The 111,406-nt window shown below is 69.6% G+C and carries 102 protein-coding genes (2 of these 102 cut by a window edge); 67 read left to right on the top strand and 35 right to left on the bottom strand.

Annotated features, from left to right (window positions below; genetic code table 11):
* Both uvrD and AC1DGW_RS12565 read left to right on the top strand, forming a co-directional pair.
* Positions 1–1,417, top strand: partial view of a DNA helicase II gene (gene uvrD / locus AC1DGW_RS12570; protein ID WP_478023412.1) — the 3' portion only. Its footprint begins 773 nt before the window's first position; the window shows 1,417 of its 2,190 coding nt (coding positions 774–2,190); its start codon lies beyond the left edge, outside the window; its stop codon occupies positions 1,415–1,417.
* Positions 1,418–1,531: 114 nt separating this feature from the next.
* The gene (locus tag AC1DGW_RS12565) at positions 1,532–1,981 is read left to right on the top strand and encodes a universal stress protein (protein ID WP_478023410.1); all 450 of its coding nucleotides are present in this window, start codon (positions 1,532–1,534) and stop codon (positions 1,979–1,981) included.
* 258 nt (positions 1,982–2,239) lie between these two features.
* Here AC1DGW_RS12565 and AC1DGW_RS12560 read toward each other — a convergent pair whose 3' ends face one another.
* Positions 2,240–2,527, bottom strand: a complete 288-nt coding sequence (locus AC1DGW_RS12560) for a DUF2782 domain-containing protein (RefSeq protein WP_478023408.1) — start codon at positions 2,525–2,527, stop codon at positions 2,240–2,242.
* Positions 2,528–2,620: 93 nt separating this feature from the next.
* Between AC1DGW_RS12560 and polA the strand changes: the two genes are divergently transcribed.
* A complete protein-coding gene (gene polA / locus AC1DGW_RS12555) occupies positions 2,621–5,389 on the top strand; it encodes a DNA polymerase I (RefSeq protein ID WP_478023406.1) in 2,769 nt (922 codons plus the stop codon).
* 631 nt (positions 5,390–6,020) lie between these two features.
* Positions 6,021–6,521 (top strand): DUF421 domain-containing protein, encoded by a 501-nt coding sequence (locus AC1DGW_RS12550; RefSeq protein WP_478023404.1) that lies wholly within the window; start codon positions 6,021–6,023, stop codon positions 6,519–6,521.
* 60 nt (positions 6,522–6,581) lie between these two features.
* On the opposite strand, the gene hemF is transcribed toward AC1DGW_RS12550, so the two are convergent.
* The 4 genes from hemF to AC1DGW_RS12530 form a co-directional block, all read right to left on the bottom strand.
* Positions 6,582–7,529 (bottom strand): oxygen-dependent coproporphyrinogen oxidase, encoded by a 948-nt coding sequence (gene hemF / locus AC1DGW_RS12545; RefSeq protein ID WP_478023402.1) that lies wholly within the window; start codon positions 7,527–7,529, stop codon positions 6,582–6,584.
* A gap of 22 nt (positions 7,530–7,551) precedes the next feature.
* On the bottom strand, positions 7,552–8,043 hold the full coding sequence (locus AC1DGW_RS12540) for a hypothetical protein (protein ID WP_478023400.1): 492 nt from the start codon (positions 8,041–8,043) through the stop codon (positions 7,552–7,554).
* Positions 8,044–8,173: 130 nt separating this feature from the next.
* Positions 8,174–8,605: an NUDIX hydrolase gene (locus AC1DGW_RS12535; protein ID WP_478023398.1), complete on the bottom strand. Its 432-nt coding sequence runs from the start codon at positions 8,603–8,605 to the stop codon at positions 8,174–8,176.
* A gap of 118 nt (positions 8,606–8,723) precedes the next feature.
* On the bottom strand, positions 8,724–11,087 hold the full coding sequence (locus tag AC1DGW_RS12530) for an alpha/beta hydrolase family protein (RefSeq protein WP_478023396.1): 2,364 nt from the start codon (positions 11,085–11,087) through the stop codon (positions 8,724–8,726).
* A 214-nt stretch (positions 11,088–11,301) separates the two neighbouring features.
* Between AC1DGW_RS12530 and AC1DGW_RS12525 the strand changes: the two genes are divergently transcribed.
* Positions 11,302–12,648: an AMP-binding protein gene (locus tag AC1DGW_RS12525; RefSeq protein WP_478023394.1), complete on the top strand. Its 1,347-nt coding sequence runs from the start codon at positions 11,302–11,304 to the stop codon at positions 12,646–12,648.
* Between the two features lie 753 nt (positions 12,649–13,401).
* On the opposite strand, the gene AC1DGW_RS12520 is transcribed toward AC1DGW_RS12525, so the two are convergent.
* Positions 13,402–14,412, bottom strand: a complete 1,011-nt coding sequence (locus tag AC1DGW_RS12520) for a chorismate transformation FkbO/Hyg5 family protein (RefSeq protein WP_478023391.1) — start codon at positions 14,410–14,412, stop codon at positions 13,402–13,404.
* A gap of 198 nt (positions 14,413–14,610) precedes the next feature.
* On the opposite strand from AC1DGW_RS12520, the gene AC1DGW_RS12515 reads away from it, so the two are divergent.
* From AC1DGW_RS12515 to fabG, 8 genes are read left to right on the top strand one after another with little or no spacing between them, the layout of a single operon-like run.
* Entirely contained in the window at positions 14,611–14,880 is a 270-nt protein-coding gene (locus AC1DGW_RS12515; protein ID WP_478023389.1) for a phosphopantetheine-binding protein, read from the top strand.
* Positions 14,881–14,885: 5 nt separating this feature from the next.
* Entirely contained in the window at positions 14,886–15,608 is a 723-nt protein-coding gene (locus tag AC1DGW_RS12510; RefSeq protein WP_478023387.1) for a ketosynthase, read from the top strand.
* Positions 15,609–15,658: 50 nt separating this feature from the next.
* Entirely contained in the window at positions 15,659–15,958 is a 300-nt protein-coding gene (locus AC1DGW_RS12505) for an ApeI family dehydratase (protein WP_478023531.1), read from the top strand.
* Positions 15,955–16,935 (top strand): LpxL/LpxP family acyltransferase, encoded by a 981-nt coding sequence (locus AC1DGW_RS12500; protein WP_478023385.1) that lies wholly within the window; start codon positions 15,955–15,957, stop codon positions 16,933–16,935. The genes AC1DGW_RS12505 and AC1DGW_RS12500 overlap by 4 nt, the downstream gene beginning before the upstream one ends.
* Positions 16,877–17,527, top strand: coding sequence for a LolA-related protein (locus AC1DGW_RS12495; RefSeq protein ID WP_478023383.1), 651 nt, complete (start codon positions 16,877–16,879; stop codon positions 17,525–17,527). Before AC1DGW_RS12500 ends, AC1DGW_RS12495 begins: the two co-directional genes overlap by 59 nt.
* 41 nt (positions 17,528–17,568) lie before the next feature.
* Entirely contained in the window at positions 17,569–19,866 is a 2,298-nt protein-coding gene (locus AC1DGW_RS12490) for an MMPL family transporter (RefSeq protein WP_478023529.1), read from the top strand.
* Positions 19,853–20,317: a hotdog family protein gene (locus AC1DGW_RS12485; RefSeq protein ID WP_478023381.1), complete on the top strand. Its 465-nt coding sequence runs from the start codon at positions 19,853–19,855 to the stop codon at positions 20,315–20,317. The genes AC1DGW_RS12490 and AC1DGW_RS12485 overlap by 14 nt, the downstream gene beginning before the upstream one ends.
* Positions 20,314–21,042 (top strand): 3-oxoacyl-ACP reductase FabG, encoded by a 729-nt coding sequence (fabG, locus tag AC1DGW_RS12480; RefSeq protein WP_478023379.1) that lies wholly within the window; start codon positions 20,314–20,316, stop codon positions 21,040–21,042. Before AC1DGW_RS12485 ends, fabG begins: the two co-directional genes overlap by 4 nt.
* Before the next feature lie 45 nt (positions 21,043–21,087).
* On the opposite strand, the gene AC1DGW_RS12475 is transcribed toward fabG, so the two are convergent.
* From AC1DGW_RS12475 to AC1DGW_RS12465, 3 genes are read right to left on the bottom strand one after another with little or no spacing between them, the layout of a single operon-like run.
* The gene (locus AC1DGW_RS12475; protein WP_478023377.1) at positions 21,088–21,867 is read right to left on the bottom strand and encodes a glycosyltransferase family 2 protein; all 780 of its coding nucleotides are present in this window, start codon (positions 21,865–21,867) and stop codon (positions 21,088–21,090) included.
* Positions 21,860–22,648, bottom strand: coding sequence for a beta-ketoacyl synthase chain length factor (locus AC1DGW_RS12470; protein ID WP_478023527.1), 789 nt, complete (start codon positions 22,646–22,648; stop codon positions 21,860–21,862). The genes AC1DGW_RS12475 and AC1DGW_RS12470 overlap by 8 nt, the downstream gene beginning before the upstream one ends.
* A 5-nt stretch (positions 22,649–22,653) precedes the next feature.
* Entirely contained in the window at positions 22,654–23,877 is a 1,224-nt protein-coding gene (locus AC1DGW_RS12465) for a beta-ketoacyl-[acyl-carrier-protein] synthase family protein (RefSeq protein WP_478023375.1), read from the bottom strand.
* Positions 23,878–24,088: 211 nt separating this feature from the next.
* On the opposite strand from AC1DGW_RS12465, the gene AC1DGW_RS12460 reads away from it, so the two are divergent.
* Both AC1DGW_RS12460 and AC1DGW_RS12455 read left to right on the top strand, forming a co-directional pair.
* Positions 24,089–24,364, top strand: coding sequence for a YcgL domain-containing protein (locus AC1DGW_RS12460; protein ID WP_478023372.1), 276 nt, complete (start codon positions 24,089–24,091; stop codon positions 24,362–24,364).
* Positions 24,357–27,680 (top strand): ankyrin repeat domain-containing protein, encoded by a 3,324-nt coding sequence (locus AC1DGW_RS12455; protein WP_478023369.1) that lies wholly within the window; start codon positions 24,357–24,359, stop codon positions 27,678–27,680. Before AC1DGW_RS12460 ends, AC1DGW_RS12455 begins: the two co-directional genes overlap by 8 nt.
* Before the next feature lie 172 nt (positions 27,681–27,852).
* Here AC1DGW_RS12455 and AC1DGW_RS12450 read toward each other — a convergent pair whose 3' ends face one another.
* On the bottom strand, positions 27,853–29,667 hold the full coding sequence (locus AC1DGW_RS12450; RefSeq protein ID WP_478023367.1) for a monovalent cation:proton antiporter-2 (CPA2) family protein: 1,815 nt from the start codon (positions 29,665–29,667) through the stop codon (positions 27,853–27,855).
* A gap of 330 nt (positions 29,668–29,997) precedes the next feature.
* Between AC1DGW_RS12450 and mgtE the strand changes: the two genes are divergently transcribed.
* The 3 genes from mgtE to AC1DGW_RS12435 all read left to right on the top strand — a co-directional run bounded on the left by mgtE (position 29,998) and on the right by AC1DGW_RS12435 (position 35,019).
* A complete protein-coding gene (gene mgtE / locus AC1DGW_RS12445; protein ID WP_478023365.1) occupies positions 29,998–31,368 on the top strand; it encodes a magnesium transporter in 1,371 nt (456 codons plus the stop codon).
* Positions 31,369–31,550: 182 nt separating this feature from the next.
* A complete protein-coding gene (locus AC1DGW_RS12440; protein ID WP_478023362.1) occupies positions 31,551–34,265 on the top strand; it encodes a bifunctional acetate--CoA ligase family protein/GNAT family N-acetyltransferase in 2,715 nt (904 codons plus the stop codon).
* Between the two features lie 25 nt (positions 34,266–34,290).
* Complete coding sequence (locus AC1DGW_RS12435; protein WP_478023525.1) at positions 34,291–35,019, top strand: alpha/beta fold hydrolase; 729 nt, start codon at positions 34,291–34,293, stop codon at positions 35,017–35,019.
* A 24-nt stretch (positions 35,020–35,043) separates the two neighbouring features.
* Here the strand turns inward: AC1DGW_RS12435 and AC1DGW_RS12430 are convergent, their stop codons facing one another.
* The gene (locus tag AC1DGW_RS12430) at positions 35,044–35,346 is read right to left on the bottom strand and encodes a hypothetical protein (protein WP_478023360.1); all 303 of its coding nucleotides are present in this window, start codon (positions 35,344–35,346) and stop codon (positions 35,044–35,046) included.
* Positions 35,347–35,426: 80 nt separating this feature from the next.
* Complete coding sequence (locus AC1DGW_RS12425; RefSeq protein WP_478023358.1) at positions 35,427–36,383, bottom strand: aldo/keto reductase; 957 nt, start codon at positions 36,381–36,383, stop codon at positions 35,427–35,429.
* 180 nt (positions 36,384–36,563) lie between these two features.
* On the opposite strand from AC1DGW_RS12425, the gene AC1DGW_RS12420 reads away from it, so the two are divergent.
* The gene (locus tag AC1DGW_RS12420) at positions 36,564–37,439 is read left to right on the top strand and encodes a class I SAM-dependent methyltransferase (protein ID WP_478023355.1); all 876 of its coding nucleotides are present in this window, start codon (positions 36,564–36,566) and stop codon (positions 37,437–37,439) included.
* 85 nt (positions 37,440–37,524) lie between these two features.
* Positions 37,525–38,067: a pseudouridine synthase gene (locus tag AC1DGW_RS12415; RefSeq protein WP_478023523.1), complete on the top strand. Its 543-nt coding sequence runs from the start codon at positions 37,525–37,527 to the stop codon at positions 38,065–38,067.
* Positions 38,068–38,096: 29 nt separating this feature from the next.
* Here AC1DGW_RS12415 and AC1DGW_RS12410 read toward each other — a convergent pair whose 3' ends face one another.
* Together AC1DGW_RS12410 and hrpB are read right to left on the bottom strand one after the other, a co-directional pair.
* Positions 38,097–38,450, bottom strand: a complete 354-nt coding sequence (locus AC1DGW_RS12410; protein ID WP_478023353.1) for a hypothetical protein — start codon at positions 38,448–38,450, stop codon at positions 38,097–38,099.
* Positions 38,451–38,604: 154 nt separating this feature from the next.
* Entirely contained in the window at positions 38,605–41,109 is a 2,505-nt protein-coding gene (hrpB, locus tag AC1DGW_RS12405) for an ATP-dependent helicase HrpB (protein WP_478023351.1), read from the bottom strand.
* 78 nt (positions 41,110–41,187) lie between these two features.
* Here hrpB and AC1DGW_RS12400 point away from each other — a divergent pair, with 78 nt between their 5' ends.
* On the top strand, positions 41,188–42,000 hold the full coding sequence (locus tag AC1DGW_RS12400) for a TatD family hydrolase (RefSeq protein WP_478023347.1): 813 nt from the start codon (positions 41,188–41,190) through the stop codon (positions 41,998–42,000).
* A gap of 38 nt (positions 42,001–42,038) precedes the next feature.
* Here AC1DGW_RS12400 and AC1DGW_RS12395 read toward each other — a convergent pair whose 3' ends face one another.
* From AC1DGW_RS12395 to AC1DGW_RS12380, 4 genes are read right to left on the bottom strand one after another with little or no spacing between them, the layout of a single operon-like run.
* Positions 42,039–42,938 (bottom strand): NAD-dependent epimerase/dehydratase family protein, encoded by a 900-nt coding sequence (locus tag AC1DGW_RS12395; protein WP_478023344.1) that lies wholly within the window; start codon positions 42,936–42,938, stop codon positions 42,039–42,041.
* Complete coding sequence (gene panE, locus AC1DGW_RS12390; protein ID WP_478023342.1) at positions 42,935–43,873, bottom strand: 2-dehydropantoate 2-reductase; 939 nt, start codon at positions 43,871–43,873, stop codon at positions 42,935–42,937. The genes AC1DGW_RS12395 and panE overlap by 4 nt, the downstream gene beginning before the upstream one ends.
* A 55-nt stretch (positions 43,874–43,928) precedes the next feature.
* Positions 43,929–44,738 carry an ABC transporter permease gene (locus AC1DGW_RS12385; RefSeq protein ID WP_478023340.1) on the bottom strand — a complete coding sequence of 270 codons (810 nt, stop codon included), beginning with the start codon at positions 44,736–44,738 and terminating at the stop codon, positions 43,929–43,931.
* Complete coding sequence (locus AC1DGW_RS12380; protein ID WP_478023338.1) at positions 44,735–45,688, bottom strand: ABC transporter ATP-binding protein; 954 nt, start codon at positions 45,686–45,688, stop codon at positions 44,735–44,737. The genes AC1DGW_RS12385 and AC1DGW_RS12380 overlap by 4 nt, the downstream gene beginning before the upstream one ends.
* Positions 45,689–45,823: 135 nt before the next feature.
* On the opposite strand from AC1DGW_RS12380, the gene AC1DGW_RS12375 reads away from it, so the two are divergent.
* The 7 genes from AC1DGW_RS12375 (at position 45,824) to AC1DGW_RS12345 (ending at position 52,480) form a co-directional block, all read left to right on the top strand.
* Positions 45,824–46,534: an FAD-binding oxidoreductase gene (locus tag AC1DGW_RS12375; protein WP_478023336.1), complete on the top strand. Its 711-nt coding sequence runs from the start codon at positions 45,824–45,826 to the stop codon at positions 46,532–46,534.
* Positions 46,535–46,623: 89 nt separating this feature from the next.
* Complete coding sequence (locus AC1DGW_RS12370) at positions 46,624–47,805, top strand: GGDEF domain-containing protein (protein WP_478023334.1); 1,182 nt, start codon at positions 46,624–46,626, stop codon at positions 47,803–47,805.
* A gap of 309 nt (positions 47,806–48,114) precedes the next feature.
* Positions 48,115–48,696 carry a hypothetical protein gene (locus AC1DGW_RS12365; protein WP_478023332.1) on the top strand — a complete coding sequence of 194 codons (582 nt, stop codon included), beginning with the start codon at positions 48,115–48,117 and terminating at the stop codon, positions 48,694–48,696.
* A 10-nt stretch (positions 48,697–48,706) separates the two neighbouring features.
* Positions 48,707–48,904, top strand: a complete 198-nt coding sequence (locus AC1DGW_RS12360; protein WP_478023330.1) for a helix-turn-helix transcriptional regulator — start codon at positions 48,707–48,709, stop codon at positions 48,902–48,904.
* Between the two features lie 66 nt (positions 48,905–48,970).
* Positions 48,971–50,503, top strand: a complete 1,533-nt coding sequence (locus tag AC1DGW_RS12355) for an alpha/beta fold hydrolase (RefSeq protein ID WP_478023328.1) — start codon at positions 48,971–48,973, stop codon at positions 50,501–50,503.
* A 31-nt stretch (positions 50,504–50,534) separates the two neighbouring features.
* Positions 50,535–51,290, top strand: a complete 756-nt coding sequence (locus tag AC1DGW_RS12350) for an ABC transporter ATP-binding protein (RefSeq protein WP_478023326.1) — start codon at positions 50,535–50,537, stop codon at positions 51,288–51,290.
* Entirely contained in the window at positions 51,287–52,480 is a 1,194-nt protein-coding gene (locus tag AC1DGW_RS12345) for an ABC transporter permease (RefSeq protein ID WP_478023323.1), read from the top strand. The genes AC1DGW_RS12350 and AC1DGW_RS12345 overlap by 4 nt, the downstream gene beginning before the upstream one ends.
* Before the next feature lie 377 nt (positions 52,481–52,857).
* Here AC1DGW_RS12345 and AC1DGW_RS12340 read toward each other — a convergent pair whose 3' ends face one another.
* Positions 52,858–53,850 carry an energy transducer TonB gene (locus AC1DGW_RS12340; protein ID WP_478023321.1) on the bottom strand — a complete coding sequence of 331 codons (993 nt, stop codon included), beginning with the start codon at positions 53,848–53,850 and terminating at the stop codon, positions 52,858–52,860.
* A gap of 204 nt (positions 53,851–54,054) precedes the next feature.
* Positions 54,055–54,636 (bottom strand): TIGR00645 family protein, encoded by a 582-nt coding sequence (locus tag AC1DGW_RS12335; RefSeq protein ID WP_478023319.1) that lies wholly within the window; start codon positions 54,634–54,636, stop codon positions 54,055–54,057.
* A gap of 109 nt (positions 54,637–54,745) precedes the next feature.
* Between AC1DGW_RS12335 and AC1DGW_RS12330 the strand changes: the two genes are divergently transcribed.
* Positions 54,746–55,435: a glutathione binding-like protein gene (locus AC1DGW_RS12330; RefSeq protein ID WP_478023317.1), complete on the top strand. Its 690-nt coding sequence runs from the start codon at positions 54,746–54,748 to the stop codon at positions 55,433–55,435.
* Positions 55,436–55,491: 56 nt separating this feature from the next.
* Here the strand turns inward: AC1DGW_RS12330 and AC1DGW_RS12325 are convergent, their stop codons facing one another.
* Positions 55,492–56,799 (bottom strand): WD40 repeat domain-containing protein, encoded by a 1,308-nt coding sequence (locus AC1DGW_RS12325; protein ID WP_478023315.1) that lies wholly within the window; start codon positions 56,797–56,799, stop codon positions 55,492–55,494.
* Between the two features lie 164 nt (positions 56,800–56,963).
* Here AC1DGW_RS12325 and AC1DGW_RS12320 point away from each other — a divergent pair, with 164 nt between their 5' ends.
* The 4 genes from AC1DGW_RS12320 (at position 56,964) to AC1DGW_RS12305 (ending at position 61,754) form a co-directional block, all read left to right on the top strand.
* Positions 56,964–57,107, top strand: coding sequence for a hypothetical protein (locus tag AC1DGW_RS12320; RefSeq protein WP_153191803.1), 144 nt, complete (start codon positions 56,964–56,966; stop codon positions 57,105–57,107).
* Between the two features lie 85 nt (positions 57,108–57,192).
* The gene (locus AC1DGW_RS12315; RefSeq protein ID WP_478023313.1) at positions 57,193–59,418 is read left to right on the top strand and encodes a S9 family peptidase; all 2,226 of its coding nucleotides are present in this window, start codon (positions 57,193–57,195) and stop codon (positions 59,416–59,418) included.
* Between the two features lie 19 nt (positions 59,419–59,437).
* The gene (locus AC1DGW_RS12310) at positions 59,438–59,926 is read left to right on the top strand and encodes a cytochrome c oxidase assembly factor Coa1 family protein (protein WP_478023311.1); all 489 of its coding nucleotides are present in this window, start codon (positions 59,438–59,440) and stop codon (positions 59,924–59,926) included.
* 37 nt (positions 59,927–59,963) lie between these two features.
* A complete protein-coding gene (locus tag AC1DGW_RS12305) occupies positions 59,964–61,754 on the top strand; it encodes a DUF885 domain-containing protein (protein WP_478023309.1) in 1,791 nt (596 codons plus the stop codon).
* Between the two features lie 558 nt (positions 61,755–62,312).
* Here AC1DGW_RS12305 and AC1DGW_RS12300 read toward each other — a convergent pair.
* Positions 62,313–62,732, bottom strand: coding sequence for a hypothetical protein (locus AC1DGW_RS12300; RefSeq protein ID WP_478023307.1), 420 nt, complete (start codon positions 62,730–62,732; stop codon positions 62,313–62,315).
* Between the two features lie 131 nt (positions 62,733–62,863).
* On the opposite strand from AC1DGW_RS12300, the gene AC1DGW_RS12295 reads away from it, so the two are divergent.
* The 4 genes from AC1DGW_RS12295 to AC1DGW_RS12280 all read left to right on the top strand — a co-directional run bounded on the left by AC1DGW_RS12295 (position 62,864) and on the right by AC1DGW_RS12280 (position 65,428).
* Positions 62,864–63,112 carry a hypothetical protein gene (locus AC1DGW_RS12295; RefSeq protein WP_478023305.1) on the top strand — a complete coding sequence of 83 codons (249 nt, stop codon included), beginning with the start codon at positions 62,864–62,866 and terminating at the stop codon, positions 63,110–63,112.
* A gap of 79 nt (positions 63,113–63,191) precedes the next feature.
* Complete coding sequence (locus AC1DGW_RS12290) at positions 63,192–64,106, top strand: bestrophin family protein (protein ID WP_478023303.1); 915 nt, start codon at positions 63,192–63,194, stop codon at positions 64,104–64,106.
* Between the two features lie 28 nt (positions 64,107–64,134).
* Positions 64,135–65,124, top strand: coding sequence for a porphobilinogen synthase (gene hemB, locus AC1DGW_RS12285; protein ID WP_478023300.1), 990 nt, complete (start codon positions 64,135–64,137; stop codon positions 65,122–65,124).
* Positions 65,125–65,140: 16 nt separating this feature from the next.
* Positions 65,141–65,428, top strand: a complete 288-nt coding sequence (locus tag AC1DGW_RS12280) for an SHOCT domain-containing protein (protein ID WP_478023298.1) — start codon at positions 65,141–65,143, stop codon at positions 65,426–65,428.
* A 173-nt stretch (positions 65,429–65,601) separates the two neighbouring features.
* On the opposite strand, the gene AC1DGW_RS12275 is transcribed toward AC1DGW_RS12280, so the two are convergent.
* Positions 65,602–66,483: a TolB family protein gene (locus AC1DGW_RS12275; RefSeq protein ID WP_478023296.1), complete on the bottom strand. Its 882-nt coding sequence runs from the start codon at positions 66,481–66,483 to the stop codon at positions 65,602–65,604.
* A 52-nt stretch (positions 66,484–66,535) separates the two neighbouring features.
* Here AC1DGW_RS12275 and aroE point away from each other — a divergent pair, with 52 nt between their 5' ends.
* The 3 genes from aroE to dinG all read left to right on the top strand — a co-directional run bounded on the left by aroE (position 66,536) and on the right by dinG (position 69,916).
* Positions 66,536–67,384 carry a shikimate dehydrogenase gene (aroE, locus tag AC1DGW_RS12270; protein WP_478023294.1) on the top strand — a complete coding sequence of 283 codons (849 nt, stop codon included), beginning with the start codon at positions 66,536–66,538 and terminating at the stop codon, positions 67,382–67,384.
* A gap of 5 nt (positions 67,385–67,389) precedes the next feature.
* Positions 67,390–67,743, top strand: coding sequence for a hypothetical protein (locus AC1DGW_RS12265; protein WP_478023292.1), 354 nt, complete (start codon positions 67,390–67,392; stop codon positions 67,741–67,743).
* A gap of 73 nt (positions 67,744–67,816) precedes the next feature.
* Positions 67,817–69,916: an ATP-dependent DNA helicase DinG gene (dinG, locus tag AC1DGW_RS12260; RefSeq protein ID WP_478023290.1), complete on the top strand. Its 2,100-nt coding sequence runs from the start codon at positions 67,817–67,819 to the stop codon at positions 69,914–69,916.
* A gap of 89 nt (positions 69,917–70,005) precedes the next feature.
* Here the strand turns inward: dinG and AC1DGW_RS12255 are convergent, their stop codons facing one another.
* From AC1DGW_RS12255 to AC1DGW_RS12245, 3 genes are all read right to left on the bottom strand, one after another.
* A complete protein-coding gene (locus AC1DGW_RS12255) occupies positions 70,006–70,269 on the bottom strand; it encodes a hypothetical protein (protein WP_478023288.1) in 264 nt (87 codons plus the stop codon).
* A gap of 65 nt (positions 70,270–70,334) precedes the next feature.
* The gene (locus AC1DGW_RS12250; RefSeq protein ID WP_478023286.1) at positions 70,335–70,922 is read right to left on the bottom strand and encodes a YdeI/OmpD-associated family protein; all 588 of its coding nucleotides are present in this window, start codon (positions 70,920–70,922) and stop codon (positions 70,335–70,337) included.
* 97 nt (positions 70,923–71,019) lie between these two features.
* Positions 71,020–72,399 carry an amino acid permease gene (locus AC1DGW_RS12245; RefSeq protein WP_478023284.1) on the bottom strand — a complete coding sequence of 460 codons (1,380 nt, stop codon included), beginning with the start codon at positions 72,397–72,399 and terminating at the stop codon, positions 71,020–71,022.
* A 248-nt stretch (positions 72,400–72,647) separates the two neighbouring features.
* Here AC1DGW_RS12245 and AC1DGW_RS12240 point away from each other — a divergent pair, with 248 nt between their 5' ends.
* The 3 genes from AC1DGW_RS12240 to AC1DGW_RS12230 all read left to right on the top strand — a co-directional run bounded on the left by AC1DGW_RS12240 (position 72,648) and on the right by AC1DGW_RS12230 (position 76,057).
* Positions 72,648–73,820: an acyl-CoA dehydrogenase family protein gene (locus tag AC1DGW_RS12240; RefSeq protein ID WP_478023281.1), complete on the top strand. Its 1,173-nt coding sequence runs from the start codon at positions 72,648–72,650 to the stop codon at positions 73,818–73,820.
* 64 nt (positions 73,821–73,884) lie between these two features.
* Positions 73,885–74,742: a PA4780 family RIO1-like protein kinase gene (locus AC1DGW_RS12235; RefSeq protein WP_478023278.1), complete on the top strand. Its 858-nt coding sequence runs from the start codon at positions 73,885–73,887 to the stop codon at positions 74,740–74,742.
* A gap of 82 nt (positions 74,743–74,824) precedes the next feature.
* On the top strand, positions 74,825–76,057 hold the full coding sequence (locus tag AC1DGW_RS12230; RefSeq protein ID WP_478023275.1) for a CaiB/BaiF CoA transferase family protein: 1,233 nt from the start codon (positions 74,825–74,827) through the stop codon (positions 76,055–76,057).
* Positions 76,058–76,077: 20 nt separating this feature from the next.
* On the opposite strand, the gene AC1DGW_RS12225 is transcribed toward AC1DGW_RS12230, so the two are convergent.
* The 3 genes from AC1DGW_RS12225 to AC1DGW_RS12215 form a co-directional block, all read right to left on the bottom strand.
* Complete coding sequence (locus AC1DGW_RS12225; protein ID WP_478023273.1) at positions 76,078–76,548, bottom strand: hypothetical protein; 471 nt, start codon at positions 76,546–76,548, stop codon at positions 76,078–76,080.
* Positions 76,549–76,633: 85 nt separating this feature from the next.
* Positions 76,634–77,113, bottom strand: a complete 480-nt coding sequence (locus AC1DGW_RS12220) for a tRNA (cytidine(34)-2'-O)-methyltransferase (protein WP_478023270.1) — start codon at positions 77,111–77,113, stop codon at positions 76,634–76,636.
* A gap of 126 nt (positions 77,114–77,239) precedes the next feature.
* Positions 77,240–77,635, bottom strand: a complete 396-nt coding sequence (locus tag AC1DGW_RS12215) for an XAC0231 family protein (RefSeq protein WP_478023268.1) — start codon at positions 77,633–77,635, stop codon at positions 77,240–77,242.
* A 461-nt stretch (positions 77,636–78,096) separates the two neighbouring features.
* On the opposite strand from AC1DGW_RS12215, the gene AC1DGW_RS12210 reads away from it, so the two are divergent.
* From AC1DGW_RS12210 to AC1DGW_RS12200, 3 genes are all read left to right on the top strand, one after another.
* Positions 78,097–80,955 (top strand): M16 family metallopeptidase, encoded by a 2,859-nt coding sequence (locus AC1DGW_RS12210; protein ID WP_478023266.1) that lies wholly within the window; start codon positions 78,097–78,099, stop codon positions 80,953–80,955.
* A 99-nt stretch (positions 80,956–81,054) separates the two neighbouring features.
* Positions 81,055–81,366, top strand: coding sequence for a DUF4156 domain-containing protein (locus tag AC1DGW_RS12205; protein ID WP_055767406.1), 312 nt, complete (start codon positions 81,055–81,057; stop codon positions 81,364–81,366).
* A gap of 323 nt (positions 81,367–81,689) precedes the next feature.
* On the top strand, positions 81,690–82,706 hold the full coding sequence (locus AC1DGW_RS12200) for a 3-oxoacyl-ACP synthase III (RefSeq protein ID WP_478023263.1): 1,017 nt from the start codon (positions 81,690–81,692) through the stop codon (positions 82,704–82,706).
* Between the two features lie 290 nt (positions 82,707–82,996).
* On the opposite strand, the gene AC1DGW_RS12195 is transcribed toward AC1DGW_RS12200, so the two are convergent.
* Together AC1DGW_RS12195 and AC1DGW_RS12190 are read right to left on the bottom strand one after the other, a co-directional pair.
* Positions 82,997–83,725 carry a UPF0149 family protein gene (locus AC1DGW_RS12195; protein WP_478023260.1) on the bottom strand — a complete coding sequence of 243 codons (729 nt, stop codon included), beginning with the start codon at positions 83,723–83,725 and terminating at the stop codon, positions 82,997–82,999.
* A 152-nt stretch (positions 83,726–83,877) separates the two neighbouring features.
* On the bottom strand, positions 83,878–84,465 hold the full coding sequence (locus tag AC1DGW_RS12190; RefSeq protein ID WP_478023258.1) for a uracil-DNA glycosylase family protein: 588 nt from the start codon (positions 84,463–84,465) through the stop codon (positions 83,878–83,880).
* A 116-nt stretch (positions 84,466–84,581) separates the two neighbouring features.
* Here AC1DGW_RS12190 and AC1DGW_RS12185 point away from each other — a divergent pair, with 116 nt between their 5' ends.
* Together AC1DGW_RS12185 and AC1DGW_RS12180 are read left to right on the top strand one after the other, a co-directional pair.
* Positions 84,582–85,292, top strand: a complete 711-nt coding sequence (locus AC1DGW_RS12185; protein ID WP_478023256.1) for a hypothetical protein — start codon at positions 84,582–84,584, stop codon at positions 85,290–85,292.
* A gap of 130 nt (positions 85,293–85,422) precedes the next feature.
* A complete protein-coding gene (locus AC1DGW_RS12180) occupies positions 85,423–86,313 on the top strand; it encodes an alpha/beta fold hydrolase (protein ID WP_478023254.1) in 891 nt (296 codons plus the stop codon).
* Between the two features lie 79 nt (positions 86,314–86,392).
* Here the strand turns inward: AC1DGW_RS12180 and AC1DGW_RS12175 are convergent, their stop codons facing one another.
* On the bottom strand, positions 86,393–86,824 hold the full coding sequence (locus AC1DGW_RS12175) for a YkgJ family cysteine cluster protein (protein ID WP_478023252.1): 432 nt from the start codon (positions 86,822–86,824) through the stop codon (positions 86,393–86,395).
* 101 nt (positions 86,825–86,925) lie between these two features.
* Here AC1DGW_RS12175 and oleC point away from each other — a divergent pair, with 101 nt between their 5' ends.
* The 3 genes from oleC to AC1DGW_RS12160 all read left to right on the top strand — a co-directional run bounded on the left by oleC (position 86,926) and on the right by AC1DGW_RS12160 (position 89,832).
* Positions 86,926–88,578: an olefin beta-lactone synthetase gene (gene oleC / locus AC1DGW_RS12170; protein WP_478023250.1), complete on the top strand. Its 1,653-nt coding sequence runs from the start codon at positions 86,926–86,928 to the stop codon at positions 88,576–88,578.
* Complete coding sequence (oleD, locus tag AC1DGW_RS12165; RefSeq protein WP_478023248.1) at positions 88,575–89,573, top strand: 2-alkyl-3-oxoalkanoate reductase; 999 nt, start codon at positions 88,575–88,577, stop codon at positions 89,571–89,573. The genes oleC and oleD overlap by 4 nt, the downstream gene beginning before the upstream one ends.
* Positions 89,574–89,676: 103 nt before the next feature.
* Positions 89,677–89,832: a DUF1328 domain-containing protein gene (locus AC1DGW_RS12160; protein WP_082443529.1), complete on the top strand. Its 156-nt coding sequence runs from the start codon at positions 89,677–89,679 to the stop codon at positions 89,830–89,832.
* A 58-nt stretch (positions 89,833–89,890) separates the two neighbouring features.
* Here the strand turns inward: AC1DGW_RS12160 and ddlA are convergent, their stop codons facing one another.
* Positions 89,891–90,994 carry a D-alanine--D-alanine ligase gene (gene ddlA / locus AC1DGW_RS12155; protein ID WP_478023245.1) on the bottom strand — a complete coding sequence of 368 codons (1,104 nt, stop codon included), beginning with the start codon at positions 90,992–90,994 and terminating at the stop codon, positions 89,891–89,893.
* Between the two features lie 172 nt (positions 90,995–91,166).
* Between ddlA and AC1DGW_RS12150 the strand changes: the two genes are divergently transcribed.
* The 4 genes from AC1DGW_RS12150 to AC1DGW_RS12135 all read left to right on the top strand — a co-directional run bounded on the left by AC1DGW_RS12150 (position 91,167) and on the right by AC1DGW_RS12135 (position 94,966).
* On the top strand, positions 91,167–91,814 hold the full coding sequence (locus AC1DGW_RS12150) for a ubiquinone biosynthesis accessory factor UbiJ (protein ID WP_478023243.1): 648 nt from the start codon (positions 91,167–91,169) through the stop codon (positions 91,812–91,814).
* On the top strand, positions 91,811–93,478 hold the full coding sequence (ubiB, locus tag AC1DGW_RS12145; protein WP_478023241.1) for a ubiquinone biosynthesis regulatory protein kinase UbiB: 1,668 nt from the start codon (positions 91,811–91,813) through the stop codon (positions 93,476–93,478). The genes AC1DGW_RS12150 and ubiB overlap by 4 nt, the downstream gene beginning before the upstream one ends.
* Positions 93,475–94,149 carry a Qnr family pentapeptide repeat protein gene (locus AC1DGW_RS12140; RefSeq protein ID WP_478023239.1) on the top strand — a complete coding sequence of 225 codons (675 nt, stop codon included), beginning with the start codon at positions 93,475–93,477 and terminating at the stop codon, positions 94,147–94,149. Before ubiB ends, AC1DGW_RS12140 begins: the two co-directional genes overlap by 4 nt.
* Before the next feature lie 85 nt (positions 94,150–94,234).
* Positions 94,235–94,966 carry a pseudouridine synthase gene (locus AC1DGW_RS12135; protein WP_478023237.1) on the top strand — a complete coding sequence of 244 codons (732 nt, stop codon included), beginning with the start codon at positions 94,235–94,237 and terminating at the stop codon, positions 94,964–94,966.
* Between the two features lie 6 nt (positions 94,967–94,972).
* Here the strand turns inward: AC1DGW_RS12135 and AC1DGW_RS12130 are convergent, their stop codons facing one another.
* Both AC1DGW_RS12130 and AC1DGW_RS12125 read right to left on the bottom strand, forming a co-directional pair.
* Positions 94,973–95,359 carry an MAPEG family protein gene (locus AC1DGW_RS12130; protein ID WP_478023235.1) on the bottom strand — a complete coding sequence of 129 codons (387 nt, stop codon included), beginning with the start codon at positions 95,357–95,359 and terminating at the stop codon, positions 94,973–94,975.
* 66 nt (positions 95,360–95,425) lie between these two features.
* Positions 95,426–96,382: a tetratricopeptide repeat protein gene (locus tag AC1DGW_RS12125; RefSeq protein ID WP_478023233.1), complete on the bottom strand. Its 957-nt coding sequence runs from the start codon at positions 96,380–96,382 to the stop codon at positions 95,426–95,428.
* A gap of 175 nt (positions 96,383–96,557) precedes the next feature.
* Here AC1DGW_RS12125 and AC1DGW_RS12120 point away from each other — a divergent pair, with 175 nt between their 5' ends.
* The 12 genes from AC1DGW_RS12120 to lldR form a co-directional block, all read left to right on the top strand.
* Positions 96,558–97,619, top strand: coding sequence for a HEAT repeat domain-containing protein (locus AC1DGW_RS12120; protein ID WP_478023231.1), 1,062 nt, complete (start codon positions 96,558–96,560; stop codon positions 97,617–97,619).
* Positions 97,616–99,142: a glycosyltransferase family 2 protein gene (locus AC1DGW_RS12115; RefSeq protein WP_478023229.1), complete on the top strand. Its 1,527-nt coding sequence runs from the start codon at positions 97,616–97,618 to the stop codon at positions 99,140–99,142. Before AC1DGW_RS12120 ends, AC1DGW_RS12115 begins: the two co-directional genes overlap by 4 nt.
* A gap of 17 nt (positions 99,143–99,159) precedes the next feature.
* The gene (locus AC1DGW_RS12110; protein WP_478023227.1) at positions 99,160–100,440 is read left to right on the top strand and encodes a YaiO family outer membrane beta-barrel protein; all 1,281 of its coding nucleotides are present in this window, start codon (positions 99,160–99,162) and stop codon (positions 100,438–100,440) included.
* Between the two features lie 13 nt (positions 100,441–100,453).
* Positions 100,454–102,832, top strand: a complete 2,379-nt coding sequence (locus AC1DGW_RS12105) for an LTA synthase family protein (RefSeq protein WP_478023225.1) — start codon at positions 100,454–100,456, stop codon at positions 102,830–102,832.
* A complete protein-coding gene (locus AC1DGW_RS12100; RefSeq protein WP_478023221.1) occupies positions 102,832–103,773 on the top strand; it encodes a hypothetical protein in 942 nt (313 codons plus the stop codon). The genes AC1DGW_RS12105 and AC1DGW_RS12100 overlap by 1 nt, the downstream gene beginning before the upstream one ends.
* Before the next feature lie 58 nt (positions 103,774–103,831).
* Positions 103,832–104,263 (top strand): alternative ribosome rescue aminoacyl-tRNA hydrolase ArfB, encoded by a 432-nt coding sequence (gene arfB / locus AC1DGW_RS12095; protein ID WP_478023219.1) that lies wholly within the window; start codon positions 103,832–103,834, stop codon positions 104,261–104,263.
* Positions 104,264–104,323: 60 nt separating this feature from the next.
* Positions 104,324–104,884: a 1-acyl-sn-glycerol-3-phosphate acyltransferase gene (locus tag AC1DGW_RS12090; RefSeq protein WP_478023217.1), complete on the top strand. Its 561-nt coding sequence runs from the start codon at positions 104,324–104,326 to the stop codon at positions 104,882–104,884.
* A 3-nt stretch (positions 104,885–104,887) separates the two neighbouring features.
* Positions 104,888–106,324 (top strand): cryptochrome/photolyase family protein, encoded by a 1,437-nt coding sequence (locus AC1DGW_RS12085; RefSeq protein ID WP_478023215.1) that lies wholly within the window; start codon positions 104,888–104,890, stop codon positions 106,322–106,324.
* Between the two features lie 110 nt (positions 106,325–106,434).
* Entirely contained in the window at positions 106,435–108,591 is a 2,157-nt protein-coding gene (dcp, locus tag AC1DGW_RS12080) for a peptidyl-dipeptidase Dcp (RefSeq protein WP_478023213.1), read from the top strand.
* 147 nt (positions 108,592–108,738) lie between these two features.
* Positions 108,739–109,359, top strand: a complete 621-nt coding sequence (lepB, locus tag AC1DGW_RS12075) for a signal peptidase I (RefSeq protein ID WP_478023520.1) — start codon at positions 108,739–108,741, stop codon at positions 109,357–109,359.
* A 224-nt stretch (positions 109,360–109,583) separates the two neighbouring features.
* Positions 109,584–111,242, top strand: a complete 1,659-nt coding sequence (gene lldP / locus AC1DGW_RS12070; protein ID WP_478023210.1) for an L-lactate permease — start codon at positions 109,584–109,586, stop codon at positions 111,240–111,242.
* Positions 111,243–111,258: 16 nt separating this feature from the next.
* Positions 111,259–111,406: the start of a transcriptional regulator LldR gene (gene lldR, locus AC1DGW_RS12065; RefSeq protein WP_478023208.1), read on the top strand. The gene runs 638 nt beyond the window's last position; the window shows 148 of its 786 coding nt (coding positions 1–148); the start codon lies at positions 111,259–111,261; its stop codon lies off the right edge, out of view.

Here is a 111,406-nt window from a genome sequence, read left to right as displayed (position 1 = left end):
CGGCGCCAAGGTCGAGAACGTGCAGCGCTTCCTCAAGGATTTCCCGGGCGCGCAGACCATCCGCCTGGAGCAGAACTACCGCTCAAGCGCCAACATCCTCAATGCCGCCAACGCGGTCATCGCGCACAACCCGGACCGCATCGGCAAGCAGTTGTGGACCGACAGCGGCGACGGCGAACCGATCGACCTGTACGCCGCCTACAACGAAATGGACGAGGCGCGTTACCTGGTCGAGCGCGCGCGGCAGTGGGTGCGCGACGGCGGCAGCTATGGCGACATCGCCGTGCTCTACCGCAGCAACGCGCAGTCGCGCGCCTTCGAAGAAGCGCTGCTGTCCGAACAGGTGCCGTACCGCGTCTATGGCGGCATGCGCTTCTTCGAGCGCGCCGAGATCAAGGATGCGCTGGCCTACCTGCGGCTGCTGACCAACCGCAACGACGACGCGGCGTTCGAGCGCGCGGTGAACACGCCGACGCGCGGCATCGGCGAGCGCACGCTGGACGAAGTGCGCCGCATCGCCCGCATGCAGGCGTTGTCGCTGTGGGAGGCGTCGATGCTCGCCACCCAGGGCAACGACCTCACTTCGCGCGCGAAGAACGCGCTGGCCGGTTTCATCAACCTGGTCCAGCAGATCGGTGGCGAAACCGCGCAGATGACCCTGGCCGAGCGCATCGACCACGTGCTGCTGCGTTCGGCGCTGCGCGATCACTGGAGCAAGGAGAGCCGCAACGCGCTCGATTCGGAATCGCGCAGCGACAACCTCGACGAACTGGTGTCGGTGGCCTCGCGCTTCATCCAGCGCGACGTGGACGAGGAGGGCGCCGCCGACATGAGCGAGCTGGTCGCGTTCCTGTCCTACGCCTCGCTGGAGGCCGGTGAAGGCCAGGCCCAGGCCGATGAGGACGGGGTGCAGCTGATGACACTGCATTCGGCCAAGGGCCTGGAATTCCCGCTGGTGTTCCTGGCCGGACTGGAGGAGGGGCTGTTCCCCGGTGCCCGTTCGCTGGAAGAGAGCGGACGACTGGAGGAAGAGCGCCGCCTGGCCTACGTCGGCATCACCCGCGCGCGGCAGAAGCTGGTGCTGGGCTACGCCGAGTCGCGCCGCATCCATGGCCAGGACAATTACAGCCTGCCGTCGCGCTTCCTGCGCGAGATCCCGCGCGAGCTGCTGCACGAAGTGCGGCCCAGGGTGCAGGTCTCGCGCCCGGCCTCGCTGGGCACCAGCCGGGTGATGGGCCACGCCGCCATTGAAGCTCCGCCGGTCAAACTTGGCGCGCTGGTCACCCATCCGAAGTTCGGCGAAGGCATGGTGACCGACTACGAGGGCAGCGGCGCGCACGCGCGCGTGCAGGTGGAGTTCGCCGAGGCCGGCAGCAAGTGGCTGGTGATGGCCTACGCCAACCTGACCGTGCTGTAGGCCCTCGGGCCGCGGAAGGCCGGCGGAGCCGCCGGCCGTTTGATCCGGCTCAATGCACGACGGCAACATCGGGTGTGCAATGGTGTCCTCTCACCCTTCCCAAGGAGAACCGCCATGTACAAGCGCATCCTGATCGCGACCGATGGTTCCGAGCTTGCCGCCAAGGGGCTGCAGAAGGGCCTTGAACTCGCCGCACAGCTCGGCGCGAAGGTCGATATCGTCACCGTCTCCGAGCCGTGGGCCGTGGGCATGTACGACGCCATGGGCTGGAGCGCCGGCTATGAGGCCAGCCCCGAGTACAAGCAGGACCGCGAGGCCGCGGCACAGAAGATCCTGCAGCCGTCGCTGGACGCCGCGCGCGCGGCCGGCGTGGCCGAGGTGCTCGGCCACCATGTGCTGGACCGCTACGCCGCCGACGGCATCATCGAGACCGCCGATACCTGTGGTTGCGACCTGCTGGTGATGACTTCGCATGGCCGCCGTGGCGTGACCCGCGTGCTGCTCGGCAGCCAGACCGCCGAGGTGCTCGCGCGCAGTACGGTGCCGGTGCTGGTGATCCGCTGACGCACCCTCCTGCCTGACCGGCCCGGGATGCCGCGATGCGGCGTCCCGGCGGTGGCCTGTGGCCGGTGTCTTCCATTTTCAGCGTACCCCCTTCATCGCCATCGTTGCCGAAGGGGGCTTTTCTTTTGGTGTCGCGGAAGCGCGGCCTGCTCAAGCCCAAGCCCGCTCTACGTGATGGATCGCGGCGGCTTTGCAGCGCGGCGGGCCAGGCCGGCCCGCCGCGGTGTGAGCGGGTCCCGCTCCGCATCTGCCACGACATCACCAGCTGTACAGCTTCCAATAGACCGGCGACACACCGTCCTTGTCGTTGTCCATGCGGCCGTCGCCGTTGCGGTCATAGAGGTAGAACGGCGCGCCGCGCGCGGGGGTGACCTTGACCATGCGCAGCTGGGTGCCGACGCGGTATTCCTCGATGGTGTCGCCGTTGTCCATGGCACGGCGGGTGACTTCGGCGCCGGTCACGTCCACCGGCGGCGCATCGGCGTCCCGGCCCATGCTGGCGCAGCCGGCCAGGGCAAGCAGGGGAATCAGCAGCAGGTGTTTCATGACGGCGGCTCCTCGCATCGGTGTCCATCCGGATTATGCCTGCGTGCGGCTCATGCGCGCGTCGTCTCCGGTCCGGCCGCGTAGAATCGGCGCATGAGCAGATTAGTCCTGATCGACGGGTCCAGTTACCTGTACCGCGCGTTCCACGCGTTGCCGCCGCTGTCCAACGCCGCCGGCGAGCCTACCGGCGCGCTGTTCGGCGTGGTCAACATGCTGCGCGCCACGCTGAAGGAAAAGCCCGACTACGTGGCCTTCGTGGTCGACGCGCCGGGCAGGACCTTCCGCGACGACCTGTACGCAGAGTACAAGGCCAACCGCCCGCCGATGCCCGACGAACTGCGCGCGCAGGTGCAGCCGATGTGCGACATCGTGCACGCGCTGGGCATCGACATCCTGCGCGTGCCAGGCGTGGAGGCCGACGATGTGATCGGCACCCTGGCCCTGGCCGGCGCCGCCGACGGGCTGGAGGTGACCATCTCCACCGGCGACAAGGATTTCGCCCAGCTGGTGCGCCCGGGTGTGGAGCTGGTCAACACCATGACCGGCAGCCGCACCGGTTCGGATGACGCGGTGATGGACAAATTCGGCGTGCGTGCCGACCAGATCGTCGATTATCTGGCGCTGATGGGCGACACCGTGGACAACGTGCCCGGCGTGGAGAAGTGCGGCCCCAAGACCGCGGCGAAGTGGCTGGCCGAGTACGGCACGCTGGACGGCGTGATCGCCGCCGCGCCGGCGATGAAGGGCAAGATCGGCGAGAACCTGCGCGCCGCGCTGCCTCGGCTGCCGCTCAACCGCGACCTGGTCACCATCCGCACCGATGTGGAACTGGAACAGGGTCCGCGCGATCTGCGCCTGCGCGACCAGCATGTGGACAGCCTGCGCGAACTGTATGCCCGCTATGGCTTCACCCAGGCGCTGCGCGAACTGGGGGGTGTCGCGGCGCCGGCCGCCGCCGACGAGGCCAAGGTCAGCCTGCGCGGCACCGCCGCGGGTTTCGCCCGGTCCAGCGAGAGTGCGCCTGCCATCGAGACCGATCCGGCGATGGCGGACAAGGGCGAGTACGAAACCGTGTTCACCGATGAGCAGCTGCAGGCCTGGGTCGAACGCCTGCAGGCCGCCGCCGAGTTCGCATTCGATACCGAGACCGATGCGCTGGACGCGATGCGCGCGCGGCTGGTCGGCGTGAGCCTTGCGGTCGAGCCGGGCAAGGGCGCCTACATCCCGGTCGGCCACGATTACCCCGGCGCGCCGGTGCAGTTGCCGACGGCACAGGTGTTGGACGCGCTGCGCCCCCTGCTCGAGGACGCAGGCAAGCGCAAGCTCGGCCAGCACGGCAAGTACGACATCCACGTGCTGCGGCGCCATGGCGTGGAGGTGGACGGGTACGCCGACGACACCATGCTGGAGAGCTTCGTGCTCAACTCCACCGCCACGCGCCACGACATGGATTCGCTGGCGCAGCGCTATCTCGGCTACACCACCACCAAGTTCGAGGAAGTCGCCGGCAAGGGCGCCAAGCAGATCTCGTTCTCGCAGGTGGGCATCGACGAGGCCGGCCACTACGCTGCCGAGGACGCCGACATCACCCTGCGCCTGCATCGCGCGCTGGCGCCGCAGCTGGCAGCCGAACCGGCGCTGGAAAAGGTCTACCGCGAGATCGAGATGCCGCTGGTGCCGGTGCTGGCGCGCATCGAGGCCAACGGCGTGTGCATCGACAGCGCCGAACTGCGGCGGCAGAGCGCGGACCTGTCCTCGCGCATGCTCGCCGCGCAGCAGAAGGCCACCGGACTGGCCGGACGCAGCTTCAACCTGGATTCGCCCAAGCAGCTGCAGGCGGTGCTGTTCGATGAACTCGGCCTGCCGGCGCTGGTGAAGACGCCCAAGGGCCAGCCCAGCACCAACGAGGAGGCGCTGGAAGCCATCGCAGAGCAGCACGAACTGCCGCGCGTGATCCTCGAATACCGAGGCCTCGCCAAGCTGCGCAGTACCTATACCGACAAGCTGCCGGAGATGGTCAACCCCGACACCGGCCGCGTGCACACCAGCTATCACCAGGCCGGTGCCGCCACCGGGCGGCTGTCTTCGTCCGATCCGAACCTGCAGAACATCCCGATCCGCACCGACGACGGCCGCCGCATCCGCAAGGCCTTCGTCGCGCCGCCGGGACGCAGGCTGATGGCCTGTGACTACTCGCAGATCGAGCTGCGCATCATGGCCCACCTGTCCGAGGACCCGGGCCTGATCCGCGCCTTCGAACAGGGCGTGGACGTGCACCGCGCCACCGCCGCCGAAGTGTTCGGCCGCACGCTGGAAGAGGTGACCACCAACGAGCGCCGCGCCGCCAAGGCGATCAACTTCGGCCTGATGTACGGCATGAGCGCCTTCGGCCTGGCCAAGAACCTGGGCATCGACCGTGGGCAGGCGCAGGACTACGTGGCGCTGTACTTCAGCCGATACCCGGCGGTGCGCGATTTCATGGAGCGCATGCGCGTGCAGGCGCGCGAACAGGGCTACGTGGAAACCCTGTTCGGCCGACGCCTGTATCTGAACGACATCCACGCCCGCAACCAGGGCCTGCGCGCTGGTGCCGAGCGCGCCGCGATCAACGCCCCGATGCAGGGCACTGCGGCCGACATCATCAAGCGCGCGATGGTCAGCGTGGACGGCTGGCTCGCCGCGCACCGCGAGCGCGCGCAGATGATCCTGCAGGTGCACGACGAACTGGTGTTCGAGGCCGATGCGGACTTCATCGACACGCTGCGCGGGGAAGTGGAGTCGCGCATGACCGCCGCGGCGGAACTGCGGGTGCCGCTGGTGGTGGATTCAGGGGTGGGCGACAACTGGGATGAAGCGCACTGACGGCAATCCACTACATTGGTGCGTAGCCAAGCGCACGGGTGGTTGTCGCAGTCCTTCATTCCGCCCGTGCGTGATGCGCCTGGGAGCAGTTGCCGAAGAGCCATGCGTTTCTGGGCACAAGGTATTCGTGCAGCGAATAGGTGGCAGTGAGGTTTTCGATGCATGCCGTTCGTTTGCAACGAACCGCACGGATTTCCAATTATTTAACGCTTGCAATGCCATTGCTGGAACGTTGCGTAATGCATTGCGAGGTCAATCAAGCGGACCTTCTTTTTCGGATGAATATCTCCTTAATCATCCCGAAATAAATAGCTGTTCTTCACGAACCATCAATGTCCGTGGTGGTCATATAGCCCGTGACAGGTGCAACGCCTGTCGCGGATCTCTCCCATCCCCTGGAGCAGATCTCGGAGCGGGGATTCCTCCCCAAATCGCCGCTCCTCCAGCCCCGTCGACCCCCCCCTGGTCGGCGGGGCTTTTTTTTTGCACTTTCCATATCGGCCCGCCGATGGGCGTCAGCAATGCGCTCAGCCGTGACGAGGCTCCGGCAGCCTCCCCCCGGATTCGCGCGTGCGCAGCGGCGACGGGCTGGGCATCATGGCGGGACAGACAGGAACGGGGATGCAGGCCGATGTCGGACATGTTCGCGCTGGCGATGCCGTGGTGGGAATTCATCCTGCGTGCGGTGGTGGTCTACGTCGTGGTGCTGGGAATGGTGCGGCTGACCGGCAAGCGTGCGCTGGGTCAGATCACGCCGTTCGACGTGCTGCTGATCGTGCTGCTGGGCAACGCGGTGCAGAACGCATTGCTGGGACAGGACACCTCGCTCGCCGGTGGCCTGCTGCTGGCGGCGACGCTGATCGCGATCAACTACGCGGTGGGCTGGCTCACCACGCGCAACCAGCGCATGGAACGGCTGATCGAGGGCGAACCGGTGCTGATCGCGCGCGATGGCCGCCTGCTGGGCTCGGTGCTGCGCCGCGAGCTGATCACGCATGCCGATTTCGACGCGGCGATGCGCCAGCAGGGATGCCGCGGCATCGAGGAGGTCGAGCTGGCGCTGCTGGAGATCAACGGCCACATCACCATCGTGCCGCGCCGCCAGGATGGGCAGGTGCCGTCGCCAGACTGACGGCCGTTCCTGCTGGCGGGGGCTACGGAAGCAGCCGGGCGTGGCCCGGCCGTGCTTCCGTCACAGCCATTCGCGCGGGACGAGGTACTCGGCCAGCCGCGCTTCGTCGCTGCCGGCGTCGGGCTGGTAACCGTACTCCCAGCGCACGCGCGGCGGCAGGCTCATCAGGATGCTCTCGCTGCGCCCGCCGCTCTGCAGGCCGAACAGCGTGCCACGGTCGTAGACCAGGTTGAACTCGACGTAACGGCCACGCCGGTACAGCTGGAATTCGCGTTCGCGTTCGCCATAGGGCATGTCCTTGCGGCGCGCGACGATGGGCAGGTAGGCATCGAGGAAACCATCGCCTACCGCGCGCAGGTAGGCGAAGTCGCGTGCGAAATCGCCATGCAGGTCGTCGAAGAACAGGCCGCCGACGCCGCGTGTCTCGTTGCGGTGCTTGAGGAAGAAGTACTCGTCGCACCAGCGCTTGTGCTCGTTGTAGCGCTGTTCGCCGAATGGCGCGCACAGGTCGCGTGCGGTTTCGTGCCAGTGGCGCACGTCCTCGTCGAACGGATAGAACGGGGTCAGGTCGAAGCCACCGCCGAACCAGGCCGCCACCGCCTTGCCGTCGCGTTCGGCCTGGAAGTAGCGCACGTTGGCGTGGGTGGTGGGCAGGTAGGGGTTGAGCGGGTGGAACACCAGCGACACGCCGCACGCGCGCCACGAGGCGCCGGCCAGTTCCGGGCGATGCGCCGACGCCGAAGGCGGCAGGCGGGTGCCGGCCACGTCGGAGAAACCGATGCCGGCCTGTTCGAACACCGCGCCATCGCGCAGCACGCGGGTGCGGCCACCGCCGCCCAGGGATGGGCCAGTGCCATGGGAGGCAGGAGGCCGGGAGTGATCGCCGCCTTCCGCGCGCTGCCAGCGGTCTTCGACAAAGCGGGCCCGGCCGTCGGCCGATTCGATGGCCTGGCAGATACGGTCCTGCAGGCCGGTGAGGTAGTCGCGTACGCGTTCGAAATCGTCCATACGCGTACTGTAGCGCAGGCACTCAGCGGAACAGCGCGCGTACCTCGTCGCGGCACAGCTTGATGACCAGCCAGCCATGCAGGCCGGCGAAGGCCAGCGCGGTGGCGCTGGCGCCGAGCAGCGCGGTCCAGCGGCTGGCCTGCATCTGCGCCAGGGCTTCCCGGCCATCGGGCGAATCCTGGAAGCCGGACGGCAGGATGGACTGCATCGCCGCGAACATGCTGTCGACCAGCGGCAGCATGGCGAAGTTGGCCAGGGCCACCACGACCAGGAACACGATGAAGCCGATCCGTCCCCATTCCTGGCGGCGCAGCAGCGCCCACGACACCGCGAGCAGGGCAACGGACAGCAGCAGCATCAGCAGGGTCAGCGACAGCGCGTGCCGCGCGACCCATTGCATCGCCGCCGGCACCGGCAACCCCTGCTGCTGCAGCCAGCCCACCGGGTCGAGCCGGCCCAGCGCCGCCACCAGGAGCAACTGGAACAGGCTCCAGGCGATGGACAGGCCGGCCATCACCAGCGACAGCCTGGCCGTGATATCGACAAAGGAAGCCGCCGCCGGACGCGCGGGACGAAGCGGAGGAGGTGCGAGCTGGATCACGCGGGTACGCTGCGGGAAACGGTGGAGCGCACTATCGCCGGCTTCAGCCGGCTTGCCCAGCCCCCGTCATCCGCCGTGCCGCCGCCGGCAGGATGTGGCGCCCGCTCAACGGTGCCAGCTTCACGCCATGGGGCGGGCATAGTGGGATCCAGGCCAGTTCGGCGATCTCCGCCTGCGCATGCGCCATGCCATCCACCCGGACCAGGAACGATTCGCCCTGCACGCGCCGTCCCGGTTCATTGACCGCGTCGTCCTCGAAGGTGCCGAGGACGAGCGTGTCCCCGATGCGCAGCGTCACGCCCAGTTCCTCATGCAGTTCGCGCGCCAGCGTGCACAGCGCGTCCTCGCCGGGTTCGCGCTTGCCGCCGGGCTGGATGAAGGTGTCCGAACCATGCTTGCGCACCACCAGCACGCGGCCGGCGTCGTCGAGTATCACCGCGGTGACGATGCGGATGGGGAACAAGGCGGGCTCCATTGCAGGTGATGCCGCAGGAGCGCACTTCAGTGCGCGATGGGGCTCTACCGGTAAAGCCCTTTCGCGCACTGAAGTGCGCTCCTACGCGACAAGGGCGGCCAGTGGCCGCCCTTGTCGCTTACTTCAGGTGTTCCTCGAACAGCTTGAGGATGCGCTTGTATTCGTCCAGCCAGGAATCGGCGCGGGTGAAGCCGTGGCGTTCCAGCGGGTACGGCGCGATCGACCAGTTGTCCTTGTGCAGTTCGATCAGGCGCTGGGTCATGTTGACCGAGTCCTGGAAGAACACGTTGTCGTCCATCATGCCATGGGCGATCAGCAGGTGGTCCTGCAGGCCGTCGGCGTATTCGATCGGCGAGGACACGCGGTAGGCCTCCGGGTCGATGTCCGGGGTGTTGAGGATGTTGCTGGTGTAGCCGTGGTTGTACTGGTGCCAGTCGCCGACCGGGCGCAGCGCGGCGCCGGCCTTGAACGTGCCCGGCGCGCGGTACAGCGCCATGAAGGTCATGAAGCCGCCGTAGGAGCCGCCGTAGATGCCGGCGTGGTCGCGGTCGCCCTGCTGGGTTTCCACCAGCCAGTCCAGGCCGTCCTGGTAGTCCTCCAGCTCCGGGTGGCCCATGTTGCGGTAGATGGCCGTGCGCCAGTCGCGGCCGTAGCCCTCGCTGCCGCGGTAATCCATGTCCAGCACGATGTAGCCCTTCTGCACCAGCAGGTTGTGGAACATCTGCTCGCGGAAGTAGGTAGGGTAGCGCTGGTGCACGTTCTGCAGGTAGCCGGCGCCGTGCACGAACATCACCACCGGGTACTTCCGGCCCGGTTCCTTCTGCGCGGGGCCGTAGTACTTGGCCCAGACCACGCCGGCGCCGTGCTTCGACGGCACCGCGACGAGCTGCGGCTGGATCCACTCGCGCGCCTTGAACTCGGCGCTGCGGGTGTCGGTGAGCACGCGCGCGCTGCCGCCCGCGGCCGGCACCACCGCCAGCTGCGCCGGCAGGTAGGCGCCGGAGTAGCGCACCAGCAGCTGCTGGCCGTCGGGCGAGAGCGAGAAATCCTCCACGCCGTTGAGATCAGTGAGCTCGCGCACCTGCCCGCTGGCGGCATCCACGCCGCACACCTCGTAGTCGTGCGGCGCCTGCGGGTTGCACAGCACGTAGAAGCCCTTGCCGTCTGCCGAGGGCACCGGCGCGGAGGTTTCCCATTTGCCGCTGGTCAGCGCGCGCGGCTTGCCGGTGCCGGACTGGGTGTACAGGTGCGAGAAGCCCGATTCCTCGGACAGCAGCCACAGCGTACGGCCGTCGGCCATCCAGCCGAAATCATTGAAGCCCCAGTTGATCCAGCCGGGATCGGTGAGGCGATGGCGGTTCTGCATGCGGCCGTCGTCGCCGACGCTGACGATCCAGCGGTCCTTGTTGTCGTTGGCGCGCAGCATCACCGCCGCCTGTTTGCCGTCGGCGCTCCAGCGGATGCCGCCGCCCATGAAGTCGCTCATCACCTGCACGGTGCGGTCGCCCTTGAGCGGCTCCTTGCCGGCGGCCTTGCGCAGCGCGGCCAGCGGATCGGTGCCGATGCCGGGCAGGGCGTCCAGCGCCAGCGGGCGGACCTGGCCGCTGGCCACGTCGACGAACCACAGCGTATGCGGCGCGAAGCCGTTGCGGCCGACGCGGGTGCGGGTGTCCTCGGCCTCCTCGTAGCCGGATTCCGTTACGTACAGCGGCATCTTGCCGCCGCGGCCGTCCTCGAAGTTCTTCGGCTTGGTCACCACGATCAGGTGGGTGGCATCGGGCGAAAGCACGCTGTCCACGATCTCCACGTCGGCACCCAGGTAGACCGGGCCCGGTGCGCGGGTCGGGTCGGCCTGGCGCCAGCGCTCGCCCTGCTCGCGCAGCGCGTCGCGCTGGGCGCGGTCGCGGCGCAGGGTTTCCAGCGTGCGCATCTGCTGGTCGCGCAGCACGTCGGCCTTGGGCGCGTCGGCAGGGTTCTTCTCGGCCTTGAGCTGGGCGACCAGGGCGATCGCGCCGTTGCCGGCGTTCCAGTGGTACCAGTTGTTGCCGACGTTCCAGACCAGGCCGCCATCGGTGGCGAAATCCACGCCCGTGGCGCGCTCGTTGCCGCGCGTGAGCTGGGTCAGCGCGCCGCTGCGCAGGTCGCGCACGAACACGTCGCCGTTGCGTACGAAGGCCATGCGCTGGCGCTGCCGGTCGTAGACGCGGTTGGCCGCGTCCAGGGTGCCGCGCTGGTCGTCGGCGACCTGCGCGGCCGCGCCGCCGGCCACCGGCTGGCGGAAGGTGTCGCGCACCGGGCTGCCCTTGCGCTTGAGCGTGTACTCGGCCTGCTGGCCATTCCACGACCACCAGGCCGATTCCACCGGCGGCCCGATCCAGTCCGGGTCGGCCATCGCCTGTTCGATGGTGATCGGCGTGGGCGCGGCATGGACACCGCCAGCGGCGGCCAACAGCAGCAGGGACAAGGGCAGGAGTCTGGACATCGCGGGCACCGGTGGAGAAAACCGGCAAAGCCTAGCAGCCCGGTCCACTGCGGGGCTGGGCCACAGGTCATGGGCGAAGCCGGCAAACCGCCTGGAAGCCGGTGTGGCAGGCGGTCCGGCGCCGGCTCCGCGTTTGTCCGGTTTCCGCCACCAGCTATGCTGGGCGCCGGCCGCGCCTTCGTTCCGCGGCGGTTTTCCCTGAAGGTTGTCCCGCGTGCCCGCCGTCCATCCGATCTCTTCTTCCCTGCATCCTCTCGCTGTTGGCGCGCCCGAGCGGCCGCTGGCGGCGATGGCCGATTCGCCGATCGACTTGTCCACGTTCCTTGAACACGTGCGCGGCGTGGCGGCCCTGCTGCCTCCCGGCCACCATGCGGTCAACCTGTGCGAGGACCGCTACCGTTTCCTGGTCGGTTTCTGCGCGGTCGCCCTGCGCGGGCAGGTGAACCTGTTGCCGCCCTCGCGCGCGCCGGCGGTGGTGGCCGATGTGCAGCAACGCCATGGGCAGGCCTGGTGCCTGGGCGACATCGCCCCTGATGTGCTGCCGGCGGGCTGGTTCGCGTTGCCGGAGGAACTGCCGCGCCTGCCGGGCGATATCCCGCAGCTGGATGCGGCACAACTGGTCGCCATCGGCTTCACCTCGGGCAGTACCGGCGCGCCGGCGGCCAACCCCAAGACCTGGGGCGCGTTCGTGACCAGCACCGCGCAGAACCTGCAGGCGCTGGGCGACCTGTGGGGCGGGCACATGCCTTCGGTAGTCGCCACGGTGCCGCCGCAGCACATGTACGGCATGGAGATGTCGGTGCTGCTGCCGCTGCTGGCGCCGGCGGTGCTGCATGCCGGCCGGCCGTTCTTTCCGCAGGACGTGGCGCAGGCACTGGCCGACGTGCCTGCGCCGCGGCTGCTGGTCACCACGCCGGTGCACCTGAAGGCGCTGGTCGAAGCGGGCGTGGAACTGCCGCCGCTGGCGGGCATCGTCACCGCCACCGCGCCGTTGCCGCAGCTGCTGGCCGAAGCGGCCGAAGCGCGCTTCGCCACGGAAGTGCGTGAAGTGTTCGGTTCCACCGAGACCTGCATCTTTGCCCGCCGCCGCACCGCGCGCGAACAGGCGTGGACACTGCTGCCGGGCGTGCGCCTGGAGCCGCGGGAGGACGGCACGCTGGTCCATGCGAAGCACCTGCCTGCGGCGGTGCTGCTGGCGGATCTGGTCGAGCTGCTGCCGGAAGGGCGTTTCCTGCTGCGTGGCCGGCGTGCGGACCTGCTGGAGATCGCCGGCAAGCGCGCCTCGCTGGGCGACCTGACGCGGCGCCTGCAGGCGGTGTCCGGTGTACGCGATGCGGTGATGGTGCAGCTGGACCCGGAGCCGGGCCATGCGGTGGGCCGCATCGCGGCGCTGGTGGTGGCGCCGGAGCGCGAGGAGGCGGACATCCTGCGCGAACTGCGCGCGGGCATGGATCCGGTGTTCCTGCCGCGCCCGTTGCGCAGGGTGGCGTGCCTGCCGCGCAACGAGACGGGCAAGCTGCCACGCGATGCGGTGCTGGCGTTGCTGCGGGGCGGCGAATAATCCGGCCGTTGCCGTTGCCGTTGCCGTTGCCCGTGATTTTGCTGTGCCCTTGGTTTTTGACTCACCCCGGCCGTAGAGCGAGCCGAGCACCGCAGCGTGACGAGGGGCGAAGAGGCGCACGTGTCTGAGCGAAGCGAGTTGTGCGCCGTCCCCTCGGCACGCGAGGAGCGCAGGGAACCGGCGGGCGCAGCCCGACGGATCGCGTCCCGGCCCGTGTTGACCAGCCATTCGGCTGTTGGAAAAGCGCTTCTTTTGGCTATCTTTTCTTTGCACGAGCAAAGAAGAGCCTTTCAACAGCCGAATGGCTGGTCAAAGTAGCTCGCGCCCCGAAGGGGAGCGAAAGCCTTTGATCCTGCTTCTGCCGCTGCTTCGGCTTTTCAAAGACAAACGGCAACAGCTAAAGCAACAGTGCAGAGCCAAAACTTAAGCTTGAAAGCAAGGCTTTCACTCCTGCTACGCAGGAGCGAGTTACTTCTCTTTGCTCGTGCAAAGAGAAGTAACCAAGAGAAAGCACGCCCCTGCCTACGCGCCCTCCGTGCCTGCGGCACTCCGGGTCCACTCCGCCGCCGGGATTTTTCGACGAGACATCCCTGTCTCGTCGAAAAACGACGTGCATCCCTGCACGTCGCCCCTGCGGGGTCTTGTCCGTCGGCTCCGTCGCTACGGAAGGGGGCCCCGGAAGTCAAAAGCCAAGGGCAGCAGCAAAATCACGGGCAACCGCAACCGCAACCGCAACCGCAACCGCAACCGCGGTCAGGCGCCGTGTACCCCGTCGATCTCCACCCGCAGATCGCGCCGGCACACTTCCGCGTGCAGCACGATGTAAGGCACTTCCGGCGGCAGATGCCGCGACAGCGCCTGCCGTATCGCCGGGATCTCCACCGCGTCGCGCACGTAGACCTTCAGCCGGCTGCCAGCGCCGAAGTGCGCCGGCAATGCAGGCAGACGCGCGCGCGCCGTGCCTACCAGCGCATCGAGGTTGGCGAAGGTTTCCTCCAGCTGGCGCAGCGTGTCCTCGCCGTGCAGCGTGGCGTGGCCGACCACGCTGGCGGTGCCCGACAGCAGCAGCGGCAGCGCGTTGCCAGGCGCGGCGAGCATGCCGCGGGCGAAGCTGGGCGACTGCGGACCGTACTGGCGCGGATACCGCCAGGCGCTGACCTGGCGCGGGTTCTCCAGCGGCGTGCCGGGCACGCGCGCGGCCAGCCAGTAGACCTGCAGCACGCGCACGCCATCCAGGCGGCCGATGGCGGTGGCTGCGGGCAGGGTGCCGGCGTCGATGGTGCCGATGCCGCGCGCGCGGCCGATGCAGAACTGGCGGTAGCGCTCGTCGTCGCCCTCGCCCTCGGTGATCGCGTCCAGGTAATTCCAGATGCGCAGCAGATGCGGGTAGCCGTGCTGCGGCAGCGCCGACAGCAGCCGCGCATAGGCGTGCGCGCCGGCTTCGAGGATGCCGCCGTGGCTGGATTCGTCGATCTGCAGTGCGCCGAACATCAGCGCGCCGTCACTGGCCCAGGCCAGACCGTCGACCTCGCGGCCGCTGCGCACCGTGCCGGTGCCGCGCCAGACTTCCAGCCGCGGTTCGCCCTCGGGCTGCAGGCCGACCTGCAGGTAGCGCGGGTCGTCGCTGGCGGGGGCCGCGTCGCCGGCCTGGAAGCCGAATACCGCCAGCACCTGCGGATCGGCCAACAGGGCCGGCAGCTGCGCCGGATCGGCGTAGTCCACCTCAAGCCCGACGGCGGGCGCGAAGCCGGAAACCGCGTTCATCGCACGCTCCCGCGGCCATGGCGGCCGGCAGGGTGGGCGAGCGGGGAAACGGAAGCAGGGCAGGGGAACAGGGACGTCATCGCGCGGCGGATCGGTGCTGCAGAAAGCGCCATGATACCGCGCGCGCCGCGGCGGCCATGGTTGCGCCGCGGGCGGCGATACCGGATCGTTGCGCATCATCTCTTCATGGAAGTGGCAATGTCGCAACAAACCGAGGCCGAGCGCGAGCTGGCCGGACTGCTGGTCGAGAGCCTGAACCTGGAAGACGTGGACCCGGCGGCGATCGACCCGGAGGCGGCGCTGTTCAACGACGGGCTGGGCCTGGATTCGATCGACGCGCTGGAACTGGCCCTTGCCATCGGCAAGCGCTACGGCTTCCAGCTGCGCTCGGACAACGACGACAACCGCCGCATCTTCGCCTCGCTGCGCGCGCTGTCGGCGCACGTGCAGGCCAACCGGACCGCCTGAACGCCATGAGCGGCGCCGGCCACGCGCCCGGCCACGGGCCGGCCGCCAGCCTGCTGCGGATCGTGCTGCTGCTGGCCTATCCGGTGCTCTCGCATGTGGCCAGCCTGCGCAGCGAGGGCGGCTGGGCCGCGCTGGCGCTGTTCGGGCTGGTGCTGCTGTGCCTGCTCGATGCGCTGGGCCGTCGCCGGCCGGCGGCCTGGGCCGCGCTGCTGGCAGCGGGGCTGCTGCTGGCCTGGCTGGGGCGTTCGCCGTGGGCGTGGATGCTGCTGCTGGCGCCACCGGTGGTGTTCCCGCTGCTGGTGGCCTGGGGCTTCGCGCGCTCGCTGTGGCCGGGCCGGGTGCCGCTGATCACCCGCATCGTGCAGGCCCTGCATGCGCGCGCCGGTGTGCCGGTCGAGGAACGGCTGGAGCGCTATACGCGGCGCCTGACCGCGGCGTGGGCGCTGCTGCTGGCGCTGCTGGCGGCAATCAACCTGGCACTGGCGATGAGCGCGGTGCCCGATGGCCTGCTGGCCGCGTTCGGCCGGCAGCCGCGCTGGCCGTTGAGCCATGCGCAGTGGTCGTGGTGCGCGAACGTCGCCGACTGGGGCCTGATCGGCGGCTTCTTCGTGGCCGAATACGCACTGCGCTGCCGGCTGTTCCCGCAGCGGCCTTACCGCAGCGCCGGCCAGTTCGTGCGCCAGATGGGGCAGCTCGGCCCGGCGTTCTGGCGTGATCTGCTGCGTTGAACGCGATGGGCCGCGGGTATCCTGTGGCCCACGCCGCCGCCCGCCACGCCATGCAGTTCACCATTCCCCATGACCATCCCTGCCTGCCCGGCCATTTCCCGGGCAGGCCGTTGGTGCCGGGCGTAGTGGTGCTGGAACAGGTGTTGCGCGCGGCGGAGGCATCGGCCGGCGTACCGTTCCAGGCCCTGCGCCTGCCGCAGGTGAAGTTCATGGCGCCGCTGCTGCCCGGGCAGGTCGCGCGGATCGAACTGGACGGGCAGGTGCCGCGCTGGAAGTTCCGGGTATGGTGCGGCGACGAGCTGCTGGCACGCGGCGAACTGGTGGCCGTCGACGGGGATGCGGCGGCATGAGCGACGCCGACTGGAAGCGCCGGCCCGAGGGCGGCGGCCGCGCCGCGATCCGCCTGATCGCGGGCATCGCCCGCCATGGCGGGCGCGGCATCGCCCGGCTCTGCCTGTACCCCATCACCGCCTATTTCCTGTTGGTGCGGGGCAGCGAACGCCGCGCCTCGCGCGCCTATCTGGGCCGCGCGCTGGGCCGCCGCGCCGGCCTGTGGGACGTGGCGCGCCACATCCATACCTTCGCCGCGACCATCCTCGACCGGGTGTTCCTGCTCGGTGGGCGCATGAACCTGTTCGACATCCGCACCGATGGCACCCAGCAACTACTGGAGCAACTGGATGAAGGCCGTGGCGTGCTGCTGTTCGGCTCGCACCTGGGCAGCTTCGACGCGCTGCGCGCACTGGGCCGGCAGCGACCGGACCTGAAACTGCGGGTACTGCTGGACCGCGCCCACAATGCCGCCATCACCGAGCTGCTGGCCGAACTCGACCCGGGCCTGGCCGCGGGCATCATCGACGCGGGGCAGGGCGGACCTGCGGTGGTGCTCGCCATCCAGCAGGCGCTTGAGGAAGGCGCGATGGTGGCGCTGCTGGTGGACCGCGCGCGGCCGGGCGAAGCCGCGCTGTCCGCGCCGCTGCTCGGTACGCCGGCGCCGTTTCCGACCGCGCCGTGGCTGATCGCCGGCGTGCTGAAAGCGCCTGTGATGCTGGCCTTCGGCCTGTACCGCGGTGGCAACCGCTACGATCTGCTGTTCGAGCCGTTCGCGCCGGCGCTCGATGTGCCGCGTGCGCAGCGCGCCGAGGCCTTGTCGGCGCTGGTTCACCGTTATGCCGGCAGGCTGGAACACCATCTGCGCGGCGCTCCCTGGAACTGGTTCAATTTCTATGATTTCTGGCATTCCGAAGCCTCACTCCCCGCGCCGCTGGATGCTGGCGGCATTCCTGGCCGCCTGCGGCAGCGCGCCGGCGATGGCGGCCGACGTTGATGCGGGGTGGATCCTGCGCCATCTGGCGCAACCGGCGCCGAGCCAGACCGGCTTCGTCGAACTGCGCGGTTCGGCGCTGCTGAAGGAACCGCTGCGGGTGGAAGGCCAGTACCGGCGTCCGGACGCCGGCACGCTGGTGCGCGAAGTGCGCGTGCCCTATGCAGAAACCACCACGATTGCTGGCGGCAAGGTCAGCATCGAGCGCGCCGGCAAGCCGCCGCGCGTGTTCTCGCTGCAGCGCGTGCCGGAGCTGTCGGACCTGCAGGCCAGCTTCGGCGCCCTGCTGTCCGGCGACCTGGTCGCGCTGGAGCAGGCCTATCGCCTGCAGGCGTCCGGCACCGCGCAGCACTGGCAACTGGTGCTCACACCCAAGGCGCAGGTGTTGGCCGCGCGCGTGCGCGCGGTGACCCTGCGCGGCCGCGACGGCGAACTGCGCTGCATCGAGACGCAGCCGGCGCGGGGCGAGCTGCAGCGCACCCTGCTCGGCGGCGCGGCCGGTGACGCCAGTGGCGTGCGCCAGGCCGATGCCCTGGCCGCGCTGTGCCATGACGGCACACGCGATGCTTCGGCGCCGGCCGGGAGCCGCCGTTGAAGCTCACACCGCGCCGGCGCATCGGCCTGGCGATCGGCTGGATGCTGCTGCTGGGCCTGCTCACTGCCTGGGTGAGCGGGCGCATGCAGGTCAGCGGCGACCTGCGCAAGTTCATGCCCGATGCGCGCACCCCGGCGCAGAAGCTGCTGCTCGACGAACTGGGCGAGGGTCCCGGCGCGCGGTTGCTGCTGCTGGCGCTGTCCGGCGCGGCGCCGGAACAACTGGCGGAGCAGTCCAGGCAACTGCACGCGGCGCTGGCGGCCGATCCGCAGTTCGAACTGGTCGCCAACGGCGGGCAGGCCGGACTGGAGGCATTCCCCGAACGCCTGCTGCCCTATCGCTACCTGATCGACGATCTGCCGGGCGACGCTTTCAGCGCCGATCGCCTGCACGACGAGCTGCAGGCGCGGCTGCAGGACCTGGGCTCGCCTGCAGGCGGACTGGTCGAACCCTTGCTGCCGTCCGATCCCACCCTGCAGGTGCTGCGCGTGGCCGAGGCGCTGCAACCGGCCAATGCGCCGCAGCGCATCGACGAGGTCTGGTTCGACCACACCGGCCGGCAGGCGCTGCTGCTGGTGCAGACGCGCGCGGCCGGTTTCGACCCTGGCGCGCAGCAGCAGGCGGTGGACACCATCGAGGCCGCGTTCGCGCGCATCGCCGGCGCCAGCGGCAGCCGCCTGGAGATGAGCGGGCCGGGCGCGTTCTCGGTGAAGATCGGCGACCGCACCGCCAACGAGGCCGGCATCATCGGCACCATCGATACGATCGGCATGATCCTGCTGCTGTGGGTCGCCTACCGCAGCTGGAAGATGCCGATCCTGGGCTTCCTGCCGCTGGCCAGCGCGGGCCTGGCCGGCCTGGCCGCGGTGGCGCTGGCCTTCGATGGCGTGCACGGCATCACCATCGCTTTCGGCTTCACCCTGATCGGCGTGGTGCAGGACTATCCGATCCACTTCTTCAGCCACGAACGTCCCGGCCGCTCGCCGTGGGACAACGTGCGCGCGCTGTGGCCGACGCTGGGCACCGGCGTGGTCGCCACCTGCATCGCCTATCTCACCTTCCTGTTCTCCGGCGTCGAGGGCCTGAAGCAGCTGTCGGTGTTCACCATCACCGCGCTGGCCACCGCGGCGCTGGCCACGCGCTACCTGCTGCCGGCGCTGGTCGACCCGGCCACCCGCGATTTCGCCGATTCGGCGTGGCTGGCGCGGCTGTGGCGCCACACCCGGCGGCTGCCGCGCCCGCGGCGTTCGCTGGCGGTGCTGGCGGTTGCTGCGCTGGTGGTGCTGGTGTGGGCGCCGGGGCCGTTCTGGCAGAACGACCTGGGCAAGCTGACGCCGGTGGATACGGCCGACCTGCTGCGCGATGCGCAACTGCGTGGCGAGCTGGGGGCGCCCGACGTGCGCTACGTGATCACCGTGCGCGGCGGCGACGCGCAGGCGACGCTGGCCGCGAGCGAACGGCTGCGGCCGGTACTGGACCAGCTCGTCGCCGACGGCGCGCTGGATCGCTACGACATGGCCGCGCGCTACCTGCCCAGCGCGACGCTGCAGCGCCAGCGCCAGCAGCGGTTGCCGGACGAGGCCACGCTGCGCGACGCGCTGGCCACGGCGGTGGCCGGAACGCCGTTCCGCGACGATGCCTTCGAACCCTTCGTCGCCGATCTGCAGCGGGCCCGCAGCGCGCCCGCGCTGCAGCCGCAGGATCTGCACGGCACGCCGCTGGCGACTGCGGTCGGCGGCCTGCTGTTGCAGGGCAGTGGCCACGCCACGGCGCTGGTGTCGCTGAGCGGCCTGCACGACGTGGCCGCGGTGGCGACCAGCGCGCGCCTGCACGGCGCCGAATTGCTGGACCTCAAGCACGCGTCCGAATCGTTGGTGGCCGAATACCGCGGTCGCGTGCTGGCGGCGCTGGCGGTGGCGGTGCTGCTGCTGGCCGCCACCGTGTGGGCGGCGCTGCGCTCGCCGCGCCGCGTGCTGCGCGTGCTGCTGCCGATGGTGCTGACCACGCTGGTGGTGCTGGCGCTGCTGCGCGCCAGCGGCGTCGAACTGAACCTGTTCCACCTGATCGGATTGATCCTCGCCGCCGGCCTGGGCCTGGACTACGGCCTGTTCTTCGAGCACGCCGGCGACAGCCTCGCCGACCAGCTGCGCACCCTGCATGGCCTGCTGGTGTGCAGTGCGATGACGCTGCTGGTGTTCAGCCTGCTCGGCCTGTCCTCGATCCCGGTGCTGCGCGCGATCGGCAGTACGGTGGCGCTGGGGGTGGTGTGCAACTTCGCGCTGGCGCTGCTGATTTCGCGCGAGCCCTGGCAGGAGGAGGCCGCCGATGCTGGCGCGTGAGGACATCCTGCAGCTGGTGCCGCACCAGGGCGGCATGTGCCTGTGGGACGAAGTGGCGGCATGGACCGCATCGGACATCGCGCTGCGCGCTTTCAACCATCGCGATCCGGCGCATCCGCTGCGCGGCGATGGGCAACTGCGCGCCATCCACCTGTGCGAATACGGCGCGCAGGCGATGGCCGTGCATGGTGGCCTGCGTGCGCGTGAACGCGGCGGCGCGGTGGTGCCCGGCGTGCTGGTGGCGCTGCGCGATGTGCAACTGCATGTCGCGCGCATCGACGATCTCGATGGCGCCATCGAAGCGACCGCGCAGGTATTGGCCGAAGCGGAAACCAGCCAGCAGTACAGCTTCCGCATCACCCACGGTGGGCGCGTGCTGGCCGAAGGCCGCGCCGCGGTGATGCTGCAACCGGCCGGCGACGGCAACGACAGGCAGGGAGACCCGCGATGAACATGAAACGACGCGCATTGGTCACCGGTGGCAGCGGCGACCTGGGCGGAGCGATCTGCCGGCGCCTGGCCGCCGACGGCGTGCATGTGATCGTGCATGCCAATGGCAACCTGGCGCGGGCGCAGGCGGTGGCCGCGGACATCGGCGCGGCCGGCGGCAGCGCGCAGGCGGTGGCCTTCGACGTGGCCGATGGCGAAGCGACCGCGACGGCGCTGGAAACCCTGCTGGCCGACGGCCCGATCCAGATCGTGGTCAACAACGCCGGCGTGCATGACGACGCACCGATGGCGGGCATGGACGCGGCGCGCTGGCGGCGGGTGATCGACGTGTCGCTGCACGGCTTCTTCCACGTCACCCAGCCGTTGCTGCTGCCGATGGCGCGCACGCGTTGGGGCCGCATCGTCAGCATCTCGTCGGTGGCGGCAGTGCTCGGCAACCGCGGCCAGACCAACTATGCCGCGGCCAAGGCCGCCCTGCACGGCGCCTCGAAATCGCTGGCGCGGGAAATGGCCAGCCGCGGCATCAGCGTCAATGTCGTCGCGCCGGGCGTGATCGAAGGAAGGATGGCGGCCGACGCGTTCCCGCCGGAACTGATCAAGCAGACCGTACCCGCCGCGCGCGCCGGAAAGCCGGAGGAAGTGGCGGCACTGGTCGCCTTCCTGTGCGGCGACGACGCCGGCTACATCAACGGCCAGGTGATCGGCATCAACGGCGGCATGGGCTGAGGAGCCCATGGAGCGCGGCGATGCCCCGCCGCCGGCTCCCTGACGCTATGGCGCTTCGTCGATCACCGGTGGATGCGCGCGGATCGTGCGGTGCACCTGCCGCACATGGCCATGGCGCAGCGCCAGCCGCACGATGTGCGTGGTGATGCGGGTCAGGTCGTGCAGCGGGCGGAAGTGGCTGGGACGGAAGCATTCGTCGCTGCCGGCGCCGCGGTAGCGCGACTCGATCGGCACCGATACGCAGCGCGTGCCCAGCTGCCGCGCGGCCGAGATCAGCACCTGCGCCTCGAACACGAAATCCTCGCCGGGCACCTCGCGCATCGCGATCACGTCGGCCGGATAGAAGCGCTGCCCGCTCTGGCTGTCGGCGACCTGGTAATGCGTGCCCCAGGCCACGCCCCAGTCGCCGAACTCGTTGGCCAGCCGCCGCAGCAGCGGTTGCGAGGCGCGCTTGCGCAGGCGGGCGCCGATGATGATGCAGCCGGGATGGCGGTTGGCGCTGGCCAGCAGCCGCGGCAGGTCGGCCGCGGCGTGCTGGCCGTCGCCGTCCATGGTCAGCACGCCGTGCAGGCCACGCCGCGCGGCCTCGGCGAAGCCGCTGCGCAGGGCCTGGCCCTTGCCGCTGCGCTGCGGATGGCGCAGCACGGTGACCGGCAGATCGGCGATGCAATCGGCGGTGCCGTCGTCGGAGCCGTCGTCGACCACGATCACGTGCGGGAAGAATCCGAGTGCGCCGCTCACCACCTCGCGGATGCGCAATGCCTCGTTGAGCGCCGGGATCACCACCGCCACGTTGTCCGGGCGCAACATGCGGGAATCAGCCATGGCCGATATCGATCCGCAGCCATTGGTCCGCACCGGCAGGCAGCAGTACCCGTTCGTGCTCCAGCGCGAGCGCTTCGAGCAGCGGCAGCGCCGGCTGCATGGCATTGCCGGCCAGCAGCTGCGACAACGGTCCGGCCATGCCGGCGGCGTCCGTGCCGGCGCCCTGCGCCAGTTCCATGCGCAGCGTTGGCAGGCCGGGGCAGGGCTCGCGCGACAGCACTAGGGCGACGCCGAGCAGGCCTTCGCTGGGCGCCACCTCGCCCAGTGGACCGCAGGACGGGCCGTCGTAGGCGACCAGCAGCACCGCCTCGCTGCCGGCGGCCAGCTGTGCCATCGCTTCGACCAGGCCCTGCGCGAAGCTGCAGGGCCCTGCGCTGATCGCGGTGGCCGGCACATGCGCGCCGGTGCCGATGGTCCAGTAGCCGGCGGCAGCGTTGTGCACCGAGTTGTGGAAGCGGGTTGGCGACACCGCGCGCGGATCGCTGGCCAGCGTCGTGCACATGTAGTCGGTGATCGACATCTCGCCGTGGGTGGAGGCGAATACCGAAGGCAGCGCCGTGGCCTCGCGTCCGGCCGCCTCGCAGGCGGCGAGCGCGGCTTCCAGCGCCACTGCCACCGTGGCCGGGGCGCGGCGGCGCTCGTTGGCGGCCAGCAGGGTGGGCGCCGGGCGCGCCGGCGCCTGCGCGGGGGGCTGGCCCGTGCGCGCCCAGGCGCAGGCCGCATCCCAGTCGGGCAGCCCGCTGCCCCAGAACCCGATGCCTTCGACGATCGCTTCGTGCATATGCTTCATTCCACCTTGCCGAATACCAGCGAACAGTTGTTGCCGCCGAAGCCGAAGGAGTTGTTCATCGCATGGCGGATGTCCGCCTGCGCGCTGTCGAACCGGATCTGCGGACCGCAGGCCGGATCGGGAACCGTGCTGTTGAGCGTGCCCGGCAACCGTCCGTCGGACAAGGCCAGCAGCGCGAACACCGATTCGACGATGCCGGCCGCGCCCAGTGTGTGCCCGGTCCAGCCCTTGGTCGAACTGGCGTGCAGCGACGGCGGGAACAGCGCGGCCACCGCAGCGGCCTCGATGCTGTCGTTGGCCGGGGTCGAGGTGCCGTGCAGGTTGAGATAGCCCAGCTGCGCGGGTTCGAGCCCGGCGCTGCGCAGCGCCTGTTCCATCGCCAGGCGCGCGCCCAGCCCCTGCGGATGCGGCGCCGACATGTGGTGGGCGTCGCTGGATTCGCCGTAGCCGCAGAACTGCAGTGCGGTTTCCGGGCCGGCGTCGGCCCGTTCCAGCACCGCGTAGCCGCCGGCCTCGCCCAGCGACAGCCCGCTGCGGCGCGCGTCGAACGGCTGGCAGGGCGCGCTGGCGACCAGCTGTAGCGAGTGGAAGCCGAACAGCACGCTGCCGCACAGCGTGTCGACGCCACCGACCAGGGCAGCGTCGGCGAAACCGGCGTGGATCAGGCGTGCGGCCTGCGCGAACACCTTGGCGCTGGAGGAGCAGGCGGTGGCGACGGTCACGCAGGGGCCGCGCAGGCCGGTGGCGGCCTGGACGAAATCGCCCAGCGCGTGCGGGGTGTGGATGCGCGGGCGCTGCAGATCCGGCGGGAAATGCGCCACGCCTTCGACATCGGTGGACAGGCGCGCATAGGCTTCCTCGGTGGCGCCGATGGCGGAGGTGGAGGTGCCCATCACCACCGCCACGCGGTTGGCGCCATGGCGGGCGACGACGCCGGCCAGCGCATCGAGCAGGCCGTCCTGCTGCAGCGCCAGCCAGGCCAGCGCGTTGTTGCGGCAGGCGAAACCGGCCAGCGCCGGCGGCAGCACCACGTCCTCCACGCCATCGACGCGGCCGATCCAGCAGTCCAGCGGGTCGACGCCGAAATCGTTGCGGCGCAGGCCGCTACGGCCCTGCGCCAGCGCCTGGCGCTGCGCGTCCAGTCCCGCGCCCAGCGCGGTGGTGGCGCTGTGCGCGAGGATGTTCAGCGGGAGCTGGCGCGGTGGCGATGCGGCGGTCACGCGGTTTTCCGGGGCTTGGACGGGGCGCGAGTATATCGGGGTGCCGTCCACCGCAACGGTATCCCCACAAGGTGACGGCGTGCGCGTTTCTTGATGAAAATGAATGAAGCTCTGGCGAAGAAGCCGACAGTTCTGTAGGGCAATGCCTTTCACCAGCGTCAGGTTTCCGACACAATCTCCAGCATTCCCAAGCAGGGCAAAGCCCGCGGGCATGCAAGCCTACGTTTACAAAAGCCAACGCAAGCAGGACACCTACGTCTACCTTGCCAAGCGCGACGACTTCGACGCGATTCCGGCCACGCTCGGCGCCGCCCTGGCGCCGTTTGCGTTCGTGCTGGAGGTGGCCCTGACCCCGGAACGGCGGCTGGCGCAGGCCGACGCCACGCTCGTGCGCGCCAATCTGGCCGCGCATGGCTTCCATCTGCAGCTGCCGCCGCAGCCCCTGGCGCCGGTGAAGATCGCCCGCATCGACGGTCGCGATGACTGACGCCTTGCGTACCCGTGTCTTCGGCGCGCTGGCGATTGGCGCGCTGCTCGCGCTCGTCGCCGGGTTCGGCGGCGTGGCGGCCGCTGTCTGCGGCCTGCTGGCGCAGCCCGCGTTCGCGCTGGGCGTGTCGTGGTGGCGGCGCACGCGCCTGGTCGCGCCGCTGTCCGCGCTGCCGCGGCAGGACCTGCCGGGTCTGCTCGCGGTGTGGGCCGGCGGCACCCTGCTGTTGGCGTTGCTGGTGTCCTGGCCGCTGGCCGCATTGCACGACAGCGGCAGCCTGCAGGCGGTGCTGGCACTGTGCGTGGCGGTGAGCATCGTGGTGGCGGCGCTGTGGCGCACCTGGCCGCTGTGGCAGGCGCTGGAACGCGAGGGCGGCACGTTGCGCGCGCAGGCGCAGGCGCTGTCCGGCCGCGCAATGGATTCCTGGCACGGCGTCGGCGCGGCGCTGGTGCTGTGCCTGCTGTGCGCGGCGGTGGTCGCCCCGGCCTGGCCCGGCCTGGTCGGCGATGGCCTGCGCTGGCCGCTGGCCATCGTCACCGTGCTGTTTTCGCCGCTGCTGCATGCCGCGTTGCAGGCGCTGCCCGCGGCGGCGCAGGCGGCGCCGGCAGCGGCGGTGCCGGCCTTCGATCCGTTCGCCGAGGCCCTGGCCGAACCGGCGCCGCTGGAGCCGCTGGCGCAGCACGAATGGGTACCGCAGCTGTACGAGGCCGCCCGTGCCGGTCGCGTCGATCGCGCGCTTCAACTGCTCGATGCCGGTGCCGATCCGCATGCGCCGCCGCCGGCCGATTCACGCGACCAGCGCAGCCTGGCGGTACTGGCCGCGGTGCTGCCCGACCTGCGCCTGCTGCGCGCCCTGATCGGCCGCGGTGTGGACGTGAACCTGGCCCATCGCGGCATGACTCCGTTGCTGGCGGCGACCCGCGACAGCTGGCATGGCCGCCCCGAGGCGGTGATGACCCTGCTGGCCAACGGCGCCGATCCGCGCGCCACCGATGCCGACGGCAACACCCCGCTGCACCATGCCGCGCGCAGTTCCGACCCCGGCGTGGCCGCGCTGCTGCGCGATGCGGCCGCCGAGATCGACGCGCTCAACCAGGAAGGCCACAGTCCGCTGGCGGTGGCCTGCCAGGCCGGCAACTGGCGGCTGGGCAAGTTCCTGCTCGAACGCGGCGCCAAGGTCGAACCCGCCGATGGCGTGCCGGTGCTCATTCCCGCTGCCGCCACCGAGGACGATGATCCGGCCGGCGTGCAGCTGCTGCTCAAGCACAGGGCGCGGCTGGACGCGCGCGACCGTCGCCGCCGCAGCGCGCTGCACGAAGCCGCTGCGGCTGGCCATGGCGACATCGTCGATGCCCTGCTTGCCGCTGGCGCCAATGTCGAACCGCGCGATGCCGCCGGCCGCACGCCGTGGCTGGATGCGGCCGCGCAGGGCCATGCCGGCGTGCTCGAACGCCTGCTCACGCACAAGCCCGACGTCGCCGCGGTCGATGGCGAGGGCTGCAACGCCGTGCTGCTGGCCTGCCGCGCGGAGAATGTGACCGCGGCGCTGGTGCGGCGCCTGCTGGATCTGGGCATCGCTGCCGATGCCGCCGCCGCCGATGGCCGCCGCGCCATCGACCATGCGGCCGCGGCCGGGCGCTGGAGCATCGTCTCGTTGCTGGACCCCGCCTATCCGCTGCCGGCTGCGGTCAGCGACGCGCTCGCCGGCGAAGCCGGCGATGGCGCTGCCGCGCCGGCGCAGCTCGACGACCGCGCGCCGCTGGCGCTGCTGCGCGAGGCGCTGGCCTTCGGCAACACCGAAGGCATGGCGCCGCTGGCGCGGCTGTGCGCGGCGCCGGAGCTGGGCGGCCTGCTGCACGACGTGGAACTGGCGCTGCAGCCGCGTGTGGTCGACTGGCTGCTGGCGCAGGGCGCCGACACCGAGGTGGCGGACGCCTGCGGCGATACGCCGATGTTCGCGCTGCTGGCACGCGGTGTGGACGCCATTCCGACCCTGCAGGTGCTGCTGCGGCATGGCGTGTCGCCAGCCGGCCGCGGCGGGCTGGGGCGCCTGCTGGCCGCCTGCGTGCAGCACGACCAGGGCTCGCGCGGTACCGAACAGTTCGCGCTGGAACTGCTCGAACGCGGTGCCGATCCGTTCGGCGCGTCACCGGCGGGCGATCCGCCGCTGGCGCTGGCGGTACGCCTGGGCTGGCTGAAGGTGCAGCACTGGCTGCTGGCGCATGGCGTCGACCGTGAGGCGCGCGACAGCCACGGCATGACCGCGCTGCACCTGGCCACCGCGCTCGCGCGCGAGGCCTCGCTGAAACTGCTGGTGATGCAGGGCGCCTCGCCCGACGCGCGCGCCGCCGACGGGCAGACGCCGCTCGGCGTGGCCCTGTCCAGCGGCCGCCGCGACCTGGCCGACTGGCTGGACTGGCGCGGCTGGACGCTGCCGCTGCGCGCGCTGCGCGAGGCCGACGTACCGGCCGCGGCGATGGCCGGCGACGCCGACGCGGTGCGCCGCCTGATCGAACTGGGGCTGCCGGTGGATGCGGTCGATGCGCAGGGCTGCACCGGTCTGCTGCGCGCGGCCGGTGGCGGCCATGTCGCGACGGTGGACCTGCTGCTGGCGCGCGGCGCTGACCCGCAGCACGCGGCCGCCAGCGGCGCCACGCCGTTGTCGGCGGCGGTGAGCATGCGCCAGGCCGCCATCGTCACCGCCCTGCTTGACGCCGGCGCGCGCATCGACCATCGCCTGCCCGGCGGCGTCACCGTGCTGATGCTGGCCGCGGCGCTGGGCCTGCCGGACATCGTCGCCAAACTGCTGACCGCCGGCGCCGACGTGCATACCGGCGACGACCAGCAGCTGGCGCCGCTGCACTGCGCCACGCTCTATGGCTTCACCGCGCGCGACCGTTCGCGCCTGCTGGCGCTGCTCGACACCCTGTTGCTGGCCGGCGCCGAGCCGGACCAACCCTCGGCCGGCACCGTCACTCCGTTACTGCTGCTGCTGGGCGCGCGCGCCGAACCGGGTACCGCCTGCGACGAGCAGGTGGTGCTGGCCGCGGTCGAACGCCTGCTCGACGAGGACGTGGCGCTGGACGTGCGCGATCCGCGCGGCTTCGGTCCGCTGCACCTGGCCGCGCTGCACGGCCTGCCGCTGCTGGTGCAGCGCCTGCTGCGCGCCGGCGCCGACCCCGACCTGCGTGACGCGCTGGGCCGCAGCCCGCGCGAGATCGCGGTCATGCGCGGTTTCATCGACGTGGCCGGCGAGTTCGAGCCGGCGGTGCCGGGCGTATCGTCTATGGCGAGGTTCCTGCGCGATCGCGGTTGAGCCATTGAATCCGCAACTGCGGGGCTTGCCCCGCAGGCGCTGAACTCACCGCAACGGGAAAGCACGGCATCGGCCGATTCCGCGGTGGGTGCCGAACACTGGCCCGCGCGGTTTCTGCCTTGATCCTTTCCTCGCCCGGCCCGCACCCAGGCGCCGCCATGACGATCGCGGATTACTCGCCGCCTGTCGCCGGCCTTTCCGGCGCCACGTCGCCATCGCCGGCGTCGGCCTCGAACAGATGCATCAGGTCGGCGCGGGCATCGCGCGAGGTCTGCATCACCGCCGCCTCGTCGTCGTAGACCAGGTGCTGCGCCTTGAGCAGCTTTTCGTCGTGCTCGCGGAAGCGGCGCACGTGTTCGCGCGCGGTGTGCTCGGCGATGCCCAGTGCGGTGAGCACGCGCTCGCTGATTTCCAGGCTGGAGCCGAACACCTCGCGGAACGGCTCGGCCGACATGTCCATCAGTTTCCAGGCGTGCTGGCGGTTGCGCGCGCGCGCGAGCACCCGCGCCTGCGGGTACAGGCGGCGCACCAGCCGCACCGCGCGCAGGTTGGTGTCCGGGTCGTCCATGGCCATCACGAACACGCGGATCTGGTCGCCGCCGGCCGCGCGCAGCAGGTCCGGCCGGGTGGGGTCGCCGTAGTAGAGGTGGTTGCCGAAGCGGCGCAGGTCTTCCACCGTGTCCGGGTCGGCTTCCAGTGCCACGAACGGGATGCGCTGCGCGGTGAGCAGGCGCGCGACGATCTGGCCGAAGCGGCCCATGCCGGCGATCAGCACCTGCGGATGCTGGGCCTGCGCATCGTTCAGATTGTCCGGCGCGCGCTCTGGGCCGACGCTTGGCGCATGCGTCCCGAGCAGGTGCTTGAGGCCGATCATCAGCAGCGGGGTCAGTGCCATCGACAGGCTGACGATGGCGACCAGGCGGTCGTGGTCGATGCGGCCCAGCAGGCTGGCGCGCTCGGCCTCGTTGAACACCACGAAGGCGAACTCGCCGCCCGGCCACAGCACGCTGCCCAGCATCAGCGCGCTGCGCAGCGGCATCCGCGCGGCCAGGCCGATCAGCACCAGCAGGCCGAACTTGACCGCGAGCAGCAGGCAGACGCCGATGGCGATCACCGTCGGCTCGGCGGCGATGCGCGCCAGGTCGATGCTCATGCCCACGGCGATGAAGAACAGCCCCAGCAGCAGCCCCTTGAACGGCTCGATCTGCGACTCGATCTCATGGCGGAACTCGGAATCGGCCAGCAGCACGCCGGCCAGGAACGCGCCCAGGCTGGGACTCAGGCCCGCCTTCTGCATCAGCCAGGCGGTGCCGAGCACCACCAGCAGCGCGCTGGCGGTGAATACCTCCGGCATGCGCGTGCGCGCGACCATGCCGAACAGGTAGCGCAGCACCGGCCGGCCGAGCAGGATCACCACGGCCAGCGCGCCCACCGCGGTGGCCACGTTCTGCCAGGTGAGGGTCTCGTTGCGGATGCCGCCCAGCAGCGGAATCGCCGCCAGCAGCGGAATGGCGACCAGGTCCTGGAACAACAGGATGGCGAAGCCGAAGCGGCCGAAGTCGCTGTTGAGCGCCTTGTGCTCGGACAGCAGCTGCAGGCCGATCGCGGTGGAGGACAGCGCCAGCGCGGTGCCGATCACCAGCGCGCTCTTCCACTGGAAGTGGTACAGCAGCAACAGCCCGCCGAGCACGCCGGCGGCGGTCAACACCTGCAGCGTGCCGCCGCCGAACACCGGGCGCCGCATCACCATCAGCCGCGCCGGCGACAGTTCCAGGCCGATCAGGAAAAGCAGCATCACCACGCCGATCTCGGCGGCGTTGAGGATGCGGTCGGCATCCTGCACGAAGGCCAGCACGTGCGGACCCAGCGCCACGCCGGCGGCGAGATAGCCCAGCACCGCGCCCAGCCCGAAACGCTTGAACACGGGCACGGCGATCACTGCCGCAAGCAGCAGCACCAGGGCCAGTTCCAGACCGCCGCCATGCATCGGGATCACGCTCGAAGAAAAGTGAGGGGAACGGCAGCGCGACCGCCGGGTCGGGCGCAGGCGCATGCCTGTACGGAAGAGTACCGCGCTCCTGCCGGCCTGGAAAATTTCACGGAGCACCGCTTGACCGCACCGCACGACGGTCGCAGACTCGCGCAGCCGCCGGTCCATGCCGCGCGGCGATCCCTTCGGAGTCCCACCCATGCCCAGCGACAGTAGAAGTCGATCTCGTTCGACGCCGGTGACGGCGAACGCCTGAGTGGGTGGTTCGCCGGTGCCGGCGTTGCGCTCGCAACCCAGCAGCCGACCGGGTCGGCAAGGCGAAACACGATGAACCAGAAGCAACTCCTGCGTCCGGCAGCGGACGCCAGCACCCTGAGCGCGCCCCTGGCGGAGTTCAACACCGCCGACGCGGTGGTCTACCTCAATCAACTCGAACAGGCCGATGCCGGCGCCGTGCTGGCCGCGTTGCCGTTGCCGCGCGCGGTCAAGCTGCTGGAAGCGCCGGAACTGCAGCACGCGGGCGAACTGATCGCGGCGATGCCGCCCACCCGCGCCGCCGCGCTGCTCGGGCTGATGGCCGACGACCGCGCCACCGACATCGTCCACGAGCTGGACGAGGACGAGCGCGCGCGGTTGATCCCGCTGCTCGACCCGGATGCGCGCCGCTCGATCCAGCTGCTGCTCAGCTACCCGCCCAACACCGCCGGCGCGCTGATGACCACCGAGTTCGTCAGCGTTCCCGCCGACTGGACCGTCGCCCAGACCCTGCAGCACATCCGCGAGGTCGAACGCACCCGCGAGACGGTCTACGCGATCTACGTGCTCGATCCGCAGACCCGGCAACTGCTGCAGGTGGTGACCATGCGCAGGCTGATCACCGGTGCGCCGACCGATTCCATCCTCGACGTGGCCCAGGTCAACCCGCCGGTCAGCGTCGGCCCGCAGCTGGACCAGGAGGAAGTGGCGCAGCTGATCCGCCGCCACGACCTGCTGGCGATCCCGGTGGTGGACGCGCGGCAGCACATGCTCGGCATCGTCACCGTGGACGACATCCTCGACGCGTTGATCGACGAATCCACCGAGGACGTGCACAAGTTCGGCGGTGTCGAGGCACTGGACCGGCCGTACATGCAGATCGGCTTCTTCGACATGATCAAGAAGCGCGCCGGCTGGCTGAGCGTGCTGTTCCTCGGCGAGATGCTCACCGCCAGCGCCATGCAGCATTACGAGGACGAACTGGCGCGCGCGGTGGTGCTGACGCTGTTCATCCCGCTGATCATGAGCTCGGGCGGCAACTCCGGCTCGCAGGCGACCTCGCTGCTGATCCGCTCGCTGGCGCTGCACGAACTGCGCCTGCGCGACTGGTGGAAGGTGGCCCTGCGCGAGGTGCCCACCGGCGTGGTGCTGGGCGGCATCCTCGGTCTGCTGGCCATCGTGCGCATCACCGTCTGGCAGCTGGCCGGCCTGCACGACTACGGCGAGCACTGGAAGCTGCTGGCCTTCACCATCGGCGCTGCGCTGGTGGGCATCGTCACGTTCGGCTCGCTGTCCGGCTCGATGCTGCCGTTCGTACTCAAGCGCCTGGGCTTCGACCCGGCCAGCGCCTCGGCACCGTTCGTGGCCACGCTGGTGGACGTGACCGGCCTGGTCATCTACTTCAGCATCGCCGCGATGATCCTGGGCGGGACGCTGCTGTGAAGCCAGGGACGAGTGGGGAGCAACGAGGAACGAGTAAAGGCAGGTGCGATCTCTGCCTTCGCGGAGATGGCGGTTTCGGCCGTTGCTCTTGCGCTTGCTCGTTCCTCGCCGTTTGATCCAACGCATCCCACGCCCATCCGCAGCCGTGTACCTTTGACCGCATCTCCGTCGGCGGCACCGCGATGAGCACCTATCACCTGCAGACCGTGTTCCGTCCCCGCTCCGTGGCCGTGGTCGGCGGCAGCCCCCGCGAACGCTCGGCAGGACGCGCGGTGGTGCGCAACCTGCGGGCGGGCGGTTTCGCCGGGCAGATCGGCTGGGTCAACCCGCGCCATGCCGAAATCGACGGCATGCGCACGGTCAAGCGGCTCAAGGACCTGCCGTGGGTGCCCGACCTGGTGGTCGTCACCACGCCGGCGGCGATGGTGCCGCAGGTGGTGGCCGCTGCCGCCGGGCTGGGTGTGGCGGCGGCCATCATTCTGACTGCCGGACTCGGCCGCGGTCCCGGCTCGTTGGCCGCGCAGGTGGAGGCGGCGGCGCGACCGAAGGGCATGCGCATCCTCGGCCCGCACTGCCTGGGCGTGATCGCGCCGCACGCGCGGCTCAACGCTTCCATTGCCGCGCACACGCCGCAGGCCGGCGACCTGGCGTTGATCTCCGAATCCAGCGCGATAGCGGCCGCGCTGGTGGAGTGGGGCGTGGCGCGCTCGATCGGCTTCTCCGCGGTGGTGTCGCTCGGCGATGCGCTGGACGTGGACTTCGGCGACCTGCTCGACTACTTCGCCGCCGACTACCGCACCCGCGCGATCCTGCTCTACGTCGACCAGGTCAGCGACGCGCGCAAGTTCATGTCCGCCGCGCGCGCGGCCGCACGCGCCAAGCCGGTGGTGGTGGTCAAGTCCGGGCGCCAGCCGCGCAGCGCCGAAGCGCGGGCGCAGACCCACTCGCAGACGCTGGCCGCGTCAGATGCGGTGTACGGGGCAGCCTTCAACCGCGCCGGCCTGTTGCGGGTGAACGCGCTGGACGAACTGTTCACCGCCGCCGAGACGCTGGGCCGGCTCGGCACGTTCCCCGGTCATCGGCTGGCGATCCTCAGCAATGGCGGCGGCATCGGCCGGCTGGCGGTGGACCAGCTGCAGGCGCTGGGCGGCACGCTGGCGGCGCTGTCGCCGGCCACCGTCGAGCAGCTGGACCGCATGCTGCCGCAGGGCTGGTCGCGCGACAATCCGGTGGACATCGTGGTCGACGCCGGCGGCGAGCGCTACGCCGCCGCGGTGGAAGCGCTGCTGGCCGACGACGCCAACGATGCGCTGCTGGTGGTCAACGTGCCGACCGCGTTCACCTCCTCGACCGAAGCGGCGCAGGCGTTGACCCGCACGCTCGGCCTGCGCCCGCGGCAGCTGCGCGACAAGCCGGTGTTCGCGGTGTGGCTGGGCAACGACGAACAGGCCACGGCCACGCTCAATACCGCGCGGGTGCCGACCTATCCCAGCGAGGCCGAGGCGGTGCGTGGTTTCCAGCACCTGGTGCGCTACCGCCAGGCGCAGGCGGCGCTGATGGAGACGCCGCCGAGCCTGCCAGCCGATTTCGTGGTGGACGCCGCCGCCGCGCGCGCGCTGGTGGAGGCGGCGCTGGCCAACGGCCAGCAGTGGCTGGACCCGGTGGCCACGCATGCGCTGCTGCAGGCCTATGGCATTCCGTCGCTGGCGGTGATGGTCGCGCGCGACGCGCACGAGGCGATGGATCTCGCGCAGCCGCTGCTGGAGCGGGGCGCCACCGTCGCGGTGAAGGTGTTCTCGCCGGACATCCCGCACAAGTCCGACGTCGATGGCGTGCGCCTGAACCTGGGCACGCTGCAGGCGGTGCACATGGCGGCGACGTCGATCCTGCAGCGCGCGCGCGAACTGCGCCCGCAGGCGCGCATCGAAGGCGTGCTGGTGCAGCAGACGCTGGTACGGCCCAAGGCGCGCGAGCTGATCGCCGGCATCGCCGACGACCCGGTGTTCGGCCCGGTACTGGTGTTCGGCCGCGGCGGCACCGCGGTGGAGGTGATCGACGACAAGACCCTGGCGCTGCCGCCGCTGGACCTGCGCCTGGCCCACGAGGTGATCGGCCGCACCCGCGTGGCGCGCATCCTCAAGGCCTATGGCGACGTACCGGCCGCCGACGAGCGCGCGGTGGCGCTGGTGCTGGTCAAGCTGGCGCAGCTGGCCGCCGATATTCCCGAGATCCGCGGCCTGGACCTCAATCCGCTGCTGGCCGACCGCGACGGCGTGATGGCGCTGGACGCGCGCATCGCCATCGCCCCGGTGCGGCGCCTGCACAAGGGGCGCGGCCATCCGCGCTTCGCGATCTTCCCGTATCCGACCGAATGGGAACGCAGCATCGACCTGTCCGACGGCGGCCGCGCCTTCGTGCGTCCGGTGCGGCCGGAGGACGACGCGCTGTTCCGCGCCTTCTTCGCCCGCGTCAGCGACGACGACCTGCGCCTGCGCTTCTTCCAGTCGGTCAAGCATTTCAGCCACGAGTTCATCGCCCGCCTGACCCAGCTCGACTACGCGCGCTCGATCGCGCTGGTGGCCATCGATCCGAAGAGCGGCGACATGCTCGGCGCGGTGCGCCTGCACGCCGACGCCGACTACGACCGCGGCGAGTACGGCATCCTGATCCGCTCCGACCTCAAGGGCCACGGCATCGGCTGGAAGCTGATGCAGATCATGATCGAGTACGCCGGCTGGCAGGGCCTCAACATGGTCGAAGGGCAGGTGCTGCGCGAGAACAGCACCATGCTGGCGATGTGCCGCACGCTGGGCTTCAAGGTCAAGCCCGATCCGGACGATCCGACCCTCATGAACGTCACGCTGCCGGTGCGTTCCAGCGGTGACGGTACCGGCTGAGCGCCGCCGGCGCGACAATGGCGCCATGGAAACCGCCATCGCCGGGGACGCACCCGGAAAGATTCCGCTGCTGTTGCTGCCCGGCCTGCTCAACGATGCCGAGTTGTGGCGCGCGCAGATCGCCGGCCTGTCCGACATCGCCGACTGCATCGTCGGCGACCAGACCCGCGGCCAGACGCTGCAGGCGGTGGCCGAGGACGTGCTGGCGCAGGCGCCGTCGCGGTTCGCGCTGGCCGGCTTCTCGCTGGGCGGCTTCGTCGCCCAGCAGATCCTGCGCATCGCCCCGGAGCGCGTGCAACGGCTGGCGCTGATCGACACCTCGATCCATGCCGATTCGCCGGAACGCGCGGCGCAGCGCCGCGCTCAGCGGGCCAGCGTGCGCCTGCCCGGCACCTTCCACGGGTTCGGCGACAAGCTGATGCGCAGCTACATCGACGCTTCGCGCCTGGACGACCACGCGCTGGTGCAGCGCGTGCGCGAGATGACCTCGCGCCTGGGCGCGGAGGTGTTCCTGCGGCAGAGCGCGCTGGCGCGGGTGGACGGCCACGACGTGCTGGTCGTCTATCGCGATCCGCTGCTGATCGTCTGCGGCGCCAACGACCGCATCACGCCGCTGGCGGTCAGCGAGGAAATGCACGCGCTGGCGCCGCATTCGCGGCTGGTGGTGCTGCCCGGTTGCGGACACCTGGCGCCGATGGAAAAGCCGGATGAAGTCAGCGCGGCGCTGCGCGACTGGCTGCACGCGCCGGCCTGACATACCCGGCCCGATCTGCGCGCTTCAGTGCAGGGACTGCGCCTGCTCGGCGTGATGCCAGGCATGGCGCACCAGCCAGCGCGCCTCGTCCCACGGCACCGCCAGCGCCGGCGCATGCCGGTGATAACTGTCCTGCAGCACGCGGTAGAGCTGTTCCTCGCTGGCGCGCGGCCACGCCAGATAGACCTCGAAGCCCATCTGCAGCAGGCGCCGGTACTGGTCGAAATCGTGGTGGCCGAGCCGGCCGATGGCATGGACGCTGCGCCAGTAGGCCATTTCGGCGTCCACATCGAGGCTGCGAAGGCTTGCAGTGTGCGGGTTCTGCATGAGCGGTCTCCGTTCGCGGTCCGCCCCCTGTAGGCCGGATGCTACGACCGGGTCGGCGCGGGGTTCAACCCGCGCCGCATTCAGGCTTCGGCACTGGCCGCGTCGAGCTGGGCGATGTCCTGCGCCGACAGCGACAGCCGCGCGGCGGCGAGTACCTCGTGCAACTGGGCCACGCCGGTGGCGCTGACGATGGGCGCGGTGATGCCGGGCCGCGCGATCAGCCAGGCCAGCGCGACCTGCGCCGGCGTCGCCCGGTGCGAGGCGGCGACATCGTCGAGCGCGGCGAGGATGCGCAGCCCGCGCGGATTCAGATAGTGCGCGACGACCTTGGCGCCGCGCGCGCCGCTCTTGCCGGCGTCGTCGGCGCTGCGGTACTTGCCGCTGAGGAAGCCGCTGGCCAGCGCGTAATAGCCGATCACGCCCAGCCCCTGTTCGCGCGCCAGCGGCTCGAGCCCGGCCTCGTAGCCGGCGCGGTCATAGAGGTTGTATTCGGGTTGCAGGGTCTCGTAGCGCGGCAGGTGGTAATCGGCCGACACCTTCAGGGCGTCGCGCAGGCGGGACGCGCTGTAGTTGGATGCGCCGATCGCGCGCACCTTGCCGGCTTCGACCAGGCGCGCGAAGGCGCCGAGGGTTTCCTCCAGCGGCACCGACTCATCGTCCTCGTGCGCCTGGTACAGGTCGATCACGTCGGTCTGCAGGCGGCGCAGCGAATCGTCGACGGCGGCACGGATGTTGTCGGCCGACAGGCCGGGGCGCTCGGCCCATTTGGCGACCTTGGTGGCGAGCACCACCTTGTCGCGCTTGCCGCTGCGCCTGAGCCAGCGGCCGATGATGGCTTCCGATTCGCCGCCCTTGTTGCCCGGTACCCACGCCGGATACACGTCGGCGGTATCGACCAGGTTGAAGCCGGCCTCGACGAAGGCATCGAGCAGGGCGAAGGCGCTCTTCTCGTCCACGCTCCAGCCGAAGACGTTGCCGCCGAATGCGATGGGGCCGACCTGCAGGCCGGAACGGCCGAGTTCGCGTAACCGGGTCATGCGCACCTCCTTGGAGTCGGCACAACAGCATAGACGCCGCCTATGCCGGTTCTGTTGCGACGAGGTGAAAACAGCGTTCCGCAGAGTCGCGGCCCGCTAACGGGTCGTGAACATTCCGGCCATGTGGGCGCGTTGCGCGCGCGTGCTAGGCTCGCTGCACTCCAACCGTGGAACATTCCGATGAAGACGACCGCCCCGCTGGTTGCCGCCTGCCTGCTGTTCGCCGCGCTGCCCGCCGCCGCGCAGGAACATGCGCATGCCGGCCACGATCACACCGCCATGCATGGCGCGCCGGCCACTTCCGCATCCGCGCAGCTGCAGGCCGCGGTGTCCGGCGACTGGCGCAGCGCCGCCAACACCGCGCGCGACCAATACCGGCATCCGTTGCAGACGCTGGAATTCTTCGGCGTGCAGCCGCAGCAGACGGTGATCGAGATCACCCCAGGCGGCGGCTGGTATTCCGAGATCCTCGCGCCCTATCTGCGGGGGCACGGCCAGTACGTGGCCGCGGTGGTCGACCCGATGGCGCTGCCGGCCGGCGGCGGCCGCGATTACCAGCAGCGCGCCCGCGATGGACTGGAAAAGAAGTTCGCCGGGGCGCCGGCCTTGTTCGACAAGACCACCGTCGTCGCCTACGACCCGGCCGCACCAGTGCTTGGCAAACCGGATTCAGCCGACGTGGTGCTGACTTTCCGCAACGTGCACAACTGGCGTGCCGCCAACCAGGCCGAGGGCATGTTCCGTGCGTTCTTCGCGGTGCTCAAGCCGGGCGGCACGCTGGGTGTGGCCGAACACCGCGCCAAGGCCGACGTGCCGGCCGACGACAAGAGCGGTTACGTCGGCCAGGCGCAGGTGATCGCCATGGCCGAAGCGGCCGGCTTCAAGCTCGAGGAAAGCAGCGAGATCAATGCCAATCCGCGCGACACCAAGGACCATCCCAACGGCGTGTGGACGCTGCCGCCGTCCAATACCCATGACGCTGCCGACGATGCCAGGTACAAGGCCATCGGCGAGAGCGACCGGATGACGCTGCGTTTCGTTAAGCCGCGCCAGTAACGCGTCTGCTGGCAGTACAGGCAAGGGCCGCCATCGCTGCGGCCCTTGTCGCTTCCGCGCCGCTGACTTCCTCTTCGTGTCCGCCATGCTGATCGCCTTCAACAAGCCCTTCAACGTGTTGTGCCAGTTCACCGACCGCAGCCAGCCGCCGCGGGCGACGTTGGCCGGTTTCGGCCTGCCGAAGGACGTATACGCGGCAGGGCGCCTGGACTACGACAGCGAAGGCCTGCTGCTGCTCACCGACGACGGCGGCCTGGCGCACCGGCTGACCGATCCGCGCCACAAGCAGGACAAGACCTACTGGGTGCAGGTGGAAGGCGTGGCGGCCGCGGAGAAACTGCAGGCATTGCGCGATGGCGTGCTGCTCAACGACGGGCCGACCCTGCCGGCGCGCGTGCAACTGCTGGAAACGCCGCCGGCGCTGTGGCCGCGCGATCCGCCGGTACGGTTCCGCAAAACCGTGCCCGATGCCTGGCTGGCCATCACCCTGCGCGAAGGGCGCAACCGCCAGGTGCGGCGCATGACCGCCGCGGTGGGGCTGCCGACGCTGCGGCTGGTGCGGGCCTCGATGGGCCCGCATGCGCTCGACGGACTGCTGCCCGGGCAATGGCGGGTGGTACAGGGATAGGAGCGCACCAGGGTGCGCTCCTGCGGGGGTCAGGTATCGCTGCCGATGTCGCTGGTCTCGTCCACCGTGGTCGTGGCGCGGCGGCGCTGGGCGATCTGCTGCGACTTGGCTTCCAGTGCGGCGTTGTCGCGCCTGTTCTTGCGGTAGATCGCATAGCCGATCAGGCCCAGGCCGACCGCGGCCACGGCGATGGTGGCGGTGGGATTGCGGCGCGCCACCCGGCCCACGGCACGGCCACCGGTCTTCATCGCACCGATCGCGGCGCCGGCCTTGAGCCAGTCGGCGGCGTTGGAACCGCCGTTCCTGAGGCTGTCGCCGGCGTGACTGGCCAGTTCCATGGCCCGTTCCAGGGCCGGTCCGGTGATGTCGCTGAGCTTGCTCATGGGGGATCCTCGGTTGCAGGGGCAGGTATGCAGTGTCGCGGGACAGGCGTGCAGGAAATGTTAGCCGCGCCACGCATGAATCCGCAGTCCGGCCGCGCCAGGCTGGATTTGTGTACTCCAGCCATCTTTCACCGTCGCCACGGGTGGTGATCTGTCACGTCCCGCGAGGTTTTGCCCGATGTGTTGCGGTTGCGCTCCAAGGATCATCAGGCCACGGATGTCTGGGATACCTCCCCTTCATCTCCTTCTTCACCTCCGCATAGGTGTTCTCCCAGAAGTTGCGCAGGTCGCCGGTGACCTGCAGCGGCTTGCCGCCGGGCGAGAGCAGGTGCAGCAGCAGCGGTACGCGGCCGTCGGCGATGCGTGGGGTGTCGGCCAGGCCGAACAGTTCCTGCAGCTTCACCGCCAGCACCGGCGGGCGCGGGGTGAGGCCATCGTCGTCCATCGCATAGTCGATGGCGCGATCCATGCCGGAAGGCACGCTGATGCGCACCGGTGCGTGACGGTCGACCAGCTGGCGCGTGTTCCAGTCGATGCCCGACTTCAACGCCTCGCCCAGCTCCTGTTCGGCCAGGGCGTCGAGGCGGGTCTTGCCGGCGAAGGCCGGCAGCAGCCAGTCGTCGAGCGTGGACAGCAGCACAGCGTCGGACAGGTCGGGCAGGTCCAGTTCCGGCATCCAGTGGCGCAGGCCCTGTACGCGATGGCGCCATTGCCGCAGGTTGTTGGTCCACGGCAGGGCGTCCAGGCCCAGTTCGCGCACGGCATCGGTGAGTGCACGCGCGGCCTGTGCCGGATCGACCTTCCCGGCCGGACGGCTGTCCAGCACGATGCGGTCGAAGCCCGATTCGCGGCGCGCTTCCAGCGCGCGGCGCTCGCCGTTCCAGCGCACCACGTCGTGTTGGTGGAAACGCCGCGGGAAATCGGCGCGCAGGCGCGCCTCGTCCACCGGTGCGGCGCGCAGCAACAGCGCGTCGCGGGCCTCGTGGCGCAGTTCGCTGACCACCAGCCAGGGTTCGCCGCGCAGGTCGCTGTTGTCGAACAGGCGCGCGCTGCGGCCATTGGCGAGCTGGTAGCGCAGCGGATCATTCGGATGGCGCGCGGCGATGCGGTCGGGAAAGGCGTGGGCGAGCAGGTCGCCGAGCTCGTGCGCCTCGATGTCGGCCGGCGGCGTGGCATCGCAGCGCAGGCGCCGCCGCCATTGCCGCGCCGCCGTGTCGATGGCGGTCAGGGCGCTGCGGCTGGCATCATGCGGCGCGCGCCCGTTGCGGAACGCGGCCAGCGCGCGCCAGCGGGCGGCCAGCGCATCGCCGCCATGGCGCAGCGGATCGCGTGCTTCCAGCAGTGCGGCCAGGTCGGCGGCCAGGGCCTGTTCGCGCGGATTGGCCGCGGCGATCAGCATCGCCGCCAACCGCGGGTGCGTGCCCAGCGCCAGCATGCGCTTGCCGGCGGCGGTGATGCCGCCGCTGTCGCCGAGCGCGCCCAGCCGCTGCAGCAGTTCGCGCGCGGCCGCCAGCGCGCCGGTGGGGGGCGGATCGACGAAGCGCAGGTCGTCGCTGCCCCAGGCGGCCAGCTCCAGCGCCAGCGCGGCCAGTTCCACCTGCGCCATCTCCGGCCGCCGCTGTGGTTCCAGCCGCTGCGACTGCGGCCACAGCCGCAGCGCCCAGCCGGCGGCCACGCGGCCGGCGCGGCCGGCGCGCTGGTCGGCCGAGGCCTGCGAGATCGCCACTGCGTCCAGTCGCGAGAAACCGCTGTTGGGGTCGTAGCGCGGCTCGCGCGCCAGGCCGGCGTCGATCACCACGCGCACGCCGGGCAGGGTCACCGATGATTCGGCCACGTTGGTGGCCAGTACCACGCGGCGGCGACCGTCCGGATCCGGTTGCAGCACGCGCGACTGCTGTTCGACGGGAAGTTCGCCATGCAGTGGCAGGACATCGGTATCGCCGGGAAGCACCGGCTCCAGCGCGCCCTGCACGCGCGCGATCTCGCGCTGCCCCGGTAGGAACACCAGTACGTCGCCCGGGTGCGTCGCCAGCGCCTGTTCGACGGCGCGCCGCGCCTGCGCTTCCAGCGCTTCGTCGCGCCGCGCCGGGAAATGGCCCACCTCCACCGGGAAGCTGCGGCCTTCGCTGGACAGGCGCGGCGCGTCGAGGAAGGCCGCCAGCCGCTCGCCGTCGAGCGTGGCCGACATCACCACGATGCGCAGGTCCTCGCGCAGCCCGGCCTGCACGTCCAGCGCCAGCGCCAGGCCGAGGTCGGCCGGCAGGTGGCGCTCGTGGAACTCGTCGAACAGCAGCGCGCCCACGCCTTCAAGTAGCGGGTCGTCCTGCAGCATGCGGGTGAGGATGCCCTCGGTGACGACCTCGATGCGGGTGCGCGCGGAGACCTTGTTCTCGAAGCGGATGCGATAACCGACGGTCTCGCCCACCGGCTCGCCCAGTTGCCGGGCCATGAACTGCGCGGCGCTGCGTGCGGCGACCCGGCGCGGCTCCAGCATCACGATCCTGCCGCCCTGCAGCCACGGCGCATCGAGCAGCGCCAGCGGCACCTGGGTGGTCTTGCCGGCGCCGGGCGGGGCTTCGAGCACCAGCCGCGGATGCGCGGCCAGGCTGTCGGCGATGGCCGGCAGCAGCGGGGAGATGGGGAAGTCGGGGCGTGCCATCGCGCAAGGATAAAGGTTCGCGCCGGCGCGACCGCCTACAATGCGCGGCTCCCGCATCCGCATCACCTGCCTACGGCCATGCAACTGATCGACATCGGCGCCAATCTCACCCACGAATCCTTCGAGCGCGACCTGGACGCGGTGCTGGAACGCGCCCGCGCCGCCGGCGTGGCGCAGATGGTGGTGACCGGCGCCAGCCGCGAGCATTCGCCGATGGCGCTGGAGCTGGCGCGGCGCCATCCCGGTTTCCTGTACGCCACCGCCGGCGTGCACCCGCACCATGCGGTCGAGTACACCGACGAGTGCGATGCGGAGATGCGCGCGCTGCACATGCATCCCGAAGTCGTGGCGGTGGGCGAGTGCGGGCTGGACTACAACCGCGATTTCTCGCCGCGCCCGGCGCAGCGCAGGGCGTTCGAGCGCCAGCTGCAGATCGCCGCGGACCTTGCCGTCGACGGCGTGGGCAAGCCGCTGTTCCTGCACCAGCGCGATGCGCACGACGACTTCCTGGCGATGATGAAGAACTTCGACGGAAAGCTCGGCCCGGCGGTGGTGCACTGCTTCACCGCCGAGCGCCGCGAACTGTTCGACTACCTGGACCGCGACTGGCATATCGGCATCACCGGCTGGTTGTGCGACGAGCGCCGCGGCGCACACCTGCGAGAGCTCGTGAAGCACATCCCGGCCGGGCGGCTGATGATCGAGACCGACGCCCCCTACCTGCTGCCGCGCACGCTGCGGCCGCTGCCCAAGGACCGGCGCAACGAGCCGGCGTTCCTGTCGCACATCGTCGAGGAACTGGCGCGCGACCGCGGCGAGGACGTGGCGCTCACCGCGGCCAACGCCACTGCCGCCACGCGCGCGTTCTTCCGCCTGCCGGACGCCGGCTGACGGCATCGGGCCGGCGCCGTGCCAGCGGCAGGCGGGCGCTATCGGAGAGCGGGGCCGGTGCCGGCTTCCCACGCATCGCGCAACCCGTCGCGGTAGGTGCGGAAGCGCGGTTGCCATTGCAGCGCGTCCCGCGTGCCGCGGCTGTCGATGCGCTTGTTGCTGGCATGGAAGCGGCGCAGCGCCGGGTCGAGCGCGGGATCGTCCCAGGCCAGCGCCGGCGGCATAGCGAAACCAGCGAGTCGTGCGGCGTGGGCAAGTACGTCCTGTGGCGGCGCCGGCTCGTCGTCCGCAGGCAGATACAGCGCATCGCGGACGGAGCGGCGCATCGCCGCCACCACGGCATCGGCAAGGTCTTCGACATGCAGCCGGTTGAACACCAGGCCGGGCCGCACGACGTGGCGCGCGTTGCCCTGTGCCAGCCGCACCAGCGCATTGCGGCCGCGTCCATACAGGCCGGGCAGGCGGAACACGGCCGAGGCGATGCCGCGCCTGTCGGCCAACGCGCGCCATTGCGCTTCGGCGGAAAGCCGCCGCAACGCGACGGCATCGCTGGCGTCGGCGCTGGAGCGCTCGTCGATCCAGCCGCCGTCGCGGTCGCCGTACACGGCAGTCGAGGACAGATAGCCGACCCAGCGCAACGTGGGGCTGGCCTGCAGGGCCGGGGCGAGCAGGTGCAGCGCGGGATCGCCGTCGGCATCGGGCGGCACGCTGCCCAGCACCGCGTCGGCGCGCGCAACGGCGGCCAGCAGCGCCGCATCGGGAGCGTGGCTGGAATGCAGGCGATGGCGCGCGATGCCGTCGTCGGGTGCGGCCGCGGGATCGCGCACGCTGCCCTCGACGGTGACGCCGAGGGACTCCAGGCGGAACGCCAGCGCGCGCCCGGCGTGGCCCAGCCCGAGGATCAGCACCCGTCGCGGCAGGGCGCCGGCGGCGGTCATGCGCCCCGTTGCGCTTCGTAGGCCTGCAGGTGGCAGTACGCGTCCTGCAGCCGCGGCGCCGGATGTCCTGCGGCCAGCGCGCGGTCGAGCATGTCGCCGACGATGTGCGCCGCTTCCACGCGCTGCCCGGCTTCCAGGTCGCGCAGCATCGAGGCCTTGATCGGCGAACCGGCCTTGGTCAGTGCGGACAGGGCGATCTCCTGCGCCTTCGCCGGTATCGGCTGGCCGGCGTGCGCGGCCACGGCCAGGCATTCGTCGTACAGCGCGCGCATGAACGCGGTGCCGTGGCCGGTGGCGACGATGTGGCCGACGTCGGCGCGCATCAGGCAGGTGCCGGCCGCCAGCGTGGCCAGGAAGGTGTGCTTGATCCACTGCTCGCGGGCGATGTCGTCCGTGGCGACGTGATCGATGCCCGCGGTTTCGCAGGCGGCAGCCAGCGCGGCGACGCGCGCGCTGCCGGTGGCGCCGTCGCGCTCGCCGAAGGTGATGCGCGCGGGCTTGTCCAGGTGCACGATGGCGCCGTCGTCGGCCTTGGTCGCGCTGATGAAGCACAACCCGCCGAGCACCGCGTCATGGCCGAAGCGCGCGTCCAGCGCGCCGTAGTGGCGCAGGCCGTTGAGGATCGGCAGCACCGTGGTGCCGGCGCCGACCGCCGGCGCGATGGCGTCGATCGAACTGTCCAGGTCGTAGGCCTTGCAGCTGAGGATCACCAGGTCGAACGGACGTTCCTGTGCCAGCGCCGGCAGGGTATCGGCGGTGACGTGCGCGACCGGGAACGCGGCGTCGCCGAGCGGGCTGCGGATCACCAGGCCATCGCGCTGCAGCTGCGCCGCGCGCGGCGCGCGCACCAGGAAGGTGACGTCGATGCCGGCCTGGGCCAGCCGCCCGCCGAAATAGCCGCCGGTACCGCCGGCGCCGAGGATCAGGATGCGCATGTCGCAGGCTCCGGTGCTGCTCCAGGACGGGATTTCGGCAGGGCGCGCATCGCGGTCAGCTGCGCAGCCCCACGCCGCGCCGCAGCAGCCACAGCGACAGCGCGGTAAGCGCGGCGACGAAGCCCAGCATCAGCGCATAGGACACCCACGGCGTCACGTCGCTGCTGCCGAGCAGGCCGTAGCGGAACGCGTTGACCATGTAGAAGATCGGGTTGGCCTTGGTCAGCGCCTGCGCCCACGCCGGCAGCAGGGTGACCGAATAGAACACGCCGCCCAGGTAGGTCAGCGGGGTCAGGATGAAGGTCGGCACGATGGCGACGTCGTCGAACTTCTTGGCGTACACCGCGTTGATGAAGCCGGCCAGCGAGAAGATCGTCGAGCCCAGCAGCACCGTGGTCAGGGTCACCAGCGGATGCGGGATGTGCACGCGGGTGAAGAACATCGCGATCAGCAGCACGATGGCGCCGACCATCAGGCCGCGCAGCACCGCGCCGGCGACGTAGCCGCCGAGGATCACCCAGTTCGGCATCGGGCTGACCAGCAGTTCCTCGATGTGGCGGCCGAACTTGGCGCCGAAGAACGAGGAGCTGATGTTGCCGTAGCTGTTCTGGATGACGCTCATCATCACCAGGCCCGGCACGATGAACTGCATGTAGCTGTAGCCGCCCATGTCGCCGATCTTCGAGCCGATCAGGCCGCCGAAGATCAGGAAGTACAGGGTCATGGTGATGGCCGGCGGCACCAGGGTCTGGCCCCAGATGCGCAGGATGCGGTTGACCTCGCGGCGGACGATGGTGCCCAGCGCCACCCAGTTGCGGGCGCGGTCGGTCATGGCGGCGTTGGTCACGGGCGCGGGCGTGCTCATGCGGCGGTGTTCTCCAGGTTGCCGGTGAGGCGCACGAACAGCTCCTCCAGGCGGTTGCTCTTGGTGCGCATCGAGCGCACGCGGATGCCGGCGGCGCCCAGCGTGTCGAACACGCGGTTCAGATCCATCGCGCGCGGCATGTCCAGGTCCAGGGTATGCGCGTCGACCGCGGCCAGCTGCGCGCCCTCGATGTGCGGCAGCTGCGCGGGCAGCTCACCATCGATGTCGAGCACGAAGCCTTCCACGTCGAGCTTGGCCAGCAGCGCGCGCATCGGCCCCTGCTCGACGATGCGGCCATGGTTGATGATGGCCAGGTTGCGGCACAGCTGCTCGGCCTCTTCCAGATAGTGCGTGGTGAGGATGATCGTGGTGCCGGCGGCGTTGATCTCCTGCAGCGTCTTCCACATGTCGCGGCGGATCTCGATGTCCACGCCGGCGGTGGGCTCGTCCAGGATCAGCAGGCGCGGACGGGTCATCATCGCGCGGGCGATCATCAGCCGCCGCTTCATGCCGCCGGACAGCGTGCGGCTCATCATCTGCGCCTTGTTCCACAGGTGCGCGCGCTTGAGTTCCTCCTCGGCGCGGACCTCGGCCTCGGCACGCGGAATGCCGTAGAAGCCGGCGTAGTTGACCAGGATGTCGAAGGGCTTCTCGAACAGGTTGAAGTTGATTTCCTGCGGCACCAGCCCGATCAGGCGCATGGTCGCGCTGCGCTCGGCCACCAGGTCGCTGCCGAACACCTGCACCTGGCCCTCGCTCAGGTTCACCAGCGAGGAGACGATGCCGATCAGGGTGGATTTGCCGGCGCCGTTGGGGCCGAGCAGGGCGAAGAAGTCGCCGGGGGCGACCTCCAGCGAGACGCCCTTGAGCGCCTGCACGCCGTTGTCGTAGGTCTTGCGGAGGTCGTGCACGCGCAGCGCGGGCGCGACGGGGGAGGTTCGGGAGTCCAAGCTCGGGGCCTTCGCGCCGGGGTGACGGCGCCGGATGAGTGCGAGCCGGTATTATAGGTGCCCCCGCGGCCCCGGCCCGGTTACACACTGTTGCTCGTGCCTGCACAATTCCCCCTCAGACTGGCCGGTTGCCGCATGCTGGCGCCCACCGTCGGCCACTACCAGTTCGTCCGCGACGACGGCCAGCCGCTGGATTTCCAGCCCGGCCAGTTCATCCAGGTGCATTTCGAGTACGCCGACGGTACCGCCACCAAGCGCAGCTACTCGCTGGCCACCATCCACGACCACGTACTCGGCCCGGGCGATGCGGTGGAGATCGCGGTGAGCTTCGTGCCCGGCGGCGCCGCCACGGCCCTGTTCGAGGGGCTGGAGATCGGCCGGCACGTCACCGCCAGTGGCCCGTTCGGGCGCTTCTGCCTGCAGCCGGGCGACCGCAACGGCCGTTACCTGCTGATCGCTACCGGCACCGGCGTCACCCCGTACCGTTCGATGCTGCCGCTGCTGGCCAAGGCCATGGCCGAACGCGGCGTCGAGGTGGTGCTGCTGCAGGGCGCACGCACGCCGGCCGAACTGCTGTACGCCGACGACTTCCGCGCCTTCGCCGAGGCCAACCCCGGCTTCCGCTACATGCCGTGCCTGTCGCGCGAGCTGCCCGCCGACCCGCACCCGGACGTGCGCAGCGGCTATGTGCAGCAGCAGCTGGCCGAGCTGGCCCCGGACCCGGCGCGCGACATCGCCTACCTGTGCGGCAACCCGGTCATGGTCGACGCCTGCTTCGAGGCGCTGAAGGCCGCCGGCCTGCCGGTGCCGCAGGTGCGCCGCGAGAAGTACGTCAGCAGCAAGTAGGCGGGGCTGCGCGGCCGCCCCCGCATGCTGCATGATTCCGCCAGGTGCCCCGTGCGTGGCGGCACCGCTGGACGCAAGGACTCCCGGGCTTGGCTTCGCTGGACTTCCCCACCATCGCCATCATCGGCCTGCTGCTGAACATCGGCCTGGCCGCGGGTTTCTCGCTGATCCTGCTGGTGATGCGCGGTCAACCGGTACCGCGGTTGTGGGCGGCGAGCCTGTGGGCCGGTGCGGTGAGTACGGTGATGGTCAGCCTGCCGTTGCCGCTGCCGGAACCGGCGGCCATCCTGGTGCGCAATGCCTTCGCCGTGCTCGGCAGCATGCTGATGCTGTTCGGCGTGGCCCTGCATGTCGGCCGCCGCGCGCCTGTGCGCGCCGCCTGTGCGCTGGCCGGCGCATATCTGCTGTGCATCGTCTGGTTCACCACCGCCAGGCCCGACCTGGGCATCCGCCTGGCGCTGTACAGCGTGCTGATCATCATCTGGAAGACCTGGGAGGCCTGGCTGCTGCTGCGCCATGGCCCGGCCGACGTGCGCCGCAGCTGCCGGCTGGCGGCCGTGGTGTTCCTGCTGGACGCGGCGCTGTTCCTGGCGCGGGCGCTGATCCCGGTCGCTCCGGGGGCCGGCGGCGACATCCTGCGCGCCGGCCTGCCGATGAGCGTCACCTACATCGGCGGCATGTTCGTGATGCTCGGCCACACCTTCGCACTGGTGCTGCTGATCGTCGAGCGGCAGATGGTGGACCTGCGCCGGCTGGCGCGCCGCGACGGCCTGACCGGCCTGCTCAACCGTACCGCGCTGATGGGCGATGGCGAGCAGCAGCTGGAGCAGAGCCTGCGCCAGCAGCAGCCATTCGCAGCGATGCTGCTGGACCTGGATCATTTCAAGCGGATCAACGATACCCGCGGCCACCAGGCCGGCGACGAGGTGCTGCACCACACCGCGCGCACCCTGCAGCGCAACCTGCGCGGCCGCGACTGGCTGCTCGGCCGCTACGGCGGCGAGGAGTTCGTGCTGCTGCTGCCGGACACCGGCATGGAGCAGGCGCTGGCCCTGGCCGAACGCCTGCGCGCGGCGCTGGAAGCCAGCCCGCTGGACCGGGACGGCGGTGCGATCGTCATCACCACCAGCATCGGCGTGGCCGTCGCCGATGCCACGCCGGGCCTGGAGCGCCTGCTGGCCCGGGCCGATGCGGCGCTGTACCGGGCCAAGGCCGCCGGCCGCAACCGTGTCGTCTGCGATCTGGCGGTGGAGCCGGGGCCGGTTGCCTGAGTGGCCGGCGGTAGCCCGTCCGCGAGGCCGGCGCATCCGCCACGGCGTTCAAGCGGTACGCGGCTGTAAAGCTCGCTTGACAGCTGCCAGTCGGCCATTGCATCCTCCTGTAAAGCTTGCTTGACAGTGATGGGTGGGATCATGAACGAAGCAGGGAATCAGAAACGTGCCGGCGCGGCCTGGCTGGGCATTGGAGCGGCCTTCATGGCAATCGGTGCGAGCGGCCAGACCGCGTTCATCGGCGTGGGCGCGGCCTTCCTCGCACTGGGCCTCGCCTCCCTGGCGCGTTCGCGCAGGGGCGCCTGAGCCATGGCGCGCGCGCTCGACCGCTGGATCGTCGGCGGCGTCTTCGCCAGCAGCGCGACCGGGCTGGCGCTGCTGCGGCTGATGCCGGGCGGCAACGCCGACATGCTGGGCGGCATCTGCATCGGGGTGGCCGTCGGGCTGGCGTTCGTGTCGCTGCTGCGCCGGCAGCTGCCCAACGCCTGCGATACCGCGCCGTTGGCGCTGCGCCGGCGCTACAGCCGCGAAATGATGATCGCGATGAGCACCTACGTCGTGCTGCTGGTGCTGTCGATCACGCTGCTCAAGCGCGTGGAGGGCACCGCGCTGCGCGCCTGCATCGCCCTGCTCCCGGTGCCGTCGATCGCGATGACCCTGCGCGCGATGATCCGCTACATCCGCGATGTCGACGAACTGCAGCAGCGCATCGAGCTGCAGGCGGTCAGCTTCGCCGCGGCCTTCGTGTCGCTGCTCTACCTCACCGGCGGCCTGCTGCAGGCCGCCAAGGTGCTGGACATACCGGCCAGCGCGGCGATGATCTGGGTGTTCCCGCTGGTGTGCCTGGCCTATGGCCTGGCCAAGATCGTCGTTTCGCGCCGCTACAACTGAGCGCGCACGCATGGACAACCGCCTGCGCGAACTGCGCGAAGCCAGGAGCTGGTCGCAAGGAGAGCTGGCCGAGCGGCTGGACGTCTCCCGGCAGACCATCAACGCGCTGGAGACCGGCAAGTACGATCCCAGCCTGCCGCTGGCGTTCCGCATCGCCCGCCTGTTCGGCGCCAGGATCGAGGACATCTTCTTTCCCGACGTCACATAACGCCGCCAGCCGCGTCATGGGTTGGCAGATCCAGATCCGTTCCATCAACCACAAGGGGCTGTTCCGATGATGTCCCGCAAGACCCGTACCCTCCTGGCGGTAGCCGCGCTCGTCGCCGTGCTCGGCTATCGTGCATTCAAGCCCGCACCCGACGAGGCCAAGGCCGACAAGGCATCGCCTCCCGTCGCCGACGCGCCTGCCAGGCCGCTGATGCTCGGCCAGCTGGCGTTCCAGCCCTGCAGCCTGGAATCGCCGGCCAGCCGCGACAGCCTGGAAGCGCAGTGCACGACCTTCGAGGTTCCCGAGGACCGCGCCAACCCGCAGGGCCGCAGGATCGCGCTGAACATCGCGCTGCTGGCGCCGGACAAGCCGGAAGACGTGCAGCCCGATCCGGTGTTCTTCCTCGCCGGCGGCCCCGGCCAGTCCGCGGTGGAAAGCTACCCGATGGTCGATGCCGCGTTCGCCGACGTGCGCAAGCACCGCAACGTGATCCTGGTCGACCAGCGCGGTACCGGCAGATCCAACCTGCTGTCCTGCGAGGCGCCGGAGGAAGACGACGCCGGCGTCGAGGCGATGCAGGCCGGCGCCGCTGCCTGCGCGGCGACCCTGTCGAAGAAAGCCGACCTGCGCCACTACACCACCACCGACGCGGTGGCCGATCTGGACGCCGTGCGCCAGGCCATGGGCGCAGCGCAGATCAACCTGGTCGGCGTCAGCTACGGCACCCGCGTTGCGCAGCAGTACGCCATGCGCCATCCGGCCAGCACGCGCAGCATCGTGCTCGACTCGGTGGTGCCCAACACCCTGCAGCTGGGCAGCATCTTCGCCCGCAACCTGGACGACGCGCTGGCGCTGCAGTTCGCCCAGTGCACCGGCAACGCGGCGTGCAAGGCGGCGCTGGGCGATCCGCGCGCCGAACTGGACGCGCTGCTGGCCACGCTGCGCGCCAACCCGGTGACGGTGCGCTACCGCGACGCCAGCACCGGCGAGGAACGCGAGGACGTGCTGCGCGCCGAGACCGTCGCCGGCTTGGTACGCATGTACGCCTACATGCCGCAGGCCGCCGCGCTGTTGCCCAAGCTGATCCACGAGGCGCGCAACGGCCGCTACGGCGACCTGATGGCGCTGGCGCGGATGATGCAGGGCGACATGAAGGACGCCATGGCCATGGGCATGCAGCTGTCGGTGATCTGCAGCGAGGACGACCAGGGCATGGTTGCGCGCAGCGGGGACGAAGGCACCGTGCTCGGCAACCGCATGGCCGAAGGGCTGGCGGCGATGTGCCGGGCATGGCCCAAGGGCCAGGTGCCGGCCGACTTCCACAATGCGTTGTCCGGCGCGGTGCCGGCGCTGGTGCTGGAAGGCGAGTTCGACCCGGTCACGCCGCCGCGCTATGGCGAGGAGGTGGTCAAGGGCCTGTCCAAGGGCCGCCTGTTCGTGCTGCGCGGCCAGGGCCACGCGGTGATCGGCGCCGGCTGCATGCCCAAGCTGTTCGCCCAGTTCGTCGACAAGACCGATGCCGCGGCGCTCGATGGCGCCTGCCTGGAAAAACTGAACTACGTGCCGCCGTTCACCAGCTTCAATGGCTGGGAACCGTGACCGTCCACGCATCACTCAAGGATCCGCTTCCATGATCGTTGCAGAACGACTCCGCAAGACCTTCCCCGGCAAGGGCAAGGACAAGACGCCGGTGATCGCCGTGGACGACGTGGGCTTCACCGCCCACGACGGCCAGATCACCGGCCTGCTCGGCCCCAATGGCGCCGGCAAGACCACCACGCTGCGCATGCTCTACACGCTGATGACGCCGGAGACCGGCAAGGTCGTGGTGGATGGCGTGGACGCCGCGGTCGACCCGAACACGGTGCGCCGCAGCCTGGGCGTGCTGCCCGATGCGCGCGGCGTATACAAGCGCCTGACCGCGCGCGAGAACATCGAGTACTTCGGCCAGCTGCACGGCATGGACGCGGCGACGATCGCGGCGCGCATCGGCCGCCTGGCCGCGGCGTTGCAGATGGAGGATTTCCTCGACCGTTCGACCGAAGGTTTCAGCCAGGGCCAGCGTACCAAGACCGCCATCGCCCGCGCGCTGGTGCACGACCCGAAGAACGTGATCCTCGACGAACCCACCAACGGCCTGGACGTGATGACCACGCGTGGCCTGCGCGGCTTCCTCAAGGAGCTGCGAGCCGAAGGCCGCTGCGTGATCTTCTCCAGCCACATCATGCAGGAGGTGGCGGCGCTGTGTGACCGCATCGTCATCGTCGCGCACGGCCGCGTGGTGGCGCAGGGCACGCCGGACGAGCTGCGCGAACATGCCGGCGAGTCCAACCTGGAAGACGCGTTCGTCAAGCTGATCGGCAGCGAGGAGGGCCTGCACGCATGAACAAGACCGGATTCATTGGCAGCATGTTCACGGTGATGCGCAAGGAGCTGCGCGACTTCGCCCGCGACCGCCGCACCTTCCTGCTGACCCTGTTCACCGCGCCGCTGCTGTACCCGCTGCTGTTCCTGGGCATCGACAAGCTCAGCAACCTGCGCGTGGAGAACCAGCTGGAGAAGGACATGGCGCTGTCCGTGGTCGGCATGGAGCGCGCGCCCAACCTGGTGGCGTTCCTGGCCAGTCACGGCATCACCGCCAGCGAGGCGCCGGCCGACTATGAAGCCCGCATCCGCGCCCAGCGCGAGGACGTGGCGCTGGTGATCGCCCCGGACTTCGCCGACGACTGGCATGCCGGCAAGCCGGCCAAGGTCGAGGTCGTGGCCGACACCACGCGCCGTACCAGCGACGTGCAGGTGGCACGCGTGCGCAAGGTCCTGATGGCCTATGGCCAATCGGTGGGCGCGCTGCGGCTGATGGCGCGCGGCGTCAACCCGATGGTGGCGGCGCCGGTGAGCGTGGGCACGCGCGACCTGGCCACCGCCGAGGCCAAGCGCGGCATCTTCCTGTCCGTCATCCTGCCGATGCTGCTGATGATGTTCGCCTTCATCGGCGGCTCGCACCTGGTCATGGACACCACCGCCGGCGAGCGCGAGCGGCAGTCGCTGGAACCGCTGCTGGCCACCCCGGCATCGCGCGGCGCCCTGGTCAGCGGCAAGATGCTGGCTTCGGCGGCGGTCGGCCTGACGGCGATCCTGCTGATCCTGTTGTCCTTCAAGTTCAGCGCCAGCATCGGCCGCGGCATGGCTGGCTCGCTGGACGTCAGCTTCATGGCGATGGGCAAGCTGCTGCTGGTGCTGCTGCCGTTGGTGCTGATCGGCACCGCGTTGCTGACCTGCCTGGCGGCGGGCGCCCGCAGCATGAAGGAGGCGCAGAGCCACATCGTCTGGCTGATGATGCTGGCGATGATGCCGGGCTATGCGCTGATGGCCTACCCGCTGAAGGACACCCAGCTGTGGCAGTACGCGGTGCCGTTCCTGTCGCAGAACCAGATGCTGGTGAAGGTGACCCGCGGCGAGATGCCGGGCGCCGAACAGTGGGGCGTCTACCTGGCGGCGTCGCTGCTGCTGGCGGTGCTGCTGTGGGCGATCGCGGTATGGCGCTACCGGCAGGAGAAGCTGGCGATTTCGGGCTGATCCCGGCGGCTGCCGCAGGAGAAACGAAAAGGCCCGGATCACTCCGGGCCTTTTCCTGTCTGCAGGAGCGCACCTCGGTACGCGATGGGATATCGCCGGTGAAGTCATCGCGCACCAGGCGCGCTCCTGGGGGTTCCGTAGTTGCGGGTTGGGCTGGAACGCCAGCGTGCGGCAGGTAAGGTCGGGCTGAGCCGATGCACCCCTCGGTGCCGGGCTTGCCCGGCACAGGAGCCCGGCCGACACGGGTTCAGGCGGGTGGACTCCACCTCTGATGAGGAAAAACGAAAGGCCCGGATCGCTCCGGGCCTTTCGTTTTCGCGGGTGCGCAGCTTGCTGCGCATGCTCTCGCCGGCAAGCCCCAGGTGGGGCCCCCGCATCTACTGGTTCGGCTGGAATGCCAGCGTGCGGCGGGTGGTGGTCGGGCTGGAGATCGGCTCGAAGCGCCAGCGCCTGACCGCATTCAAGGCCTCGCGGTCGAACACGCGCGGCGGATTGGCGCGCAGCACGCGGGCATCGGTGACCGAACCGTCGGTGCCGATGGTGAGTTCCACCAGCACTTCGCCGGAGGTGCCCGAGCGCAGCGCGTCGGCCGGGTAGCGCGGGGCCGGCGTGCTCACCGCGCGCAGGGCGGGCGCGGCCGCGGCCGGCTTCGGTGCGGCGGCGACCTGTTGCGCGGCGGCGCGGGCGTCGGCTTCGCGCTTGGCGGCGGCCTGGCGCTCGGTTTCCAGACGCTCGCTTTCCTGGCGCGCCGCCTCCTGGCGCGTAGCCAGCTGCTGCGCGGCGGTGGCCTCGGCGGCCTGCTGCTGCGCCAGGCGCTGCTGCTCGACCAGCTGCTTGGCGCGGTTCTCGGCGTCCTTCTTGACCTTGTCGGTCTCCTCCTGCGTGCGCTTGACCGCCACTTCCATGCCGCGGGTGACGCCCTGCTTGAGTCGCGGCAGCGCCGGCGCCGTCGGGTCCACCTTCTCGATCAGCGCGACCAGGCGCTGGGCCTCGGGGAAATCCTCGCGCGCCAGGCTCTGCTCGGCGGCGATCAGGGTATAGGGCTGCAGGTCGGTCAGCGCGCTCTTGACCGCCGCGTCGTCGGGCAGCTTGTCGCGCAGGGCCAGGTAATACTCCATGGCGTTGTCACCGGCCGGCGCGTACATGCGGTTCTCGCGCAGGGCGGTGCTGGCCGAGTCGCGCAGCTGGTCGGTGCCCATCGACTGCACCTTGGCCGAAACCGCGGGCTCGGCCGGAGCGGCGGCGGGGCCGGCGGGCGTGCCGGCGGCGGCCGGAGCGGAGTCGTCCTTGCCCGAGCAGGCCGCCAGGGCGACGGCCAGCAGGGCGGGCGCCAGCAGGCGCGCTTTGCCGTGGATCGTGACGTACGACATCAATCTTCCCCTTGAATCGACGAACGCGAATGGATGCTCGCCCGGGCCGTCATGGGTGCGCGGCGTTTCCCGACGCCGGCCGGACCCGGGGCGAAGGGTGAATCTAGCATTGCCGCCCGTGGTTGCACGAGGCGCGGGCGACAGAGGGCACGAAAGCCGATGGCCGTCACGGGGTGACGGCCATCGGCAGGATCGGTGTCCGGATCAGTGCCCGTTCTGCCTGGAATGCCCGTTGGACATCAGTTTGTCGGTCCAGGCGATGCCGATCGCCGACAGGATGAACACGCAGTGGATGATGGTCTGCCACATCACGCCGGTGGAGGTGAACTTGGTGCAGGCCACGCCTGCGGCCAGTTCCGGGCCGCACAGCGGCAGCCCCAGCTGGCCGGCCTCGATGAAGGTCTTGAGCAGGTGGATCGAGGAGATGCCGATGATCGCCATCGCCAGTTTCACCTTCAGCACCGAGGCGTTGACATGGCTGAGCCACTCCGGCTGGTCCGGGTGCCCCTGCAGGCCCAGGCGCGAGACGAAGGTCTCGTAGCCGCCGACGATGACCATCACCAGCAGGTTGGAGATCATCACCACGTCGATCAGGCCGAGCACGATCAGCATGATCTGCTGCTCGGTCCAGCTGGCCGCATGGGTGATCAGGTGCCACAGTTCGTGGCCGAACAGATAGACGTAGACGCCCTGGGCGACGATCAGGCCCAGATAGAGCGGCAGCTGCAGCCAGCGCGAGGCGAAGATCAGGGCCGGGAGGGGGCTCAGCGGTTTGTGTTCGGACATGGCAGGGATGCTGCGTTGCGGAAAGGCGGCAGGTTAACGGTCGTCCGGTAGGCTGCCAAGCGCTACCGTATCGATCCCCGGTGACGGTTCCCCCCACGGAGACGCATTCATGATCGACCTCTACTACTGGCCCACCCCCAACGGCCACAAGATCACCCTGTTCCTGGAAGAAGCCGGGCTGCCTTACCGCCTGGTACCGGTCAACATCGGCAAGGGCGACCAGTTCCAGCCCGACTTCCTGGCCATCTCGCCGAACAACAAGATGCCGGCCATCGTCGACCACGCCCCGGCCGACGGCGGCGCGCCGCTGAGCGTGTTCGAGTCCGGTGCGATCCTGCTGTACCTGGCCGAGAAGACCGGCCGCTTCCTGCCGACCGACCTGCGCGGTCGTGCCGCCGCGCTGGAATGGCTGTTCTGGCAGATGGGCGGGCTTGGCCCGATGAGCGGGCAGATGGGTCACTTCAACGTCTACGCGCCCGAGCGTATTCCCTACGCCATCGAGCGCTACGACAGCGAGGTGCGGCGCCTGCACCGGGTGATGGACAAGCGCCTGTCGCAATCGCCGTACCTGGCCGGGGACGAGTACGGCATCGCCGACATGGCCAGCTACCCGTGGATCGGCGCCTACAGCAAGCTGCCGGCCGATTTCGATGCCTTCCCGCACCTGCACCGCTGGCACCAGGCCATCGCCATGCGCCCGGCCACGCAGCGCGCCTACGCGCTGGGCCCGACCGTCAACCCGGACGCGGGCAAGCCGTTGAGCGAGGAGGAGCGCCAGCAGTTGTTCGGCAAGCGCTGAGAGGCGCCCGGCATGGGAGGCGCGTCACCTTGGCGGCGCATCTTTCGGGATGGCGGTCACCACGCCAGCGGCGCAGCTTCCTGTTTCCAGAACAACCAACGGCGCACCTCGCGATGCGCGCGCACGCCGACCTGCTCGGGATTGGCGGCGGCCGAGGTCAGGTCGATCAGGTGCACGGTACCGGAGTGGCTGCCCACGGCCAGCATACGGCCGTCGGCGGAAGCGGCCATCGCACTGATCGTGCTGCCGACGTGCTGCTTCCATAGCAGCGTGCCCTCGAGATTCACCGCGCGCAGATAGCCGTAGGCGTCGCCCAGCACCAGTCCGCCTGCGACTGGCGCGCTGGCGTAGATGCGACCACCGGGATCGACCACGCGTACCGCGGGGTGCTCTTCATAGAAATCAGTGTCGATCCGGTCGAAGGCCGCGGTGTCCACGGCGATGGTGGCGCCGTTGTAGAAATGGCAGGCATTGAGCGCCACGTGGCGGCCGTCGGCGAAAAAGGCGGCATGGTGCGGGTACTCGCCATGCGGCCCGATCTTGCAGACGGGCTGGCCGTGGCCGTCGAATATGCGGTGACGACCATCCTGCTGGCCGCAGGCGATCCACTCGCCATCGGGCGAGACCGCCGCGTGCACCATGTCCAGGCGCATCGGGTACGGCTCTTCCTCGGCCGCCTGCTCCTGCAGCTCGGCGGCGGTGGGCAGCAGGCGCCGGATGCCGTCCGGTCCGCACAGGAACACGCCGTCGCCGCGCACCACCACCACGCGGCGACCGTCGTTGAACGGAATCAGCTGCTGGAGCGTCGCGTCGGCTTCGGTCATTGCCGCCAGTACTGGCGGAAGCGCTTCATCACCCCGTGGGAGCGGCAGCCTCGCTACCGGAGCAGGTTCGTCGCCGCGCCGGATCTCGATGTGGTCGTCGATGGCCAGGGCGATCAGCTGCCGGTCCGGGCTGGCGCCGAACATGTCCACGTAGGGCAGGGCATGCACCTCCATGCCGCGCACTGCCAGCACCTGGCCCGGCTCATACCAGGCCCCGATCCGTACCAGCAGTCCGCCGTCCGCCAGCCACGACAGCGCGCCGATGCCCTGGCTGTTGTCCTCCAGCAACGGCTGGAGGGCTTCGTGCAGCGGCGGCCACTGCCCGCGGAACCGTGCGACCGCCTCCGCGTCCCGCCCGGCATTGGCCGCGCGCAGCTGCTCCATCAGCGATGGAAGCAGGGACGACAGATCGGGCGCGTCGTCGGGGTCGCCCATGCCCTCCCAGGCGCAGGCGTCGCCGCGGGCGATGTAGTCGTTGAGATGGCGGGCATGGGCATGGACGGCGGTCTGCCAGCGCAGGTGCAGAGAGGGATCGGTCATGGCGGCCGTGACGTTGGAGGAAGCGGGGATGCCGATGGAAGCACAGTGGGGTTGCCGCCCGCCACGACGGCTCGTGCCTCGCGCCGCGGATTGATCCTGCGCAAGGCCGTCCGCGACCGTTGTCCCTACGCTGCCTTCATCGACAACGGCACGGGGAGGGGACGATGCATCCGATACTGCGCGACATGCTGACGCAACCGGTGGGCTGGCTGACGATCTGCGGGGCCCTGATCATCCTGGGGATTCCGCTGTTCACGGTGTTCTTCATCCGCCGCCGGATGCGCGAGGAGCAGCGCGGGCGGCGCTGAGCGGCGGGCGGGACTGACGGCAGGGGCAAGGGCGGGCCGGCTCGGCTAGGATGGCGCGATCCGTTCTGTCCATGACAGGAATCCCATGCGCCCCTTGTTCCTTGCCCTCGCCATGATGCTCGCCACGCCCGCCGTCCACGCCGAAAAGCTCACCCTGGAAGCCATCACCGGCAACGCGCCGCTGTCCGGGCCGACGCTGATGAAGCCCAAGGTGGCGCCGGACGGTTCGCGCGTGACCTTCCTGCGCGGCAAGGACAGCGACCGCAACCAGCTGGACCTGTGGGAATACGACATCGCCAGCGGCCAGACCCGGCTGCTGGTCGATTCCAAGGTGGTGCTGCCCGGCGCCGAGACCCTGAGCGATGAGGAGAAGGCGCGGCGCGAGCGCCAGCGCATCGCGGCGATGACCGGCATCGTGGACTACCAGTGGTCGCCCGACGCGAAGACGCTGCTGTTCCCGCTTGGCGGCGAGCTCTACCTGTACGACCTGGGCCGGCAGGGCCGCGAGGCGGTGCGCCAGCTCACCCACGGCGAGGGCTTCGCCACCGACCCGAAGATTTCGCCCAAGGGCGGTTTCGTCAGCTTCGTGCGCGAGCGCAACCTGTGGGTGATCGACCTGGCCAGCGGCAGGCAGCTGCAGCTGACCCGCGACGGCAGCGCCACCATCGGCAACGGCGTGGCCGAATTCGTCGCCGACGAGGAAATGGACCGCCACACCGGCTACTGGTGGGCGCCGGACGACTCGGCGATCGCCTTCGCCCGCATCGACGAATCGCCGGTGCCGGTGCAGAAGCGCTACGAGATGTACGCCGACCGCGTGGAGATGGTCGAACAGCGCTACCCGGCGGCCGGTGACCGCAACGTGCTGGTCAAGCTGGGCGTGGTCGCGCCGCGCGCCGGCGCCGCGCCGAAGTGGGTCGATCTGGGCAGGGAGCAGGACATCTACCTGGCCCGCGTCACCTGGCGCGACCCGCAGCGCCTGACCTTCCAGCGCCAGAGCCGCGACCAGAAGACGCTGGAGCTGATCGAGGCCACGCTGGCCGATGGCCGGCAGCGCACCCTGGTCACCGAGACCAGCCGGACCTGGGTGCCGCTGCACAACGACCTGCGTTTCCTCAAGGATGGCCGCTTCCTGTGGTCCTCCGAGCGCAGCGGCTTCGAGCACCTGTACCTGGCCAGCGAGGACGGCGCCGTGCTGACCCCGCTGACTTCCGGTGACTGGCCGGTGGACGAACTGCTGGCCGTGGACGAGGCCGCTGGCAAGGTCTATTTCCGCGCCGGCGTCGAATCGGCGCTGCGCAGCGAGATCTACGCCGTGCCGCTGGCCGGCGGCGCGCCGGTCAAGCTCTCGCGCGTAGCTGGCATGCACAGCGCCGCGTTCGCCAACAACGCCAGCGTCTATGTGGACAGCTGGTCCAACAGCACCACGCCACCGCAGATCGAGCTGTACCGCGCCAATGGCGAGAAGATCGCCACGCTGCTGGACAACGACCTGGCCGATCCGTCGCATCCCTACGCGAAGTACCGCGATGCGCAGTTGCCGGTCGAGTTCGACAGGCTGGCGGCCGCCGATGGCCACACGCAGCTGCACTTCAGCCTGATCAAGCCGGCCGGCTTCGATCCGTCGAAGAAGTACCCGGTGGCGGTCTATGTCTATGGTGGCCCGGCGTCGCAGACCGTCACCGACAGCTGGCCCGGCCGCGGCGACCACCTGTTCAACCAGTACCTGGCGCAGCACGGCTACGTGGTGTTTTCCATGGACAACCGCGGCACGCCGCGCCGCGGCCGCGATTTTGGTGGCGCGCTGTACGGCGTGCAGGGCACGGTGGAGGTGGCCGACCAGCTCCAGGGCATCAACTGGTTGAAGCAGCAGCCGTGGGTGGACGGTGCCCGCATCGGTGTGCAGGGCTGGTCCAACGGCGGCTACATGACGCTGATGCTGCTGGCCAAGGCGTCGGACCAGTACGCCTGCGGTGTGGCCGGTGCGCCGGTCACCGACTGGGGCCTGTACGACACGCACTACACCGAGCGCTACATGAACCTGCCGGCGGCCAATCCCGACGGCTACCGCGAAGGACGCATCCTCAGCCACATCGACGGGCTGACCTCGCCGCTGCTGCTGATCCACGGCATGGCCGACGACAACGTGCTGTTCACCAATTCGACCAGCCTGATGAGCGCGCTGCAGAAACGCGGCCAGCCGTTCGAGCTGATGACCTACCCGGGCGCCAAGCACGGCCTGTCCGGCAGCAACGCGCTGCACCGCTACCGCATCGCCGAGAACTTCCTCGCGCGCTGCCTCAAGCCCTGAGCCGGCACGGAGGACACGGATGTCGTCGCTGCCACCTCCGTTGCCGGGCGCGGGATTGCCCGGCCAGCGGCCGCCACGCAACTGGCTGCAGCGCAACGTCAGGTGGGCGCTGCCACTGTTCGCGCTGCTGATCGTCGCCGGCTGGGCGCTGACCAGCTGGATGGGCCTGCGGCAGATGGCCGCGCCGCTGGAAAGCAGTGAACCCTACCGGGAAGCGATGGCCCGCGCCGGCCGTGATCCGGAAGTGGAGGACGCGCTCGGCCGGCCGCTGCGGGCCAAACCATTCCCGTTCGGCAGCATCAGCCAGCTCGGCGACGGCGGCAGCGCCGACCTGGTGATCCGCATCGAAGGCCCGCGCGGCAATGGCAAGCTCGACGTGCGCGCGCTGCGCAGCGACGGGCGTTGGTTCTATTCGAGATTGCAGGCCGAGCTGCCGGGCCGGCATGCGCCGGTGGACCTGCGCGACGCGCGCGACCGCGACTGCGCGATCTTGCCGCGTTGCCGCTGACTGCGTAGGGTCACGGCTCCGACTACCGGAGCCACGCATGAAACCTCTCGTCCTCGCCGTCGCGCTTGTCCTGGCCGCGCCGCTGCCGCTGGCCGCGGCGGCCACGCCGCCGGCCAAGGCCGCTCCCGCCGTTCCGGCATGGGTGGCGCACAGCAACGAACTGGCGCAGATCCTGCTGCGCGCGCAGGCGCCGTTCCAGCCGGAAATGGCCAGCTTCTTCGGCGTGCCGGGCTATGACGACAAGGTCGTCGATCTCGGCCCGGACAATGCCGCGCGCTACCGCGCCGCGCTGGAAAAGGCGCGCACGCAGCTGCGCGAAAAGCTCCAGCTCGAACGCGACCCCAATGTGCGCCAGGACCTGGAGATCATGATCGCCGCGGCCGAGCGCAGCATCGAAGGCAGCACGCTCGAAGAGCAGCACCTGATGCCGTGGGTGGACGTGCCGCAGAGCGTGTTCAGCGGGCTCAACGGCCTGCTTTCCGACCAGGTCGCGCCGGAGCGCCACGCCAGGGCGCTGGACCGGCTGAAGGCCTACATCGGCCAGGCCCCGGGCACGCAGCCGCTGGCCATGCTGGCGCGGCAGCGCTACGCCGAGAAGAGCGGCACGCCGGGCCTGCTGCAGCCCACGAAGATCGAAGTCGAGCAGGCGCTGGCCAACGTCGATACCTACGTCGCCGGCATCGGCAAGCTGTTCGCGAAATACGACATCAAGGGCGCGGACGCGGCGCTGGCCACCCTGTCCACGCAGATGAAGGACTACATCGCCTGGACGCGGCAGGACGTGCTGCCGCAGGCGCGCGCCGATACGCGCCTGCCGCCGGAGCTGTATGCGTTCCAGCTCAGGAAGGTGGGCGTGGACGTCGATCCGGCGCTGCTCGTGCAGCGCGCCCAGCTGGAGTACATGGAAACCCGCGCGATGATGCGCCAGCTGGCGCCGCTGGTGGTGCAGGCCAAGGGCCTGGAGGTCGACGATGCGAACGACCCTGCCGCGGTGATCCGCGCGCTGAAGCAGGACAAGATCGACAACGACCGGCTCCAGGCGCACTACCGCGGCGTCATCGACGCCATCGACCCGATCATCCGCCGCCAGGGCATCGTCGACGTGCCGCAGCGCCCGCTGCAGATGCGCCTGGGCAGCGAGGCGGAGAGTGCCGCTTCGCCGGCGCCGCACTACCTGCCGCCGCCGTTGGTGGGCAATACCGGGCAGCAGGGCACCTTCGTGCTGCCGCTGGGCAATCCGGCCTCGGGCGGCAAGGCGCAGTACGACGATTTCAACTTCGGCTCGGCGGCGTGGACGCTGAGCGCGCACGAAGGCCGCCCGGGCCACGACCTGCAGTTCGCGGCGATGGTCGAGCGAGGCATCTCGCTTGCGCGCACGCTGTTCGCGTTCAACTCGGTCAACGTCGAGGGCTGGGCGCTGTACGCCGAGGCCGAGCTGGTGCCGTTCGAGCCGCTGGACGGGCAGATGATCGCCCTGCAGTTCCGCCTGCTGCGCGCCGCCCGCGCCATGCTCGATCCGATGCTCAACCTCGGCCTGACCGACCGCGAACAGGCGCGCAGGGTGCTGGTGGAAGGCGTCGGCCTGTCCGAAGCCATGGCCACGCAGGAGCTGGACCGCTACACCGTGCGCTCGCCCGGCCAGGCCTGCAGCTACTTCTACGGCTACACGCGGATCATGGAACTGCGCATGCGCACCGAACTGGCGCTGGGCGACAGGTTCGACCGGTTGGCCTTCAACAACTTCCTGCTCGACCAGGGGCTGTTGCCGCCGGACCAGCTGGCGAAGGCCGTGGATGAAGTGTTTGTGCCGGCGCAGAGCAGAAGATAATTTCTGCTCGGACTGGCGACGGTCACAAGGTGGCCGTCGCCACAGGGGATCTGCGCATGGCATCCATGCCGCCACTACCTCGAATCCATCGAGTTTGAGTGATGGGATGTCGAGGATCGCTTGGTGCCTGGCATCATTCCAGGGAATACGGAAACAACGCCGGATGGATTCCGGCGCGACCTTCCCGGTGGAGTTTCGCGCGGGGCCTGTAGGAAAAGTCTGATTCGCCCCGAAGTGTGACTGGTTCCCTTTGGCGGCAAGCCAAGGCGCCTAGTCTGGAATCGCCTGAGCGTTCAGGTCTAGGGAGACTGCCATGAAAAAGTTTTCGAAACTCCTTGTCATCGGTGTTCTGGCGACATCCATTCTCGGTAGCGCGGCATATGCAGCGGAGACTTTCTGCACCAGGGCATGCCGATTGAAGTATCAGGACTGCCAGGCCGCAGGAGGAGGCGTCAGCGAATGCGCCGACGCCTATATCGACTGCCTGTATAGCTGCTCCGCACCCTGAGTCCGTGGACTACCCGGAAAGCTCCCGCCAATTGCGGGGCTTTCCCCGCTCTACCGCGCGCCCGGCGGCACCCAGATCGCCACGCCCGCGGCGCGCTTCTGCTGGGTCGGGATGCCCACGCTCAGGCCGCCGCCGCCATGCCGGCCGTAGCTGCCGGCGCCGACCGACATGCCCACCGGCGAGCCGCCGGCGCCCACGCCCATCAGGATCACGCCGTTGGCACCGAGTGCCGCCGCCTCGCGCTTGAGCCGGGCGATGGCCGCGTCGGTCTGGCCCTGGGTGCCGAAGCCGACCGCGCTGGAGGATTCGAGCTGGGCGATCTCCACCGAGCCGGCCGGCGGCGTGGAATAGATCTGCACGCTGGCCGGATCGACCGGTGCGCGCGCCTGGCCCAGCATGACCCTGGACGTGCTGGCGCAGCCGCCGGCGGCCAAGGCGATGCCCAATGCGATGGCGAGCGGGAATTTCATGGTTTCACTCCCCGGTGGGTGTCGGGTGGATCATCGGCGCCGCTGCGTGAATCGGCCGCGAACCGGGCGGAAGGCTTGATCGTGGCTGTTTCCGGGCTATCTTGCGCGCACCAACCGGTGGAGGAAAGGACATGGGATTGATCAGTCTGGTCTGGGGCATCATGGCGCTGTTGTGGATGGTGTTGGCCTTCATCCCGCTGCTGGGCTGGGGCAACTGGTTCCTGATCCCGTTCGCCGCGGTAGGCGCGATCGTCGCCGCCATCGGCCTGCTGTTCACCCGCGCCGGCAACCGCGGCCGCGCCAAGGCCGGGTTGCTGCTCAACGTGGCCGTGATCGTGGTCGGCGTGATCCGCCTGGGCCTGGGCGGCGGCTTCATCTGACCGGCAGGCGTAGAATGACGGGCCCTGCCGGCAGACGGGTCCGGCGCACAGGGCCCGCAGCAGGCGCGACCACCCACCGATGATCATCCGACCCCGCCCCCGCGGCTGGCAGCTGCTGTACATCCTGCGCGGTTCAATCGTGCCGGCCATCGCACCGCGAGTGCTGGCGATCGGCGTGCTGGCGGTGGCCGTGGCCCTGTTCGCCAAGCTGCACCATCCCTTCGCCGCCGATGGCCTGGCGGTGGCGCCGTTCACCCTGCTGGGACTGGTGCTGTCGATCTTCCTGAGCTTCCGCAACAACGCCTGCCACGAGCGCTGGTGGGAAGGCCGCAAGCTGTGGGGTCAACTGCTGATAGAGGCGCGCAGTTTCGTGCGCCAGGGCAACGCGCTGCTGGCCGACGACGCGCCGCTGCGCCGGCGCGTGTCGCGGCTGCTGATCGGTTTCGCCCATGCCCTGGCCGCGCGCCTGCGCGGTCGGGATGAGGCCGCCGCCGCCGCGCCGTGGCTGGAGCAGGACCAGCAGGCCGCGTTGCAGCGGCAGAACATTCCCGACGGCCTGCTGGCGCTGGTCGCGGGCGAACTGGCCGCGCCGTTGCGCGCCGGCAGGCTCGATCCCTATCTGTACGGCTGCTTCGAGGAGCGCCTGCACGCGCTGTCCACGGTGCAGGCCGCCTGCGAGCGCATCGCCGGTACACCATTGCCGTTCGCCTACACCCTGCTGCTGCACCGCTGCGCGTGGCTGTTCTGCGTGCTGCTGCCGTTCGGCCTGGCCGGTGCGCTGGGCTGGGCCACGCCGGTGGTGTCGATGCTGCTGGCCTACGCGTTCTTCGGCCTGGACCAGCTGGGCGAGGAACTCGAGGAACCCTTCGGCCTGGAGCCCAACGACCTGCCGCTGGACGCCATGGTGCGCACCGTCGAGATCGACGTGCTCGACGCGCTGGGCGAACGTCCGCTGCCCGAACCGCTGCAGCCGCAGGGCTACCTGCTGCAATAAGCCATTCCCCCGTTTCCGGAGTACCGCCATGTTCCATCCCCGTTACCGCCCGCGCCGCATGCGCCACGACGCGTTCTCGCGCCGGCTGATGCGCGAGAATACGTTCACCGCCGACGACCTGATCTGGCCGGTGTTCGTGCACGAACTGGCCGGCCGCGCGCCGGTGGCGTCGATGCCGGGCGTGGAACGGCTGTCCATCGACGAACTGCTGCGCGAGGCCGAGCAGGCGCTGGAGCTGGGAGTGCCGGTGATCGATCTGTTCCCGGTGGTCGATCCGGCGTGCAAGTCGCTCGACGCCGCCGAGGCCTGGAACCCGGACGGCCTGGCGCAGCGCGCGGTGCGCGCGCTCAAGCAGCGTTTCCCCGAGCTGGGGGTGATGACCGACGTGGCGCTGGACCCGTTCACCGTGCACGGCCAGGACGGCATCATCGACGCGCGCGGCTACGTGCTCAACGACGTCACCGTCGATGCGCTGGTCAAGCAGTCGCTGTCGCATGCCGAGGCCGGCGTGGACATCGTGTCGCCCTCGGACATGATGGACGGGCGCATCGGCGCGATCCGCCAGGCGCTGGACGACGCCGGCCACATCAACGCCCGCATCATGGCCTATTCGGCCAAATACGCCTCGGCGTTCTACGGCCCGTTCCGCGACGCGCTGGGCAGCTCGGGCAACCTTGGCAAGGCCGACAAGCACACCTACCAGATGGACCCGGCCAACAGCGACGAGGCGCTGCGCGAGATCGCGTTGGACCTGGAGGAAGGCGCGGACATGGTGATGGTCAAGCCGGGCATGCCGTACCTGGACGTGGTGTACCGGGTGAAGCAGGAATTCGGCGTGCCGACCTTCGCGTACCACGTCAGTGGCGAGTACGCGATGCTCAAGGCGGCCGCCGCCAACGGCTGGCTGGACGAGCGCCGCTGCGTGATGGAGACGATGATCGGCTTCAAGCGCGCCGGCGCCGACGGCGTGCTGACCTATTACGCGCCGCAGATCGCGCGCTGGCTGCGGGAAGGCTGAGATGGATGCGCCCGGCATGCAGCCCTGGCAATGGGTGGTGTGGGTGGTCGGCGTGACCGCGTTCGCGGTGGTGATAGGACTGGTGATCGCCGCCGTGCTCCGCGCCGCGCGGCGCCCGCCGGAGCTGCCTTCGGCCGCGCAGCGGCTGCAGCGGCAATCGCCGCAGCCGCCGGAGATCGAGGCACAACTGCGCGAGCTGGCCGGGCTGCAGCAGAACGGCCGGATCGGCGAGGTCGAGTACGAGCGGCGGCGCGCCGAGGTGCTTGCCGGCAAGCCGGCCCCTGACAACGACAGCCAACCGTAGATGCGGGACTCGCCCCGCATGCAGCCTTACCGGTGAAGCCCGTGCCGGGCGAGCCCGGCACCTGTGGGCTCGCTGCCGCAACCGTGCACTCCGTAGATGCGGGGCTTGCCCCGCATGAAACCTTGACCGGTCTCGCCGCTGCGCGCGATGGGCGTGGTGGTGATGGCGTTCCGCTACCGGCAGTCGCCACCGCCATCACTGGCCGGCGCACGCATCCGGTACAGATCGAAACCGCCGGCGCGCGGTGCGCGCGCGTGGCCGCTGACCAGCAGTTCGCCCGGCGTGCTGGCATCGGGCAAGGCGGCGCGGGTGTCGCCATCGGCGGCGTTGAACGACAGTGCCAGCGGTTCTGCGGGGCTCCACCGGCCATTGCGGCAATGCGACAGCTGCAGCTGCGCGCCGCCGCTGGCATTGCCGCGCGCGAACACCACCGCGCGCCCGCCGGCCAGCCAGGTGCCATCCAGTTCGTCGCCCGCGCCATTGACGCCGGCCATCGGCCGCGGCGCGGCGAAACCGTCGCCATCGCGGCGCGCGCTCCACAGGTCCCAGCCGCCGGCCCCGCCGGTGCGGTTGCTGGCCAGCAGCAGGGTGCCGTCGTCCTCGCGCAGGGCCGGTGAGCGTTCGTCGTCGGCGCCGTTGACCCCCGCGCCGACGTTCTGCGCGGGGCCGAAGCCGCCATCGTCCAGCAGGGCCGCACGGTACAGGTCGAAGCCGCCATGGCCGCCCTCGCGGTTGGAGGCGAAGTACAGCCAGCGGCCGTCGGCGCTGAGGAACGGATCGACCTCGTCGGCGGCGGTGTCGAGCGGCAGCGGGCGCGCCTCGGTCCAGCGCTGGTCCTGCCAGTTGGCCTGCCACAGGTCCCAGCCGCCGGCGCCGCCTTCGCGATTGCTGGCCCAGACCAGGCGCCGGCCGTCGGCCGAGCGCGTGGCGCGCAGTTCGTCGGCGCGGGTGGAGACCACGCCGATGCCCTCGATGCCGAATTCGGCCAGTGCCGTCACCCGCGGCGCAAAGAGTAGACTCGCAGTCAGCGCGAGCAGCAGCGATCGGGTCCGCATGGAGGTTCCGCAAGCCGGGATCGCGCCAGTCTAGGTCATGCAGAGGATCACCATGAGCGCCGCCCGTTACGCCGTCTTCGGCCAGCCCATCGCCCACTCGCAGTCGCCGCGCATCCAGGCCGCATTCGGCAGGGCGCAGGGGATCGAGATCGACTATCGCGCCATCGAAGCGGCGCCGCAGGAGTTCGCCGCGGCGCTGGAAGCCTTCGCTGCCGACGGCGGTGTGGGCGCCAACGTGACCCTGCCGCACAAGGAAGCGGCGTTCGCGCTGTGCGCCACCACCACCTCGCGCGCGCAGCGCGCCGGTGCGGTCAACACCCTGCTGCGCAAGGGCGCGCGCTGGCATGGCGACAATACCGACGGCATCGGCCTGGTGCGCGACCTCACCGGCCGCCACGGCCTGGACCTGCGCGGCCGCCGCGTGCTGCTGCTCGGCGCTGGCGGCGCCGCGCGCGGCGTGGCGCCGGCGCTGCTCGACGCAGGCATCCTCGAACTGGTCGTGGCCAACCGCACGCCCGAACGCGCCGACGCCCTGGTCGATGCGATGAGCGAGCCGGGCCGGGCGATCTCGGCGTACTGGGACGCGCTGCGCGAGCAGGGCGACTTCGAGCTGATCATCAACGCCACCTCCGCCGGCCGCAGCGACGGCGCGGCCTTCAGCCTGCCGCTGTCGCTGGTCAACAGCCTGACCACCGCGGTGGACCTGAACTATGGCGAGGCGGCGATCCCGTTCCTGGCCTGGGCGCGCGCGGCCGGCTGCCGCAATTACTTCGACGGGCTGGGCATGCTGGTCGAGCAGGCCGCCGAGAGTTTCCAGCAATGGCATGGCGTGCGTCCTGAAACCGATGCGGTCTACGCCGGTCTACGCGAGCGCGCCGCCACCCTGGTCACGGCGGACTGAGCGGCATGGACCACACGCAACTGCTGACGTCGCTGCTGGTATCGGTCGGCTACCGCCTTCCGGTGATGATCGCGCTGGGCGTGGCGCTGGTGCTGCTGCTCGGCGCGCCGAAGGCGGTGGCGCGCAGCGCGGCGCTATGGGCGCTGGCGATCCTGATGGCGACGACGCTGCTCGGGGCGGTGCTTGCGGTGCTGCCGCTGCTGATGATCGCCGCCGGCAGTTTCGACAGTATCGTCGGGCTCAATACCTGGCTGGGCATCGGCCACTTCGTGCTGTCGCTGCTGGAAGCGGCAGGCTTCGTGCTGCTGGCCTGGGCGCTGGCGAAGGCGCTGCGCGGAAACGCCGGCGCGCCACGCTGAACCAGCGTGGGTCGGCGGTTGCGCGCCGGTATGGGAAAATGCCGGCCATGAACGGAGCAGGCGGCAGAACGGCGTGACGGAGAAAGTGGAAGCGCTGCGGGCGTTGACCGAGGAAGTGAAGACGGCCATCCGCGACGCCTACGCGAAGCTGCAGGCCAACACGCCCGGCTTCAGCACGCGCCGCTCGCAGAGCCAGATGATCGGCGTGGTCTCGCGTGCGCTGGCCACCGGCGGGGTGGGCGTGGTCGAGGCGCCGACCGGCGTCGGCAAGAGCCTGGGCTACCTGACCGCGGGCGTGCCGATCGCGCTGGCGTCGAAAAAGAAGCTGGTGGTCAGCACCGGCACGGTGGCGCTGCAGTCGCAGCTGGTCGAGCGCGACATCCCCAACTTCCTCAAGGCCACCGGCCTGCAGGCCACGGTGGCGCTGGCCAAGGGCCGCACCCGCTACCTGTGCACGCGCAATGCCGCCGAAGCGCAGGGCGAAGGCGCGCAGGACAGCATGTTCGGCGACGACGTGCCGCTCTACGACCGGCCGCTGGCGCCGATCGAAATGGACGTGGCCGGCAAGCTGATGCACGCCTTCACCGAAGGGCGCTGGAACGGCGACCTGGACAATGCGCCGGAAGCGGTCACGCCCGGCCTGCGCCTGCGCATCACCACGCCGGCCTCCGGCTGCGCCGGGCGCCGCTGCGCCTACTCGACGCAATGCCCGGTGCTGCGCGCACGCAACGAGGTGCGCGAGGCGCAGATCGTGGTCACCAATCACGCGCTGCTGCTGTCCGCGCTGTCCATCGGCGAGTCCGACAACGGACAGCCGCTGATCGCACCGCCCGCCGACATGCTGCTGGTGCTCGACGAAGGCCACCATATCGGCAATGTCGCCATCGACCAGGGGGCGGCCAGCCTGCCGCTGGACGACATGGCGCGGCGCACCGGGCGCCTGCAGATCATCATCGCCGGCGCGTATCGCGCGGTGGACAGGGACAAGCTCGGCAACCTGCTGCCGAACGAGGCGATTGAAGCGGCGACGCGCGTCAGCAAGCTGCTCAAGGTGTTCGCCGACGGCATCGCGCAGATGTGGACGCCGGCGCCGGACGAGCGCGAGCCGCTGTGGCGTGCCGCCAATGGGCGCCTGCCGGAAGCGTGGAAGCAACCGATCGAGGAACTGGCCGACGAGACCCGCACCCTGCTCAACTGGGCCACGGCGGCGGCCGCGCAGGTGGCCAAGGGCAAGCCCGAGGACGCCGGCCACGAGCGCCTGCAGCGCAGCCTGGGCATGGCGCTGGAGATGATCCAGCAGCAGCACGACCTGTGGGCCGGCTGGCGCCGCGAGGACAAGGAAGGCCAGCCGCCGATGGCGCGCTGGATCACCCTCACCCGCGACGGCGAGCATGTGCTGCACTGCTCGCCGGTGTCGGCGGCGATGGTGCTGCGCAAGCTGCTGTGGGACGAGGTGGATTCGGTGGTGATGACCTCGGCCACGCTCACCGGCGGCGGCGATTTCCAGGCGCTGTCCATCGACAACGGCATCCCCGAAGAGGCGGAGATGGTGTCGCTGGCCTCGCCGTTCGACCTGCCCAACCAGGCGCAGCTGGTGGTGCCGCCGTTCCCGGTGACGCCGGACGACCGCGAACGTCACCCGAAGGAAGTGGCGAAGTACCTGGCCGCCGAACTGGACTGGGACAAGGGCAGCATCGTGCTGTTCACCTCGCGCTGGAAGATGGAAAAAGTGGCCGAGCTGATGCCGGCCACGCAGCGCAGGAAGGTGCTGGTGCAGGGCGAGGGCGCCAAACAGAAGATGATCGACGAGCACCTGCGCCGCACCGCCGCCGGCGAGGGCTCGGTGCTGTTCGGGCTCAATTCGTTCGGCGAGGGCCTGGACCTGCCGGGCGAGGCCTGCACCACGGTGGTCATCACCCAGGTGCCGTTCGCGGTGCCGACCGATCCGCAGACCTCGACGCTGAGCGAGTGGTTCGAGAGCCGCGGACTGAACTCCTTCAACCTGATCGCGGTCCCGCATGCGCTGCGCACGCTGACCCAGTTCGCCGGGCGCCTGATCCGGACCTCCACCGACACCGGCCGCGTGATCATCCTCGACTCGCGGCTGCTCACGCGCCGCTACGGCAAGCGCATCATCGACGCGCTGCCGCCGTTCAAGCGGGTGATCGGGTAGGAGCGCATTTCAGTGCGCGATAGGACTCTACCGGGAAATCCCCATCGCGCACTGAAGTGCGCTCCTACGAGTGCGCTCCTACGGTGCGGTCATTCTCCCTGCTTGTTCAGCGCCGAGGTCACCGCCGCGGCGTCCTCGCGCGACAGGAACAGGTACTCCAGTTCGCAGCCGCCGAACTTGTCCTCCAGCTCCTGCAGGCGCACCGGATGGCTGCCGAAACGGTAGTGCTGGTGGCCGGTGTCGGCGTCCTCGATCAGATAGACGCCGAAGGACGGGGGACTGGTGAGGGTGCCTTCCAGCTTGACGGACGAAGGGTCGATGGCGCGCTGGATGAGGTCTTCTAGATCGGTCATGGCGTTGCGTGGGGGTGTCGGTGTCGTGCTTTCGGGGGCAAGTGGAATCGCTGGCGGGGCCGGCGTCAATGCCTTTCGTGCTTCCAGTGGCGGCGCCGGCCCTGCGCCAGCCATTCGATGGCCTGGGCGATACGCTGCTGGCGGGTGGTTTCGCGTTTTGCCTCGCCTATCCATTCCAGATAATCGCGCTGGGCGCTGGCGGCGAAGCCATCGAACGTGGCCTTGGCCTGCGGTGCCGCGGCCAGCGCCTGTGCGAATGCCGGCAGCATGGGTAGCGGCGGCCGCGGCGTGCGCTTGAGGGCCGGCGCACCGCCGTCGATGCGTTGCATGGCCTGGCGCAGCTGGCCGGAGAATTCGCGCTTGCCGGGCAGGTCGGCGACCGACAGCAGCCGACCGTACTGGCCCATCGCCTCGCCGCCGTCTTCCTTGCCACCGTCGCGCGACCACAGGTTCAGCGCGGCATGGGCCTTGAAGGCGGCCATGCCGCACAGCAGCCTGCCGCGATGCAGGAAGGCGGGCATGCCCCACTTGATCGCTTCTTCCGCCTCCGGGCAGGCTGCGTGCACGCGCTGGCGGATCTCGCGCAGGATCGGCTGCGCGAAGGCGGCGGCGTTGGCGATGTAGGCATCGACGCGGGGATCGGGGATGGGCATGGCGGCAGCCTCGGATGGGCGGAGCCTGCCGCCACCCGCGCGCCAATACAAGCCCGCCGCGCGACGGGCCCGGATTCCCCCGGGCCCGATGGCGTCTTCAGCCGCCGCGGAAGCGTCGCGCCACGCCGCTCACCACGGCGATGGCGGCGGTCAGCGCGGCCATCGACAGGAACTGCAGGCGGGTTTCCGGCGCCGACAGCAGCAGCGCGAAGATCAGCACCAGGATCGCCAGCGCCAGCACCGTCAGGTAGGGGAAGCCGGCCATGCGGAACGGCAGCGGCGTACCCAGGCGCTCGGCGCGGCGGCGCAGGATCAGCTGCGAGACCAGGGTGAGGGTCCACACCAGCAGGCAGGTCGAGCCGACCACGTTCAGCAGCACCGGCAGCACGCGGTCCGGATACAGCAGCTCCAGCACGGTGGCGGCGAAGCCGAACAGCACGCTGGCCAGCACGGCCAGCACCGGCACCTGGCTGCGGCTGACGCGCGCCAGCCAGCGCGGCGCTTCGCCGCGCGCGGCCAGCGAGTGGATCATGCGCGAGGCGCCGTAGAGGTTGGCGTTGAGCGCCGACAGCAGGGCGATCACCGCGATCAGGGTGATGCCGGTGGCCGCGCCGGGGATGTTGGCGACCTGCAGCACCGCCGCGAACGGCGACTTCAGCGATTCGCTGGTCCACGGCACCACCGCGATGATCACGCCGATCGAACCGATATAGAACACCAGGATGCGCCAGGCCACGGTACGGATCGCGCGTGCCAGGCTGCGCTCGGGGTCCTGGGTCTCGGCCGCGGCCACCGCCACGATCTCGGTGCCGCCGAAGGCGAACACCACCACCAGCAGCGCCGCGCCGACGCCGGCCAGGCCCTTGGGCGCGAAGCCGCCGTGGTCGAACACATTGGACAGGCCCGGCGAGGCCACGCCCGGCAGCAGTCCGCACAGCAGGGCGATGCCGACCAGGATGAAGGCGACGATCGCGGCGACCTTGAGGATGGCGAACCAGAACTCGAACTCGCCGTAGTTGCGCACGCCCATCAGGTTGATGACGGTGAACACCACCATGAACGCCAGCGAGGTCAGCGGCACCGACAACTGCGGCAACAGCGTCGCCAGCAGGCCGGCCGCGCCCACCGATTCGGCGGCGATCACGATCACCAGCTGCACCCACCACAGCCAGCCGATGGTGGCGCCGGCGGTGGCGCCCAGCGCATCGGCGGCGTACACCGAGAACGCGCCGCTGGCCGGCCGCGCCGCGGCCATCTCGCCCATGGCGTGCATCATGATGATCACCAGCGTGCCGGCGACCAGGTAGGACAGCAGCACCGCCGGGCCGGCGGCCTGGATGCCCACGCCCGAGCCGAGGAACAGGCCGGCGCCGATCGCGCTGCCCAGGCCCATCATGATCAGCTGGCGCGGTTTGAGCGCGCGTTCCAGTTTCTGCGACGGCGGAGCCGGGTCGGCAACGGACGGATTGGCAGGCATCGGCGGGCTTCGGAGGGCGGAAAGGGCGACACCATACCGCGTCGGCCGCCGGACGTGCCTGTTCCGTTGGTTGTGGGCGGGTATCCCGGCACGGGGGAGCCCCGCTCCGGGCCCAAGGAGGCGCTGGCAGTGGGGCAGGCCGGTCGCCGGCGTGTTGTCAACGTGCGCCCGCAGCAACTTTCCCGGCGCGGATGGACTACCTTATCCGTCCATCCTTCCGGCCGTGACGGCAGCTTTTCGAGACAGCAATGACTTTGAAGACCCTCAACCCCTACGACCTGTTCGATGTGCGTTCGCTGCTGAGCGAGGAAGAGCGCGCGGTGCAGGATTCCGTGGCCCGCTTCACCGACGAGCGGGTGCTGCCGATCATCGGCGACTGCTTCGACCAGGGCCGCTTCCCGACCGAGCTGATCCCGGAGATCGCCGACATGGGTCTGCTGGGCAGCTCGCTGCCGGAGCAGTACGGCGGCGCCGGCCTCAACGGCGTGAGCTACGGCCTGATCTGCCAGGAACTGGAGCGCGGCGACTCGGGCCTGCGCAGCTTCGTCTCGGTGCAGAGCTCGCTGTGCATGTACCCGATCTATGCCTACGGTTCGGAAGAGCAGCGCCTGCGCTGGCTGCCGGGCATGGCGCGCGGCCAGGTGATCGGCTGCTTCGGCCTGACCGAGGCGCACGGCGGCTCGGACCCGGCGAGCATGAAGACCCGCGCGGTGAAGGACGGCGGCGACTGGGTGATCAACGGCTCCAAGATGTGGATCACCAACGGCTCGGTGGCCGATATCGCCATTGTCTGGGCCAACACCGACGAAGGCGTGCAGGGCTTCGTGATCGAGAAGGGCACCCCGGGCTTCACCGCGCAGGAGATCAAGCACAAGATGAGCCTGCGCGCCTCGGTGACCGGCGCGCTGTTCTTCGACAACGTGCGGGTGCCCGACGCCAACCGGCTGCCGAACGTGAAGGGGCTCAAGGGCCCGCTGGGCTGCCTGACCCAGGCGCGCTACGGCATCACCTGGGGCCCGCTGGGCGCGGCCATCGCCTGCCTGGACGAAGTGCTGGCCTACACCAAGGAGCGCATCCTGTTCGGCCGCCCGGTCGCGGCCACGCAGAGCGCGCAGATCAAGATGGCCGACATGGCCCGCCGGATCACCGCCGGCCAGCTGCTGGTGCTGCAGCTGGGCCGCCTGAAGGACGCCGGGCAGATGCAGCCGCAGCAGGTGTCGCTGGCCAAGTGGAACAACTGCCGCCTGGCGATCGACATCGCCCGCGAATGCCGCGACCTGCTGGGCGGCGCCGGCATCACCACCGAGCACGGCGCGATCCGGCATGCGCTGAACCTGGAGTCGGTCATCACCTACGAAGGCACCGAGACCGTGCACCAGCTGGTGATCGGCCGCGAGCTGACCGGCATCAACGCGTTCTGAATGCACTTCTGAATGCCTGGCGGCCCGCATGCGATCATGCGGGCCGCCTTTCGCATGACTGGACATGAAGACACCCCCACAATTGCAGGTGCTGATCGACGACGGCGTCATCGATGAAGTGCTGCGTCCGCTCAAGAGCGGCAAGGAAGCGGCGGTCTATGTAGTCCGCAGCGGCGATGAGATCCGTTGCGCAAAGGTCTACAAGGACATGGCCCAGCGCAGTTTCCAGCAGCGCGTGCAGTACCAGGAGGGGCGCAAGGTACGCGGCTCGCGCGAGGCGCGCGCCATCGGCAAGGCCAGCAAGTACGGCCGCAGGCAGCAGGAAGCGGCGTGGAAGAACACCGAGGTCGATGCGCTGTACCAGCTGCGCGAGGCCGGCGTGCGCGTGCCCGAGCCGTTCGGCTATTTCCACGGCGTGCTGGTGATGGAACTGGTCACCGATGCCGAGGGCTTCAGTGCCGCGCGCCTGGGCGAGGTCGAGCTCGACGCCGCGCAGGCCAGGCGGTTCCATGCGGTGCTGGTGCAGCAGGTCAAGCTGATGCTGTGCTGCGGGTTGATCCACGGCGATCTGTCGCCCTACAACGTGCTGGTCGGCCCGGATGGCCCGGTGGTCATCGATTTCCCGCAGGTGGTCAGCGCCGGCGGCAACAACGCCGCGCGCGCGATGCTGCTGCGCGACGTCAACAACCTCACCGCCTGGCTTGGGCGCTCGGCGCCGGAGTTGTTTGATACCTGGTACGGCGAGGAGATGTGGGAACTGTTCCAGGCTGGCGACCTGCAGCCGGACAGCGCGTTGACCGGCGAATTCACTCCGGATCTGCGGGTGGTCGACCTGGACGGCGTCCGCGAGGCCATCAACGATGCCCGCGAGGAAGCCCTCATCCGCCAGCAGGGCCGCGAGGCCGCGGAAGAGGAATACTGAGCGGAGCCGGCTGCGGCGGTGTCGCCGCCGCTGCCGGCATGGCAACCTTCTGCTTTCCTGTTACAGGCTGCGGGGTGGTCGTTTGAAGTTGCTCGAAGGCATCCGCGTGCTCGACCTGTCGCGCATCCTGGCCGGGCCGTGGGCGACCCAGGTGCTGGCCGACTTCGGTGCCGACGTCATCAAGGTCGAGCGCCCGGGCGTGGGCGACGACACCCGCGGCTGGGGACCGCCCTACCTGAAGGATGCCGCTGGCAACGACACCACCGAGTCGGCGTATTACCTGTGCGCCAACCGTGGCAAGCGCTCGGTCGCCATCGACTTCACCCGGCCGGAAGGGCAGGCGCTGATCCGCGCGCTGGCCGCGCGGTGCCAGGTGCTGGTGGAGAACTACAAGGTCGGCGGGCTGGCGAAGTACGGGCTGGATTACGCCAGCCTGCAGGCGGTCAACCCGGCGCTGGTGTACTGCTCGATCACCGGCTACGGCCAGGACGGGCCGTACGCGCAGCGGGCCGGCTACGACGCGGCGATCCAGGCCATCGGCGGTTTGATGAGCGTGACCGGCGAGCCGGACGAGGCGCCCGGTGGTGGCCCGCAGAAGGTGGGCGTGGCCGCGACCGACCTGATGACCGGCATGTATGCGGCTACCGCGATCCTGGCCGCGCTGCGCCATGCCGAGCGCACAGGCCGGGGCCAGCACATCGACCTGGCGTTGCTGGACACGCAGGTGGCATGGCTGGCCAACCAGGCCTCGAACTGGCTGGTCGGCGGCGAGGTGCCGGGCCGGCAGGGCACCGCGCATCCGAACATCGTGCCGTACCAGGTGATGCCGGCGGCCGATGGCCATTTCATGCTCGCGGTCGGCAACGACGCGCAGTTCGCGCGCTTCTGCGAAGTGATCGGCGAGCCGCAGCTGGCCGTCGATGCCCGCTATGCGACCAACAACGCCCGCGTGGCGCATCGGGCCGGACTGGTGCCGTTGCTGCAGCAGCGGCTGCGCGAGCGCCCGGCCGCGGAATGGCTGGAGAGGCTGGAGCGGGCGGTGGTGCCGGCCAGCCCGGTCAACCGCATCGACCAGGTGTTCGAGGACCCGCAGGTCCGCGCGCGCGGACTGCGCATCGACCTGCCGCACGCCGGCGGCGGCACGGTGCCGATGGTGCGCAACCCGCTGAAGTTCTCGGCCACGCCGTTGCGCTACGAACAGGCGGCGCCGGTGCTGGGGCAGCACACCGCGCAGGTACTGGAAGACGTGCTGTTGCTCGATGCCGACCGCCTGCGGGAACTGCAGGCGGCAGGGGTGGTCGGCGGCAAGGGGTGAGCCTGTTGCCGCCGGAGGAATCAGGGCTGGTTTTCAGGCTGGCTGAAGCCGGTCTTGCGCATCGCCTCCAGGCTCCGCTCGCGCGCGGCGGCGCGTTCGGCCACGGTCATGCAGACGGTCTGGGTACGGTTGCTGCCGGTCAGCTGCTCACGGCGGCATATCAGGCGGCTGTCCGCCCGGGCCTTGGAAAGGAGTGTGTTGACCAGTTCCTGGTCGTTCACGACATCGGCCTGCGCGGTGGGGTGCAGGCTGGACAGCACGGCTTCCTCGCCCAGCTTGCCGCTGATCCGCGAAAGCGCGTTGACGACCTGGGCGCGGTCGCCCTGGCTCAGTTCGCTGTAGGTCTTCTGGTCGGCGAGATCGGCATGGATGCGCTGGATCTGCGCCGCCGTCGGCTTGCTGGTGTCCAGTGCCGGGGCCACCGCGGTGGCGTGGGACTGGCCGACGGTGACCAGGCCGAGCAATGCTGCAACAACGGTGGTACGAAGCATCGTTCTTCCGGTGGTTGGCGCATCTTCCTGCGCGGAGTGCGGAGGATACTGCATCGCCCCATTGGCGATCATTGCGCGTGCGCGATCAGGCGCCGCCGATGAACCCATGCTGCCGCCACGCTTCGAACACGACCACGGCGACCGAATTGGAGAGGTTGAGGCTGCGGTTGTCCGGCTGCATCGGCAGGCGCAGGCGATGGCCGGCGGGCAGGGCGTCGAGCAGGTCCTGCGGCAGGCCGCGTGTTTCCGGGCCGAACAGGAAGGCGTCGCCATCGGCGAAGCGCACCGTGTCGTAGCGCACGCTGGCGCGGGTGCTCATGGCGAACAGGCGGTTGGGCGCGATGCGCGCCAGCGCGGTGTCCAGGTCCGGATGGACCTGCATGTGCGCGTATTCGTGGTAATCCAGGCCGGCCCGTTTGAGCTGCCTGTCGCTGAGGTCGAAGCCGAGCGGTTCGATCAGGTGGAGCCGGGCGCCGGTGTTGGCGCAGAGCCGGATCACGTTGCCCGTATTGGGCGGGATCTCGGGCTGGTACAGCAGTACATGGAAAACGGGAGGAACGCTCATCGGCGGAGTTTACGCCGAGGCTGTCTCGCTAGGACCTGTCCGCGCCGCCGCGGCCAATGGCGGGCGATGGTGCGGGGCCCGCATCTTGCGGGGGCGGCACGGACAGGTGCGGATCGGGACGACGACTCACTTGGCGACCATCCCGTTGGCGACCTGGCCCAGGGTGTCGGCGGCCAGTTCGGCGGCCAGCGTCTTGACCTGCTGGGCATCCGGGCGAACGGTGATGGCCGGCAGCGAGACCATCCACTGGCCGATGCTGGCGCCGATCGCGACCGGGGTGTGCGCGGCGAGCTGGGCGGCAGCCTGCTCGGCGGCCAGTTCGACGATCTGGCCGGCGGTCGGGCGCACCTGCACCGACGACAGGGTCGGGATGGCGCTGCTGCGCTCGTGTTCGGCCTGGGCCAGCTGGTCGGCGGAAGGACGCACCTGCACGGTTTCCAGGGTGACGATGTCGGCGGCATGCGCGGAGGCGGCGAAACCGGCGGCGAGGGCAAGGGCGATGGCGAAGGTTTTGGTGTTCATGGCGGACCTGCTTGGTGTGTGTGAACGGTGGTGTGGTAGTAAAGTAATACACCAAATCTCGAGATGCAAGGGGTTTTTTGCTTTTCTCTGATTTGTTCAGCATCCAGTCATGATCGATTTGATTCTAGCTGGCTGCTGGTACGTATGAAGCAGGATGTGTGCCAATCGCATCGCATTGATTTTCAAGAATATTTATTGGGAGTTGAGTGTCCGCTGTCCGGACGGTGCGGCCACCCGCCGGCGTCCGCGGACAGCGGAGCGGACATGTGCGCGTTGGCGGCTCATTGCTGGCGAGGGAATACGTCGCCTGGAAGGGAGAGGTGTCGCGCAGGCGGGTGACGCGTCCACGACCGGCAATGAAAAAGTGCGTGAGCGGCTATACCCATGACGCATGGCGTATGCCGCCCGATGGCATGGCCGGTTAGCATCGGCGTTCACATTCATTGCTCAAGGAAAGTGGGATGAACGCAGCAACACCCCGAACCGCCCTTCTCGCCGCCGCGCTCGGCATCGCCCTTGGCGGATTGGCCGGCGTGCCGCTGACCGCCGCGGCGAAGGCTCCGGCCGCAGCGCCGGCGGTGGATATCCCGTTCGAGGAGTTCACCCTGCCCAACGGCCTGCGCGTGGTGGTGCACACCGACCGCAAGGCGCCGATCGTGGCGGTCAACATCTGGTACCACGTCGGCGCCAAGGACGAACCGTCCGGCCGCACCGGTTTCGCCCATCTGTTCGAGCACCTGATGTTCCAGGGCAGCGAGAACCACCACGGCGAGTTCTTCGAGCCCTTCAAGCAGGTCGGCGCCACCGACCAGAACGGCACCACCAACACCGACCGCACCAACTACTTCCAGAACGTGCCCACCACCGCGCTGGACATGGCGCTATGGATGGAGTCCGACCGCATGGGCCATCTGGTCGGTGCGATCGACCAGGCCGCGCTCGATGAACAGCGCGGCGTGGTGCAGAACGAGAAGCGCCAGGGCGAGAACCAGCCCTATGGCCAGGTCTGGGACAAACTGACCCGCGCCCTGTACCCGGCCAGCCACCCGTATCACCACGGCGTGATCGGCTCGATGAACGACCTCAACGCCGCCTCGCTGGACGACGTGAAGACCTGGTTCAAGACCTGGTACGGCCCGAACAACGCGGTGCTGGTGCTGGCCGGCGACATCGACGTGGCTACCGCCAAGGAGAAGGTCGCCCGTTACTTCGGCGACATCCCGGCCGGCCCGACCATGGCCCAGCCGAAGGTCGACGTGGCCCAGCGTGCGGCGTCCACCCGCGAGGTGATGACCGACAAGGTGCCGCAGGCACGCATCTACCGTGCCTGGAACGTGGCCCAGGTCGGCACCACCGACATCGACCAACTGCAGCTCTTCGCGCAGGTGCTGGGCGGCGCCAAGTCCTCGCGCCTGGACCAGCGGCTGCTGCACCAGGACAAGCTGGTGGACAACATCGGCACCATGGTCGGCCCGTCGCAGCTGGGCTCGAACTTCATCATCATGGCCACGGTCAAGCAGGGCGTGGATCCGGCCAAGGTCGAAGCGGTCATCGACGAGGAGCTGAAGAAGCTGGTGGCCGAGGGCCCGAGCGCCGATGAGCTGGCGCGCGCCAAGACCGCGTTCAGCGCCGGCTTCATCCGCGGTATCGAGCGCATCGGCGGTTTCGGCGGCAAGGCCGACGCATTGGCCGAGTGCGCCGTGTACGAAGGCGACCCGGGCTGCTTCCGCACCTCGCTGGCCACCATCCGCAACGCCAGCGCCGCCGACCTGAAGGCGGCCGGCGCCAAGTGGCTGGGCGTGGGTGACCACACTCTGGTGGTCGAGCCGGGCGAGCGCGTGGCGCTGGCGGAACTGCCCTCGGGCAAGCCGGCGCCGTTCAACGTGCCGGCGGTCGATTCGAAGTACAGCGTGCTGCCCTCGCAGGTGGACCGCAGCGCCGGCGTGCCGCAGACCGCGACCTTCCCGGAGCTGAAGTTCCCGCAGCTGCAGCGCGCCACGCTGAAGAACGGCACGCGGGTGGTCCTGGCCGAGCGTCATGACATCCCGGTGGTGCAGTTCAGCTACGAGTTCCCGGGTGGCTTCACCGCCGACCAGGGGCGCAAGCCGGGCACGGCCAACTTCACCATGGGCATGCTCGACGAAGGCGCCGGCAAGCTCGGTTCGCTGGCTTTCGCCGACGCAGCCGACGCATTGGGCGCGCATATCGGTGCCGGTGCCTCGCTGGACGGCGCCAACGTCTACCTGTCGGCACTGAAGGAAAACCTGGCGCCATCGCTGGCCCTGTATGCCGAAGCGTTGCGCGCGCCGCGCTTCGACCAGAGCGAGATCGACCGCATCAAGGCCACCTGGATCGCCGGCATCAAGCAGGAGAAGGTCAACCCGAACGCGGTGGCGATGCGCGTGCTGCCGCCGCTGCTGTACGGCAAGGGCCACCCGTATGCGATCCCGTTCACCGGCAGCGGCGACGAGGCGGCGATCCAGGCGCTGGGCCGCGATGACCTGGTGTCCTTCCACAAGGACTGGGTGCGCCCGGAGAACGCGACCCTGGTCGTGGTCGGCGACACCACGCTGAAGGAGATCGTGCCGCTGCTGGACCGCCAGCTCGGCGGCTGGAAGGGCGAGGGCGCGGCGCCGAAGGTGGGCGCACCGTCCGCGGTCGCGCGTCCGGACAAGGCCCGCGTGTATCTGATCGACCAGCCGGGCGCCGTGCAGGCCAACCTGTTCGCCGGTGAAGTCGTGCCTTCGACCATGGATCCGGGGGCGACCCGCTTCGACATCGCCAACGGCGTGCTGGGCGGCGACTTCACCTCGCGCCTGAACATGAACCTGCGCGAGGACAAGCACTGGTCCTATGGCGCGCGTTCCAGCGCCAGCGGCGCGCTGGGGCAGCGGCCGTGGATGGCGGTGGCGCCGGTGCAGATCGACAAGACCGGCGAGGCGATGAAGGAAATGCAGGCCGAGATCGGCCAGTTCGCCAGCGGCCAACGCCCGCCGACGGCCGACGAGGTCGCCCGCATCCGCAACATCCAGACGCTGAGCCTGCCGGGCGCGTACGAGACCGCCGCGGCGGTGATGAACACCATCGGCGGCATCGTGCGCTACCAGCGCCCGGACGACTATGTGTTCAAGCGCAAGGCAGAGATCGAGGCGATGACCCCGGCGCAGGTGGCCGAAGCGGCGAAGATGCTGGATCCGTCTAAGCTGACCTGGGTGGTGGTCGGTGACCTCAAGCAGACCGAGGCGCCGGTGCGTGCGCTGGGCCTGGGCGAGGTGATCGTGATCGACAGCGACGGCAATCCGGTGCCGGCCGCCAAGTAAGGCATTGCCGCGGCCCGCCCTTCGCGGGGCGGGCCGCGGATCATCATCGATTCATCCATGAACGGCACAATCCGTTCCGATCTCCACAAGGACCTGTCCATGCGCGCTCTGATCCTTACCGCCCTGATTGCCAGTACGGCCGCCTGCACCTGGGTGCCGATCGAAAGCGGCGGCAAGTCGGTGCGCGTGCTGCCGGCTGGGCCGGTGGCGCCGGGCTGCGTGGCCAAGGGCGAGATCGTGGTCTCGGTCAAGAGCAAGGTGGGTTTCTACAACCGCAACCCGCTGCGCGTGCAGGAAGAGCTGGAAACCCTGGCGCGCAACGAGGCGCCCAGTGCTGGCGCCAACGCGATCCAGGCGTCGGCTCCGCCGGCGGACGGCAGCCAGCGCTTCAGCGCCTGGCAGTGCCGTTGACGTGGCTGCCGGCCAGCGCCGGTGTCTTTGAACCGTGCGTTGAATGAGGCGGGCTGAGGATCGGCGCCGCCCGTGACCGGTGTTCCGGCCGAAGCGATGCTTCTTCCCGCGAGCCTTTCAACCGGCGACCTCCTGGCCGTGTCCCGACCGGGGCGTCCCTGTCGGTCTCCGGCCATCCCGGTAGAAGGCCTTCGCCGGAGCGCATCCCACCTCCCGCAGGCCGGGCTGCGTCCATACGCACGGCCCGGAAATCGTTAAAGATGCGTCAAAGGCGGCCAGCCGCTAGAATAGCGCCCCCTTCGCCCGAGTCCTGGCGCCTCCCGATGCCTTTCCAGAATGTCTCGATCGCGGGACTGGCGCATGTCGACGCGCCGCATACCCTGACCTCCAAGGAAATCAACGAGCGGCTGCAGCCGACGCTGGACCGTCTGGGCATCCGTGCGGACATGCTGAGCGATGTCGCCGGCATCCATGCGCGCCGCCTGTGGGACCAGGGCACGCAGGCTTCGGACGCGGCCACGATGGCCGGGCGCAAGGCGCTGGAAGATGCCGGCGTGTCCGCCGACCGCATCGGCCTGCTGGTCAACACCTCGGTCAGCCGCGACTACCTGGAACCGTCCACCGCCTCCATCGTTTCCGGCAACCTGGGCATCGGCGAGGACTGCGTCACCTTCGACATCGCCAACGCCTGCCTGGCCTTCATCAACGGCATGGACGTTGCCGCGCGCATGATCGAGCGCGGCGACATCGACTATGCGCTGATCGTCGATGGCGAAAGCTCCAACCTGGTCTATGAAAAGACCCTTGAGCGCATGATGGCGCCGGACGTCACCGCCCAGCAGCTGCGCGACGAGTTCGCGGCGCTGACCACCGGTTCCGGCGCCGCCGCCATGGTGCTGGCCCGCGCCGAGCTGGTGCCCGACGCGCCCCGCTACAAGGGCGGCGTGACCCGCGCGGCCAACCAGTGGAACAAGCTGTGCGTGGGCAACCTGGACCGCATGGTCACCGATACCCGCCTGCTGCTGATCGAAGGCATCAAGCTGGCCACCAAGACCTTCGAGGCCACCCGCCTGGCGCTGGGCTGGGCGGTGGACGAGATCGACCAGTTCGTCATCCACCAGGTCAGCCAGCCGCACACCAATGCCTTCATCAAGGCCTTCGGCATCGACCCGAAGAAGGTGATGACCATCTTCGGCGAACACGGCAACGTCGGCCCGGCGTCGGTGCCGATCGTGCTGAGCAAGCTGCGCCAGCTGGGCAAGCTCAAGAAGGGCGACCGCGTCGCGCTGATGGGGATTGGTTCGGGCCTGAACTGCACCATGGCCGAGGTGGTCTGGTAACGCCGGCGCCCATACTGCCGCACTGGTGTAAACCCCCGAAACGCCCGCAAGCAGCACTTGCGGGCGTTTTGCGTGGCGGCCCAGCCCCGCATGTCGCCGGCAATCAAACACCTTGCAGGGGCGTGGCCCGCCCTGCATGGGTTTTCCGGGGATGGAGCGCCGGGCGAGCCCGGAATCTACGCGGGGTTGGATAGGCCGGGGATTCAACCCCGATCAGGGTGTTCCGCGTCTGGGCAGGCCGCGGCTCCGTTCCCCGGCATTGGCGGGCTGGGCAGGCCTGCCCGGCCCGCTCAGTTCAGCCCGCAGCACTTCTTGTATTTCTTCCCGCTGCCGCAGGGGCAGTCGTCGTTGCGGCCGGGTTCCGCATCGCGGTGGATCGGCACGCGCGGGGTCAGGGCGTCGACGCGGTGGTGGTTGAGGTCGGCCAGCATCGCCGGCAGCTCCATGCAGATATCCAGGCGTTCGCGGTAGGTGACCTTGGCCGGCGGGGCCTCGGGGTTCTCCGGGTCGATCCGTTCGCCGCTGGCCAGTTGGTCGAGCAGGTCGAAGATCTCCTCGATCCATTCGTGTTCGTCCAGCCATTTGTCCCATTCCGCTTCATGCAGCATGACCGCGGTGAAGAAGCCCATGGCCCAGTCCCGGCCGACATCGAGCTCGGATTCGGCCAGGGCCTCTTCGGCCTGCTCCGGGTCTTCCGGCAGCCACATCAGCGGCGCGAGGTGGTCGGGAAGATCCTCGCCTTCGAACCGCGCACGTGCGGCGCACATGTTCCAGTGGCCCATCAGCAGCTGCTGGACCTGGAGGGCTTCATCCTCGTTGTTCCAGCGTGGCGGTTGGCCGCCCCAGACCCGCGGCTGCCATTGGCTGGCCGGCGCCGTCGCCGGCGCAACCACCAAGGCCGAGAGGAAGCCGTCCAGCGCTTCGAGATTGAGGCCCTTGAACGGCACCGCGCGCTGCTCGAGCAGGCTGGACAGCCGTTCGATCTGGTTGTCGTCGAGGAAGGAGGGAGGCGTGGACATGGCGGTCGCTGGGTGGGTTGGGCGTGCATGGTAGTCGCTGCGGGCCCGGATTCCGCATCCGCGCCGGTCGCAACGGATCGGACCGGCAGCCGCAACGTTCCGCCATGCGGTATCCGGCGCTGGCCGGTTCGGGGGCGCGATGTTCCGCCGGCTCAGCCGGCCAGCGCGTCCGCCACCCGCGCGCGCAATACCGGCAGCAGTTCGCATTCGAACCACGGGTTGCGGGTGAGCCACAGCCGGTTGCGCGGGCTGGGATGGGGCAGTGGCAGCACGCCATGCTGCAGGTGCTGCTGCCAGTTCTGCACGGTCTCGGTGAGCGTGCGCCCGCGCCGGTCGCCGAGCAGGCCGGCCTGCGCGTACTGGCCGATCGCCAGGGTCAGGCGCAGCTGTTCCAGCCGTGGCAGCAACCGAGGGTGCCAGGTGGGGGCGCATTCGGGGCGCGGCGGCAGATCGCCGTTCCTGCCGGTGCCGGGGAAGCAGAAGCCCATCGGTACGATGGCGACCCTGGCGGCGTCGTAGAACGTCGTCTTGTCGATCCCCAGCCAGTCGCGCAGGCGCTCGCCGCTGGGGTCGTTGAAGGGAATGCCGGTCTCGTGCACCTTGCGCCCGGGCGCCTGGCTGACGATCAGCAGGCGCGAATGTGGCGAGGCCTGGAGCACCGGCCTGCAGCCCAGCGGCAGCTGCGCCTGGCAGAGCCGGCAGGCGCGGATGTCCGCCATCAGGGCGTCGAAGTCGTGCATGTCCTTCCTTTCCCGTGACTGGAGCCGTATGCGGCGCGGCGCGCGCATGCCTGGATTATGCTCGGAGCGCGAAGCCGGCATGCCGGCTTCGCCTTATCGAGTCATCAGGGGGTGTCATGGAAAACAGGAACAACGACAAGGGTGCAGCGGTGGAGAAGGGTGATCCGCCGGCACGGCAGGGGATGATCCGGCGCGCGCTGGGCTGGTACTGGGGACAACGCGACAGTGCGAGCAAGGGCGAGCCGGTCAAGCGCACGCTGGTGGCGCTGGTCCTGCTCGCGGTAGGCGTGGCGGGCAGCGAGGCCTACGGTCATGTGCGCGACAAGTTCCGTGATCCGGACGCCTATCTGGTGCGCATGAAGGAAGACCAGGACGCCGCGTTCAAGAAGCTGCAGGACAGCCTCGGCGCGCTCGGCAGTTCGGTGGAGGGCGGCGGACGCGCGGCGCTGGCCGAAGTGAAGGGGGCGGTCGGGGAGATGAAGGCCATGAACGCGGGCCTGTTCGCCCAGCTGTCGCTGGCCAAGCAGGAGAACGAGCGGCTGTCGCGGGTCGCCGGCCGCCAAGCGGGAGTCCAGGGTGGCTACGACATCATCCTCTCCGAGAACACCGGGCTGGCCTTGGACGCATCATCGGTACTGGGTGTACAGACGATCCGCTCCTCCACCGCCCAGGTCAGCGTCAGCGCGGGCGGGCAGGACGACCAGACCAGGTGGCTGAAAAGCGGGGACTCCATCGCCTACCAGGGCGCGGACGGGCAGAGCTGCCGGGTGATCCTGCTGTCGATCGGGTCCGCCTCATCGGCTTCGTTCAAGACGAGCTGCGGCTGAGCGGCGCGTCCGAACTGGTCAATCCGGTGGTTTGGCACGACAATCTGCCGCGCCCGCAACGGGCCATCCGTCCATCGTCCGCCGCCGGCAGCGTCCGCGGCGGCCGTATCCGATCCAGACAGGTCCGCGCTTGAATTTTCCAGGTTACCCCGCCACCACCCACCGTTTCGAGGTCCGCTCCGGCCTGTCGATGAACTACATCGACGAAGGCCCGCGCGATGGCGAGGTAGTCGTCATGCTGCACGGCAATCCGTCGTGGAGCTATCTGTGGCGGCACCTGGTCAACGGCTTGAGCGATAGGTACCGTTGCATCGTCCCGGACCACATCGGCATGGGCCTGTCCGACAAGCCGGACGACAGCCGCTACGACTACACGCTGCAGTCGCGCGTGGACGACGTTGCCGCGCTGCTCGACCACCTCGGCATCACCGGGCCGGTCACGCTGGCGGTGCACGACTGGGGCGGCATGATCGGTTTCGGCTGGGCGCTGGCGCACAAGGCGCAGGTCAAGCGGCTGGTCATCACCAACACCGCGGCTTTCCCGCTGCCGGCGGAGAAGCCGATGCCGTGGCAGATCGCCATGGGCCGGCACTGGAAGCCGGGCGAGTGGTTCATCCGCACCTTCAACGCATTCTCGGCCGGCGCCTCGTGGCTGGGCGTGAGCCGGCGCATGCCGGCCGATGTGCGCCGTGCCTACGTGGCGCCGTACGACAGCTGGGACAACCGCATCGCCACCATCCGCTTCATGCAGGACATCCCGCTGTCGCCGGCCGACAAGGCCTGGCCGCTGCTGGAGCGCGCCGCCGCGGCGCTGCCGTCCTTCGCCGACCGCCCGGCGTTCATCGCCTGGGGCCTGCGCGACATCTGCTTCGACCACCACTTCCTCGCCGGCTTCCGCAAGGCGCTGCCGCAGGCCGAGGTGATGGCCTTCGAGGACGCCAACCACTACGTGCTGGAAGACAAGCACGAGGTGATCGTGCCGGCCGTGCGGGCGTTCCTGGAACGCAATCCGATCGGCTGAACGTCGGCTCCTACCGGTTGGATGACGCGACGGGACCACAGCGGGCTGCAGTCCATGAAGGCGTGGCGCGGTTCCGCGCTTACGCCGCGACAGGCGTGTTCGGTGGTGAGGACGGGCTGTTGCCGCTGTCGTCCGGATGGTCGTCGTCGTTGTCGGCGCCGTCGCGCCAGCGCCAGTCGGCCAAAGTGAGTGGCGCCATGCCGTGGGCGATGCGTGCGCGGTCGCACTGCGAACTGGCCTTGCCGTATTCCCATGACGCATCCACCTCGCGGCACACGCTGGGCCGGTTGGGGTGGATGCTGCAGCGCGAATACACGCCGATCTCCGAGTCCAGCGCCACGCAGCGGATCGGGTCCGAATAGGTGCCGCGCATGCACAGGCGGTGCGCGTCCAGGCGCTCGGTCAATTCGTGCGGCACGCCGCCTTCGGTGACCTCGTCCGATTCCATCCAGTGGAAGGCGACGCGGTACTGGGTGCAGCAGGCGCCGCAGGTGAGGCAGGGATGGAGCATGGGGGCCGGCCTTCGGGCGGCTGTACGGGCAGGGGAGGCGGAAAATTTTCCACGCGCCCGCGCCGCGCGCAAGAATTTTCTTCAGCGGCGACAATAGGAAGATGAACGAACCGTGCAACATCGCCGCGCGCCTGCCGCAATTGGCGCGCGAACGGCCCGACCAGATCGCCATCCGCTGCCCGGGCCGGGCCGGCGCCGGCGGCATGGCCGCCTACGACGTCGCCCTCGACTACCGCAGCCTGGACGCCCGCAGCGACGCCATCGCCGCCGGCCTGTCCGCCCATGGCATCGGCCGCGGCGTGCGCACGGTGGTGATGGTCCGCCCGGGGCCGGAGTTCTTCCTGCTGATGTTCGCCCTGTTCAAGAGCGGCGCGGTACCGGTGCTGGTCGATCCAGGCATCGACAGGCGCGCGCTGCGCCAGTGCCTGGATGAAGCGCAGCCGCAGGCCTTCATCGGCATCCCGCTGGCACACCTGGCGCGGCTGCTGCTGGGCTGGGCGAAGTCCGCCACCCGGCTGGTGACGGTCGGCACCCGCTGGGGCTGGGGCGGCACCACGCTGGCGAAGATCGAGGCCGCCGGGGCCGGGGCCGGCAGCCAACTGGCCGACACCGCGCCCGACGACGTGGCCGCGATCCTGTTCACCAGCGGTTCGACAGGTGTGCCCAAGGGCGTGGTCTACCGCCACCGTCACTTCGTCGGCCAGGTCGAGCTGCTGCGCAATGCCTTCGGCATGGAGGCCGGTGGCGTGGACCTGCCGACCTTCCCGCCGTTCGCGCTGTTCGACCCGGCGCTGGGCCTGACCTCGGTGATTCCGGACATGGACCCGACCCGGCCCGGCAGCGCCGATCCGCGCAGGCTGCACGACGCCATCGCCCGTTTCGGCGTGACCCAGCTGTTCGGGTCGCCCGCGTTGATGCGGGTGCTGGCCGAGTACGGCCGGCCGCTGCCGATGGTGACGCGGGTGACCTCGGCCGGCGCGCCGGTACCGCCGCAGATCGTGGCGAAGATGCGCGAGCTGTTGCCTGAGAACGCGCAGTTCTGGACGCCCTACGGCGCCACCGAATGCCTGCCGGTGGCGGTGATCGAAGGCCGCGAACTGGAGGATACCCGCGAGGCGACCGAAGCCGGCGCCGGCACCTGCGTCGGCCGCGTGGTGGCGCCGAACGTGGTGCGCATCATCGCCATCGACGACGCGCCGATTCCCGACTGGAGCGGCGCGCGCGAGCTTCCCGCCGGCGAAGTCGGCGAGATCACCGTGGCCGGCCCCACCGCCACCGACAGCTATTACAACCGCCCGCAGGCCACCGCCGCGGCCAAGATCCGCGAGGCGCTGGCCGATGGCGGCGAGCGCATCGTGCACCGCATGGGCGATGTCGGCTGGTTCGATGGCGAAGGCCGGCTGTGGTTCTGCGGGCGCAAGACCCAGCGCGTGGAAACCGCTGCCGGGCCGCTCTACACCGAACAGGCCGAACCGGTGTTCAACACCGTGCCCGGCGTGCGCCGCACCGCGCTGGTCGGTGTGGGCGCGCACGGCAGGCAATTGCCGGTGCTGTGCTACGAGCTGCTGCCCGGCGCCGACGCGGCGACGGTCGAACCGCAGCTGCGTGCGCTGGCCGCGCGCCATCCACACCTGACGGGCATCGGCCAGTACCTGCGCCATCCTGCCTTCCCGGTCGATATCCGCCACAACGCCAAGATCGGCCGCGAGAAGCTCGCCGCCTGGGCCGCTACGCAACTGAAGGAACACGCATGAAGATCCTGGTCACCGGCGGCGGTGGTTTTCTCGGGCAGGCGCTGTGCCGCGGGCTGGTCGAGCGCGGGCATGAGGTGCTCAGCTTCAACCGCGGCCATTACCCGGCGCTGGCCGCGCTGGGCGTGGGCCAGATCCGTGGCGACCTGGCCGATGCCAGCGCCGTGCGCCATGCCGCCGCGGGCGTCGATGCGGTGTTCCACAACGCCGCCAAGGCGGGTGCCTGGGGCAGCTACGACAGTTATTTCCAGGCCAACGTGGTGGGCACGCGCAACGTGCTCGATGCCTGCCGCGCGCACGGCGTCGGCAGGCTGGTCTACACCTCCACGCCCAGCGTGACCCACCGTGCCACCCATCCGGTGGAAGGGCTGGGCGCGGACGAAGTACCGTACGGCGAGGATTTCCAGGCACCGTATGCCGCCACCAAGGCCATCGCCGAGCGCGAGGTGCTGGCCGCCAACGGCCCGGAGCTGGCGACCGTGGCACTGCGCCCGCGATTGATCTGGGGGCCGGGTGACAACCAACTGGTGCCGCGCCTGGCCGAGCGGGCCCGCGCCGGCCGTCTGCGCTTCGTCGGCGATGGCCTGAACAAGGTGGACACGACCTACATCGACAATGCCGCGCAGGCGCATTTCGACGCCTTCGATCACCTGGTGGCGGGCGCGGCCTGCGCCGGCAAGGCCTACTTCATTTCCAATGGCGAGCCGCTGCCGATGCGCGAGCTGCTCAACAAGCTGCTCGCGGCGATGGGCGCGCCGGCGGTGGAGAAGTCGATCTCGTTCAAGGCGGCCTACCGCATCGGTGCGGTCTGCGAAAAACTGTGGCCGCTGCTGCGCCTGCGCGGAGAGCCGCCGATGACGCGCTTCCTCGCCGAACAGCTGTGCACGCCGCACTGGTATTCGATGGAACCGGCACGGCGCGATTTCGGCTATGTGCCGCGGGTGTCGATCGAGGAAGGGTTGCGTCGCCTGCGCGCCAGCGTGCAGGGCGTGGGCTGAAGCGGGTCAGGAGCCCATCATCTGGCGATCACGCCCCCATCACCATGCCGCCACCGTGGTTTTACGAGGATCGAACCCGAGTTCTCACACACGGGAGATCCCGATGCTCCACTACGCCATCGTCTTCTTCGTCATCGCCATCATCGCCGCGCTGCTGGGGTTTTCCGGCATCGCTGGCGCGGCCAGCAACATCGCCTGGATCCTGTTCGTGGTGTTCCTGATCCTGGCGGTGATCTCCCTGTTCCGCAGGAAGGGATGACGCGCGTCCGTGCGGGAGCCGGCAGGCGCGTCGCGCCGCCGGCTCCGGCCGCCAGCGCTCAACCGCTGGTGATCGAGCTGCGCAGCGCCTTGTCGGCGGCGTGGCGTTCCAGCGCAAGCTCCACCAGGCGGGTGATCAGCGAGGTGTAGTCCAGGCCGCTGGCGCCCCACAGCTTGGGATACATGCTGATGCGGGTGAAGCCGGGCAGGGTGTTGATCTCGTTGATGACGACCTCGCCCGCCGGGGTCAGGAACACGTCCACGCGGGCCATGCCGGCACAGTCCAGCGCCTGGTAGGCGCGGATGGCGATCTGGCGGATGCGCTCCTGCGCCTCGGCCGGGATGTCGGCCGGGATCACCGTCTCGGCGCCGTTGGCGCTGATGTACTTGGTGTCGTAGGCGTAGAAATCGTCGTGCACCACCACCTCGCCGCAGACGCTGGCCTCGGGGTGGTCGTTGCCCAGCACGGCGCACTCGATCTCCCGGCCGACGATGGCCGATTCCACCAGCACCTTGTGGTCGAAGGACAGCGCCAGCGCCATCGCCGTACGGAACTCGTCGGCATCGCGCACCTTGCTCACGCCCACCGATGAGCCCTGGTTGGCCGGCTTGACGAACAACGGCGTGCCCAGCTGCGCGACCAGCGCGTCGTAGTTGGCCGCGGCTGCGGTGGCGCGGCTGAAGCAGACGCACGGCGCCACCGGCAGGCCGGCGTCGTGCAGCAGGCGCTTGGCCACGTCCTTGTCCATCGCCACCGCCGAACCAAGCACGCCGGAGCCGACGAAGGGCAGGTTGGCCATGCGCAGCAGGCCCTGCAGCGAGCCGTCTTCGCCCAGCGTGCCGTGCACGATCGGGAACACCACGTCGATCTGCGCCAGCGCCGTGGCCGGGTCGCTGGGCACCAGCTGTGCCTGCTCGCGGCCGGGCAGCACCGCCAGCGCATTGCCGGAGCGGTTCAGCGCGATCTTCGCCGGGTCGCCGGGATTGAGCAGGAACTGCTGCGGATCGCTCAGGTGCCAGTGGCCCTGCTTGTCGATGCCGATCAGGCTGACGTCGAAGCGCTCCTTGTCCAGTGCGTCGAGGATGTTCTTCGCCGACTGCAGCGAGACCTCGTGCTCGGCCGAACGACCGCCGAAGATGATGCCGACCCGGGTCTTGCCCATTGCCTGTTGCTCCTGCCGATTGCATTGATGCGCATAGCATGGGGGGAAAGCAGGGAATGGGGAACAGGGAAGCGGAAGGAGCGGTTTGCGGGGCGTCAGCTCCGCAAACCCAGGCACGACGCGGCTGCGCTGCTCCCCGTTCCCGCATCCCCGCTTCGGTAGAATGCCGGGCATGTCTGCCTCTCCCTTCAAGTTCATCAAGCCGCTGGCCGGCCGCGCGCTGGAAACGGCGCTGAACCATGCGCTGGCGCTGGATCCCGACACCCGCGCCGCGCTGGCGCCGCTGGATGGCCAGCGCATCGCCCTGACCCTGGAATCGCCGTCGCTGGCGCTGCAGATCGGGGTCGACGGGCAGCGCCTGACGGTCGGCCCGGTGGACGCGTCGCAGGAGCCGGACCTGGCCGTGCGCAGCACGCTGGGCGGGGTGCTGGCGCAGCTGCCGTTCCTGGCCAACGCGCGCCGCAGCCCGGGTGCGGCACCGGCCGGGCGGGTGAAGGTTTCCGGCGACGCCGAGCTGGCGCGGCGCCTGCAGCAGCTGGCCACGCGCTTCGATCCGGACTGGCAGCAGCCGTTCGTGGCGGTGTTCGGCGAAGTGCTGGGCGTGCAGGTCGCGCAGACCCTGCGCGCGGCGCTGGCGCAGGCCCGCCGCAGCGCCACCGACCTGGCGCAGACCGCGGCCGAATACGTGACCGAGGAATCGCGCGACGTGGTGCCGCGCGCCGAGCTGGACGCCTTCCACGACGACGTCGATGCGATCCGCGACGACGTCGAACGCCTGGCCGCGCGCGTGGCGCGCCTGCGCAGCGGAGGCCGGGCATGAAGGCGACCCGCGCGATGTTCCGCGCCAGCCGCATCGGCCGGGTGATGCTGCGCTACCGGCTCGACGACCTGTTCGACGGCACGCCGGCCGAACGCTGGCTGCGCATCGCCCGGCCGTTCGTGCCGCGCGCGCGCGGCGACATCGCCTCGCTGCCGCGCGGTGCGCGCCTGCGCCTGGCGCTGCAGGAGCTTGGCCCGATCTTCGTCAAGTTCGGGCAGATCCTGTCCACCCGCCGCGACCTGGTGCCGCCGGACGTGGCGGTCGAGCTGACCCTGCTGCAGGACCGGGTCAAGCCGTTCGACGGCGAGCGCGCGCGGCAGATCGTCGAACAGGCGCTGGGCCTGCCGGTCAGCGAGGCGTTCGCCAGCTTCGATACCGCGCCGCTGGCTTCGGCCTCGATCGCCCAGGTGCACGCGGCCACCCTGCACGACGGCCGCCAGGTGGTGGTCAAGGTGCTGCGCCCGGACATCGAGCGGCAGATCGATGCCGACATCGCCCTGCTCAGGTCGCTGGCCGCGCTGGTCGAGCGCACCCATCCGCGCGCGGACAAGATCCGTCCGCGCGAAGTCGTGGCCGAGATCGAGACCACGCTGGCCGCCGAGCTGGACCTGCAGCGCGAAGGCGCCAACGCCAGCGTGCTGCGCCGCTTCTGGCAGGATTCGGACGACCTCTACGTGCCCGAGGTGATCTGGACCCATACCGCCGAGCGCGCGCTGACCCTGGAGCGGGTCTGGGGCATTCCCTCCGACGACATCGCCGCGCTGGACGCGGCCGGCATCGACCGCCGCGCCCTGGCCGCCAAGGGCGTGCGCGTGTTCTACACGCAGGTGTTCCGCGACAACTTCTTCCATGCCGACGCGCACGCCGGCAACATCTGGGTCGACACCGATCCGGCGCGGCGCGACAACCCGCGCTTCATCGCGCTGGATTTCGGCATCATGGGCCAGCTCTCGGAAGAGGATCAGTACTACCTGGCCGAGAACTTCATGGCCATCTTCAACCGCGATTACCGCCGCATCGCCGAACTGCACGTGCAGGCGCGCTGGATGCCGGCCACGGTGCGCATCGACGACCTGGAGGCGGCAGTGCGCGCGGTGTGCGAGCCGTACTTCACCCGTCCGCTGTCGCAGATCTCGCTGGCCGAGGTGCTGCTCAAGCTGTTCCGTACCGCGCAGCGCTACCAGCTGACCCTGCAGCCGCAGCTGATCCTGCTGCAGAAGACGCTGCTCAACATCGAGGGCGTCGGCCGCCAGCTCGACCCGCAGCTCGACATCTGGGCGGTGGCCAGGCCGGTGCTCGAACGCATCCTGCGCGAGCGTTACAGCCCGCGCCGCGCGTTGAAGGAACTGCGCCGCCGGTTGCCGGAAATCATGACCCGCACGCCGGACATGCCGGTGCTGGTTCATGCCTGGCTGCGCCAGCAGGTCGAAGGCCAGCATGAGCTGTCGATGCGTTCGCAGGACATCGTCGACCTCGACCGGACGCTGCGGCGCATGCAGCGGCGCGTGATCGGCGCGGTGGCGGGTGCCGGCCTGCTGGTGGTGGCCGCCCTGCTGCACGGCCTGCATGCCGGTGGCCCGCAATGGGCGACGGTGCCGCTGTGGTCGTGGGTCAGCGGCGGCGTGGGCGCATTGGCGCTGGCATCGGCATGGCTGCGGCGATGAGCGCCGGGGCCGTCGCGGCGCCGACGATCATCAGCAACGAGCGCATCGACAGGGGCCGCTTCACCGGCGCCAGGATCGCCAACACGCATTTCCGCAACTGCGATTTCTCCGGCGCCGACCTGACCGGCGCCGAGTTCGTGAACTGCGTTTTCTACGATCCGGACACCCAGATAGGCTGCCGCTTCAACGGCGCGCAGCTCAAGGAAGCCAGCTTTCGCCAGTGCGACCTGAGCATGTGCGTGTTCGCTTTCGCCAAGGCGTTGGGGCTGGAGATCGCCGAGTGCAGGGCGCAGGGTGCGGATTTCTCCAATGCCAGCTTCATGAACCAGATCACCGCGCGTACCTGGTTCTGCAGCGCCTTCATCAAGCAGTCCAACCTCAGCTACGCCGATTTCTCCGGCGTGACACTGGAGAAATGCGAGTTGTGGGAGAACCGCTGGGTCGGCGCCAACGTATCGGGCGCGAACTTCAGCGGATCGGACATGTCAGGCGGGGATTTCTCGGCGCTGGACTGGCGTTCGGCCGATTTCACCCACTGCGACCTGACCGGTTCGGAACTGGGCGACCTCGACCTGCGCATGGTCGATCTGGAAGGCGCCAGTCTCGATACCCTGCAGGTCGCGCAGCTGATGCTGCGCATGGGCATCACGGTCGAACCGCTGAAGTCCTGATGCCCCACGGGCCCTGCCGCTCCGCCGTGCGGGGCTTCCACGAAACGGGCCGACGCATGGCTGGCCCGAACAGACAGGCCGAACCATGGATCACGACACGACGACATCGATGCCCGACCGGACGTTGCCGGTGCTGTACACCGACGACTGGCTGGCCGTGGTCGACAAGCCAGCCGGGCTGATGGTCCACGACAGCAAGCTGGCGCGCGGCGAGGACGATTTCCTCGCCGACCGCCTGCGCGAACAGCTGGGCCGGCCGATCTTCCTGATCCATCGCCTAGACCGCGCCACCAGCGGCTGCCTGCTGCTGGCCTTCGACCGAGACACCGCCAGCGCCCTGGGCAAGGCGCTGATGGGCGGCGATGTCGGCAAGGATTACCTGGCCGTATGCCGTGGCTGGCCTGCGGAGGCGTCCTTCACAGTCGACCACGATCTCGATGGCGGCCCCGGCAAACCGGTGAAAAAGCCGGCCATCACCCACTTCCAGACGCTGCTGGCCGGCGAACTGCCGGTGCCGTCGAACGGCTTCCCGACCTCGCGCTACGCGCTGCTGCGCTGCCAGCCGCAGACCGGCCGCTTCCGCCAGATCCGCCGGCACCTGAAGCATGTGTTCCATCACCTGATAGGCGACACCAGCCACGGCGACGGCCGCCACAACCGTACCTTCCGCATGCACGGCGTGCACCGCATGCTGCTGCACGCGCAGCAGCTGTCGTTCCCGCATCCGCAGGACGGACGCCGCATCGAGGTGCAGGCGCCGCTGGATGCGGAATTCCGCAAGGCCTTCCAGCTTCTGGGCTGGGACGGGATTCCGTAGGCGGACTCAGCCGGCTCCCAGCGCGGCCAGCACGATCAACGCCGCCGTGCAGGCGAAGCCGCCCAGCCACGACAGGCTGCGCAGCAACGGCTTGTCGCCGACGTAGAGCAGGCCGTGCAGGATGCGGAACACCACGAAGGCGATGGCGAGCGGGGTGACCGTGGCCGCGTCCACGCCGGCCAGCTGCGCCAGCACCACGCCGGCGGCGAACGGCGCGAAGTTCTCGAAGGCATTCAGGTGCGCTGCGTTGGCGCGCTGCACGAGGTGGTTGTCGCTCCTGGCGACCCAGGCACGCGGGTTGCGGTTGTTGTAGCCGGGCCGCGCCTTGGCGACGGCTACCCAGATGTAAGGCAGTACCGCGGCGATCAATACACACCAGTAAGCGGTCGACATGGGCTGCTCCTTCGGGAAAGGCGCAGCCTAGCCGATGCCGCCTCGCGGCGCCCGTCCGCACGGGGTCTAGCGGGGCGCGCTGGATGGTTCCTTCAGGCGCTCCAGCAGCTCGTTGACCTCGGCGTTGTCCGGCGTGGCGGCGTGCAGCTTTTCGAGCAGGGCCCGTGCCTGTTCCGTCCGGTCCTGCCGGTAGAGCACCTGCGCCATGCCCTGCATGGCGTCGTTGTCGTCAGGTGCGAGTTTCATTGCCTGGTCGAACGCCGTCGCCGAGCCGTCCAGGTCGTCCAGGCGCAGCAGCGCGAAGCCCAGGCCGTCCCAGGAATCGGCCTGGGCGCCGGGCATCAGGGTCGCCTGCCGGAACGCGTCGCGCGCCAGCGCGTTGTCGCCGCGACGCAGCTGGATCCAGCCGGCGAGCACGTGCGCGGCGTAGTCCATCGGCTGCACGGTGGCCAGTTCGCGCAATGCACCGTCGTAATCGTCCTGCTCGAACAGGCCCTGGGCGCGCTCGTTGGCGAGCTGGCGCGGCGAGCGGCCATGTTCGAGCGAACCGTCGAACTCGCGCGTATCGACGTTGCCCGCGTGCTGCTCCAGGTAATCGCGCACGCTGCGGGCGCGGTGCAGGCCGAGATAGCAGTGGATGTACACCGTGCCCTGGCTGGCGATGGCCGCCTCGGCCGCGGCGCGGGAATTGCGCTCGTAGTCGGCGCCGAAGCGCTGGCCGAGGATGCTGCCCATCGGGAAATTGAGGACGCGGATGCCCAGGCGCCCGGCGCGCTCCTTCTCGTCGTCCAGCAGGGAGGCCTCATAGGGCAGGCTCGGGTTGAGCAGGCTGATGATGGTGGTGATGCCTTCGGCCTTGAGCCGGTGCATGTCAGCATCCACCGGGTAGGGGCCGAACACGAAACGCGAGCCGGTGACCGACTGCTGCGCCCGCCACGGCTGCACCACGAAGCTGGCCGGATGCAGCAGTACCCAGACGCCGGCAATGCCGCAAAGCAGGGCCAGGCCGGCGCCGATGGCCAACCATCTGTTTCTTAACGTTTTTTTCATTTCCCTGCTCCGGCTGCTGTTGCACATTGGTGAGCATGTGCAATTATTGTGATGTTTGTCACAAAAACTTTGCGCCTTTTTGCCGGTTATTACCTAGAGACATTTCAACGCGGACATGGATTGCCGCTTTCGTGCCAGGGGAAAGATCATGGAAAGTCTGTTGCACGGTTCACCTGTAGTGGTGATTGCGTTCTGGGTGGCGGTCCTGACCATCGCGATGGCCTGCCTGCTGCTTGCCGGGATCGTGGTGCTGAGGATGCGCGCATTGCGGCGGGAAAGGCGAGACTTCCGCGAGCGCGAGTATTGGGCGCAGGCCCTGAAGCAGGAACTGGCCGGCGGGTCCCCTTCGCTGCGCAAGCTGGACATGCGCCAGGCGCATGGCTTCATCGAGGCCTGGAACACGGCCCATGAGTCGCTGCCGGAGGCCGATTCGCGACGGCTGGCGGCGCTGGGCGAGCGGGTCGGACTGGTGGAGGCCGCGCGCCGGCAACTGCGCGGGCGCTACCACGACCGTGCGATGGCGATCATCGCCCTTGGCCACCTGCGCGATGAGCGGCTGTTCGACGAGCTGTCCGGCTTCCTGGAAAACCCCAGTCCCATCGTGTCGCTGTGCGCCGCGCGCGCACTGGCGCAGATCGATCCGCCGCGGGCGATGGCGCTGTTCGTGCCGATGATCGCCTCGCGCGAGGACTGGTTCCCGGGCAGCGTGGCGCGGATCCTGACCGAGAACCAGGACGGCAGCGCGGCGCGCGAACTGTCCAGCGTGCTGTTGCGCGCGAACACGGATACGGCCGCGACGCTGGTGCGCCTGCTCGCGCGCATCGCGCCGGAGCAGGCCACCGGCGTGGTCCGGCAGCTGCTCGACGCGCAGGTGGACGACCACGTCATCTCGGTGTGCCTGCAACTGCTCAACGAACCACAGGACCGGGAACGGGCCAAGCGCTTCCTCGAATCGCCGCGCTGGCACGTGCGCATGCATGCGGCCGCGGCGCTGGGCCGCATGGGCGAGCCGGCCGATCGCGGCCTGCTGGAGCCGCTGCTGTCTGACAACGTCTGGTGGGTGCGCTACCGCACCGCGCAGGCGCTGCTGGCGTTGCCCGGAATGGGCGCGCAGGCACTGCTGCAGATCAAGGAGCGGCTGGCCGACGCCTATGGCCGCGACATCATCGACCACGTGCTGTCCGAGCACAGCCTGGGGATCAAGGCATGAACGCGTACTGGCAGATGGTCGTGGACTTCTTCTACCAGGTGCCGTGGGTGCACCTGATGATCTCGCTGCAGTGGTTCTTCATGGCCTATTTCGTGGCCATCAACCTGGCCTACCTGGCGCTGAACTACATCTCCGCGTACCAGATCGTGCGCTACATGCGCGAGCACCGCGCCAACTACCTGCCGGAGGCGCTGCGCGAGTACCAGCCGCCGGTGAGCGTGCTGTTGCCGGCACACAACGAGGAAAAGTCGGTGGTGTCCTCGGTGCGCTCGCTGCTCAAGACCGGTTATCCGGATTACGAGATCGTCGTGATCAACGACGGCTCCACCGACGGCACCCGCGAGGCGCTGATCGAGGCCTTCGGGCTGGTGATGGTGCCCGAGGCCTACCGGGCGCGGCTGAAGACCGAGGCGGTGAACGGCGTCTACGCGTCGGCGACGCATCCGCGCGTGCGCATGGTGGACAAGGCCAACGGCGGCAAGGCCGACGCGATCAACGCCGGCATCAACTGCGCGCGCTATCCGCTGTTCTGTGTGATGGACGCCGACAGCATCCTGCAGCCGGAAAGCCTGTCGCGGGTGGTGCGGCCGTTCCTGGAGGACCGCCGGGTGGTGGCCAGCGGCGGCGTGGTGCGCGTGCTCAATGGCTGCACCGTCACCGACGGGCAGTTGTCCCGGATCGGCCTGCCCGACCGCTGGCTGCCCAGCTTCCAGCTGGTCGAATACCTGCGTGCGTTCCTGTTCGGGCGCGTGGGCTGGTCGCCGATGAACGCGTTGCTGATCATTTCCGGCGCCTTCGGCGTGTTCTACAAGGAGCGCGTGGTCGCCATCGGCGGCTATCGCGCCGATACGGTGGGCGAGGACATGGACCTGGTGGTCCGCATGCACAGCAACCTGCGCAAGGAAAAGCGCGACTACCGCATCGTCTTCGTGCCCGATCCGGTGTGCTGGACCGAAGTGCCGGCCGACCTGAAGTCGCTGCGCAGCCAGCGCATGCGCTGGCAGTACGGCCTGGCCGAAAGCCTGTGGTCGAACCTGTCGCTGGTGTTCAGCCGCCGCGGCGGCGTCGCGGGCTGGGTCGCGTTCCCGTTCATGATGCTGTTCGAGTTCTTCGGGCCGGCGATCGAAGTGACCGGCTACGTGGCGATGATCTCGCTGGCGATCCTCGGCCTGGTCCCGCTGGATGTCTTCCTGGTGTTCCTGGTCGCGGCGGTGGGCATGGGCGTCCTGCTGTCGGTCAACGCGATGCTGCTGGAGGAACTCTCCTTCGGCCTGTACGCGCGCCCGCGCCAGCAGCTGCGGCTGTTCGTGGTGGCGGTGCTGGAGAACTTCGGCTACCGCCAGATCAATTCGCTCTGGCGCCTGCTCGGCACCGTGAACTGGCTGCTGCGACCGCGCAAGCGCCATGGCTGGGGCCGCATCCATCGCGACGGTTCCTGGCAACAGGTGCCGGAAGAAGCCATCTCGCCGGCCGGGGTGTCGGCCGCCCCCATCCGCCCCGAAAGCGGCGGGCCCAACCCATGATCAACAGGAATCCTCCCGTGGCCGAGTCATCGCGTTTCCGTCCCACCCACCGGCGGCTGGTACAAGGCCTGGCGCTGGCGCTGGCCGTCGCAGCCGGCCCGGCGCTGGCGCAGGACAGCGCGCCCGACAGCCTGACCGCGCAGATGCTGCAGGTCCGCGACCTGGCCACCGGCGGGCAGCGCGCCGAGGCGATCGAGCGCTACACCGCGCTGCTGGCCGAACATCCGGGCAATGGCGACCTGCTGCTGGCGCGCGGCCGCACTTATGCCTGGGAAGGCCAGTACGCCGCTGCCGAGGCGGATCTCAACGCCGTGGTGCAGAACAGCCCGGGCTATGCCGATGCCTGGTCGGCGCTGGGCGACGTCTACCGCTGGAGCGATCGCCCGCAGCAGGCCGCTGATGCCTACGCGCACTGGGTGGAACTGGCGCCGCAGGACCCGCAGGCGCGCATCGCCCGTGGCCGCGCGCTGCGCGATGCCGGCCAGGCCGCTGCCGCGCGCGCCGACTTCGATGCCGCGCTGGCGATGGGCGCTGATCCGGCGGAAGTCGATTCGCTGCAGCAGAGCCTGGTGCCGCGCATGGCCAACCCCGATGCGATGTCCGCCGCCGGCTACACCTGGGGCGTCAGCGCGGGCTGGAGCCACACCGGTTTCAGCGGTGGCCGCCAAGGCTGGAACGACTACGACCTGACCCTGCGCCGCTATTTCGAGCATGGCTCGCTGGGCCTGGAACTGCTGCGCGCCGACCACTTCGGCACCGGCAGCAACGCCTGGGCGCTGGATGGCTATGTACCGTTGTGGTCGCGCGCCTACGCCAACCTGCGCTACCAGCAGGGCCCGTCCAGCGGCGTGCTGCCGAAACAGGCGTGGCGTGCGGAAGTGTTCCAGGGCGTGGGCAATGGCTGGGAAGTGTCGGCCAGCGTCGATCACCTTCGCTTCTCCGGCAATACCGAGTTCTATGGCGTGGGCGTGGGCCGCTATGTCGGCAACTGGTACGGCCGCTACAAGCTGCAGCATGTGCCCGGCGTGGGTTCGGGCAGCTGGAGCCATCGCGTGCTGCTGCGCAACTACTACCGCGGTGATGCGGACGACTACTGGGAAGTGAGCGCCGGCAGTGGCCGCAGCACCGACATGGACCGCTTCGGCACCGTCGTGCGCAACAGCAATCTTGCCGTTGGCGTCGCCTGGACGCATTACTTCGCGCCGCGCTGGGGCTTCAAGGTGGGCGCGGGCTACGCTGATGACGATGGCGGCTTTGCCGAGAAGCGGGTGTCGCTGTCGGTCTATACGCGCTGGTGAGGGGAACGCGCTGATGAGTGTCGTACAGAGTGGTGGTGCGTATCCGCGCTTTTCTTCCGGGTTCCGGGCTCTGCTGCTGGCGCAGATCGTGCTTGTGGCCGGCAGCGTGATCGCCGGCAGTGCCGGCATGGCGTGGAGCGGGAACGAAAAGTGGACCGTCGCCGCCACCGCGCTGGCGCAGGCGCTGCTCGTGCTGCTGCGCGCGGTGCCGGTCCTGCTGCTGCTGTCGCTGCCGCTGCTGGCGCTGAAGCGTCCGCTGCTGCGCGCCGTGGCCGTGGCCCTGCCGTGGTCGCTGCTCATCGTCGTGCAGGGCATGCTGGACCAGTACTACCAGGTGGCGCGCGTGCCGCTGGGCGCGGACCTGTTCGGCTACAGCTTCGCCGAGATCCGCACCGCGCTGGGCGACGGCGCGCCGCTCAATGGCGGCAGCCTGCTGGCGATGAGCCTGCCGCTGCTGGTGCTGTGGACCGGCCTGTGGTGGTGGGTGCGGCGCGATGTACGCGGCTCGGTGCTGTGGACCACGCTGCTGCTGGTGATCGGCCTGCTGGCCTGGCTGGTGCCGTTGCCGGCCGGCGCCGGCGCGCTGAAGGACGAGTCGGCGCGTGGGCTGGCCAGCAACAAGCTGGCCTGGTTCGGCGCCGATGTATGGCGCTGGCAGGGCGGCGACGCACCGGCCGCTGCGGTGGCCGATACCGGCGGGCAGGCCGCGGACAGCGGCGAGCCGGCGCTGGATCCGCACTATCCGTTCCTGCGCGACGAGCGCACGCCCGACGCGCTCGGCCCGTGGTTCTCGCCCACCGCGGACGGCCGCCCGCCGAACGTGGTGGTCATCGTGGTCGAAGGACTGGGGCGTTCGTTCTCCGGTCCGCAGGCCTCGCTGGGCAGCTTCACGCCGTTCCTCGACGACCTCGCCACCCGCAGCCTGTACTTCGACAATTTCCTGTCCAACCAGGGCCGCACCTTCGGCGTGCTGCCGACCCTGTTCGGCTCGGCGCCGTTCGCCGACCAGGGATTCACCGCGCTGGGCGAGCGCATGCCGCCGCATCCGGGCCTGTTCAACGTGCTTGGCCAGCAGGGCTATCACACGGCGTTCTACAACGGCACCGACACCGGCTTCGACAACGAGAAGGGCTATATGCACCTGCAGCAGGTGCAGACGCTGGTGGACATGAACAACTTCGGTCCCGGCTACCAGCGCAACCCGTTCAGCACCTGGGGCTACCCGGACAAGGAACTGGTCTCGCGGGTGCTGGCCGACAGCGACCGCCTGCAGTCCCCGTTCCTGCTGGCGATGCAGACCATCTCCATGCATACCAGCTACCGCTTCCCCGGGCAGGACGCCTACCGCGCGCAGTTCGCGCAGCGCCTGGGCCAGTTGCGGATTCCCGAGGCGCAGCTGCCGTCCTACCAGGGGCAGGCGGACATCTACAGCAGCATCCTCTATACCGACGACCAGTTGCGCCGCTACTTCGACGCGGTGGCCAAGGCGCCGTGGTATGCCGACACCATCTTCGTCATCACCGGCGACCATCGCCTGCCGGAAATCCCGATGGGCGAACACGTGGACCGCTACCACGTGCCGCTGATCATCTTCTCGCCGCTGCTCAAGCGCCCCGGGCGCATCCGTGCCGTGTCCTCGCAGCTGGATGTCCTGCCTTCGCTGCTGGCGCTGCTGTCCAACACCTATGGCCTGAAGCGGCCGGCGCGCGCGCCGTGGCTCGGTACCGGCCTGGACATGGCCGACGACTTCCGCAACATCCACGAACTGCCGTTGAAGCAGACCAAGACCAGCGCGCCGGAATACCTGGCCGAACGCTGGTGGCTGCACGACGGCAAGCTGTACCAGCTGCAGGATGGCATGCACCTGGCCGAAGTGGACGATGCGGCCCTGCTGGCCTGGACCAACGCGCGCCTGCAGCGCTACGTGCAGGCCAACGCGATCTTCATGCAGCAGCAGGCGCTGGACCCGGATGCGGCCAGGCCGGCGCTCGTGGTCTACCAGGCCGTGCCGCAGGCGCAGGTGCGTCCGCCGGAGGGGCCGGCCATGGCCGGGCTCTCGATGGAGTCTGCGCAGGTGGCGCGCACCGGCGCCGGTCTGCGCCTGTCGATGGTGTTCGGCAATGGCGATGGCGAGCCCAGCCGCAAGTTCGTGCCGCTGGCCGTGCTGACCGCCGCCGACGGACGCGAACTGCAGGAAGTGTATGGCCGCGCGCTGCAGCTGCCGGCGCGCGGGCGCCAGCAGGTGGAGCTGGAGCTGCCGCGGCCCGGGGCCTGTGACGCGCGCTGCTACGTTTCCGTGTTTCCGTCCGATCCGGACACCGGCAAGGCCATCGGACAGGGGCGTTATCGCCTGCCGGTGGATGCCGCCACCGCAACAGGAACCTCCCCGTGATGCGCCTGCGTACCGCCCTGTGTCTGCTGTTCGTCCTCTGTGCGCTGCCGACGGCGGCGATGGCCAAGGCCAGCCGCGCCATCTGGACCTGGGAGGCGGAGTCGTACGCGATGGTCGAGGATCCGGCCGTCGCCGAGGAGGCGGTGGCCTACCTGAAGTCGCAGGACATCGACACGGTGTACCTGTACGCCGATGCGTACCGTGGCCGCAACCTGGTCGTCGAGCAGCCGCAGCTGTACCGGGCCTTCATCGAGCACCTGCACCGGCGGCACATGAAGGTGTACGCGCTGCTCGGCTCGGCCTACCTCAATACCGAGAACTACGTGCTGCCCTCGCACCGCGCGGAGGCCGAGGCGATGTTCCGGCGGGTGGTCGAGTACAACGCGGCGATGCCGCAGGCAGCGCGCTTCGATGGCGTCAACCTGGACATCGAGCCGCACATCCTCGATGAGTGGAACGACGACACGCGCGAACGCCTGCTGGTCGGCTTCCTCGACATGAGCGACGCGCTGATGCGGATCAAGCGCGAATACAAGGCCACGCTGATGGTGGGGCCGGCGATTCCGTTCTGGCTGGACGGCATCGAGCTGGAGTGGAAGGGCAGGGTCCGGCCAGCAAGCGAGCACGCCATCGACACCTACGACTACGTCGCGTTGATGGACTACCGCGACAAGGCCGAGGGCCGCGACAGCATCCTCTCGCACGCGGCCGACGAGATCGCCTACGCCAACCGGGCCGGCAAGAAGGTGGTGATCGGGCTGGAGGTGTCCTCCAACGACATCAACAAGGTCACCTTCGACGAGGAAGGCCCCAAGGTGTTCGAGCGGGAAGTGCGCAAGGTCGAGAAGGCGCTGCGTGGCGAGCCATCGTTCGCCGGCTTCGCCATCCACCATTACCGCGCCTACCGGCGCTGGGCCGCGCGCGACTGGCCCGACCTGTAACCCGGGTGGCCGCCGCCGCGCCGCGCTACGGCCGCCATCGGCCGCTTACAATGCGCCGATGGTGAGTGAAGCCCTCCAGGTCTCGGCACGGCTGGCGATTCCGGAAACGGAGATCGTCGAGCGTTTCGTGCGCGCCAGCGGGGCCGGCGGGCAGAACGTGAACAAGGTGTCCAGCGCGGTCGAACTGCGCTTCGACGTGGCCGGCTCGCCGTCGCTGCCGGAGCCGCTGCGCGCGCGTCTGCTGGCGCGGCGCGACCGCCGCATCACCGATGACGGCGTGCTGGTGATCGACGCGCAGCGCTTCCGCACCCAGGAGCGCAACCGCGCCGACGCGCGCGAGCGCCTGGCCGATTTCATCCGCGCCGGGATGGTGGTGCCCAAGGCCCGGATCGCGACCAAGCCCACCCACGGCTCCAAGCTGCGCCGGCTGGACGAGAAAAAAGGACGGGCGCAGCTCAAGCGCGGCCGTTCGCAACGGAACTGGGAGTAGCGCTTGGACAACACACCGTCGCGGGGCAGGCCGCCGGTCGTTCCCCCCATTCCAGCGAACATGCCGCGCGTGCGCGGCAGCGGTTTTGTCCGCTGGCTGGGGCGCGCGGTGCTGCGCCTGGGCGGCTGGCGCGTGGTCGGGCCGATCCCCGACCTGCGCAGGGCGGTGGTCATCGCCGCGCCGCACTCGTCCAACTGGGATGGTCTCTGGGGCTTGGCGGCGAAGATGGCGCTGGGCGTGGAGGCGCGCATCCTCGGCAAGGACAAGCTGTTCTGGTGGCCGCTGGGCGCGGTGCTGCGCCGGCTGGGCGTGGTGCCGCTGGACCGCAGCTCGCCACAGGGCACGGTGGGGCAGGCGGTGGCGATGATCCAGGGCAGCGAGCGCATCTGGTTCGCGCTGGCGCCGGAAGGTACGCGCAAGCCGGTGAAGGAATGGAAGAGCGGTTTCATCCGCATCGCGCGCATGGCGCAGGTGCCGATCGTGCCGGCCTATTTCCATTACCCGGAAAAGATCATCGGCTTCGGCGCGCCGATCCACACCAGCGGCGACGATGTCGCCGACATGGCCGTGGTACGCCAGTGGTACCGGCCGTGGATCGGCCGCAATCGCGGCACGGTGTAGGCAATGGGCATCGCGCTGGTCTGGCTGCGCGACGACCTGCGCCTGGACGACCAGCCGGCCCTGCGCGCGGCGCTGGACCGCGGCCTGCGGCCGCTGCCGGTCTACATCCATGCGCCGGAGGAAGAGGGCGAGTGGGCGCCGGGCGCGGCGTCGCTGGCATGGCGCCGGCGTTCGCTGGCGGCGCTGGCCGATGCGCTGGAACGCCGCGGTTCCCGCCTGCTGCTGTCGCGCGGGCCTACGCTCGCTGTCCTGCAGGCGCTGGCCGCGCGCACCGGTGCCGAGGCAGTGCTGTGGACGCGGCGCTACGAGCCTGTCATCGAGCAGCGTGATGCGCACATCAAACGCAGCCTGCGCCAGGCCGGCCTGCACGCAGAGAGCTTCAACGGCGCGCTGCTGTTCGAGCCCTGGGAACTGGCGACCCGGCAGGGCGATCCGTACCGGGTGTTCACGCCTTTCTGGAAATCGGCGCGCGCGCACTGGCGGATGCCGGCCACCTGGGAGGCGCCGGCGCGCCTGCCCGCGCTGGATGCGGTGGATATGCCTGCAGGCGGGCACCTCGACGATCTGCTGCCGGCACCGCGCCCCGTGTGGGACGCGGGTTTCTGGCAGCGCTTCACGCCCGGCGAAAACGGCGCGCGCGCCGCCCTGCAGGCCTTCCTCGATGGCGCCGTGCACGGCTACGCGCAGGGCCGCGATTTCGCTGCGCATGCCGGCACTTCACGGCTGTCGCCGCACCTGCACCATGGCGAGCTGTCGGTGCGGCGCATCGCCGCCGCGGTGCTGGACGCCGGCGATGCCATCGCCGAGGCCGACCGTGACCGTTTCCTCGCCGAGCTGGGCTGGCGCGAGTTCGCCCATCACGTGCTGCATCACTACCCGCGCGTGCCCGACCACAACCTCGACCCCCGCTTCGACGATTTCCCGTGGGTGGCGCCTGACGCGGCGCTGCTCGACGCATGGCGGCAGGGACGCACCGGCGTGCCCATCGTCGATGCCGGCATGCGCGAGCTGTGGAAGACCGGCTGGATGCACAACCGCGTGCGCATGGTGGTGGCCAGCTGGCTGACCAAGCACCTGCGCCAGCACTGGCGGCACGGCGCGCGCTGGTTCTGGGACACGCTGGTGGATGCCGACCTGGCCAACAACACCCAGGGCTGGCAGTGGACCGCGGGCACCGGTGCCGACGCGGCGCCGTACTTCCGCGTGTTCAACCCGGTCAGCCAGGCGCGGCGGTTCGACCCGGACGGCGCCTACATCGCGCGCTGGGTGCCGGAACTGGCGGACCTGCCGCCGCCCGCGCGTTTCGCGCCGTGGGAACACCCCGAGCTGGCACGCCGGCTGGCGCCGGGCTACCCGGCACGGCCGCAGGTGGAACTGGCCGCGGGCCGGGACGATGCGTTGGCTGCCTTCGCCACGCTGCGTCGCGGGCGTGCGACCTGAGCCGGCCGACAGGCGCCGCGCATCCACACGCCACCATCGGCACATGCCAGCCTGCGGCCGACGGAGTAGGGTTTGCGATCGCACGCAACCGTCCCACAGGAGCACGTTACATGTCGCGCACCGTCATTCTGGCCGCCGCCATCAGCCTTGCGCTGGCGGCCTGTTCCGGCAAGGAGTCCACCGCCCCCGTGACCGCCCAATCCCCGACCGCCGGCCAGCCGGCCGATGCCTCGACCAATCCGTTCATGAACGCCAGTGCGTTGCCGTTCCAGGCGCCGGCCTTCGACAGGATCAAGGACGGCGACTACCTGCCGGCGTTCGAGGAAGGCATGCGCCAGCAACTGGCCGAGATCAGGCAGATTGCCGACAACGCCGAGCCGGCCAGCTTCGACAACACCCTGCTGCCGCTGGAGAAATCCGGCGCGATCCTCGATCGCACCAGCCGCGTGTTCTTCAGCGTGGTACAGGCCGACACCAATCCCGAGCGGCAGAAGATCCAGGAAGAGGTGATCCCGAAGCTGGCCGCGCACAGCGATGCCATCCACCTTGACGCCAAGCTGTTCGAGCGGGTGAAGGCGGTCTACGACGCGCGCGCCGGCGCCGGGCTCGACCCGGAGCAGCTGCGCGTGGTCGAGGAAACCTACAAGGGCTTCGTCAAGGCCGGTGCCCAGCTCAGCGACACCGACAAGGAAACGCTGAAGCAGTACAACGCCGAGGAAGCCACGCTCGCCAACGACTTCCACAACAAGCTGGTCGCGGCCACCGCCGCCGGCGCGGTGGTGGTGGACGACAAGGCGCAGCTGGCCGGCTTGAGCGACGGTGACGTCGCCTCGGCGGCCGAAGACGCCAAGGGCCGCAAGCTTGACGGCAAGTGGGTGCTGGCGCTGCAGAACACCACCCAGCAGCCGGTGTTGATGTCGCTGCAGGACCGCGACCTGCGCGCCAAGGTGCTGGAAGCCTCGGAGACCCGCACCGAACACGGCGACGCCAACGACACCCGCAAGATCATCCAGCGCCTGGCGCAGCTGCGCGCGGCCAAGGCCAAGCTGTTGGGCTTCCCGAACTACGCCGCCTACAACCTCGGCGACCAGATGGCGCAGACCCCGGCCAACGCGCTGAAACTGCTGACCGACACCGTGCCGGCCGCGACCGCCAAGGCGCGCGGCGAACTGGCCGAGATCCAGAAGGTGGTCGATGCGCAGAACGGTGGCTTCAAGGCCGCGGCCTCGGACTGGGACTTCTACGCCGAGCAGGTGCGCAAGGCCAGGTACGACCTGGACGAAGCGCAGATCAAGCCGTACTTCGAGCTGGACAATGTGCTGCAGAACGGCGTCTTCTTCGCCGCCAACCAACTCTATGGCCTGACCTTCAAGGAGCGCAAGGACATCCCGGTGTACCACCCGGACGTGCGAGTGTTCGAGGTCAGTGACGCCGACGGCAAGCCGCTGGCGCTGTTCTACGCCGACTATTTCAAGCGCGACAGCAAGTCCGGCGGCGCATGGATGGACGTGTTCGTCGAACAGGACGGCCTGACCGGCGCCAAGCCGGTGGTCTACAACGTGTGCAACTTCACCAAGCCCGCCGCCGGCCAGCCGGCGCTGCTGAGCTGGGACGACGTGACCACGATGTTCCATGAGTTCGGCCACGCCCTGCACGGCATGTTCTCGAACACGAAGTACCCGAGCGTGGCCGGCACCGGCGTGCCGCGCGACTTCGTCGAGTTCCCGTCGCAGTTCAACGAGCATTGGGCGTCGGACCCGAAGGTGTTCGCCAACTATGCCAAGCACTACCAGAGCAAGGAGGCGATGCCGCAGGCGCTGGTGGACAAGATCGCCAAGGCCAAGACCTTCAACCAGGGCTATGCCACCACCGAGTACCTGGCCGCGGCGCTGCTCGACCTGGCCTGGCACACGCAGGGCGCCGACGCGCCGCAGCAGGACGTGGATGCGTTCGAGGCCGACGCGCTGAAGAAGTACCACGTCGATCTGGCGCAGGTGCCGCCGCGTTACCGCAGCAGCTACTTCGACCATATCTGGGGCGGCGGCTATTCGGCCGGTTACTACGCCTATTTCTGGGCGGAGATGATCGACCACGACGCCTTCGAGTGGTTCAAGGAGCATGGCGGCCTGACCCGCGAGAACGGCCAGGTGTTCCGCGACAAGATCCTGTCCATCGGCAACACCCGCGACCTGGCTACCGCCTATCGCGAATTCCGCGGCAAGGATCCGAGCGTGGAGCCGCTGCTGAAGAACCGCGGGCTGAAGTAAGCCTGGCGGCACCGAAGCGGGAGGGGCGACCCTCCCGCTTTTTCTTTGCCTGTCGCCGGCTGCCGGCCACAGGGATGACGGCTGGAAGCGGGAACTTTCCACGAAGGCGGGCAGTCGATGCTGGACCCACCCGTGGAGTGCACCGCCATGACCCGCGACGACCGCGCCGCTTCCGCCCACCCCGTGCTGGCCTGGCTGCGCCGCGAAGCGTTGCCGCTGGCGGCGATGCTGTTGTTGCTGGGCGCGGCGCGCGACACGCTGGCCAATCATTACCAGGTGCCCAGCGGTTCGATGCAGCCGACGCTGCAGCCCGGCGACCACGTCGTGGTGGACATGCGGGCCTACGGCCTGCGCCTGCCATTCACCGGCATCCGCCTGCTCGACACCGGCCATCCGCGGCGCGGCGATGTGGCCGTGTTCGATTCGCCGGCCGACGGCACGCGGCTGATCAAGCGGGTGGTGGCGGTGGCCGGCGATCGCGTCGAACTGCATGGCGGCTACCTGCGCATCAACGGCCAGCCGCTGAACCTGGAGCCTCTGCAGGAAGCCTTCGGCGCGAAGCAGGTGACGTTGGACCTGGACGCCGGCGGCGGCCCGGACATCGACGGCATCACCATTCCCGGGGGCAAGCTGCTGGTGCTGGGCGATCATCGTGGAAACAGTTTCGACGGCCGCTTCTTCGGCCTGGTCGATGCCGACAAGGTGTACGGCAAGGCGCGCGCGGTGTTCTGGCGCCGGGGCGAGGGCATGGAGTGGCGGGCGCTGTAGTCCCGCCTGCATCGGCCGGGCGACGTTTGCGTGATCGTCCGGCCAATTCCCTGAAATTGGTCTGTCCAATATCCGGGAAAAAGCTGTGATCTAATGCGCTCTCCGCGGGCTGCCTGATTCCATCCGCATCCGCTGGACTTGGTGTTGTTTATTGGTAATACCAATTGCAACGCCGTGGCATGCCTGCCATGTGCAGGCGCTGTCCTGTCCAATGGGGAGTCGACATGCAGCCTTGGGAACAACTGTACGACCCGGCCGGCAACATCTGGCTGTCCAGCCTGATCGCGCTGCTGCCCATCGCCTTCTTCTTCGTCGCGCTGGCCGTGCTGCGCATGAAGGGCTGGCTGGCCGGCACGCTCACCGTCGTCATCGCCCTGGGCGTGGCGCTGCTGTTCTACCGCATGCCGCCGCTGCAGGCGCTGGGCGCGGCGCTGTACGGCTTCGTCTACGGCCTGTGGCCGATCGCCTGGATCATTCTCGGCGCGGTGTTCCTGTACAAGATTTCGGTCCGGACCGGCCAGTTCGACATCATCCGCGCCTCGATCCTGTCGGTGACCGAGGACCAGCGCCTGCAGATGCTGATGGTCGGCTTCGCCTTCGGCGCGTTCCTGGAGGGCGCGGCCGGCTTCGGCGCGCCGGTGGCGATCACCGCCGCGCTGCTGGTCGGGCTGGGCTTCAAGCCGTTGTACGCGGCGGGCCTGTGCCTGATCGCCAACACCGCGCCGGTGGCGTTCGGCGCGATGGGCATCCCGATCATCGTCGCCGGCCAGGTCACCGGGCTGGATGCGTTCGAGATCGGGCAGATGGCCGGGCGCCAGCTGCCGTTCCTGACCCTGGTCGTGCTGTTCTGGATCATGGCGATCATGGATGGCTGGCGCGGCATCCGCGAAACCTGGCCGGCGGTGCTGGTGGCCGGCGGTTCGTTCGCGCTCGCCCAGTACCTGACGTCCAACTTCATCGGCCCGGAGCTGCCGGACATCACCGCGTCGCTGGCCTCGCTGGTGTGCCTGACCCTGTTCCTGCGCCGCTGGAAACCGCGGCGCATCTTCCGCTTCGAGACCGAGGCCAGCGCCGAGGCCGCCGCGCTGGCGCAGGAAGCGCCGCGCCATAGCGCCGGCCAGATCGCGCGCGCGTGGTCGCCGTTCCTGATCCTCACCGGCCTGGTCACGCTGTGGAGCATCAAGCCGTTCAAGGCGCTGTTCGCCGCCGGCGGCGCACTGGAAGGCTGGGTACTGAAACTGCAGGTGCCGGGCCTGGACAGGCTGGTGCGGAAGATGCCGCCGATCGTCGACGCGCCTTCCGCCTACGAGGCGGTGTACAAGTTCGACTGGTTCTCGGCCACCGGCACCTCGATCCTGCTGGCGGCGCTGATCGCCATTCTCGTGCTGCGCATGCCGGCCAGGGCGGCGCTGTCCACCTTCGGGCAGACCGTGCGCGAGTTGAAGACGCCGATCTATTCCATCGGCATGGTGCTGGCCTTCGCCTTCATCGCCAACTATTCCGGGCTGTCGGCGACGCTGGCGCTGGCCCTGGCGCATACCGGCGATGCGTTCACCTTCTTCTCGCCGTTCCTGGGCTGGCTGGGCGTGTTCCTGACCGGTTCGGATACCTCGTCCAACGCGCTGTTCTCGGCGCTGCAGGCCACCACCGCGCAGCAGATCGGCGTGTCCGACGTGCTGCTGGTGGCGGCCAACACCACCGGCGGCGTGACCGGCAAGATGATCTCGCCGCAGTCCATCGCCATCGCCTGCGCGGCGGTGGGGCTGGCCGGCCGGGAGGCAGACCTGTTCCGTTTCACCATCCGCCACAGCCTGGTGTTCACGGCGATGGTCGGGCTCATCACCAGCGCGCAGGCATGGTGGCTGACGTGGATGATTCCCTGAGCGGCACAATGGCGGCATGAACATGCATCGCGGAACGCCGCAGCGGGTATCGGACCGGGTCGCCGCGCAGCTGCGCGCGCTGGTGGAAGAACGGCAGCTGCAGGCGGGCGACCGCCTGCCCGCCGAACGCACGCTGGCGGTGCAGCTGGGCGTATCGCGTACCG

The organism is Stenotrophomonas sp. 05N423 (assembly GCF_056397145.1).
This window is presented reverse-complemented; position numbering and strand designations above follow the sequence as displayed.

Bases quoted from the DNA above. Each gene is read 5' to 3' on its own strand.
- AC1DGW_RS12565 (WP_478023410.1), top strand. From the start codon at position 1,532: ATGTACAAGCGCATCCTGATCGCGACCGATGGTTCCGAGCTTGCCGCC.
- aroE (WP_478023294.1), top strand. From the start codon at position 66,536: ATGAGCGCCGCCCGTTACGCCGTCTTCGGCCAGCCCATCGCCCACTCG.
- AC1DGW_RS12500 (WP_478023385.1), top strand. From the start codon at position 15,955: ATGAGCGACGCCGACTGGAAGCGCCGGCCCGAGGGCGGCGGCCGCGCC.
- AC1DGW_RS12090 (WP_478023217.1), top strand. From the start codon at position 104,324: ATGCCGCGCGTGCGCGGCAGCGGTTTTGTCCGCTGGCTGGGGCGCGCG.
- AC1DGW_RS12455 (WP_478023369.1), top strand. From the start codon at position 24,357: ATGACTGACGCCTTGCGTACCCGTGTCTTCGGCGCGCTGGCGATTGGC.
- AC1DGW_RS12485 (WP_478023381.1), top strand. From the start codon at position 19,853: ATGCTGGCGCGTGAGGACATCCTGCAGCTGGTGCCGCACCAGGGCGGC.
- AC1DGW_RS12085 (WP_478023215.1), top strand. From the start codon at position 104,888: ATGGGCATCGCGCTGGTCTGGCTGCGCGACGACCTGCGCCTGGACGAC.
- AC1DGW_RS12190 (WP_478023258.1), bottom strand. From the start codon at position 84,465: ATGCACGACTTCGACGCCCTGATGGCGGACATCCGCGCCTGCCGGCTC.
- hrpB (WP_478023351.1), bottom strand. From the start codon at position 41,109: ATGGCACGCCCCGACTTCCCCATCTCCCCGCTGCTGCCGGCCATCGCC.
- AC1DGW_RS12290 (WP_478023303.1), top strand. From the start codon at position 63,192: ATGATCATCCGACCCCGCCCCCGCGGCTGGCAGCTGCTGTACATCCTG.
- AC1DGW_RS12255 (WP_478023288.1), bottom strand. From the start codon at position 70,269: ATGACCGATCTAGAAGACCTCATCCAGCGCGCCATCGACCCTTCGTCC.
- AC1DGW_RS12560 (WP_478023408.1), bottom strand. From the start codon at position 2,527: ATGAAACACCTGCTGCTGATTCCCCTGCTTGCCCTGGCCGGCTGCGCC.
- AC1DGW_RS12240 (WP_478023281.1), top strand. From the start codon at position 72,648: ATGACTTTGAAGACCCTCAACCCCTACGACCTGTTCGATGTGCGTTCG.
- arfB (WP_478023219.1), top strand. From the start codon at position 103,832: ATGGTGAGTGAAGCCCTCCAGGTCTCGGCACGGCTGGCGATTCCGGAA.
- AC1DGW_RS12505 (WP_478023531.1), top strand. From the start codon at position 15,659: ATGCAGTTCACCATTCCCCATGACCATCCCTGCCTGCCCGGCCATTTC.
- AC1DGW_RS12150 (WP_478023243.1), top strand. From the start codon at position 91,167: ATGTCTGCCTCTCCCTTCAAGTTCATCAAGCCGCTGGCCGGCCGCGCG.
- AC1DGW_RS12310 (WP_478023311.1), top strand. From the start codon at position 59,438: ATGTCGTCGCTGCCACCTCCGTTGCCGGGCGCGGGATTGCCCGGCCAG.
- panE (WP_478023342.1), bottom strand. From the start codon at position 43,873: ATGCGCATCCTGATCCTCGGCGCCGGCGGTACCGGCGGCTATTTCGGC.
- AC1DGW_RS12335 (WP_478023319.1), bottom strand. From the start codon at position 54,636: ATGTCCGAACACAAACCGCTGAGCCCCCTCCCGGCCCTGATCTTCGCC.
- AC1DGW_RS12105 (WP_478023225.1), top strand. From the start codon at position 100,454: ATGAGTGTCGTACAGAGTGGTGGTGCGTATCCGCGCTTTTCTTCCGGG.
- AC1DGW_RS12175 (WP_478023252.1), bottom strand. From the start codon at position 86,824: ATGCTCCATCCCTGCCTCACCTGCGGCGCCTGCTGCACCCAGTACCGC.
- AC1DGW_RS12325 (WP_478023315.1), bottom strand. From the start codon at position 56,799: ATGACCGATCCCTCTCTGCACCTGCGCTGGCAGACCGCCGTCCATGCC.
- AC1DGW_RS12140 (WP_478023239.1), top strand. From the start codon at position 93,475: ATGAGCGCCGGGGCCGTCGCGGCGCCGACGATCATCAGCAACGAGCGC.
- mgtE (WP_478023365.1), top strand. From the start codon at position 29,998: ATGAACCAGAAGCAACTCCTGCGTCCGGCAGCGGACGCCAGCACCCTG.
- AC1DGW_RS12305 (WP_478023309.1), top strand. From the start codon at position 59,964: ATGAAACCTCTCGTCCTCGCCGTCGCGCTTGTCCTGGCCGCGCCGCTG.
- AC1DGW_RS12280 (WP_478023298.1), top strand. From the start codon at position 65,141: ATGCAGCCCTGGCAATGGGTGGTGTGGGTGGTCGGCGTGACCGCGTTC.
- AC1DGW_RS12330 (WP_478023317.1), top strand. From the start codon at position 54,746: ATGATCGACCTCTACTACTGGCCCACCCCCAACGGCCACAAGATCACC.
- oleD (WP_478023248.1), top strand. From the start codon at position 88,575: ATGAAGATCCTGGTCACCGGCGGCGGTGGTTTTCTCGGGCAGGCGCTG.
- AC1DGW_RS12250 (WP_478023286.1), bottom strand. From the start codon at position 70,922: ATGCCCATCCCCGATCCCCGCGTCGATGCCTACATCGCCAACGCCGCC.
- AC1DGW_RS12205 (WP_055767406.1), top strand. From the start codon at position 81,055: ATGCGCGCTCTGATCCTTACCGCCCTGATTGCCAGTACGGCCGCCTGC.
- AC1DGW_RS12300 (WP_478023307.1), bottom strand. From the start codon at position 62,732: ATGAAATTCCCGCTCGCCATCGCATTGGGCATCGCCTTGGCCGCCGGC.
- AC1DGW_RS12355 (WP_478023328.1), top strand. From the start codon at position 48,971: ATGATGTCCCGCAAGACCCGTACCCTCCTGGCGGTAGCCGCGCTCGTC.
- AC1DGW_RS12520 (WP_478023391.1), bottom strand. From the start codon at position 14,412: ATGAACGCGGTTTCCGGCTTCGCGCCCGCCGTCGGGCTTGAGGTGGAC.
- AC1DGW_RS12275 (WP_478023296.1), bottom strand. From the start codon at position 66,483: ATGCGGACCCGATCGCTGCTGCTCGCGCTGACTGCGAGTCTACTCTTT.
- AC1DGW_RS12420 (WP_478023355.1), top strand. From the start codon at position 36,564: ATGAAGACGACCGCCCCGCTGGTTGCCGCCTGCCTGCTGTTCGCCGCG.
- AC1DGW_RS12100 (WP_478023221.1), top strand. From the start codon at position 102,832: ATGCGCCTGCGTACCGCCCTGTGTCTGCTGTTCGTCCTCTGTGCGCTG.
- AC1DGW_RS12515 (WP_478023389.1), top strand. From the start codon at position 14,611: ATGTCGCAACAAACCGAGGCCGAGCGCGAGCTGGCCGGACTGCTGGTC.
- AC1DGW_RS12340 (WP_478023321.1), bottom strand. From the start codon at position 53,850: ATGTCGTACGTCACGATCCACGGCAAAGCGCGCCTGCTGGCGCCCGCC.
- AC1DGW_RS12315 (WP_478023313.1), top strand. From the start codon at position 57,193: ATGCGCCCCTTGTTCCTTGCCCTCGCCATGATGCTCGCCACGCCCGCC.
- AC1DGW_RS12115 (WP_478023229.1), top strand. From the start codon at position 97,616: ATGAACGCGTACTGGCAGATGGTCGTGGACTTCTTCTACCAGGTGCCG.
- AC1DGW_RS12470 (WP_478023527.1), bottom strand. From the start codon at position 22,648: ATGCACGAAGCGATCGTCGAAGGCATCGGGTTCTGGGGCAGCGGGCTG.
- AC1DGW_RS12410 (WP_478023353.1), bottom strand. From the start codon at position 38,450: ATGAGCAAGCTCAGCGACATCACCGGACCGGCCCTGGAACGGGCCATG.
- polA (WP_478023406.1), top strand. From the start codon at position 2,621: ATGAGCAGATTAGTCCTGATCGACGGGTCCAGTTACCTGTACCGCGCG.
- AC1DGW_RS12535 (WP_478023398.1), bottom strand. From the start codon at position 8,605: ATGGAGCCCGCCTTGTTCCCCATCCGCATCGTCACCGCGGTGATACTC.
- AC1DGW_RS12200 (WP_478023263.1), top strand. From the start codon at position 81,690: ATGCCTTTCCAGAATGTCTCGATCGCGGGACTGGCGCATGTCGACGCG.
- AC1DGW_RS12185 (WP_478023256.1), top strand. From the start codon at position 84,582: ATGGAAAACAGGAACAACGACAAGGGTGCAGCGGTGGAGAAGGGTGAT.
- AC1DGW_RS12450 (WP_478023367.1), bottom strand. From the start codon at position 29,667: ATGCATGGCGGCGGTCTGGAACTGGCCCTGGTGCTGCTGCTTGCGGCA.
- AC1DGW_RS12375 (WP_478023336.1), top strand. From the start codon at position 45,824: ATGCTGGCGCCCACCGTCGGCCACTACCAGTTCGTCCGCGACGACGGC.
- AC1DGW_RS12365 (WP_478023332.1), top strand. From the start codon at position 48,115: ATGGCGCGCGCGCTCGACCGCTGGATCGTCGGCGGCGTCTTCGCCAGC.
- AC1DGW_RS12430 (WP_478023360.1), bottom strand. From the start codon at position 35,346: ATGCAGAACCCGCACACTGCAAGCCTTCGCAGCCTCGATGTGGACGCC.
- AC1DGW_RS12265 (WP_478023292.1), top strand. From the start codon at position 67,390: ATGGACCACACGCAACTGCTGACGTCGCTGCTGGTATCGGTCGGCTAC.
- AC1DGW_RS12415 (WP_478023523.1), top strand. From the start codon at position 37,525: ATGCTGATCGCCTTCAACAAGCCCTTCAACGTGTTGTGCCAGTTCACC.
- AC1DGW_RS12360 (WP_478023330.1), top strand. From the start codon at position 48,707: ATGGACAACCGCCTGCGCGAACTGCGCGAAGCCAGGAGCTGGTCGCAA.
- AC1DGW_RS12320 (WP_153191803.1), top strand. From the start codon at position 56,964: ATGCATCCGATACTGCGCGACATGCTGACGCAACCGGTGGGCTGGCTG.
- AC1DGW_RS12235 (WP_478023278.1), top strand. From the start codon at position 73,885: ATGAAGACACCCCCACAATTGCAGGTGCTGATCGACGACGGCGTCATC.
- AC1DGW_RS12435 (WP_478023525.1), top strand. From the start codon at position 34,291: ATGGAAACCGCCATCGCCGGGGACGCACCCGGAAAGATTCCGCTGCTG.
- fabG (WP_478023379.1), top strand. From the start codon at position 20,314: ATGAACATGAAACGACGCGCATTGGTCACCGGTGGCAGCGGCGACCTG.
- AC1DGW_RS12440 (WP_478023362.1), top strand. From the start codon at position 31,551: ATGAGCACCTATCACCTGCAGACCGTGTTCCGTCCCCGCTCCGTGGCC.
- AC1DGW_RS12475 (WP_478023377.1), bottom strand. From the start codon at position 21,867: ATGGCTGATTCCCGCATGTTGCGCCCGGACAACGTGGCGGTGGTGATC.
- lldP (WP_478023210.1), top strand. From the start codon at position 109,584: ATGCAGCCTTGGGAACAACTGTACGACCCGGCCGGCAACATCTGGCTG.
- dcp (WP_478023213.1), top strand. From the start codon at position 106,435: ATGTCGCGCACCGTCATTCTGGCCGCCGCCATCAGCCTTGCGCTGGCG.
- AC1DGW_RS12345 (WP_478023323.1), top strand. From the start codon at position 51,287: ATGAACAAGACCGGATTCATTGGCAGCATGTTCACGGTGATGCGCAAG.
- AC1DGW_RS12385 (WP_478023340.1), bottom strand. From the start codon at position 44,738: ATGAGCACGCCCGCGCCCGTGACCAACGCCGCCATGACCGACCGCGCC.
- AC1DGW_RS12160 (WP_082443529.1), top strand. From the start codon at position 89,677: ATGCTCCACTACGCCATCGTCTTCTTCGTCATCGCCATCATCGCCGCG.
- AC1DGW_RS12135 (WP_478023237.1), top strand. From the start codon at position 94,235: ATGGATCACGACACGACGACATCGATGCCCGACCGGACGTTGCCGGTG.
- AC1DGW_RS12490 (WP_478023529.1), top strand. From the start codon at position 17,569: ATGCTGCTGCTGGGCCTGCTCACTGCCTGGGTGAGCGGGCGCATGCAG.
- AC1DGW_RS12220 (WP_478023270.1), bottom strand. From the start codon at position 77,113: ATGAGCGTTCCTCCCGTTTTCCATGTACTGCTGTACCAGCCCGAGATC.
- hemB (WP_478023300.1), top strand. From the start codon at position 64,135: ATGTTCCATCCCCGTTACCGCCCGCGCCGCATGCGCCACGACGCGTTC.
- AC1DGW_RS12195 (WP_478023260.1), bottom strand. From the start codon at position 83,725: ATGTCCACGCCTCCCTCCTTCCTCGACGACAACCAGATCGAACGGCTG.
- AC1DGW_RS12425 (WP_478023358.1), bottom strand. From the start codon at position 36,383: ATGACCCGGTTACGCGAACTCGGCCGTTCCGGCCTGCAGGTCGGCCCC.
- AC1DGW_RS12130 (WP_478023235.1), bottom strand. From the start codon at position 95,359: ATGTCGACCGCTTACTGGTGTGTATTGATCGCCGCGGTACTGCCTTAC.
- AC1DGW_RS12120 (WP_478023231.1), top strand. From the start codon at position 96,558: ATGGAAAGTCTGTTGCACGGTTCACCTGTAGTGGTGATTGCGTTCTGG.
- ubiB (WP_478023241.1), top strand. From the start codon at position 91,811: ATGAAGGCGACCCGCGCGATGTTCCGCGCCAGCCGCATCGGCCGGGTG.
- ddlA (WP_478023245.1), bottom strand. From the start codon at position 90,994: ATGGGCAAGACCCGGGTCGGCATCATCTTCGGCGGTCGTTCGGCCGAG.
- AC1DGW_RS12395 (WP_478023344.1), bottom strand. From the start codon at position 42,938: ATGACCGCCGCCGGCGCCCTGCCGCGACGGGTGCTGATCCTCGGGCTG.
- AC1DGW_RS12550 (WP_478023404.1), top strand. From the start codon at position 6,021: ATGTCGGACATGTTCGCGCTGGCGATGCCGTGGTGGGAATTCATCCTG.
- AC1DGW_RS12245 (WP_478023284.1), bottom strand. From the start codon at position 72,399: ATGCCTGCCAATCCGTCCGTTGCCGACCCGGCTCCGCCGTCGCAGAAA.
- AC1DGW_RS12225 (WP_478023273.1), bottom strand. From the start codon at position 76,548: ATGCTTCGTACCACCGTTGTTGCAGCATTGCTCGGCCTGGTCACCGTC.
- AC1DGW_RS12510 (WP_478023387.1), top strand. From the start codon at position 14,886: ATGAGCGGCGCCGGCCACGCGCCCGGCCACGGGCCGGCCGCCAGCCTG.
- lepB (WP_478023520.1), top strand. From the start codon at position 108,739: ATGACCCGCGACGACCGCGCCGCTTCCGCCCACCCCGTGCTGGCCTGG.
- AC1DGW_RS12460 (WP_478023372.1), top strand. From the start codon at position 24,089: ATGCAAGCCTACGTTTACAAAAGCCAACGCAAGCAGGACACCTACGTC.
- hemF (WP_478023402.1), bottom strand. From the start codon at position 7,529: ATGGACGATTTCGAACGCGTACGCGACTACCTCACCGGCCTGCAGGAC.
- AC1DGW_RS12495 (WP_478023383.1), top strand. From the start codon at position 16,877: ATGCTGGCGGCATTCCTGGCCGCCTGCGGCAGCGCGCCGGCGATGGCG.
- oleC (WP_478023250.1), top strand. From the start codon at position 86,926: ATGAACGAACCGTGCAACATCGCCGCGCGCCTGCCGCAATTGGCGCGC.
- AC1DGW_RS12295 (WP_478023305.1), top strand. From the start codon at position 62,864: ATGGGATTGATCAGTCTGGTCTGGGGCATCATGGCGCTGTTGTGGATG.
- AC1DGW_RS12210 (WP_478023266.1), top strand. From the start codon at position 78,097: ATGAACGCAGCAACACCCCGAACCGCCCTTCTCGCCGCCGCGCTCGGC.
- AC1DGW_RS12350 (WP_478023326.1), top strand. From the start codon at position 50,535: ATGATCGTTGCAGAACGACTCCGCAAGACCTTCCCCGGCAAGGGCAAG.
- AC1DGW_RS12540 (WP_478023400.1), bottom strand. From the start codon at position 8,043: ATGGCCGGCCTGTCCATCGCCTGGAGCCTGTTCCAGTTGCTCCTGGTG.
- AC1DGW_RS12400 (WP_478023347.1), top strand. From the start codon at position 41,188: ATGCAACTGATCGACATCGGCGCCAATCTCACCCACGAATCCTTCGAG.
- AC1DGW_RS12530 (WP_478023396.1), bottom strand. From the start codon at position 11,087: ATGTCCAGACTCCTGCCCTTGTCCCTGCTGCTGTTGGCCGCCGCTGGC.
- AC1DGW_RS12215 (WP_478023268.1), bottom strand. From the start codon at position 77,635: ATGAACACCAAAACCTTCGCCATCGCCCTTGCCCTCGCCGCCGGTTTC.